The sequence below is a fragment of the Virgibacillus sp. GM2-2 genome (assembly GCF_055329585.1).
In genome coordinates, this window is the sequence record NZ_JBUZWC010000004.1 from 57,672 (window position 1) to 173,014 (window position 115,343).

117 protein-coding genes, 2 tRNA genes, 1 other RNA gene, 1 pseudogene and 1 riboswitch (2 of these 122 cut by a window edge) are annotated in these 115,343 nt (G+C 36.6%); of the genes and pseudogenes, 30 read left to right on the forward strand and 91 right to left on the reverse strand.

The window, feature by feature from the left end:
- From ACY9Z2_RS06710 to ACY9Z2_RS06730, 5 genes are all read right to left on the reverse strand, one after another.
- Positions 1-595 carry the 5' portion of an acetyl-CoA C-acetyltransferase gene (locus ACY9Z2_RS06710; RefSeq protein WP_463608849.1) on the reverse strand. 581 nt of this gene lie to the left of the window's left edge, so the window shows 595 of its 1,176 coding nt (coding positions 1-595); the start codon lies at positions 593-595; the stop codon falls past the left edge of the window.
- Positions 596-613: 18 nt separating this feature from the next.
- Positions 614-3,013, reverse strand: a complete 2,400-nt coding sequence (locus tag ACY9Z2_RS06715) for a 3-hydroxyacyl-CoA dehydrogenase/enoyl-CoA hydratase family protein (RefSeq protein ID WP_463608850.1) — start codon at positions 3,011-3,013, stop codon at positions 614-616.
- Positions 3,014-3,194: 181 nt separating this feature from the next.
- Entirely contained in the window at positions 3,195-4,112 is a 918-nt protein-coding gene (locus tag ACY9Z2_RS06720; protein ID WP_463608851.1) for a proline dehydrogenase family protein, read from the reverse strand.
- 158 nt (positions 4,113-4,270) lie between these two features.
- Positions 4,271-4,477 (reverse strand): copper chaperone CopZ, encoded by a 207-nt coding sequence (copZ, locus tag ACY9Z2_RS06725; RefSeq protein WP_463608852.1) that lies wholly within the window; start codon positions 4,475-4,477, stop codon positions 4,271-4,273.
- Positions 4,478-4,686: 209 nt separating this feature from the next.
- The gene (locus tag ACY9Z2_RS06730; protein ID WP_463608853.1) at positions 4,687-5,211 is read right to left on the reverse strand and encodes a PCYCGC motif-containing (lipo)protein; all 525 of its coding nucleotides are present in this window, start codon (positions 5,209-5,211) and stop codon (positions 4,687-4,689) included.
- A gap of 164 nt (positions 5,212-5,375) precedes the next feature.
- Here ACY9Z2_RS06730 and ACY9Z2_RS06735 point away from each other — a divergent pair, with 164 nt between their 5' ends.
- From ACY9Z2_RS06735 to crcB, 6 genes are read left to right on the forward strand one after another with little or no spacing between them, the layout of a single operon-like run.
- Positions 5,376-6,305: a metal ABC transporter solute-binding protein, Zn/Mn family gene (locus ACY9Z2_RS06735; protein ID WP_463608854.1), complete on the forward strand. Its 930-nt coding sequence runs from the start codon at positions 5,376-5,378 to the stop codon at positions 6,303-6,305.
- Positions 6,306-6,324: 19 nt separating this feature from the next.
- Entirely contained in the window at positions 6,325-7,080 is a 756-nt protein-coding gene (locus ACY9Z2_RS06740; RefSeq protein WP_463608855.1) for a metal ABC transporter ATP-binding protein, read from the forward strand.
- A 17-nt stretch (positions 7,081-7,097) separates the two neighbouring features.
- Positions 7,098-7,937, forward strand: a complete 840-nt coding sequence (locus tag ACY9Z2_RS06745) for a metal ABC transporter permease (RefSeq protein WP_463608856.1) — start codon at positions 7,098-7,100, stop codon at positions 7,935-7,937.
- A 1-nt stretch (position 7,938) separates the two neighbouring features.
- Positions 7,939-8,352 carry a Fur family transcriptional regulator gene (locus tag ACY9Z2_RS06750; protein WP_463608857.1) on the forward strand — a complete coding sequence of 138 codons (414 nt, stop codon included), beginning with the start codon at positions 7,939-7,941 and terminating at the stop codon, positions 8,350-8,352.
- Positions 8,353-8,355: 3 nt separating this feature from the next.
- Complete coding sequence (locus tag ACY9Z2_RS06755; protein ID WP_463608858.1) at positions 8,356-8,736, forward strand: fluoride efflux transporter FluC; 381 nt, start codon at positions 8,356-8,358, stop codon at positions 8,734-8,736.
- Positions 8,733-9,080 carry a fluoride efflux transporter CrcB gene (gene crcB, locus ACY9Z2_RS06760; protein ID WP_463608859.1) on the forward strand — a complete coding sequence of 116 codons (348 nt, stop codon included), beginning with the start codon at positions 8,733-8,735 and terminating at the stop codon, positions 9,078-9,080. Before ACY9Z2_RS06755 ends, crcB begins: the two co-directional genes overlap by 4 nt.
- Before the next feature lie 278 nt (positions 9,081-9,358).
- On the opposite strand, the gene ACY9Z2_RS06765 is transcribed toward crcB, so the two are convergent.
- The 4 genes from ACY9Z2_RS06765 to ACY9Z2_RS06780 all read right to left on the reverse strand — a co-directional run bounded on the left by ACY9Z2_RS06765 (position 9,359) and on the right by ACY9Z2_RS06780 (position 12,723).
- Entirely contained in the window at positions 9,359-10,162 is an 804-nt protein-coding gene (locus ACY9Z2_RS06765) for a VLRF1 family aeRF1-type release factor (RefSeq protein ID WP_463608860.1), read from the reverse strand.
- Positions 10,163-10,228: 66 nt separating this feature from the next.
- A complete protein-coding gene (locus ACY9Z2_RS06770; protein ID WP_463608861.1) occupies positions 10,229-10,543 on the reverse strand; it encodes a DMT family transporter in 315 nt (104 codons plus the stop codon).
- On the reverse strand, positions 10,543-10,875 hold the full coding sequence (locus tag ACY9Z2_RS06775; protein WP_463608862.1) for a DMT family transporter: 333 nt from the start codon (positions 10,873-10,875) through the stop codon (positions 10,543-10,545). The genes ACY9Z2_RS06770 and ACY9Z2_RS06775 overlap by 1 nt, the downstream gene beginning before the upstream one ends.
- A 472-nt stretch (positions 10,876-11,347) precedes the next feature.
- A riboswitch (guanidine-I (ykkC/yxkD leader) is annotated at positions 11,348-11,440 on the reverse strand.
- Positions 11,437-12,723: a hemolysin family protein gene (locus ACY9Z2_RS06780; protein WP_463608863.1), complete on the reverse strand. Its 1,287-nt coding sequence runs from the start codon at positions 12,721-12,723 to the stop codon at positions 11,437-11,439. Its footprint overlaps the riboswitch before it by 4 nt.
- Positions 12,724-12,981: 258 nt before the next feature.
- Between ACY9Z2_RS06780 and ACY9Z2_RS06785 the strand changes: the two genes are divergently transcribed.
- Complete coding sequence (locus tag ACY9Z2_RS06785; protein ID WP_463608864.1) at positions 12,982-13,578, forward strand: YitT family protein; 597 nt, start codon at positions 12,982-12,984, stop codon at positions 13,576-13,578.
- A gap of 11 nt (positions 13,579-13,589) precedes the next feature.
- On the opposite strand, the gene ACY9Z2_RS06790 is transcribed toward ACY9Z2_RS06785, so the two are convergent.
- From ACY9Z2_RS06790 to ACY9Z2_RS06825, 8 genes are all read right to left on the reverse strand, one after another.
- Positions 13,590-15,092 (reverse strand): BCCT family transporter, encoded by a 1,503-nt coding sequence (locus tag ACY9Z2_RS06790; RefSeq protein ID WP_463608865.1) that lies wholly within the window; start codon positions 15,090-15,092, stop codon positions 13,590-13,592.
- Between the two features lie 191 nt (positions 15,093-15,283).
- The gene (locus ACY9Z2_RS06795) at positions 15,284-16,477 is read right to left on the reverse strand and encodes an MFS transporter (protein WP_463608866.1); all 1,194 of its coding nucleotides are present in this window, start codon (positions 16,475-16,477) and stop codon (positions 15,284-15,286) included.
- Between the two features lie 365 nt (positions 16,478-16,842).
- Positions 16,843-17,424 carry a nitroreductase family protein gene (locus tag ACY9Z2_RS06800; RefSeq protein ID WP_463608867.1) on the reverse strand — a complete coding sequence of 194 codons (582 nt, stop codon included), beginning with the start codon at positions 17,422-17,424 and terminating at the stop codon, positions 16,843-16,845.
- A gap of 238 nt (positions 17,425-17,662) precedes the next feature.
- Complete coding sequence (locus ACY9Z2_RS06805) at positions 17,663-18,922, reverse strand: coiled-coil domain-containing protein (RefSeq protein WP_463608868.1); 1,260 nt, start codon at positions 18,920-18,922, stop codon at positions 17,663-17,665.
- A gap of 332 nt (positions 18,923-19,254) precedes the next feature.
- Complete coding sequence (gene corA / locus ACY9Z2_RS06810) at positions 19,255-20,205, reverse strand: magnesium/cobalt transporter CorA (protein ID WP_463608869.1); 951 nt, start codon at positions 20,203-20,205, stop codon at positions 19,255-19,257.
- 117 nt (positions 20,206-20,322) lie between these two features.
- The gene (aceA, locus tag ACY9Z2_RS06815; RefSeq protein ID WP_463608870.1) at positions 20,323-21,603 is read right to left on the reverse strand and encodes an isocitrate lyase; all 1,281 of its coding nucleotides are present in this window, start codon (positions 21,601-21,603) and stop codon (positions 20,323-20,325) included.
- Positions 21,600-23,201 (reverse strand): malate synthase A, encoded by a 1,602-nt coding sequence (gene aceB / locus ACY9Z2_RS06820; protein WP_463608871.1) that lies wholly within the window; start codon positions 23,199-23,201, stop codon positions 21,600-21,602. Before aceB ends, aceA begins: the two co-directional genes overlap by 4 nt.
- Before the next feature lie 353 nt (positions 23,202-23,554).
- Positions 23,555-23,815 (reverse strand): hypothetical protein, encoded by a 261-nt coding sequence (locus ACY9Z2_RS06825; protein ID WP_463608872.1) that lies wholly within the window; start codon positions 23,813-23,815, stop codon positions 23,555-23,557.
- Positions 23,816-24,163: 348 nt separating this feature from the next.
- Here ACY9Z2_RS06825 and ACY9Z2_RS06830 point away from each other — a divergent pair, with 348 nt between their 5' ends.
- The 3 genes and pseudogenes from ACY9Z2_RS06830 to ACY9Z2_RS06840 all read left to right on the forward strand — a co-directional run.
- On the forward strand, positions 24,164-24,481 hold the full coding sequence (locus tag ACY9Z2_RS06830; RefSeq protein ID WP_463608873.1) for a transposase: 318 nt from the start codon (positions 24,164-24,166) through the stop codon (positions 24,479-24,481).
- Positions 24,478-24,900, forward strand: a complete 423-nt coding sequence (locus ACY9Z2_RS06835) for an IS3 family transposase (protein WP_463608874.1) — start codon at positions 24,478-24,480, stop codon at positions 24,898-24,900. Before ACY9Z2_RS06830 ends, ACY9Z2_RS06835 begins: the two co-directional genes overlap by 4 nt.
- Positions 24,901-24,912: 12 nt before the next feature.
- A pseudogene (locus ACY9Z2_RS06840) lies at positions 24,913-25,350 on the forward strand (IS3 family transposase); the annotation flags it as partial.
- A gap of 413 nt (positions 25,351-25,763) precedes the next feature.
- On the opposite strand, the gene ACY9Z2_RS06845 reads toward ACY9Z2_RS06840, so the two are convergent.
- From ACY9Z2_RS06845 to ACY9Z2_RS06865, 5 genes are all read right to left on the reverse strand, one after another.
- Positions 25,764-26,393: a response regulator transcription factor gene (locus ACY9Z2_RS06845; RefSeq protein WP_463608875.1), complete on the reverse strand. Its 630-nt coding sequence runs from the start codon at positions 26,391-26,393 to the stop codon at positions 25,764-25,766.
- Complete coding sequence (locus ACY9Z2_RS06850; RefSeq protein WP_463608876.1) at positions 26,386-27,429, reverse strand: sensor histidine kinase; 1,044 nt, start codon at positions 27,427-27,429, stop codon at positions 26,386-26,388. Before ACY9Z2_RS06850 ends, ACY9Z2_RS06845 begins: the two co-directional genes overlap by 8 nt.
- Positions 27,426-28,151, reverse strand: a complete 726-nt coding sequence (liaF, locus tag ACY9Z2_RS06855; RefSeq protein WP_463608877.1) for a cell wall-active antibiotics response protein LiaF — start codon at positions 28,149-28,151, stop codon at positions 27,426-27,428. The genes ACY9Z2_RS06850 and liaF overlap by 4 nt, the downstream gene beginning before the upstream one ends.
- Positions 28,152-28,542: 391 nt before the next feature.
- Positions 28,543-29,184: a PspA/IM30 family protein gene (locus ACY9Z2_RS06860; RefSeq protein WP_463608878.1), complete on the reverse strand. Its 642-nt coding sequence runs from the start codon at positions 29,182-29,184 to the stop codon at positions 28,543-28,545.
- Positions 29,185-29,202: 18 nt separating this feature from the next.
- Positions 29,203-29,556 (reverse strand): lmo0954 family membrane protein, encoded by a 354-nt coding sequence (locus ACY9Z2_RS06865; RefSeq protein ID WP_463608879.1) that lies wholly within the window; start codon positions 29,554-29,556, stop codon positions 29,203-29,205.
- Between the two features lie 176 nt (positions 29,557-29,732).
- Here ACY9Z2_RS06865 and ACY9Z2_RS06870 point away from each other — a divergent pair, with 176 nt between their 5' ends.
- Complete coding sequence (locus ACY9Z2_RS06870; RefSeq protein ID WP_463608880.1) at positions 29,733-30,629, forward strand: cupredoxin domain-containing protein; 897 nt, start codon at positions 29,733-29,735, stop codon at positions 30,627-30,629.
- A gap of 54 nt (positions 30,630-30,683) precedes the next feature.
- Here the strand turns inward: ACY9Z2_RS06870 and ACY9Z2_RS06875 are convergent, their stop codons facing one another.
- Positions 30,684-31,865 (reverse strand): D-alanyl-D-alanine carboxypeptidase family protein, encoded by a 1,182-nt coding sequence (locus ACY9Z2_RS06875; protein WP_463608881.1) that lies wholly within the window; start codon positions 31,863-31,865, stop codon positions 30,684-30,686.
- A 570-nt stretch (positions 31,866-32,435) separates the two neighbouring features.
- Here ACY9Z2_RS06875 and asnB point away from each other — a divergent pair.
- Positions 32,436-34,340, forward strand: coding sequence for an asparagine synthase (glutamine-hydrolyzing) (gene asnB, locus ACY9Z2_RS06880; RefSeq protein ID WP_463608882.1), 1,905 nt, complete (start codon positions 32,436-32,438; stop codon positions 34,338-34,340).
- 25 nt (positions 34,341-34,365) lie between these two features.
- Entirely contained in the window at positions 34,366-35,406 is a 1,041-nt protein-coding gene (locus ACY9Z2_RS06885) for a C39 family peptidase (RefSeq protein ID WP_463608883.1), read from the forward strand.
- Between the two features lie 502 nt (positions 35,407-35,908).
- Here the strand turns inward: ACY9Z2_RS06885 and ACY9Z2_RS06890 are convergent.
- The 10 genes from ACY9Z2_RS06890 to ACY9Z2_RS06935 all read right to left on the reverse strand — a co-directional run bounded on the left by ACY9Z2_RS06890 (position 35,909) and on the right by ACY9Z2_RS06935 (position 44,917).
- Complete coding sequence (locus ACY9Z2_RS06890; RefSeq protein WP_463608884.1) at positions 35,909-36,328, reverse strand: hypothetical protein; 420 nt, start codon at positions 36,326-36,328, stop codon at positions 35,909-35,911.
- A 324-nt stretch (positions 36,329-36,652) separates the two neighbouring features.
- Positions 36,653-37,321, reverse strand: a complete 669-nt coding sequence (locus ACY9Z2_RS06895; RefSeq protein ID WP_463609027.1) for a response regulator transcription factor — start codon at positions 37,319-37,321, stop codon at positions 36,653-36,655.
- Between the two features lie 6 nt (positions 37,322-37,327).
- On the reverse strand, positions 37,328-38,704 hold the full coding sequence (locus ACY9Z2_RS06900; RefSeq protein WP_463608885.1) for a sensor histidine kinase: 1,377 nt from the start codon (positions 38,702-38,704) through the stop codon (positions 37,328-37,330).
- A 15-nt stretch (positions 38,705-38,719) separates the two neighbouring features.
- Positions 38,720-40,192: a UDP-N-acetylmuramoyl-L-alanyl-D-glutamate--2,6-diaminopimelate ligase gene (locus ACY9Z2_RS06905; RefSeq protein WP_463608886.1), complete on the reverse strand. Its 1,473-nt coding sequence runs from the start codon at positions 40,190-40,192 to the stop codon at positions 38,720-38,722.
- 173 nt (positions 40,193-40,365) lie between these two features.
- On the reverse strand, positions 40,366-40,884 hold the full coding sequence (locus ACY9Z2_RS06910) for a hypothetical protein (RefSeq protein WP_463608887.1): 519 nt from the start codon (positions 40,882-40,884) through the stop codon (positions 40,366-40,368).
- A gap of 115 nt (positions 40,885-40,999) precedes the next feature.
- The gene (locus tag ACY9Z2_RS06915) at positions 41,000-41,260 is read right to left on the reverse strand and encodes a thioredoxin family protein (protein WP_463608888.1); all 261 of its coding nucleotides are present in this window, start codon (positions 41,258-41,260) and stop codon (positions 41,000-41,002) included.
- Positions 41,261-41,269: 9 nt separating this feature from the next.
- Complete coding sequence (locus ACY9Z2_RS06920; protein ID WP_463608889.1) at positions 41,270-41,671, reverse strand: MerR family transcriptional regulator; 402 nt, start codon at positions 41,669-41,671, stop codon at positions 41,270-41,272.
- Between the two features lie 114 nt (positions 41,672-41,785).
- A complete protein-coding gene (locus tag ACY9Z2_RS06925) occupies positions 41,786-43,345 on the reverse strand; it encodes a multicopper oxidase family protein (RefSeq protein ID WP_463608890.1) in 1,560 nt (519 codons plus the stop codon).
- Positions 43,346-43,371: 26 nt separating this feature from the next.
- The gene (gene resA / locus ACY9Z2_RS06930) at positions 43,372-43,950 is read right to left on the reverse strand and encodes a thiol-disulfide oxidoreductase ResA (RefSeq protein ID WP_463608891.1); all 579 of its coding nucleotides are present in this window, start codon (positions 43,948-43,950) and stop codon (positions 43,372-43,374) included.
- A 151-nt stretch (positions 43,951-44,101) separates the two neighbouring features.
- Positions 44,102-44,917 carry a ZIP family metal transporter gene (locus tag ACY9Z2_RS06935; RefSeq protein ID WP_463608892.1) on the reverse strand — a complete coding sequence of 272 codons (816 nt, stop codon included), beginning with the start codon at positions 44,915-44,917 and terminating at the stop codon, positions 44,102-44,104.
- A 171-nt stretch (positions 44,918-45,088) separates the two neighbouring features.
- On the opposite strand from ACY9Z2_RS06935, the gene ACY9Z2_RS06940 reads away from it, so the two are divergent.
- Positions 45,089-45,745 carry a DUF4396 domain-containing protein gene (locus ACY9Z2_RS06940; RefSeq protein WP_463608893.1) on the forward strand — a complete coding sequence of 219 codons (657 nt, stop codon included), beginning with the start codon at positions 45,089-45,091 and terminating at the stop codon, positions 45,743-45,745.
- Between the two features lie 225 nt (positions 45,746-45,970).
- Here the strand turns inward: ACY9Z2_RS06940 and ACY9Z2_RS06945 are convergent, their stop codons facing one another.
- The 10 genes from ACY9Z2_RS06945 to ACY9Z2_RS06990 form a co-directional block, all read right to left on the reverse strand.
- Positions 45,971-46,468: a class I SAM-dependent methyltransferase gene (locus ACY9Z2_RS06945; RefSeq protein WP_463608894.1), complete on the reverse strand. Its 498-nt coding sequence runs from the start codon at positions 46,466-46,468 to the stop codon at positions 45,971-45,973.
- Positions 46,469-46,547: 79 nt separating this feature from the next.
- Positions 46,548-46,805 carry a hypothetical protein gene (locus ACY9Z2_RS06950; RefSeq protein ID WP_463608895.1) on the reverse strand — a complete coding sequence of 86 codons (258 nt, stop codon included), beginning with the start codon at positions 46,803-46,805 and terminating at the stop codon, positions 46,548-46,550.
- 82 nt (positions 46,806-46,887) lie between these two features.
- Positions 46,888-47,145, reverse strand: a complete 258-nt coding sequence (locus ACY9Z2_RS06955; RefSeq protein WP_463608896.1) for an SHOCT domain-containing protein — start codon at positions 47,143-47,145, stop codon at positions 46,888-46,890.
- A 48-nt stretch (positions 47,146-47,193) separates the two neighbouring features.
- Positions 47,194-47,922 carry an urease accessory protein UreH domain-containing protein gene (locus ACY9Z2_RS06960; protein ID WP_463608897.1) on the reverse strand — a complete coding sequence of 243 codons (729 nt, stop codon included), beginning with the start codon at positions 47,920-47,922 and terminating at the stop codon, positions 47,194-47,196.
- A gap of 118 nt (positions 47,923-48,040) precedes the next feature.
- Entirely contained in the window at positions 48,041-48,253 is a 213-nt protein-coding gene (locus ACY9Z2_RS06965) for a hypothetical protein (RefSeq protein ID WP_463608898.1), read from the reverse strand.
- On the reverse strand, positions 48,250-49,638 hold the full coding sequence (locus tag ACY9Z2_RS06970) for a sensor histidine kinase (RefSeq protein ID WP_463608899.1): 1,389 nt from the start codon (positions 49,636-49,638) through the stop codon (positions 48,250-48,252). Before ACY9Z2_RS06970 ends, ACY9Z2_RS06965 begins: the two co-directional genes overlap by 4 nt.
- Position 49,639: 1 nt before the next feature.
- Positions 49,640-50,335, reverse strand: a complete 696-nt coding sequence (locus tag ACY9Z2_RS06975) for a response regulator transcription factor (protein ID WP_463608900.1) — start codon at positions 50,333-50,335, stop codon at positions 49,640-49,642.
- A gap of 15 nt (positions 50,336-50,350) precedes the next feature.
- Positions 50,351-51,499: a F510_1955 family glycosylhydrolase gene (locus ACY9Z2_RS06980; RefSeq protein WP_463608901.1), complete on the reverse strand. Its 1,149-nt coding sequence runs from the start codon at positions 51,497-51,499 to the stop codon at positions 50,351-50,353.
- 50 nt (positions 51,500-51,549) lie between these two features.
- Positions 51,550-52,260: a cytochrome c biogenesis protein CcdA gene (locus ACY9Z2_RS06985; protein ID WP_463608902.1), complete on the reverse strand. Its 711-nt coding sequence runs from the start codon at positions 52,258-52,260 to the stop codon at positions 51,550-51,552.
- Between the two features lie 136 nt (positions 52,261-52,396).
- Positions 52,397-52,558, reverse strand: a complete 162-nt coding sequence (locus ACY9Z2_RS06990; protein WP_463608903.1) for a hypothetical protein — start codon at positions 52,556-52,558, stop codon at positions 52,397-52,399.
- Positions 52,559-52,692: 134 nt separating this feature from the next.
- On the opposite strand from ACY9Z2_RS06990, the gene spoIIP reads away from it, so the two are divergent.
- A complete protein-coding gene (gene spoIIP, locus ACY9Z2_RS06995) occupies positions 52,693-53,850 on the forward strand; it encodes a stage II sporulation protein P (RefSeq protein ID WP_463608904.1) in 1,158 nt (385 codons plus the stop codon).
- A 40-nt stretch (positions 53,851-53,890) separates the two neighbouring features.
- Here spoIIP and ACY9Z2_RS07000 read toward each other — a convergent pair whose 3' ends face one another.
- The 13 genes from ACY9Z2_RS07000 to ACY9Z2_RS07060 all read right to left on the reverse strand — a co-directional run bounded on the left by ACY9Z2_RS07000 (position 53,891) and on the right by ACY9Z2_RS07060 (position 66,355).
- On the reverse strand, positions 53,891-54,475 hold the full coding sequence (locus tag ACY9Z2_RS07000; RefSeq protein WP_463609028.1) for a YdhK family protein: 585 nt from the start codon (positions 54,473-54,475) through the stop codon (positions 53,891-53,893).
- 16 nt (positions 54,476-54,491) lie between these two features.
- On the reverse strand, positions 54,492-56,537 hold the full coding sequence (locus ACY9Z2_RS07005) for a heavy metal translocating P-type ATPase (protein WP_463608905.1): 2,046 nt from the start codon (positions 56,535-56,537) through the stop codon (positions 54,492-54,494).
- Between the two features lie 205 nt (positions 56,538-56,742).
- Positions 56,743-57,576, reverse strand: a complete 834-nt coding sequence (locus tag ACY9Z2_RS07010; RefSeq protein WP_463608906.1) for an undecaprenyl-diphosphate phosphatase — start codon at positions 57,574-57,576, stop codon at positions 56,743-56,745.
- An 18-nt stretch (positions 57,577-57,594) separates the two neighbouring features.
- On the reverse strand, positions 57,595-58,209 hold the full coding sequence (locus tag ACY9Z2_RS07015) for a DedA family protein (protein WP_463608907.1): 615 nt from the start codon (positions 58,207-58,209) through the stop codon (positions 57,595-57,597).
- 216 nt (positions 58,210-58,425) lie between these two features.
- Positions 58,426-59,331 (reverse strand): sensor histidine kinase, encoded by a 906-nt coding sequence (locus tag ACY9Z2_RS07020; RefSeq protein ID WP_463608908.1) that lies wholly within the window; start codon positions 59,329-59,331, stop codon positions 58,426-58,428.
- Positions 59,332-59,353: 22 nt separating this feature from the next.
- Complete coding sequence (locus ACY9Z2_RS07025) at positions 59,354-60,091, reverse strand: ABC transporter permease (RefSeq protein WP_463608909.1); 738 nt, start codon at positions 60,089-60,091, stop codon at positions 59,354-59,356.
- The gene (locus ACY9Z2_RS07030) at positions 60,084-61,007 is read right to left on the reverse strand and encodes an ABC transporter ATP-binding protein (RefSeq protein WP_463608910.1); all 924 of its coding nucleotides are present in this window, start codon (positions 61,005-61,007) and stop codon (positions 60,084-60,086) included. The genes ACY9Z2_RS07025 and ACY9Z2_RS07030 overlap by 8 nt, the downstream gene beginning before the upstream one ends.
- A gap of 84 nt (positions 61,008-61,091) precedes the next feature.
- The gene (locus ACY9Z2_RS07035; RefSeq protein ID WP_463608911.1) at positions 61,092-61,784 is read right to left on the reverse strand and encodes a response regulator transcription factor; all 693 of its coding nucleotides are present in this window, start codon (positions 61,782-61,784) and stop codon (positions 61,092-61,094) included.
- A gap of 92 nt (positions 61,785-61,876) precedes the next feature.
- Positions 61,877-62,896 carry a low-specificity L-threonine aldolase gene (gene ltaE / locus ACY9Z2_RS07040; RefSeq protein WP_463608912.1) on the reverse strand — a complete coding sequence of 340 codons (1,020 nt, stop codon included), beginning with the start codon at positions 62,894-62,896 and terminating at the stop codon, positions 61,877-61,879.
- Positions 62,897-63,137: 241 nt separating this feature from the next.
- Positions 63,138-63,272 (reverse strand): DNA-binding anti-repressor SinI, encoded by a 135-nt coding sequence (gene sinI, locus ACY9Z2_RS07045; RefSeq protein WP_463608913.1) that lies wholly within the window; start codon positions 63,270-63,272, stop codon positions 63,138-63,140.
- A gap of 53 nt (positions 63,273-63,325) precedes the next feature.
- Positions 63,326-63,931 carry a TetR/AcrR family transcriptional regulator gene (locus ACY9Z2_RS07050; protein WP_463608914.1) on the reverse strand — a complete coding sequence of 202 codons (606 nt, stop codon included), beginning with the start codon at positions 63,929-63,931 and terminating at the stop codon, positions 63,326-63,328.
- Positions 63,932-64,066: 135 nt separating this feature from the next.
- The gene (locus ACY9Z2_RS07055; RefSeq protein ID WP_463608915.1) at positions 64,067-65,125 is read right to left on the reverse strand and encodes a M42 family metallopeptidase; all 1,059 of its coding nucleotides are present in this window, start codon (positions 65,123-65,125) and stop codon (positions 64,067-64,069) included.
- A 72-nt stretch (positions 65,126-65,197) separates the two neighbouring features.
- Complete coding sequence (locus tag ACY9Z2_RS07060; RefSeq protein WP_463608916.1) at positions 65,198-66,355, reverse strand: hypothetical protein; 1,158 nt, start codon at positions 66,353-66,355, stop codon at positions 65,198-65,200.
- Positions 66,356-66,553: 198 nt separating this feature from the next.
- Between ACY9Z2_RS07060 and ACY9Z2_RS07065 the strand changes: the two genes are divergently transcribed.
- Together ACY9Z2_RS07065 and ACY9Z2_RS07070 are read left to right on the forward strand one after the other, a co-directional pair.
- Positions 66,554-67,162 carry an ArsR family transcriptional regulator gene (locus ACY9Z2_RS07065; protein WP_463608917.1) on the forward strand — a complete coding sequence of 203 codons (609 nt, stop codon included), beginning with the start codon at positions 66,554-66,556 and terminating at the stop codon, positions 67,160-67,162.
- Positions 67,155-68,405, forward strand: coding sequence for an MFS transporter (locus tag ACY9Z2_RS07070; protein WP_463608918.1), 1,251 nt, complete (start codon positions 67,155-67,157; stop codon positions 68,403-68,405). Before ACY9Z2_RS07065 ends, ACY9Z2_RS07070 begins: the two co-directional genes overlap by 8 nt.
- Positions 68,406-68,721: 316 nt before the next feature.
- Here ACY9Z2_RS07070 and selA read toward each other — a convergent pair whose 3' ends face one another.
- Both selA and selB read right to left on the reverse strand, forming a co-directional pair.
- Positions 68,722-70,125: an L-seryl-tRNA(Sec) selenium transferase gene (gene selA / locus ACY9Z2_RS07075; RefSeq protein ID WP_463608919.1), complete on the reverse strand. Its 1,404-nt coding sequence runs from the start codon at positions 70,123-70,125 to the stop codon at positions 68,722-68,724.
- Complete coding sequence (gene selB / locus ACY9Z2_RS07080) at positions 70,122-72,047, reverse strand: selenocysteine-specific translation elongation factor (protein WP_463608920.1); 1,926 nt, start codon at positions 72,045-72,047, stop codon at positions 70,122-70,124. Before selB ends, selA begins: the two co-directional genes overlap by 4 nt.
- Positions 72,048-72,208: 161 nt before the next feature.
- Between selB and ACY9Z2_RS07085 the strand changes: the two genes are divergently transcribed.
- From ACY9Z2_RS07085 to ACY9Z2_RS07115, 7 genes are all read left to right on the forward strand, one after another.
- Positions 72,209-72,305, forward strand: a tRNA-Sec gene (locus ACY9Z2_RS07085).
- 28 nt (positions 72,306-72,333) lie between these two features.
- Positions 72,334-73,338: a glycosyltransferase family 4 protein gene (locus ACY9Z2_RS07090; protein ID WP_463608921.1), complete on the forward strand. Its 1,005-nt coding sequence runs from the start codon at positions 72,334-72,336 to the stop codon at positions 73,336-73,338.
- A 5-nt stretch (positions 73,339-73,343) separates the two neighbouring features.
- Complete coding sequence (gene selD, locus ACY9Z2_RS07095; protein WP_463608922.1) at positions 73,344-74,393, forward strand: selenide, water dikinase SelD; 1,050 nt, start codon at positions 73,344-73,346, stop codon at positions 74,391-74,393.
- A 96-nt stretch (positions 74,394-74,489) separates the two neighbouring features.
- A complete protein-coding gene (gene phnD / locus ACY9Z2_RS07100) occupies positions 74,490-75,386 on the forward strand; it encodes a phosphate/phosphite/phosphonate ABC transporter substrate-binding protein (RefSeq protein ID WP_463608923.1) in 897 nt (298 codons plus the stop codon).
- 11 nt (positions 75,387-75,397) lie between these two features.
- The gene (gene phnE, locus ACY9Z2_RS07105; protein WP_463608924.1) at positions 75,398-76,153 is read left to right on the forward strand and encodes a phosphonate ABC transporter, permease protein PhnE; all 756 of its coding nucleotides are present in this window, start codon (positions 75,398-75,400) and stop codon (positions 76,151-76,153) included.
- 13 nt (positions 76,154-76,166) lie between these two features.
- Complete coding sequence (gene phnC, locus ACY9Z2_RS07110; protein ID WP_463608925.1) at positions 76,167-76,907, forward strand: phosphonate ABC transporter ATP-binding protein; 741 nt, start codon at positions 76,167-76,169, stop codon at positions 76,905-76,907.
- 62 nt (positions 76,908-76,969) lie between these two features.
- Positions 76,970-77,560 carry a polysaccharide deacetylase family protein gene (locus tag ACY9Z2_RS07115; protein ID WP_463608926.1) on the forward strand — a complete coding sequence of 197 codons (591 nt, stop codon included), beginning with the start codon at positions 76,970-76,972 and terminating at the stop codon, positions 77,558-77,560.
- Between the two features lie 753 nt (positions 77,561-78,313).
- On the opposite strand, the gene ACY9Z2_RS07120 is transcribed toward ACY9Z2_RS07115, so the two are convergent.
- The 12 genes from ACY9Z2_RS07120 to secG all read right to left on the reverse strand — a co-directional run bounded on the left by ACY9Z2_RS07120 (position 78,314) and on the right by secG (position 88,473).
- A complete protein-coding gene (locus tag ACY9Z2_RS07120; RefSeq protein ID WP_463608927.1) occupies positions 78,314-78,520 on the reverse strand; it encodes a thioredoxin family protein in 207 nt (68 codons plus the stop codon).
- Positions 78,521-78,697: 177 nt separating this feature from the next.
- Positions 78,698-79,345, reverse strand: coding sequence for a thioredoxin family protein (locus ACY9Z2_RS07125; RefSeq protein WP_463609029.1), 648 nt, complete (start codon positions 79,343-79,345; stop codon positions 78,698-78,700).
- Positions 79,346-79,579: 234 nt separating this feature from the next.
- Entirely contained in the window at positions 79,580-80,893 is a 1,314-nt protein-coding gene (locus ACY9Z2_RS07130) for an MFS transporter (RefSeq protein WP_463608928.1), read from the reverse strand.
- A gap of 109 nt (positions 80,894-81,002) precedes the next feature.
- The gene (locus ACY9Z2_RS07135) at positions 81,003-81,158 is read right to left on the reverse strand and encodes a DUF1540 domain-containing protein (RefSeq protein WP_463608929.1); all 156 of its coding nucleotides are present in this window, start codon (positions 81,156-81,158) and stop codon (positions 81,003-81,005) included.
- Positions 81,159-81,232: 74 nt separating this feature from the next.
- Complete coding sequence (locus ACY9Z2_RS07140; RefSeq protein WP_463608930.1) at positions 81,233-82,177, reverse strand: cation diffusion facilitator family transporter; 945 nt, start codon at positions 82,175-82,177, stop codon at positions 81,233-81,235.
- Positions 82,178-82,272: 95 nt separating this feature from the next.
- A complete protein-coding gene (locus ACY9Z2_RS07145; RefSeq protein ID WP_463608931.1) occupies positions 82,273-82,593 on the reverse strand; it encodes an ArsR/SmtB family transcription factor in 321 nt (106 codons plus the stop codon).
- A gap of 147 nt (positions 82,594-82,740) precedes the next feature.
- Positions 82,741-83,106, reverse strand: a transfer-messenger RNA (tmRNA) gene (gene ssrA, locus ACY9Z2_RS07150).
- 118 nt (positions 83,107-83,224) lie between these two features.
- Positions 83,225-83,689 (reverse strand): SsrA-binding protein SmpB, encoded by a 465-nt coding sequence (gene smpB / locus ACY9Z2_RS07155; RefSeq protein ID WP_463608932.1) that lies wholly within the window; start codon positions 83,687-83,689, stop codon positions 83,225-83,227.
- A 74-nt stretch (positions 83,690-83,763) separates the two neighbouring features.
- The gene (gene zupT / locus ACY9Z2_RS07160; protein WP_463608933.1) at positions 83,764-84,573 is read right to left on the reverse strand and encodes a zinc transporter ZupT; all 810 of its coding nucleotides are present in this window, start codon (positions 84,571-84,573) and stop codon (positions 83,764-83,766) included.
- Positions 84,574-84,772: 199 nt separating this feature from the next.
- The gene (gene rnr / locus ACY9Z2_RS07165; protein WP_463608934.1) at positions 84,773-86,935 is read right to left on the reverse strand and encodes a ribonuclease R; all 2,163 of its coding nucleotides are present in this window, start codon (positions 86,933-86,935) and stop codon (positions 84,773-84,775) included.
- Between the two features lie 53 nt (positions 86,936-86,988).
- A complete protein-coding gene (locus ACY9Z2_RS07170) occupies positions 86,989-87,735 on the reverse strand; it encodes an alpha/beta hydrolase (RefSeq protein ID WP_463608935.1) in 747 nt (248 codons plus the stop codon).
- Between the two features lie 504 nt (positions 87,736-88,239).
- Positions 88,240-88,473: a preprotein translocase subunit SecG gene (secG, locus tag ACY9Z2_RS07175; RefSeq protein WP_463608936.1), complete on the reverse strand. Its 234-nt coding sequence runs from the start codon at positions 88,471-88,473 to the stop codon at positions 88,240-88,242.
- A 147-nt stretch (positions 88,474-88,620) separates the two neighbouring features.
- Here secG and ACY9Z2_RS07180 point away from each other — a divergent pair, with 147 nt between their 5' ends.
- From ACY9Z2_RS07180 to eutH, 3 genes are all read left to right on the forward strand, one after another.
- On the forward strand, positions 88,621-89,535 hold the full coding sequence (locus ACY9Z2_RS07180; protein WP_463608937.1) for an alpha/beta hydrolase: 915 nt from the start codon (positions 88,621-88,623) through the stop codon (positions 89,533-89,535).
- Between the two features lie 117 nt (positions 89,536-89,652).
- The gene (gene ptsP / locus ACY9Z2_RS07185; RefSeq protein ID WP_463608938.1) at positions 89,653-91,365 is read left to right on the forward strand and encodes a phosphoenolpyruvate--protein phosphotransferase; all 1,713 of its coding nucleotides are present in this window, start codon (positions 89,653-89,655) and stop codon (positions 91,363-91,365) included.
- Positions 91,366-91,461: 96 nt separating this feature from the next.
- Complete coding sequence (gene eutH / locus ACY9Z2_RS07190; RefSeq protein ID WP_463608939.1) at positions 91,462-92,547, forward strand: ethanolamine utilization protein EutH; 1,086 nt, start codon at positions 91,462-91,464, stop codon at positions 92,545-92,547.
- A gap of 17 nt (positions 92,548-92,564) precedes the next feature.
- Here eutH and ACY9Z2_RS07195 read toward each other — a convergent pair whose 3' ends face one another.
- The 11 genes from ACY9Z2_RS07195 to ACY9Z2_RS07245 all read right to left on the reverse strand — a co-directional run bounded on the left by ACY9Z2_RS07195 (position 92,565) and on the right by ACY9Z2_RS07245 (position 103,891).
- Positions 92,565-93,671: a M24 family metallopeptidase gene (locus ACY9Z2_RS07195; protein WP_463608940.1), complete on the reverse strand. Its 1,107-nt coding sequence runs from the start codon at positions 93,669-93,671 to the stop codon at positions 92,565-92,567.
- Between the two features lie 18 nt (positions 93,672-93,689).
- Entirely contained in the window at positions 93,690-94,283 is a 594-nt protein-coding gene (locus ACY9Z2_RS07200; protein WP_463608941.1) for a nitroreductase family protein, read from the reverse strand.
- Between the two features lie 39 nt (positions 94,284-94,322).
- Positions 94,323-95,279: a nucleoside hydrolase gene (locus tag ACY9Z2_RS07205; protein ID WP_463608942.1), complete on the reverse strand. Its 957-nt coding sequence runs from the start codon at positions 95,277-95,279 to the stop codon at positions 94,323-94,325.
- 385 nt (positions 95,280-95,664) lie between these two features.
- On the reverse strand, positions 95,665-96,087 hold the full coding sequence (locus ACY9Z2_RS07210; protein WP_463608943.1) for a hypothetical protein: 423 nt from the start codon (positions 96,085-96,087) through the stop codon (positions 95,665-95,667).
- Positions 96,088-96,198: 111 nt separating this feature from the next.
- Positions 96,199-97,485 carry a phosphopyruvate hydratase gene (gene eno, locus ACY9Z2_RS07215; RefSeq protein WP_463608944.1) on the reverse strand — a complete coding sequence of 429 codons (1,287 nt, stop codon included), beginning with the start codon at positions 97,483-97,485 and terminating at the stop codon, positions 96,199-96,201.
- 13 nt (positions 97,486-97,498) lie between these two features.
- A complete protein-coding gene (gene gpmI / locus ACY9Z2_RS07220) occupies positions 97,499-99,037 on the reverse strand; it encodes a 2,3-bisphosphoglycerate-independent phosphoglycerate mutase (RefSeq protein ID WP_463608945.1) in 1,539 nt (512 codons plus the stop codon).
- Positions 99,034-99,792, reverse strand: coding sequence for a triose-phosphate isomerase (gene tpiA, locus ACY9Z2_RS07225; RefSeq protein ID WP_463608946.1), 759 nt, complete (start codon positions 99,790-99,792; stop codon positions 99,034-99,036). The genes gpmI and tpiA overlap by 4 nt, the downstream gene beginning before the upstream one ends.
- Before the next feature lie 344 nt (positions 99,793-100,136).
- Positions 100,137-101,318, reverse strand: coding sequence for a phosphoglycerate kinase (locus ACY9Z2_RS07230; protein ID WP_463608947.1), 1,182 nt, complete (start codon positions 101,316-101,318; stop codon positions 100,137-100,139).
- Positions 101,319-101,447: 129 nt separating this feature from the next.
- Complete coding sequence (gene gap / locus ACY9Z2_RS07235; protein ID WP_463608948.1) at positions 101,448-102,455, reverse strand: type I glyceraldehyde-3-phosphate dehydrogenase; 1,008 nt, start codon at positions 102,453-102,455, stop codon at positions 101,448-101,450.
- A 31-nt stretch (positions 102,456-102,486) separates the two neighbouring features.
- On the reverse strand, positions 102,487-103,512 hold the full coding sequence (locus ACY9Z2_RS07240) for a sugar-binding transcriptional regulator (RefSeq protein WP_463608949.1): 1,026 nt from the start codon (positions 103,510-103,512) through the stop codon (positions 102,487-102,489).
- A 127-nt stretch (positions 103,513-103,639) separates the two neighbouring features.
- A complete protein-coding gene (locus tag ACY9Z2_RS07245; protein WP_463608950.1) occupies positions 103,640-103,891 on the reverse strand; it encodes a glutaredoxin family protein in 252 nt (83 codons plus the stop codon).
- A gap of 237 nt (positions 103,892-104,128) precedes the next feature.
- On the opposite strand from ACY9Z2_RS07245, the gene ACY9Z2_RS07250 reads away from it, so the two are divergent.
- Positions 104,129-104,758, forward strand: coding sequence for a protein kinase family protein (locus ACY9Z2_RS07250; protein ID WP_463608951.1), 630 nt, complete (start codon positions 104,129-104,131; stop codon positions 104,756-104,758).
- Positions 104,759-104,902: 144 nt separating this feature from the next.
- Here the strand turns inward: ACY9Z2_RS07250 and ACY9Z2_RS07255 are convergent, their stop codons facing one another.
- From ACY9Z2_RS07255 to ACY9Z2_RS07280, 6 genes are all read right to left on the reverse strand, one after another.
- Complete coding sequence (locus ACY9Z2_RS07255) at positions 104,903-105,124, reverse strand: hypothetical protein (protein WP_463608952.1); 222 nt, start codon at positions 105,122-105,124, stop codon at positions 104,903-104,905.
- Between the two features lie 62 nt (positions 105,125-105,186).
- Positions 105,187-105,966, reverse strand: coding sequence for a hypothetical protein (locus ACY9Z2_RS07260; RefSeq protein ID WP_463608953.1), 780 nt, complete (start codon positions 105,964-105,966; stop codon positions 105,187-105,189).
- A 4-nt stretch (positions 105,967-105,970) separates the two neighbouring features.
- Positions 105,971-106,924 carry an ABC transporter ATP-binding protein gene (locus ACY9Z2_RS07265; RefSeq protein WP_463608954.1) on the reverse strand — a complete coding sequence of 318 codons (954 nt, stop codon included), beginning with the start codon at positions 106,922-106,924 and terminating at the stop codon, positions 105,971-105,973.
- Between the two features lie 83 nt (positions 106,925-107,007).
- Complete coding sequence (locus ACY9Z2_RS07270; RefSeq protein ID WP_463608955.1) at positions 107,008-107,877, reverse strand: hypothetical protein; 870 nt, start codon at positions 107,875-107,877, stop codon at positions 107,008-107,010.
- A 49-nt stretch (positions 107,878-107,926) separates the two neighbouring features.
- A complete protein-coding gene (locus ACY9Z2_RS07275) occupies positions 107,927-108,865 on the reverse strand; it encodes a hypothetical protein (RefSeq protein WP_463608956.1) in 939 nt (312 codons plus the stop codon).
- Positions 108,866-109,628: 763 nt separating this feature from the next.
- Positions 109,629-109,763, reverse strand: a complete 135-nt coding sequence (locus ACY9Z2_RS07280) for a hypothetical protein (protein WP_463608957.1) — start codon at positions 109,761-109,763, stop codon at positions 109,629-109,631.
- Between the two features lie 171 nt (positions 109,764-109,934).
- Between ACY9Z2_RS07280 and ACY9Z2_RS07285 the strand changes: the two genes are divergently transcribed.
- Positions 109,935-110,855: a helix-turn-helix domain-containing protein gene (locus ACY9Z2_RS07285; protein WP_463608958.1), complete on the forward strand. Its 921-nt coding sequence runs from the start codon at positions 109,935-109,937 to the stop codon at positions 110,853-110,855.
- A 117-nt stretch (positions 110,856-110,972) separates the two neighbouring features.
- On the opposite strand, the gene ACY9Z2_RS07290 is transcribed toward ACY9Z2_RS07285, so the two are convergent.
- Together ACY9Z2_RS07290 and ACY9Z2_RS07295 are read right to left on the reverse strand one after the other, a co-directional pair.
- Positions 110,973-111,045 (reverse strand) — tRNA-Arg (locus ACY9Z2_RS07290).
- A 533-nt stretch (positions 111,046-111,578) separates the two neighbouring features.
- Positions 111,579-113,243, reverse strand: a complete 1,665-nt coding sequence (locus ACY9Z2_RS07295) for a peptide ABC transporter substrate-binding protein (protein WP_463608959.1) — start codon at positions 113,241-113,243, stop codon at positions 111,579-111,581.
- 326 nt (positions 113,244-113,569) lie between these two features.
- On the opposite strand from ACY9Z2_RS07295, the gene clpP reads away from it, so the two are divergent.
- The gene (gene clpP / locus ACY9Z2_RS07300) at positions 113,570-114,163 is read left to right on the forward strand and encodes an ATP-dependent Clp endopeptidase proteolytic subunit ClpP (protein WP_463608960.1); all 594 of its coding nucleotides are present in this window, start codon (positions 113,570-113,572) and stop codon (positions 114,161-114,163) included.
- A gap of 138 nt (positions 114,164-114,301) precedes the next feature.
- Here the strand turns inward: clpP and ACY9Z2_RS07305 are convergent, their stop codons facing one another.
- Both ACY9Z2_RS07305 and whiA read right to left on the reverse strand, forming a co-directional pair.
- Positions 114,302-114,556, reverse strand: coding sequence for an HPr family phosphocarrier protein (locus tag ACY9Z2_RS07305; RefSeq protein ID WP_463608961.1), 255 nt, complete (start codon positions 114,554-114,556; stop codon positions 114,302-114,304).
- 158 nt (positions 114,557-114,714) lie between these two features.
- Positions 114,715-115,343, reverse strand: the 3' portion of a protein-coding gene (gene whiA / locus ACY9Z2_RS07310; protein WP_463608962.1) for a DNA-binding protein WhiA. 313 nt of this gene lie beyond the right edge of the window; the window shows 629 of its 942 coding nt (coding positions 314-942); its start codon lies beyond the right edge, outside the window; its stop codon occupies positions 114,715-114,717.

The window sequence follows — 115,343 nt, forward strand, 5'->3', positions numbered from 1 at the left end:
CGAAACGATTTGTCACTTCAACTGGAACAATCTCGTCGTTAAATTTTCCTTCTTGAATTGCCTTTGCAGCATTTTCGTGACTTCGAACTGCAAATGCATCTTGATCAGCACGAGAAATATTAAAACGATTTGCTACTTCTTCAGCTGTATGACCCATTGACATATAATAGCCGGGTGCATCCTGAACGAGCTTCGTATTCGGCTTTATCACGTGTCCACCCATCGGTACGAGACTCATCGATTCAGCTCCACCTGCAATGGCGGTATCGCTTGCGCCAATCATAATTTTTTCTGCTGCATATGCAATACTTTGTAAACCAGATGAACAGAAACGGTTAATGGTAATTCCGGGCACGGTTGTTTTTAATCCAGCCAAGCCCACAATATTACGCGCCATATTGGCACCTTGTTCCGCTTCTGGCATCGCACATCCGAAAATCACGTCATCAATATTTCCATCGTAATTTCCAGCGCGTTTTAGCGTTTCTTTTACGGTTAACGCTGCTAAGTCATCTGGTCGTGTATTCGCAAGTGACCCTTTTTTTGCTCTGCCTACAGGGGTTCTAGCTCCTGCAACAATAACTGCTTCCTTCACATTAATCCCCCTCTTCGATTAGTTACGTAATGGTTTTCCTTTTACTAACATGTGTTGCATACGTTGTTGTGTTTTTGGTTCGCCAATTAGGCTTAAGAACGCCTCACGCTCTAAATCTAGTAAAACTTGTTCATCGACAAGTGTTCCTTCTTTAATTCGTCCACCTGATAAAACATATGCTAGTTTCTCAGCGATTTTTACATCGTAATCAGAGGCATATCCACTCATTTGTAATGCCTTTGCACCCATTAACATCGCCGCATATCCAGCGTCACCAACAACAGGAACTTTTTCACGTTTCGGTGCTTGGTAACCTGCGTTTGCTAATGCCAACACCTTTTGCTTCGCATCGTGTAATAAATGATCTGGATTTACACTTATGCCATCTAAGCTGTTTAAGAAGCCATTTTCACGTGCTTCAGCGGCGGAAGTAGATACTTTAGCGGTTGCTACCTTTTCAAACACATCATTAGCTACTTTTGATAGATCAAAGTTTACACCTTTTGGTAGGTTACGAAGTTGCTTTAGGTATAACTCTTTCGTTCCACCACCGCCAGGAATCAGACCCACACCAAACTCTACTAGTCCCATGTATGTCTCTGCTGATGCTTGAATAGCTGCCGCTGGTAGTGAAACCTCTGCTCCGCCACCTAGCGCCATATTAAATGGTGCTGCAACGACGGGTTTATTTGAATACTTAATATTCATTCCAACTTGCTGGAACTGTTTAACAACCATATCTAATTCGAAAAAGTTATCATCCTGCGCTTCAAATAACATCAACGCAAGGTTTGCACCTACAGAGAAGTTCTTTCCTTGGTTACCAATAACTAGCCCACGGTAATTATTGTCAACTTCTTCCAATGCAAAATTAATCATTTGCATCGTATCTAAACCAATAGCATTGCTCTTCGAATGAAATTCTAGACCAGCTACGCCATCTCCTAAGTCTACTAAACTAGCACCAGCATTACTTTTTATGACACCATTGACATCCTTCAAGCGCTTTACGTTAATCTCTTTTTTGTTAAACGTTTGTTGTTTGTATTCGCCATTATCGTAGTAATAAACATTTCCATTTTCCGTTTTGTAGAAGGATTCGTTTTCATTTGCTAAAAGTTCAAGTATCCATTCAGGTATCGTTTCTCCTTCTGCTTGCATGCGTTCAACTGACTTACGAAGCCCGATTGCATCCCACATTTCAAATGGTCCTAGTTCCCAGCCGAATCCCCACTTCATCGCCTGATCAATAGAAACAATATCATCTGCTATTTCGCCTAATAATTCAGCTGAATAGATTAAAGCGGTCTTCGAAATGTTCCAAACTAAATCACCAGCTCTATCTCCTTTTGCTGATACAAGCGCTTTCAATTTACGACGGGATCCACTTTCTTGCTTCGCCATCTCAGTAGCGGCAGTTTTTAATTTTTTACGATCCTCGTATTCTAGTGTTTCTGGATTTAGCTCATAAATCGTGCTACCATTTTTATCTTTTTTCTTTAAGAAAAATCCTTGGCCGCTTTTGGCACCTAACCACCCATTTTCTTGCATTTTCAAAATGAAATCAGGTACATCAAAGACTTCTTTTTCCTTGCCTTCGACTTGATCATAAACATTTTTCGCAACATGGATAAACGTATCAAGTCCGACAACATCAAGTGTACGGAAGGTGGCACTTTTCGGCCGTCCAATCATTGGGCCAGTGACCGAATCTACTTCGCCGACACTATACCCACCTTTTAGCATCTCTTGGACAGTTACAAGAAGTCCATACGTCCCGATACGATTTGCAATAAAGTTCGGTGTATCTTTTGCCTCTACAACACCTTTACCAAGAACATTCTCACCAAACGTTTTCATAAACTGGAGCACTTCCGGATCTGTATTCTTTGTTGGAATTACTTCCAATAACTTTAAGTAACGTGGCGGGTTAAAAAAATGGGTCCCAAGGAAATGCTTTTGGAAATCCTCTGAACAATCAGACGCCATCGCTTCAACTGAAATCCCCGATGTATTTGAGCTTACAATAGAACCTTTTTTACGGTATTTATCTACGTTTGCAAAAACCTTTTTCTTAATATCCAAATTTTCTACAACAACTTCAATAATCCAATCAACATCACCAAGCTTTTCCATGTCATCATCCATATTACCTACTTCGATCAACTCTAGACTGCTTTTCGAAGTAATTGGTGATGGTTTTTGTTTCAATAATGCTTTTTTACTAGCTGCAGCAATCCGATTTCGAACTGCTCGGTCTTCTAACGTTAGACCTTTTTTTTCTTCATCCTTCGTTAATTCACGTGGAGCAATATCGAGCATAATTGTTGGTATACCTACATTAGCCAAGTGTGCAGCAATTCCAGACCCCATCACTCCAGAGCCTAATACCGCAGCGCGCTTGATTGAGTGCTTCATGTTTATATCCTCCTATCTCCATTTGAATGAATACTCATTCATTTTTATTGCTAAAAATAAAAGATAGTTCCCTATCCATCTATTATCTACTATAAATTATATTCTGACATTTCGCAATAAATATTTCTTGTTTACTGAGAAAAAATTATGCGACCGCATCTGGTACGCGGTCGCATAAGATTTACTTCTTAAAAATTCCTTTTAACACAAACAATACGTTAGCTGGACGTTCAGCTAAACGACGCATGTTATATCCGTACCAATCTTTACCATATGGTACATAAACACGCATTGTATATCCTTCTTTCATGAGTCTTTCTTGTAAATCTTTACGAATCCCGAACAACATTTGGAATTCGAATTGATCACGGGAAAGATTCATGTCTTTTTCCAGTTTTTTAACATAATCAATGATTGCATCATCATGCGTTGCAATAGCAGTATAATTGCCATTTTCTAAGTTTAATTTAATTATTTTTTTATAGTTTTCATCCACATCTTTTTTAACCGGATAAGCTACTTCAGGTGACTCTTTGTAAGCACCTTTCACTAAACGTAAATATGGATCATAGCTATCTAATTCTTCTAAGTCTTTAACGGTATCGTATAAGTATGCTTGAATAACGGTTCCAAGATCGTTATATTCTTTTTTTAATTCTTTAAAAATAGCTAACGTCTTGTCTTTACGTTCATAGTCTTCCATATCAATTGTAACAGTAACATTGTTCTTTTTACCCGCTTCCAAAATACGACGCAGGTTTTCCATTACTACTGCTTCTGATATATCTAAGCCCATCGACGTAAGCTTTAAGGAAAGCTGTGAATCTAGGTTTTTTTCCGCTATAACTTCAATTGCATGAATACATTCATCAGCGGATTCTTTTGCTTCTTTTTCGTTATCAATAAACTCACCCAGGTGATCAACTGTAACGACGTACCCACTATCATTTATTTCTTTGATTTTTGTCGATGCATGATCGATATCTACTCCAGCTACAAAGCGGGCAGCACCAAATCGTAAGCCATATTTTTTCGCAAGACGAGTAAGCGTTTTATTTTTCGACAAAAACAAGAAAAAATTACGCATCAGTTGTTCCACGTCCATTCCCCCAAACACTAAATCTTTTGTACTAAACAATTTTACCTGCAACTCTTATATTTTATCATCTTTTTACAAAAAGGAATATCTTTTTTTATCATAATAGGAAGAAAGATGCCTGACATTTCCATAAATATGGAAAAATATCAGGCGCCGTTTTATGCCACAACGTCGTAGCCTTGTTCCTCAATGGCTTCGCGCATGTCCGATACGGTTACGTTGGTGTCGTCATACGTAACATCTACCTTACCTGTACCAAGGTGCAACTCTACTCCTGTGACACCATTCAATTCTTCTAACGCACCTTTTACTGCTTTTTCACAATGACTACAAGTCATTCCACGTACATCTAATGTTGTTTGCACATTATCCCTCTTTCTTCATTATTAAGTTTACTCGCTCTGAACGAGCCGACATGTGAACCATCGTCACAATTCTATTTTTTTCTTGTAATACTATTACTTTATCCGCTTTTTTCCCTTGTAAAACCTTCCTTTTTCTTATAAGGTCTACCATAACTTTCTGACGTTATAAAAAAAACGACCCATTATATAATGAGTCAGTTGTTGTCTAATTATCCTTTTGGCATAGGTGTTGGCGTTGGTCCAATACCATTTCCTCCATAGGTATTATCGATATACGTTCGAATATCTTTCAATGATTCACCATTATTATATTTTTCAACAGCAGCATTTGCGATATCGATACAAATTCCACAACTAAAGCCCATACTATCTAATGTAACGACTTCTCCCTTGATTTCATCAATAAAGCAATGCTTATTGTTTTCATGTCCATTGCTGTCATAGCAGCCACAATAGCATGGCATATATTCTAAAACATTCGGGTAATTGATTGCAAGCTCATAGGCGCCTTTCACACGTGAATCATCCACTTCACCTAGAAATTGCACCATCATCGGTGACCAAGCATCTTTTTCCATATTATATGCCAGTCCATCAAGCGATTCATCGACATGTAGCTCACTTGATGAATGATTAGTTGAGTGAGTTGATTGTTCTTTACTCGATTCTTTTTGGTTCGCACAAGCAACTAACGTTATAACAAGTAGCAAAAGAATAAACAAATATTTTTTCATAAGAAGTTGCTCCTTTCTGCATACTAGTATCTATTATACTTCAATTAAAAAGCTTGTTTGTAGTGGCAAATTAGTGAACTTTCGTTAATCGGAATCATTACTATTTACAAATCGGAATCATTACGATAATATAATGTAAGTAATTAACGCTTGGAGGTACAGATATGAAAAAAATATATATACTATTGCTATTCTTAATACCTATACTTACGGCTTGTAATTCATCATCTGATGAAACGGATAAAGCAGGAATGACCATTTATACATCCATTTACCCAATTCAGTTTGTAACGGAACGAATTGGAGGAGATACAATAAATGTGGAATCAGTATACCCACCTGGTGTAGATGCACACACGTACGAACCTACTTCGAAGGAAATGACTGCTATTGCTAGTGGTGATGCCTTTATCTACCTTGGTGCTGGAATGGAAGGTTTTGCAGAAAACGCGGCAGATGCATTGAAATCAGAGGATGTTGCGCTAATTGAACTAGGAACACATGAAGAACTTTTCCATACGGAAGAGAAAGAGCATGAGGAAGCACACTCGCATGATGGTCATCATCACGGTGATCACGATCCACATATATGGTTGGATCCAATGCGAATGATCGACATGGCTGGTATTATTAAAGGTAAATTAATTGAGTTAAATCCTGACAAAAAACAAATCTATGTTGAAAACTTTAATACGTTAAAGAAGGACTTATTAGCATTGGATCAAAAGTTTCGCGAAACACTTCAACCAAAAGAACACAAAGAAATCCTTGTTTCACATGCTGCTTATGGGTATTGGGAAGAGCGCTATGGAATTAAACAAATTGCAATTAGTGGATTAACATCAAGTGAAGAACCATCACAGAAAGAATTAACCGAGATTATTGATAAGGCGAAAGAACATAATTTGGAATATGTTATCTTTGAACAAAACGGTTCAGACCGTGTATCAAAAATTGTTCAAGAACAAATTGATGCAGAAGCACTTTATATTCATAATCTTTCCGTTTTAACGGAAGAAGATATTAATAATGAAGAAAACTATTTCACACTGATGAACCATAATTTAGATGTTCTTGACAAAGCTACAAATTAAGAAAGTAAGGTGTTCGATAATGAGCGAGCCTATTGTTACAATGAAACAAATCAATTATGCATATGAAAAGAAACTTGTTTTAGACAATATTAATTTTGAAATACCAAGAGGAGCTTTCATGGGGTTGGTTGGTCCAAACGGTGGCGGAAAAACAACGTTAATAAAGTTAATTCTAGGTATCTTAAAACCTGATACAGGTAGTATATCTTTGTTTGGAGACCCAATTACTAAATTTAAGGACCAAAACCGAATCGGCTTTGTTTCACAAAAATCAAATGCGTTTAATAAGGAATTTCCTGCTACTGTCTTTGAAGTTGTATCGATGGGGCTTGCAGCAAAGGTGGGCTATCTGAAGTTCTACTCCAAAAAAGATAAGGCAAAAATACAACACGCTATCGAGCAGGTTGGTATGAGCGAATACACGGATCAAAATATCGGAAATCTTTCTGGTGGTCAACAACAACGCGTTTTTATTGCAAGATCACTAGTCAATGATCCAGAACTTCTCATTTTGGACGAACCAACTGTTGGTGTTGATAATGAAAATGTTCAGCGGTTTTATGACCTGTTGCATCAACTGAATTCAAAGCGCAATATTACATTATTGCTTGTTACACACGACACGGGGTTGATGACACAGCATGCCACAGATATCGTTTGCTTAAATAAAACATTACATTTTCATGGAGATCCAGAAGCATATACATCATTATCTGATCGTGATTTGTCTCAAATCTATGGTCATCCCGTTAGTAGTGTGACACATGATCATTAACGTTGGAGGAAACATCTATGTTAGCAGATTTTATTGAATATGATTTTTTACGAAATACATTTTTAACAGGGCTTTTGATTGGAATTATCGCGCCATTGCTTGGCACATTTATCGTTGTCCGAAGACTTTCATTAATTGCAGATGCCTTGTCACACGTTACACTTGCCGGCATTGCCTTTGGTTTGCTTTTAGAAAAAAAGTTTGCAATTACTGCAATTACACCACTATATGGGGGGATGGCTTTCTCGGTTGTCGGCTCCATATTCGTTGAAAAGCTTCGGGGAGTGTACAAATCTTATCAGGAGCTAGCTATACCCATTATTCTGTCAGGAGGAGTAGGATTAAGTGTAATTTTTATATCATTAGCAGATGGCTTTAATACGGAGCTATTTAACTATCTATTTGGATCGGTATCGGCTGTTAGCCAAAAGGATTTCTTAACGATTCTTGGTGTTTCCATATTTGTTGTTTTTATTATTTTTCTATTTTATAAAGAATTGTTTACTCTATCATTCGATGAAGAACATGCTAGTGTATCTGGCATACATGCAAAGTGGATTCATTTATTATTTATCGTACTAACAGCACTCGTAATTGCTGCTTCAATTCGAATTGTCGGTGTATTACTTGTTTCAGCTTTAATGACATTACCCGTTGCAGCAAGTATGCGTCTAGCAAGAGGTTTCAAACAAACCATTTTTCTTTCTATTTTGTTTGGAGAGACCGCTGTGATTCTAGGTTTAATCAGTGGATACTATTTCAGTATTCCACCTGGTGGTACTATTGTTATCGTTTCGATTATTATTTTGCTTATTTCTATTGGAATCAAAAAATTTTCTAAAAAGGTGGCGATCTAATATGAAACTTCATGATGCAATCAACCAACTAAAAGAAAACGGTTATAAAACAACACAAAAAAGAGAAGATATTATTCATTACTTTACAAACGCAGATGGTTACCGAACTGCTAAAGACGTCATACAGTACTTAGAACCATCTTATGAAGGGATAAGCTTTGATACCGTGTATCGTAACTTACACCTATTTAATGATGTAGGAATATTGGAGACAACTGAATTAAACGGGGAAAAACACTTCCGCATTTCGTGTACACACCATCATCACCATCACTTCATTTGTAAGGATTGTGGCAAAACAAAAGAAATTGATGTGTGCCCAATGGATGAAGTTGAAAACACATTGGCAAATTACATCATTGAAGGCCATAAATTTGAAATTTATGGACTCTGTCCAGCCTGTAAGAGTGCATAAATGATGAAGAATATCTATCTAGCAATTGGAATTGGTGGAATGCTTGGGGCAGCTAGTCGGTACGGTATTTCGCTATTATTTCCGGCTGGTGATGGATTTCCGTTTGCAACACTGCTAGTTAATTTACTTGGCTGTTTTTTGGTAAGTTTTTTACTTAGTCATCCGATGATTAAACAAAAGCTTGGTCCAGAGATGTTCGCAGCAGTGGGAATTGGCTTTATTGGCTCATTTACAACATTTTCTACATTTATGGTAGAGACAGTTCTGTTGTTCAATACAAGGATTATTCTAGCATTGGGCTATTTATGCATTAGTGTGCTAGGTGGATTGTTTCTATGTATTGCGGGATATAGGCTAGCGACTAGAAAGCGTGTTTCATCATGAGTTTATTATTGGTAGCAATCGGAGGATTTTTCGGAAGTATTCTCCGTTACTATATATCGCAAAAAACGACCAAGCATTTACTAGGTACATGGATTGCCAATATCACTGGTTCTATTTTATTAGGGGTTTTATTTCGGTTTCATATCGAAGACCAAATAGCTGGTTGGACATGGATTCTTCTCGGTGTAGGTTTTTGCGGGGCATATACTACCTTTTCTACATTTGGAAATGAAGTCTTACAGTTAGTTTTGGATAAAAAATATAAAAGTGCATTAATCTATGTTATCTCCTCATTATTCGTTTCATTTGTTATTGTCTATGGAATTGTGATGGGGGTTATATAGACAATCAGAAAGCTGAACCACAAAACGGGCTCAGCTTTCCTTTTAGTGTGTGTTCAAAAAGGAGGATAAAAAGGACCGAGAAGTTCGAGGCAGCGTAGCTTTGAGTACCGGGCTTGTACAGGATGTACTGACTTCTACGTTGCCCACAGGACGTGGGCGATCTTAGTAGAAGTTCCTTTTGCCCTTAATACGTGAGGAAACGTTCTAGCACGCAGGAAAAGCTAGCTAACAAAGAAATTCGAAGTGTCATTTTTACCGGACTTTTTGAACATCCTCTTTTATGCAAAAACTTCTTCTAATACTTTTGATTCTTCATGATCAAGCAGATTTTTTTGAATAACAGTATCCGCTTTCTTATTCATTTGCGCCTCAATTTCTGGTGCCACATCAGGATCCCCAACAATAATTATTTTCTCCCACTCCTGCTTTTTTGCTTGTTTATCTAGGGTTGGAGCAATACTTTTATACCAGCGATGCTTATTTGCTTGATATCTTGCATTAAAATTATCCTGCTGTGTACTTTTACCGCCAGATCCCATCGAAGCATCTGCTTTGTGTGGTCCCGTCATTTGCCGCCAATTATCTGTATTAATATCTAGTTCAAAGTGGTCAGTATCATTTATTTCGCCCAGTTCAGCTTCGATTACCTTAATCTTATCTTGTTGAGCAAGAACAATACCTGATTTCGGGAAGGATTCATGTAATTGCTTTAATTGATCAAGTACAGGGTAACTCTCCCAATAAAATGCTGTCTCTAACCGCATTTGGACTCTTTCTGCGTACCATACTTCCTCGTCGGCTGTCGCAAAAAGAACAATCCCTTTACGAAAGTTTTGTTCATTTCCTAGGACAAAATCATTTACCTTTTCTTTAATTTTTCTAAAATTATTCAACTCTTCCTTGTTATCGTCTTCCTCTAAATAACTTTCAAAGTTTCGTAATCCGTTCTTCAAATGAATTTTCCATTCTCCACCCTGTTGTTCAGGATCAGCAGGGTCCGTATTTAAATACATCGAAAATACTTTATTGTTGTTATCCTTGTGCACCTGTTCTAATTCGTTCATTTGCTCTACTAAAGTCACTAGATATGCACTCCCTTTAAATTCTAGTTAGTAGACAAATTACCGAAATTCAAGAATATTAAACATCTAACTTATAAGTTTTAATCCAATTGCCGCAGAAATAATCATTCCGATAAAAACTATCCTTCGCCAATCTGCAGATTCTTTATAAAAAACAATCCCCATAAACGCACTACCCACCGTACCTATCCCAGTCCATATGGCATAAGCTGTACTCATCTGAATTGTTTGCATGGCGAGTGTTAAAAACAAAAAGCTTCCAATGAATCCACCAATTAAAGTTAGAAAGGAAGTTACATTTTTTTCATGAATAATTTTATTAATACCAATAACCCCAACTACTTCTCCAATGCCTGCAATTATTAAATAGAACCAAGCCATTATTTACTCACCTCCGTTTTGGGCGTTATCGTTTTTAAACCAATTACCCCTCCAAGCAATAGGGCGATTAATCCTATTTTTATGAAACTAAACGGTTCTTGGAATAAGACAAAATCTAACATAACCGTTCCGGCAGTGCCGATTCCTGTAAATACTGCATAGGTAGTGCCAACTGGCAGTTTTTTGGAACCAATTATTAATAAATGCATGCTAACATAAATGCAAATTGCTGTTCCAATCCAGGTTGGTAGACTATCTGCATGCTTTAATCCAACTACCCAACCTATTTCAAATAATCCTGCTAGAAAAACAATATTCCATTCTTTTTTCATTATAATTTCCTCCTTGTACCCTGGTGTATTTTGAGTTAATTCTTCGTGACGCTCGAACTTGCACTATCTGGAACTAAATTAGAACTTGAGACTGCTTGGTATCGGACTGAGGATGCCTTATTTACCCTTTTCAGCTTTATTTTGAGGATTATCGGACACACGATTCCTTATTCAGCCTAAAAACATGATTTTTAACTGTTTTTACCCAAATAAGGAATCCTGAGTCCGATAACAAGCGCTTTTACCCTTATTTTTCACAAATAAGGAATCGTGTGTCCGCTAGCTGCCATCCTACATGCAATCATTCCACTACGCTCGAAAATGTTACTTCACCAGCCTTGACCGAAGCTGTGAACAACGATGTAATTACGATAAACATAAATTGTCACTAGTTCACACCTTTCCTTCAACTCTTAGAATTGTTGCCCCGCATTTTCCTAAGTAAAAAAGCCCAGGAAGATATCTTTTGATATCCTCCCGGGCTTTTGTCCCTCCGTGTACACATATAATGTGCGCTTTCTCTCGGACCAGACCACTTACATGCGGAACCCTAGAAAGCATTTAATTTACTTTAACAACTTTAATTTTCTTGATTTGATACCCATCAATTTCCTCAACAATAAAGTGGTAATCATTAAACTCGATTGTAGTACCTTTTTCGGCGTCTAAATTATGTGTAATAATCCAACCACCAATAGTATCTACTTCATCGTCTTCTAAGTCAACACTAAATAAATCATTTACATCATCAAGCAAGACTTTTCCATCGATTAGGGTTGTATCTTCGTCTATTTCTTCGATCATTGGTTTTTCATTTGTATCAAATTCATCACGGATATCCCCGACAATTTCTTCTAGTATATCCTCAACGGTCAATAATCCTGCTGTTCCGCCATATTCATCAATGACAATCGCCATATGAATGCGTTCTGTTTGCATTTGGATAAGTACCTGCTTGATTGGAGTCGCTTCTGTAATGTGAAGAATTGGTCGGACATATTCATTTAATGTTTGCTTTTCTTTATGAATATGTCCCGTAAAAATTTCTTTAATATTAACTAAACCAATGATATGATCTTTGTCCTCATCAGCAACAGGATAACGAGTAAATTGACCTTCCTTAATTACTTCTAAATTTTCTTCGAAGCTATCCTCTGCAAAAAAACAGATCATTTCTGTACGTGGAATCATAATTTCTTTAGCAACACGATCATCAAAATCAAAAATGTTATTTACATAGGTCATTTCTGCTTGGTTAATTTCACCACTTTTATAGCTTTCAGAAAGTATCAAACGTACTTCTTCTTCTGAGTGTGCTACTTCATGTTCGTTAACTGGTTTAAAACCAAATAACTGAATAAAAATTCTTGCAGACCCATTTAATAACCAAATGAATGGATACATAATCTTATAAAAGAAAATCAATGGTCTTGATAGTAAAAGCGTTATCGTTTCTGCTTTTTGAATGGCCATTGTTTTTGGTGCCAATTCTCCAAGTACTACGTGTAAGTAAGTCATAATTAATAAAGCCAAGAAAATACTTAACGTATGTGTAACAGTTGATGGAAGATCCAATTCACCTAGAAGTGGACTAAGTATTACTTCAAAAGTCGGTTCCCCTAACCAACCTAATCCTAAGGCTGTTACGGTTATACCGAGCTGACATGCCGATAAATAAGCATCCAAATTATCTACCAATTTTTTTGCATAAACTGCACTTTTATTTCCTTCAGCTACTAAATGGTCTAATCGAGTTGCTCTTACTTTAACAATTGCGAATTCGGCTGCCACAAAGAATGCTGTAAGAGCAATCAATATGGCAACCATAATTAAGTTAACTATCTCCAATTATGATCCTTGTATTTGAAAATACAAGGACTTCACCTCCTGGTATGTGTTTCTATGAACCGAACAATTGTAAGTGATTCTGCGATTTGCTAAATCGTTTATGGATATGTATTTGAATTAGATCCTTCCCATCTGAATCACCTACTTTCTATTTTGAGTATAAGCTAAATGGTTATACAAGTCTATTCTTATGAGATAAATTTGCATCGAAAAGCATACATTTACACATAGAGTTTTTTGGACAAGGGTGGAATGTACATGCTTAAAAAAATGGTAATGATTCTAATCGGAAGCATTTTTATTGGGTTAGGTATCAATTTATTCATAATTCCAAACCATCTACTGGACGGTGGTATTATAGGGTTGGGATTAATAGCAAAATATACGCTTGGTCTTAAACCAGGATTAACGATAATGATTTTGAGTTTACCGATCTATTTATTTGCATGGAAATATGTGCGTCCATATTTTTATAATGGCATTCACGGTTTGCTTATTAGTTCATTTTTCATCGACTTTTTTCATTCATTGTCACATATATCCCCATATCCTATCCTAATATCAGCATTAAGTGGTGGATTGCTTATTGGAATCGGAATCAGTTTCCTGTTAGCAACAAAATCGAGTGCAGGTGGGACAGACTTATTAGCATTAATGATTTCAAAAAATACACGGATGAATGTTGGGATCATCATATTTTTTATCGATGTCCTTGTAATCGGGATGGGATGGATCCTAATTCCAAATGTGCACATCATTTATTCCGCAGTTATGATTTTAATGGTTGGACTAACTACATCTGTCGTAACATCAATCGTAGATAGAAAAAATGCAGCTAAAGGAATTTTCCTTTAACTGCATTTTTTCTATTCTCTCTTTTTACCTGGTAATGTTTCTTTTTTAACCATTTTGATAAATGCAATGAGCATAATCAACAGTATTAACGTAAATGGCAGTGCAGAAACAAGTGACGCGGTTTGCAATGCATCTAATCCTCCAGCAATAAGTAACACTACAGCAATTGCAGTAATTAATACACCCCAAATTAATTTCCCTACTAGACCAGGGTTTAGACTACCTCGTGACGTCATACTACCTAATATATATGTTGCAGAGTCAGCTGAGGTAACCAAGAATGTGAATATCAAGATTATCGCTAACACTGACATAATATCGGTTAATGGTAACCCAGCAAATGTTTTAAATAAAGCAACGGATAAATCATTGTTAACCGCTTCCGCAATTTGAGTTCCATTATTTAAGTCACTAAATAATGCGGTACCGCCAAATGCAGCAATCCATAAGCATGCGATCGCTGGTGGAACGATTAGGACTCCAAAAACAAATTCTCGAATTGTTCTACCCTTTGAAACGCGTGCAACGAACGCTCCTACAAATGGAGACCAAGCAATGGCCCACGCCCAATAGAATACTGTCCATTCCGTTACCCATGTATCACCTGAATATGGGGTTAGACGCAAACTATATTGTACAAAGTTAGTTAAGTAATCACCTAAACCAAGTACAAATGTATCTAGTATAAACACCGTTGGTCCTGCAACAAATACAAACAATAACAATAATAAACATAATCCTAAATTTATATTGCTTAACCATTTAATTCCTTTATTCAAGCCAGTAGTTGAGGATAGTAAGTACATTACTAACATAACACCTGCAATGACAATTTGAATCCATAGTGCGTCTGGAACATCAAATACCGTTTTTAGACCACCATTCATTTGCAGTATTCCTAGCCCTAAGGAAGTTGCTACCCCCATTACTGTTGCAATAACAGCTAATGAATCAATCGTTGTTGCTATTCCGCTATTCCTACCGATGACAGGTTTAATCGATGTAGAAATTAAACCTTTTTTACCTTTTTTAAATTGTAAAAATGCAATTACAAGACCAACAATAGCAAATACGGACCACTGACTAACTCCCCAGTGAAAGAAAGCGTATCCCATAGCCGTTCTTGCAGCTTCTTCTGTTTGCCCTTCCAATCCTGGAAAAGGAGTTTCAAAGAAGTGACTCATTGGTTCTGCAACACCCCAGAACACTAACCCTGCACCAAAACCTGCAGAAAATAACATTCCAATCCATGTAAAAAATGGATACTCTGGTCGTGAATTAGCTGGACCAAGTCTAATTTTTCCATACTTCGTAAAGCAAATTCCGATTAAAAATAAAACAAAAATAAATACGGCTAGAAGATAAAACCAACCAAATTTGGTTGTTGTAAAGGTAAATAACTCATTTGCGACTTCACCAAACTTTTTTGGCAAAACCGCACCAAAAATAACTAAAAACGCTACAATTACAACCGAAATAAAAAATACGGGATTTTTATATGTGTGTTTTTCCATAACAGATCCTTTCTTAAATTTATTGAGTAAAAATAGGAAGGGTATGTAGACAAAATCAAAGGGATTAACATATTTACTTTAACCTTTTTTCTCACCTACTAAACGTCTTTTTTCACTGATAGAAAAAATAAGTTTTATGGGTACCAATATTAGGTCAAGTAAGCTTTCGCCATTAAAGCTTGGCGATAAGCCTATTTTCTAACCCGAGTGAAAAAAAGCCACATAATTGCCAATGTAGCAAATAACATACTTGCAAAGAAATAGACTGCATTAAATCCGAAGTATTGGATTAACAAGAATGACAATAATGGGCCAAGCGCGGCGCCAACATCAACTACAATAGTGTGTGCTGTGATGATTTTAACGGATGCTTCACCACTGGAAGCGTTCGTTGCTAACGTATCCACTGTAGTTACGAATATAGTAGAAAGGAATTGAAATACGATTAAAAAAAATAATAATAGCGCAACTGATTGTGTACTTGTAAAAATAACGAAGAGGACTGTTCCTCCAATTAATGGTAATAAAAGCATATGTGTTTTAACGGCTAACGTGTCTAGCTTTCTTCCAACAATAGGTGCCAAAAATGGATCCCACGCCCAACGTATTGCTTGAACAATACCTGCTATGGTCGCAGCTCCTATCACAACATTTTGCCATTCCCATTCATTCATATAAACTCGCTCGATTAATGTGCTTAACGTTGTAGCAAATAAACCAAATATGATAAAGCCCATTGTAAAACCGGTAATTAGAATCATCCATATGTACGTAGAAAAGGTATATGTAAGTTTTGTTTTGGCCCGATGAACCGTATTAGCATCTTGCTTTGGAATAACTGGAACAAATCGGATTATTAGTGGAAAACCAATAAGCCCAATTAGTGCAAAAAGTGTTGTAACAAAGAAAATAGATGTTTGATCGATTAAAAAGCCCCCAGCTAGCATACCTATCAGTCCACCTAGCCCCCATAATCCATTATAGGTTCCAACAAAACTGCCTCTCTCTTTTTCAGAGCTAACTTCAATAATCGTAAGAAAGCCACCTAATCTAAGCAATGACCATGCAATACCCCATACTGCACGCATGATAAATAAAACCCAAAACGACTGAAATACACCGTAAGAAAAAGTAGAAATAACTGCAAAAATAAGCGCAATAACTAACCCTGTGCGAAGTTGAAATCGTTTATAAAAAAGTCCTACCATCGGATTAATTGGTAAACGTATAAAACGGTTTATCGAAAGTAATACCCCAACTTGCCAAAGTGCAGATAAACCAAAATCTTCCCAATAAATAGGTAAAACTATTAAGAGCATCGCATCCCCAGTTATGGCGATGGCAGTTAATAATGCTATAGCTATTACACGGTTCTTTGGAGTCATTATTGTTCCTCTTTTCTCTAATTCTATAAGATTAGAATATTAGCACAAGAACACTTTCAGCACAATAAAAAACTTCGGCATTCGTCTTGTCCTTAATAGCAAATGCCGAAGTTTTTCTTATAAGGTTCACCATAATTTATACCTTAGAAAAGCGCAAGCGCCCGTTTAGCAACGTACAAACTGGAGCACCCCGAAATGAGATAAAGGAAACACGGTGAGGGACGAACCGATGTTGACTTATCGCAGTGGAGGAGTGTGAAGTTTGATAGTTGCTGGGCGCTGGAGCTAGACAGCTTTTCGTTTATACTTTCTTTGCTTTTAAAAAAAGAGCATCTTTGAAAAGATACTCCTCTCGTACGATTATTTTATTTTGTAAACGTTCCTTCAGAAATGAATTCATTGACTTCTTTTCGATTTGAAGGCTTTTCACGATCGCGAAACTTTTCTTCAAGTGTTTCTTTTTCACCCATATAACCAACTGCAATAATTGCTTGAATTGCATAGTTATCAGGAATTTGCAGCACCTGTCTTGCTTTATCTCGATCAAATCCACCCATACCATGTGTGATTAAACCTTGTCGGGTCGCTTCAAGTGCTAAATATCCCCAAGCAGCTCCAGTATCAAATGCATGTGTAACATTGTCACCAAATCTTTCTGAATCCATTTTCGATGTAATTGCAATCAAAATAGGTGCTTTTTTACACCATGCTACATTGTTTTCAAAGATAAATGATAAAAATTTCTCACGATCTTCCTGATTTTTTGCGACTACGAAATGCCATGGTTGCATGTTAGCAGCAGAAGGCGCCCAACGTGCTGCCTCAAAAATACGATGAAGAACATTATCAGGTACTTCTTTATCTAGAAATGACCTTGGCGACCATCTTTGTAAGTAAATTGGATCAATATCGTGTGACGCAGTTCGAAACTCTTTAATTATAGACATACTGAAAATAGCTCCTTTTCTGTTTAACCTAGTTGAAAATCCAAGAACAATTATACATTATATACTTACTAAATGAAACTTTTTTACTTTTTGTAAGCAAGGTGGGTAGATAATTATATATTAGAAAACTTGGCTTATCGCAAAGCCTTAGTTGCACTTATGCAGTAAGAAAGGTTTTATACTTTCTTACCTGCCAAAAAAAGGTCTATCCGAAATGGATAGACCTTTTGAATATTTATTAGCGTACGCGACGTACATGTCCTGCGAAGTGATTAGCCCAGTATCCGCTAGTCATATTAGCAATTGCAACTCCTGTTGAACTCTGTGAGCCTATGAAGTTACCGCCTCCAAGATAGATTCCAACGTGACCATTGGTCTTATACGTATTAAAGAATACTAAGTCCCCTGGTTGAATGTTGCTATATGAAACTTGTTTCCCAACATATTGCAACTGTGAAGTACTTGCCGGTAACGAAATTCCACCTTGTCTAAATGCCCATGCAATAAATCCAGAACAATCAAATCTACCGTTGCGAATATCGTAAGCACTACGTCCACCACCGAATACATAAACAGAGTTTCCGATGTACTTATACCCTGCAGTCATAGCAGTTGAAACGCCACCGCCTGGAGCTGGAGGAAGAGCACTACTTTCACTACTTAATGTAGATAAATTTGAACTACCATTTGAAGAAGATCCAGAACCTGCTGATGAACGTTCACTATTAATACGTGTAGCAGCAATTCGTTGACTAATTTCTGCTTCTAAAGCAGCTAAATTACCATCTTTTGCTTCCAATTCTTCCTTCATTTTCTGTAGCTTTTCTTGTTTTTGCTTTAGTTCCTTTTTATCTGCTTCGTTTTGTTTCTTTTGTTCTAAAATAGTGGACTGCATATGTTCTAACTCTAGCTTCATATCTTCTAGATCTGAAAGTTTCTCTTTCACTTTATCTTGCTTTTCTACTACTTCTTTTTTCGCTTTTTCTTGCTCTTCCATTAGCTCTTTGTCAGAATTGGTAATTTTATTTACTGCTGACACGCGGCTAATGAATTCACCAAAACTATTTGAACCAAAAATTACATCCATATATCCAATGTTTCCACCACTTTGTTGATAGGATACAATACGATCTTTTAAAATTTTATATCGTGCTTCAATTTCATCTTCAAGCTTTTGAATTTCCTTTTCTAAGGCTTGAACTTGTTCTTTTGTATCTTTAATCTTGTCTTTTGTTTCATCCATTTTTGCTTGGTTTTCTTTTAAAGCTTGATTAACTTGCTCAATCTTTTTGTTAAGATCTTCTAACTCTATCATTACATCGGCAATTTTTGCTTCAGCTTCTGATAGATTTGCTTTAATGGCTGAACGCTCACTATGTATTTCTGACTGTCTATCTTTTAAATCAGCCGTGGTTTCTGCTTGGACGGTGTTATTGACGAACATGCTCCCCAACCCAACTACTGCAACAGTAGTTAAAGTCACTAATGATTTCTTCAATTCTAATTCCTCGCTTCCCCTATTTACACCTATATGATTATTTTCTCTCTGTCTATCTAATTATGTAAAGGTGTTCTTTTAATAGTATGTAATCTATTATTATTTTCTTAGGCAATTAGTAGTATATCATCCAAAAATGACATGAATGTAATAACAATATTACAATTATATTTCAATTTACGATGAAATCCTCTTATATATGACATAATTTGTAAATGAAACAGAAGCGAAAAAGCAAAAAACGACCACAGATTTGTCTCTGTGATCGCTTTTTGTTGTTACTTAAAGTACAAAGGTAAAAAAACTAAATAACTACCGAAAGAGTCCTATCCTTAATCAAACCAGCCTTTTTTACGAAACCAAATAATCATCCCAATTGAAATACTGATCATAACAGCCCAAACGATAAAATAACTATATTTTTCGTCAAGCTCTGGCATAAATGTAAAGTTCATGCCATAAATCCCAACGATAAATGTCAACGGCATAAAAATGACGGAAATTACTGTCAAAACTTGCATGGTTCGATTGGTCTGGTGGGCGTTTAGGGATAAATAACTATCTCGTATGTCTTGAGTCAATTCACGGTTGGAAGCAATAATATCCGCTACCTTTATCAAATGATCGTGAATATCAGCAAAATATTCTTTCCTGTCATTTACTCCATCTAAATGATGCGAGTTCATAATCCTATATAATAAGTCCCGCATTGGATGTACTGTCTGTCTCATCGTAAGGAGTTCACTTCTTCGATCGAATAACTGTTCTAGTAACTCCTCCATCGACAATCGCTTGGTATTATCCTCTATTTCGTTAATGTGATCCTCAATTTTATATACAATTGGAAAATAGTTATCGACAACATAATCTAACAATTGATAGAAAATATGGTACTCATCCAGTGTTTCTTGACTATTTTTTCTGTGCATCAGGCTTTTCATCGATTCAATTACTTTTAATTGTGCTTTGTGGTAAGTAACAATACAATTATCCCTGATAAAAAGATCAATTTCATTTTTCATCAACGTTTGTTCGTTCAGTGAATGGATTACAAAAAACGTATGATCCTCATAATAGTCAAGCTTCGGTCGTTGTAAATCGTGCATACAGTCTTCAACCGCCAATGGATGAAAGTTAAAATACGTTTCCAATAGCCTTGTTTCCTGTTCAGTTGGCGATTCAAAATCAGCCCAATACCAATCATATGTACCTTGTTTTAGTTCTTGTAATGAAATTTGCCTTACCTGCTGTTCTTGCTCATTTTTTGCAAAAATTGTAATCATGGTCTCAAACTCTCTATTGTTTTATATATCTTCTTTTACCCAATTTCTCCATTCCTAACACGTAAAGATACTAGACAAAAGGTTAATATCTAATCCTTTTGCCTAGTTCGTTCGCCCTTAACGTGAAAATTGTGCAGCTTCTGTAGACCCTTTTAGTGCTACAGTTGATGATGTTCCCCCTGATATAACCTGTGCCACTTCGTCAAAATATCCAGTGCCAACTTCGCGTTGGTGTCTTGTTGCACTATAACCATATTGTTCACTAGTAAATTCGGCTTGCTGTAACTCTGAATAAGCAGCCATTCCATCTTCTTTATATTTCCTTGCCAACTCAAACATACTATGATTTAACGCATGGAATCCTGCAAGGGTGACAAACTGAAACTTGTATCCCATGTTGCCCAATTCTTGTTGGAAGGATGCAATTTCTTCATCTGATAATTTACTTTTCCAATTAAACGACGGTGAACAGTTATAGGCAAGTAACTTCCCAGGAAACTTTTCATGTATTGCCTCAGCAAATTCTTTCGCTTCTTGTAAGTTTGGTTCTGACGTTTCACACCAAATCAAATCAGCATACGGCGCATACGCTAAACCACGGGCAATTGCTTGATCGATTCCCGCTCTTGTCTTATAAAATCCTTCAGGTGTGCGCTCACCAGTAATAAATTCGTTGTCTTGAGGGTCGAAATCACTCGTAATCAAGTCGGCCGCATTGGCGTCAGTTCGAGCAATCAAAATAGTTGGTGTGCCCATCACATCGGCGGCAAAACGTGCTGCAATTAAATTCCTCACGGCTGTTTGTGTTGGTAGCAAAACTTTCCCGCCAAGGTGACCACATTTTTTCTCAGAAGATAGTTGATCTTCAAAATGTACAGCTGCTGCTCCTGCTTCAATCATTGACTTCATTAATTCAAATACATTTAACTGACCACCAAACCCGGCTTCCGCATCAGCTACAATCGGAGCGAACCAGTCAGTTTTATTATTATCTCCTTCCGCAAAATGTATTTGATCAGCCCGTTGCAAAGCCTGGTTAATCCGTTTAACTACTTGGGGAACACTATTAACTGGATACAAGCTTTGATCGGGATACATGTGCCCTGCCAAGTTAGCATCGGCCGCAACCTGCCAACCGCTTAAGTAAATTGCCTTCAGACCAGCCTTTACTTGTTGAACAGCCTGATTACCTGTTAATGCACCGAGGGCATTTACATAATCCTCGGTTGTGATAAGCGTCCAAAGTTTTTTTGCACCACGGCTAGCTAACGTATATTCGATATCGATAGATCCTCTTAAACGAATTACCTTCTCAGCTGAATATGGTCGTTTAACACCAACCCAACGATCCTCCAAATTCCATTGCTCTGTTAGTTGTTTTACACGTTTACTGTTCATTTTTCATATCCCCCTTGAATTAATTTTTCATATGCCGGAATCGTTAAAAACTCGGTAAACCGTTCACTTTTTACAAGCTGTTCAAAAATCCCCGCTGCTTCGGCAAGACTTTTTGTATCAAAAATCCCTGTTTCACGTAACCGCTTTAGCTCTTCTGCTTGTAATTGATCAACTAATTGTCTCGTTATCGCTCGACCATCATCAAGCACTCCTTTTGGATGGCGGATCCATTGCCATACTTGTGCACGGGATATTTCAGCAGTCGCTGCATCCTCCATTAAGTTATCTATTGGAACTGCACCCCTTCCCTGTAACCAAGCTGTCAGATAGTGAATCCCTACCCGAATATTCGTACGTAATCCTTTCTCCGATATGTTGCCTTCAGGTAATGTTAACAAGTCTTTCTGTGTTATCTGAACATCTTCTAGTTTTCTCGTAATCTGGTTTTCAGTAGGCATTTCTTTGTTGAAAATATCAAGTACCAACTCCACCATTCCTGGATGGGCAACCCATGTGCCATCGTGACCATCTCTCACTTCTCGTTCTTTATCTTTTTTAACTTTTGCAAACGCACTTTTGTTTGCTTCATCATCCCCTTTGACTGGAATTTGCGCTGCCATTCCACCAATTGCTGGAGCACCCCGTTTATGACATGTTTGAACTGCGAGCAATGAATAGGATCGCATAAAATGAGCTTCCATTGTCACCGTTACACGATCTGGAAGGATAACGTCTGGATCTCGTTGGAACTTTTTAATAAAGCTAAAAATATAATCCCAGCGACCACAATTTAATCCTGCTGAATGATCGCGAAGCTCATACAATATTTCATCCATTTCAAACGCAGCAGATATTGTTTCTATTAAGACCGTTGCTTTAATAGACCCCGTTGGTATTCCAAGCTCTTCTTGAGCAAACAGAAAAACGTCATTCCAAAAACGTGCTTCTAGATGATTTTCAAGCTTAGGTAAATAAAGATAGGGACCTGATCCGCGCTTTAAAAGTTCACGTGCATTATGAAAAAAATACAAACCGAAATCTACTAAACTTGCAGACATCACTGTTCCATTTACAGTAATATGGTTCTCTGTTAAATGAAGTCCACGTGGACGTACGATTAACACAGCCGTTTTTTCATTCAGTTTGTATTCTTTACCTTCTTCATTTATGAAATCAACTTTTCTTCGAATAACGTCGTATAGGTTTTGTTGACCATTCATAACATTTTCCCAAGTTGGTGACGTCGCATCTTCAAAATCGGCCATAAATGTTTTAGCACCAGAATTTAGTGCGTTGATGATCATTTTCCGATCAACTGGTCCAGTGATCTCTACACGTCGATCACGCAAATCTTCTGGTAATGTCGCTATCACCCAATTTCCATGACGGACATTTTTTGTTTCTGTCAAAAAATCTAGTCTCTTGCCTGCGTTTAATTTTTCCTGGAGATGTAATCTCATTTGCAGTAAGCTTTTTCTCCTATCGTTAAAACGATGATGTAGTTTTTCCAAAAATTGTAGTGCTGGCTCTGATAGAATGATAGAAAATTTACCATTTGTATTTCCGTTTACTTGAATCGATTTATTCGATGTAACCATAAGTCCCCTCCATTGTTATATTACAATTTAAATAATTATCGATTGTTATAATACACTTTAAACAAAAAAATTTACTCTTCTACCTTTGATAAACAATGCTCACACTGAAGAATTAAACTCGTTTTGATTCGCTTACCACACTCTGTGCAAATAACTTTACTCATCAGTTCACCCTCCTTATATATAACAGTTTTAATTATTTACATTTTGTTATAATACAGTTTATGCAATAAAAACCAAAAATGCAACTATAATTTTCAAAAAAATTTATTTTTAAATAAAGGCTGTTTTTAAAAGATTGTTGTTTTTAACAATATGCGTAAACTGCGAACTAAAGGAAATTTATGTCTATTCTAAAAGCAACGTTTATTTCCGCTGCGGGCAGTCGCTTTCTGCGGGCACGGCTTCAGCCTCCTTGCCCCGGCAAGGGGTATGCCGACGTTGTCCGCAAAGGACGGTTTTAGTCGGCCTTCACTATTACCACTCTGCGGGGTCTTCAGCTCGCGCTGTTCCCGCAGGAGTCGACTGCCCTCCGCTTCAATCAACTGCCAAAATAGCAGAAAAAAATTAATATTTTTAAGCGTCCCATAAAAGAAATAATAGTTATCGAACACAACTCCAGTGGAGAAAATACACTTTGACTCCTGCGGAAAAAGCGAAGACGATGAGACCCCGCAGTGAGTGATTTTCTCACGAGGAGGCTCATCGCGAGCCCGCGGAAAGCAAAGTGTATTTTCGGAACGGCTATGGAACACTGATCACGAATTTTCATTAGTTCTAAGTTTCCTTCAACTGTATATTAACTCAAGGACACTGCTCGGTATCGGACTGAGGGTGCCTTATTAAGCTTTTTCACCTTTATTTTGAGGATTAACGGACACACTGCAACTAGAATAATAAGTGGACACCCCTTTAACGGAAAGGAGGAAAGGGTATAATGTTAATAACTAGGAGGGGTTTCCTTGGGTGAGTTACGTAAAAGGTACAACGAAGAGTTTAAACGTCAAGCGGTTAAATTTGTACAGGAACAGAAAAAAACGGTAACAGAGATTGCGGCTGATTTGGATATTCCATTAAGCACGCTACATGAATGGATTGCGAAATATAGAGAATTTGAGAATGAACCAGTCGCAAGTTCCGAGCGTGTTCGAGAGCTAGAAAACCAGCTAAAGGAAAAGGAACGGGAACTGAATGAACAGAAACGTAAAAACAAGGATACAGAGGAAGAATTGGCTATTGTAAAAAAGGCGGTGCACATCTTCAGCAACCCAAATCAGTGAGATTTGAATTTATTGAAAATAATCGCTCTACGTTTTCTATAGTGAAGATGTGTACGGTATTTAAAGTCACTCGGAGCGGTTATTACAAGTGGAGAAACCATAAGCCAAGTGAACAGGAACTTCGTAAGGAAAAGGTTAAGCAGCGGATCCTGTTTCATTTCCATGATTCCGGAAAAAGATATGGAAGTCCAAAGATTACGCATTTATTGGTGCGAGAAGGGTTCAAGATATCGGAACGTACTGTCGGTAAATATATGAACGAACTAAAGATACGCTCCTGTGTTTCGAAAAAATATAAAGTAAACACAACTAATTCGAACCATAACCACCCTATCGCACCTAATATAGTGAATCAACAGTTTATGGCGAAAGCACCAAATCAGGTATGGGCGGCTGATATCACCTATATTCCTTGCTGAGAAGGACGGTTATACTTGGCTAGCATTATTGATCTCTGTACACGTGAAATCGTAGGTTGGAGATTAGCAGGACATATGGAAGCAAAACTGGTAATTGGTGCATTAAAGGATGCTTACGAAGCAAGAAAACCTAAAGATGGGTTGATTCATCATTCTGATCGTGGAACACAATATGCATCAAACGACTATCGAAGCATGTTAGATAAATACGGTGTGGTGGCAAGTATGAGTCGTACTGGAAACTGTTACGACAACGCTTGTAAAGAATCCTTTTTCAGCCTTCTTAAAAAAGAATTAATACAAGGCGGACGATTTCAAACAAAGAAAGAGGCGTACTTGGAGATCTATCGGTATTTGGAGTTTTTCTACAATCGAAAACGAATTCACAGTGCCCTTGGATATGTATCTCCAGCACAGTATGCCAAGCGATATGCACCAAATGTTGCTTAAAACGATTCTAGGACAGACAGAACGATCCCTTCTTCACTTAGCTGCCAAGAAGATGATAAAGTGGCAGGATCAAGTGGTTTGGGCTTGACGCTACCACGGCATCATCTATGCTTTGAAAAGTGAAGAATGATCTGTTCATTTGGATAAAGTCATTTAAAAAATTCCGTTATTTGATATTTTGGTGTCCACTTTCTTGACAGAGCTCCACACGATGCCTTATGCAGCTAAAAACCATGATTTTAAACTGTTTTTACTCGAATAAGGAATCCTGAGTCCGATAACAACTGCATTTAGCCTCATTTTTCACAAATAAGGGATCGTGTGTCCGCTAGCTGCCATTTCCATGCTGCACGCAAATCGCAATCATACATTCTTACACATAAAAAAGCACAAGCCTCGATAGCTTGCACTTTTTAAACTAAATCATGTTGGAAGGCGTAAATAACAGCTTGTGTTCGATCTTGTACCTCAAGTTTCCCTAAAATGTTACTAACGTGGACCTTCACTGTTTTCAAAGCAATAAATAATAGATCAGCAATTTCTTGATTTGTTTTTCCTTTTGCAACCAAAAGAAGAACTTCCATCTCTCTTTCTGTTAAATGATCATGTAAGTCATCAACTTCTTTCGATCGCATACGTGACATGATTTTTCCTGTAACTTCTGGCTCTAAAATCGACTGTCCTTCATACGTTGCTCGAATCGCCTTTGCTATTTCGCTCGCTTTCGATGTTTTTAACATATAACTCGTTGCACCCGCTTCAAGTGCTGGATAAACCTTTTCATCATCAAGAAAACTTGTAACAATAATGACCTTTGCTTGCGGCCACTTCTCTATTATTTGTTTTGTTGCTTCAATACCGTCCATTTCCTTCATTACTAGGTCCATTAAGATGATATCTGGTTTTAACGCCAAAGATTTTTCAACTGCTTCCGCTCCATCGTCGGCTTCGGCAACCACTTCAATATCAGCTTGTGCGGATAGGTAAGCTGAAACACCAATTCGAACCATTTCATGGTCATCTGCAAATAATACCTTAATCACTAGTTCCACCTTCATTTCTCAATCGAGGAATTTTCACTTCTACACGAGTCCCTTCATTTGGTAAGCTAATAATCTTAAAAATTCCGCCAACCTCGCTTGCACGTTCATTCATATTTTGTAACCCATAAGAGCTCGCACGTACTTGACCTACATCAAAACCCTCACCATCATCAACAATCCGCAAGATCACTGTATCATCTCGTTCGATCAATAGGACCTCAAGCGTTGATGCTTTTGCATGCCGTAACGTATTAGAAATTGATTCTTGTAAAATTCGAAACAACTGATCCTCGATCCCTTTTTCAACGGAAAATTCCTCCATATTCCATGAAATTTCCATAGGGACCTTCTGTCTAAGTTCAAGCAATATTTCTTTTGCGCCTTCTTGGAGGGACTTTCCTTTTAATGCTACTGGTCGTAAATGTAGTAACAAAGCACGCATTTCTAACTGTGATTGGTGGATCATTTTTTCTACCAATCGTAATTGTTTTTTCGTTGTTTGCTGATCAGTAGCTTGTTCTTCATTAATAGCAGACATCATCATGGAAGCAGCAAATAATTGTTGACTCACGGAATCGTGTAACTCTCTTGCCAATCGATTTCTTTCTTGTAAAACTACTTCTTGTAAGCTTTTCTCTCGTTCGTTAGCTCGTTCTGTTACAAGTCTTTGCGATTGCTCCGCTTGAGTTCTGAATTTCTCTTGTACTTCAATTATTCGTTCTTGAATCGGTTGAAGTTCCTTATATGATTCACCGTCAATAGTGAGTTTTTGCCCTTTTACCAGTTCATGTAACTGGCGATCAATACGATGTAATCGTTGACGCCAATATAGACCAGTAATGATACCAATCACAATGCCTGCTGATGTTGGAACCAACATAATTAACAACATATATGGTAAATCTATTATTTCTTGTTCAAGAATACGTGACCAATTTTCTAAGGGAAAGGTAATGAACGTTATGCCAATTCCTATAACCGTAACCATAATACTAAAGAAAACAGCAGTGAAAACATGGCGAATAACAATATTCATATCCGCTTCACCTCAATGTCACCAGATATCACTGAGGTCATAATCTTGACTCTTGGATAAGTAGTATCATATTTTTCCGTACGGTACTGCAACGACTGATTCATTAATCGCGTATGATGTTTACCAAAAATATGTGCACGCCCAACAACTGAACTGTGATGAATACTTACCTCAACCTCATACGGAACATATACTTCTATGTTCCCAATTACATGTCGTATCGAAATGACAGCTGTGTCATCAGGTAGTACAGTATTACTTAAGTCAATAACTCGATCGCCGAAAAAACCATGTATATTAATATCGTTCCATTGATAAGCGTGTTCAGCTGTTTCTTGATCACCAAAAAGCTTTTGGTCAAATAATGGTTTTGTTTCCATCATATCCTCTTGACCGGCATCCATATGGATGGTCGGTTGAATATGCTGTGCTTCTTTCTTGGACTTTGAATAATTCACAATAAATAGGATTATCCCAGCTATAATAAAAAACCGTACTGCTATCATATTAAATACGGAAAATACAAGAGCGATTATTCCGGTCCAGAAAAAAATCTTTCCCCATAGTCGATAAAACTTTTTCCAGCCAACATAAATTAACAGACCGCAGAATACTGCAGTTATAATCATTCCTCCACCGAAGAAAGCGAATTCTATAATAAAGAGGATCACTCCAATAATTAATATCCAGTTAAATGTATCAGTTGTTAGTCGTTGGAACATGAAGATGACCCCCTTTGGCTATGTTAGAAAACTAGGCTTATCGGTAACTATTAATGACAAAAACTTAGCTGCCCGTATACTGATATTCTTAACATGCATACTCCTCATCAGTATAAAGAGACGCAGCGTACTGCGTCTATTAAGTATATCATTTTTTGTAACGTCACAAAGTATAAGTTATGGTAGACCTTATAAGAAAAACTTCGGCATTCGCTATTAAGGACGTGGCGCATGCCGAGTTTTTCTAAAAAGAATGTCTAGCTCCAGCGCCCAACAAATAGTTAGTCAGGATGAACGTAGGGAAAGAGCACCCTACTTTTCACCTGCCTATCTATTTGTACGCCGCTACAGGGCGCTTCCGCTTTTCTAATCAAAAGAAGAATAATACAACTTACTCGGCTTTTACTTCTTCTTTTTCTTTTAATTCATTTTCAAGCTTTTCAATTTTACTGTCGAATGTATTTCGATAGTAGGAACTGTTTACTTTGAATTCTAAGTCAGAAATGTACTGCTCCATCTCTGCGAAACGAGCAAATGGTTTATCCGATGAATGGTCAATCACACGACTTATTTGGTGATTCGCCTTCGCTATATTCTCCCGACCCATTAACTCCATTCGACGTAAATGCATGTCCTTTAGCTTATACTTCATTTCTTCATATTTACGCTCTAGTGTTTCGAGCTGTTCAACAGCTTCTTCATGTGATGCCTTTAAGCGATTTGCTCTTGCTTGATATTCCTCGTGCTCTCTCATCGCAAATTCACGTAAATCATCTTCCCCAGCTTTTTCTGCAATGTTTGCCTGTTTTAATCGTTTATCGGCAAAGTCTTGTGCTTTATGGTACTCCCTAGTAAACTCGTCCCGTAATCGATACTGGCGTTCTACTAGCTTTCTTACTTTTTCTTTCTCTAGTTCACTTTGACGCAAATACTGATTTAATGCAGCAATTGGATTTTTCTGCTCTTTTTGATCCAGCATATTGTGTAAATCGGCAGATACAGAATCCTTTATTCGTGTAAAAACGTTTGTCATTATAATCGCTCCTCTTTGTTAATTATTTAATTCTGCCCATTGTCTTTCAAAATTTTTGAATGGGTCATCTTCTTCTTTTATTGTTTGTGTCCCTTCGACTTTTTCACTATTCCAGTTTTTAACGATTAGGTATAGCGCTAATGCAGCAGCAACTCCGATTACAGCGTATATGTTGGAAAAAGCGATACCTAGAACGATTAGACCTGCTACAACCCAACCGATTTTACCTATAGTTGATTCACTTTTAACAAATTGCTTAAATATTACATACAGTAACCAAACACTTACTGCTAGAAATACCATTGGCCCAAGCATTGACAGTAGCACTAATAAAGCGATCAATCCTCCGACGAACAACATGAATTTTTTCATTCATTCCGCCTCCTTTCTTTTATCTTGAATCCATCATACCGAGAAACAACGGTTTTCATAATGATCCTGAGCCATATCTTTGACTAAGACCTAAGGCTTATTATCACCCTTGATGAATGATAGTTGAAATGTTCTCATATAAATTTAACAAGACAAGTTGTTAGGAGCGAATAATTATGACACTAGCTTTATCAGTAACGTTTATTCTTATGTTCATATTGACTGCAACCGCCTTAGGTAAAACGATAAAGTATCGTAAGAGAATTCCTTGTATGACGGGAATGATGATAGCAATGTCTCTCGGTATGATGGTTGGGCTAACTACAGGTGTAATTCTAGGTATATTGTTGGCAGGGAATTTGTTTTATTCAACAATCCTTGGGATGATTGTTGGTGTAAGTGTGGGATTTTTATTAGGGCTGCCTGTAAGTTTAATGGCTGTCTTGGATGGTGCACTATCAGGTATGATGGGGGGAATGATGGGGGCAATGCTTGGAGAGATGATTGCACCAGACTATCAGGACTCAATCATCAGAATTATGTTTTTATTATTTGTAGGTTTGTCATTCATCTTATTCCAAATGATGAATCAGGAATTGTTGAACAAGAAAAAATCACTTGTAACGCATCCTACTATAATAATTTGTTTATTTATACTTTTTGTTAGTGGATACAATTTGTTAGGACCACTTATTCCTAGTTCAACTTCTCAAAGTAGTGATTCTCACTCACAGCATCAAATAAATAACAAGGTCCTCGCCATTCAGGCGGATGAATTTTCTTTCTCGCCTAATGAACTGGAATTTACCGCAGGAGAAAAAATAACAATTGTGTTAGAGAATATTGGAAATGTGGAACATGACCTCGAAATAACTGGATTAAATGTGGAACAGGTCGAATCGTCAAGTTCACATAATCACCACAAGCCAAGTATTATCCATGTTCATGCCGAACCAGGGGAAAAACAACGAATCTCGTTTGTTCCTTTAACTTCTGGTGTTTTTAAATATACGTGTACCATCCCCGGGCATGCTGAATCCGGTATGGTAGGAACGTTAGAAATATCCTCGTAACCAGAAAAAAGCTAGTATGTTTTGTGAAATACCAGCTTTTTATAGAAAATTAAATTAAGTTGTATTTTTATGTTTACGGTAATATACACAAACTAAACACAAAGTCAAAATTGAAATAACAATAAAACTACCCGAAGACACCAATGTATGGTTAGAATTTTTATTTGAAACCCCTGTATACAGTTCGTTTTCATTTCTTTGTTTTTTAATACTTTTTAATTGAAATGAATTGATTACAGTCCCATTTTGATTAATAATTTTTAGTACCCCCTGGGCATCTATCTCTTTATGTACTCCCTCCCTAGATAGATGCGTATAGGTTAACGCTTTAGGTGTCTTATATTTCTCATTATAGATGGTGAAGATTTCCCCCTTAGGAACAGTGGAGTGTCTATAATACTCAAATCCATAGTCTAAAAGGGTTTTTGTGTCTGTGTACGCCTCAGATTGCATATTACTGTCTAGAGTAATTACAATCAATTCTAATTCATTTCGTTTCGCTGTTGTAGCTAAAGTAAACCCTGATTGGTCGACATAGCCAGTTTTACCACCCGTTACCCCTTTATAGGGCATTTCTCTCATTAATTTATGGTGTGTATAAAGTGTAGTGTCCCACGTTTCACCATCCCAATCTAGCTTAGTTTTACCGAAAATTTCTTGGAACACCTCATTTTTAATTGCGTATTGTGTTATTCTCGCTAAATCCTCAGCGGTTGATACATGATTAGGATCAAAAAGACCGTGGGGATTCGTAAAATTTGTATTCTTAACACCAATTACGTTCTGTAAATAACTATTAATGTCAGATGAAAACTTCTCTACATTACCGCTTAAATGTTCAGCAATTGCCACTCCTGCATCATTACCCGAGTTGATTAAAAGCCCTTGAATTAAATTTTTTAATGTAATCTGTTCTCCTTCAACTAGATAAACTCTAGTTCCTTCTATATTTCTAGCTCTTTTGCTTATCGTTACCATATCACTTAGATTACCTGTTTCGATTGCGTAGATAGCTGTGGCAATTTTAGTTAGACTAGCAGGATACATTGATTCATTAGCTTTTTTTTCAAAAAGTATCGAACCAGTATCTGCATCAATCATAATAGCGGCTTCACTTGTTACTGATGGTGCAGCCTTGTCTGACCAAGCGAGTACTTTTGGGGAAAAAAAGGTACTAGCCAAAATTACAACTGCCATAATCAGGGTTATTCTTTTCATTTCATTTCCTACTTTCATATATTGCGTTAACTTCAATTTAGGTACCTGGATGAATTTTCGATATTTATTGTATTTTTGATTCGGATGATATTGATGACATGTCCAATTTAATTCAAGGTTCTTATCTCTTATTCTCTCGTTTTTTAATTCAGATCGATGAAATGTAGCATTCTATTATCCTCCTGAAAACAATTGTCAACCCATACATTTCAAACTAAACTTGCAATCTTTATTGCATATTCCAGGCATGTTTAGTCGTACTCTAATCCAATTTGTGTCATCAAATTGTGTAATTTCTCTAATTCTACTTTTCTCATACCATGATATTAGTAAGTCTAGGATTAATTATTGCAGAAAGTGTGAGGATTGCAGTATGTAATATATATTTAACAATTGTTAATCTTTTGTAACAGATTACCTTAATTCAGTACTTCATAGTTAATTTGTTCACATATATGTCACATTTTCTCTATGAAAAATGCAAATCTATTAATTATAATTTGCTGTAATTAATCGGATAAAGGAAATAGTAGAAATCAAATATTTTTCTTTATCAACAATATAACTTTATTCATAGGAGACTTGTGCATGTGCGGTATCGTTGGATTTATAAATAATGAAACAAAATTTGATAAAACAGCAGTAATAAAAGAAATGATGAACGCAATTGAACATCGTGGCCCAGATAGTGAAGGTTATTATTCTGATGATCATATAACACTTGGGTTTAGAAGGTTACAAATAATAGATCTCTCAACTGATGCAAGTCAACCTATGTTTAATGAGGACGAGTCTATTGTTCTAGTATTCAATGGAGAGATATATAACTATCACGAATTAAAGGATGACCTTATAGCCAAGGGGCATATATTTAGAAACCATAGTGATAGTGAAGTTATTATCCATGGTTACGAAGAATACGGAGTTAATCTTGTTAACAAATTAAGGGGAATGTTTGCATTCTCAATATGGGACAAAAGTAAAGAAATCATGTTTCTTGCTAGAGATTTCTTTGGGATAAAACCATTATATTACACACAAAACACACACAACAATTCCTTAATCTTTGGTTCGGAAATTAAATCATTTTTAAAAAATCCAGTTTTTAATAAAGAACTGAATGAAAAAGCTTTAAAACCCTATTTGACATTCCAGCACTCCTCTCTTAACGAAACTTTTTTTCAAGGCGTTTATAAACTGAAACCCGGACATTACATGGTATATAAAAAGGGTGAATTGGAAATAAAGCCTTATTGGGACGTAGATTTTGAAGAAGTGGATAACAGTCTAAATTATTATGTAAATCAAATTCAGAAATCAATGGAGGAATCAGTTAACTACCATAAAATTAGCGATGTTAAGGTGGGTGCATTCTTATCAGGTGGTGTTGATTCAAGCTATATTGCGGCACTACTAAAACCTGACAAGACTTTTTCAGTTGGATTTCAAGATTATGAAGGAATTTTCAATGAAACGAATTTGGCAGAAGAATTATCAACTATTTTAGGGATTGAAAATCATAAAAAAATTGTTAGTGCTGATGAATTTTTCGATGTTATTCCTACCATTCAATACCATATGGATGAACCACATGCAAATTTATCATCTGTACCACTTTACTTCCTATCAGAATTGGCTAGCAAACATGCGACGGTTCTTTTATCAGGAGAAGGAGCCGATGAAATATTTGGTGGATACGACTGGTATAATACTTCAAGCACGATGCGCAAGTATAAGAAAATACCATTTTTTATTCGGCGATTTGTTTCCACGCTAACTCGAAAAATACCTACGAATCAAATCACAAGATTTCTAGTCAAGGGAGGCAAAAAAATAGAAGAGGAATTTATCGGTCAAGCAAAAATTTTTGAGGAAGAAGATGCTTTGAAAGTTCTACATGATAAGTTTAAAAATGCTCCAATGCCAGAAGAAGTTGTTCATCAATCATATGATAAAGTTCAAGGCAAAGATAACGTTACAAAAATGCAATATGTTGACCTGAAGCATTGGTTACCTAATGATATTCTTTTAAAAGCTGACAAGATGAGCGCTGCACATTCAATCGAACTTCGTGTACCGTTTTTAGATAGAAAAGTAATGGAGATGGCTTCAAGGATACCTTCAAAATTAAAAGTAAACGAAGAAAAAACCAAATATGTATTTCGTAAAGCTGCAGAAGAAGTCTTGCCAAACGAATGGGCGAACCGACCAAAAGTTGGATTCCCTGTACCACTTAGAGATTGGTTAAAACAGGAAAAGTATTATAACAAAGTAAAAGATCTATTTAGATCTGAAATGGCTTCAACCTTTTTCCATACCGATGAACTTGTCAGATATCTTGATGAACATTACTATGGCAAAACCAATCGTACACGTTATGTCTGGACAGTATATGTATTTCTCGTATGGTATAAAACATTCTTTGTTGATTTTGAAAATAAAGAAGAAATAAAAAAAGACTCAAGTACTAATAAGGTTGCTGTATCAGTATAATCACATTTATAGGAGAATGTGTGTAATGAAATTAATCATCCGAAATTCCTTACTCTTTTTTATTCTCATTATGTTCATTACATTGATTTTCATAAACAAAAGTGAAATTTATGATATAGTGCACGAATTTTTGGATAAGGACGAGAATCGATTAACGATTGTAAATGTTGATTTAAGTACTGGAAACCCTATAAAAAATACCGTTTATAAAATTATTGATTCGAAAACTAATAATACTGTTGAGATGCTCAGAACCGACAAAGACGGTCAAACAGTCTCAACAGTATTAAAATCAGATAAAGAATACAAGGTAATACAAACGACTATCAAAAAACCATATGAAATATCCACTAAAAAGTATATTGTGGAATTAAATGATGATTTTAATTTGTTAATCACTAAAAATGAAATGCCGAAATATATTAAAGACTATCGTTTGACTGCGAATAACACTGTAAAGATTACAGATATTCAGTTACCAGTTGATACAGTTTTACAAAATCCCGAACTTCCTAACGGATGCGAAGTTACTGCGTTAGCTGCTGTCCTTAATTATTACGGTTATGAAACAACAAAAACAAATTTAGCAAACAACTATCTACCAAAGTTACCATTCACACGTAGTAATAATCGGTTATATGGTCCTAGCCCGTATGAGGCGTATGTTGGGAATCCTAGTAGAGAACCAGGAGGCTTTTACAGTTATGCTCCCCCTATAGTTAAGACTGCTAACAAATTTCTCCAAGATGTGAATGGTGATATCTTACCAACAGATATAAGTGGAAGTACACGCAATGAATTAATTAATATGCTTGATATGGGCATACCTGTTATCGTATGGGTTACTACTGACATGAAAAAGCCACAAATAGATTATTCTTGGTATCTTACAGGAACACAAAACAAATATGATGCACTGTCTAATTCCCACACTGTGGTACTAACTGGTTACAACAATAATTTCGTATATACCATGGATCCACTGAAGGGCCAAGTAAAATATAATGCTCATAAATTCTTTAAGATTTATGAATTAGCAGGAAGTCATGCAATGGTGATTATGTAAGTTACTAGTAAGGTGGGTTGAGTTATGTGTGATACTTATAACATAAAAACTAGGTATAAAAAATTCATTAATACTGAACAATCCTGCGTTTTAAACAACGGACATTCTATCACAATTCCAAAGTCAATTAGAAAAGCATTATCGTTTATGACTGGTGATGAAGTCACTGTTGGTTTGAATAACCTTGGATTGATTATCCGTAAGAATAATCGATATTCGCTAGATAACAAAATGATTATAAGTGAAAGAGGAAAAGTATGGATTCCTAAAGAATTAAGAAAATCCTTATGCTTGACCAAAGGTGACATATTTCAGATCTATGTTTCAAACTGTTCACAAACTATTCTACTAAAAAAGATTTTGAATTAAGTATAAACTCCCTTATATTCTTTAGAGATTTTTATATTTTAAGTTTTATTGCAATAAATAAACTTATAATGTAATCTGTTCCTACTAATAGCTATCTATATTATATATAATACTCACACTTAATTTTCTTCTTTTATTCGAATACAAGATTTTCAACATGGGATATTGTCTTCTGTTCTCCTTTAACACTGAAACGAGCCTTTATAAACAATTTATGTTTTCCTTCTTTAGGAGAATTAAACGTTAAGGAACCATACGGATAGTAGCTTTGGCCATTATTCAATTTTTTCGTAACTTTCTTTCCAGTAAATTCGTGTTTTTTAGTCTTAAATGTAATCGATATCAAAGGGATATGATGACTAATTTCAATCGGTTTTTGGCCAACGTACTGGATAGATCGATATACTTTTAACCCTTCATCAATATTTTCAACTCTAATATGTAATATAAAGTTATCTCCTTGTTTCGAAAATGTTTTACTGGATACTAGCGCAGCACCATTAACCTGTGATACAAAATACAAGATAACTATAAGAATAATAACTATTAACACGGATGCAATTCTTTTGATAACATTACCTCCTGTACAATAAGTAAGTGTGGTAAAAGACTATTAAACAAATAATTTGAATGTTTATAAATGATTTTATTATATAATTCAGAAATAGAGTAGCAATGAAATATGCAGTTTTAATGGATTTTTCATTAAAATTGTTTTACATATTTTATACTAATTCTTGTAAGCAGATATAATTTGGGATATTACCACCATTCACTTGCACCGTTATTAGAAATTACAATACACTACAACGATTTGTTAATAAAGGTGGATTGCTATTCCATAAATTACTTAACTTTGTAAAGGTTTTTTATAACTTTAGTTAATCCATTTATAACCAAGTCCCCAAACCGTTTTGAAATGATCATCAATATGGAAGCCCGAATTCCTAATTTTTTCCCTTATATTTCGTACATGTGAATCAACAGTTCTTCCCTCTGTATCCGAATCGAATCCCCATATTAGTTCAATTAACTGTTCTCTTGTAAAAACTTGATTAGGCTTTTTTAACAAATGTCCAATCAATGCAAATTCCTTTGGAGTTAGTTGTATTGGTCGCTTGTTATAAGATAATTCATATCGATCCTCGTCCCACAATAAACCGCCTATTTCAATTTGGTTAGTAGGTTTGCTTCTACGGAGTAATGCTTCCATTCTGGCCAATAATTCAGCTTCGTTAAAAGGTTTTGTAATATAATCATCAGCACCCAACTTCAGTCCTTTAACAATGTCATCATTTTGATTTCGCGCGGTTACCATAATAATTGGCACATCAGAAATCTTCCTTATTTCTTGGCAAAGTTCCCAACCATCCAATTCTGCCATCATAATATCAAGTAAAACAATATCAAAAAATTCCTTATCCATAATTGATAACGCTTCATTTGCTCCTAATGCCTTTTTATACTTATAGTTGTATGGCTCTAAGTACAATGCTAATAAATCTAACATACGTTTCTCGTCGTCGACTAACAGAACTTTGTGCAACAATGTTCACCCTCTTTTTAATCTAATGGAAACAGTAGTTCCTCTTCCTTCTTCACTATTAATTATGATAGATCCATCGTGAGATTCTACAATTTCTTTTGTAATTGCTAAACCCAATCCATTCCCTCCGCTTTGTCTTGAACGCGATTTATCAACTCGATATAGGCGTTCAAATAAATATGGCAAGTCTTCTTTGGGTATTCCCTCCCCATTATCACTTATTATAATATTAGTATCATCTTCAGTCTGCACAACCTCAACTGTTACCTGACCATCAGCTGAAGTATGTTTTCTTGCATTATCCAAGATATTTATCAATACCTGTTCAATTCGTTCTGGATCTATAAAAGCAACAATGTCGTCAGTGCTGTTTACCGTTAATTTGATATTTTCTTCCTCATACATAGGGCTAATACGGTTAACTAAAGATTGAATCAACTCAGATAAAACCACTTCTTCTCGTTCAATTAAAAAATTATTTTGGTCCATTTTTGCTAGTTCGAATAGATTTTCGATTAATCCTGTCAACTGTTCTGTTTCTTCTCGAATAATTGAGATGTATTCCACCTTATCTTTGCTAGAAATACCTTGACGGTTAATTACATCAGCATATCCTTTTATATAAGTGAGCGGTGTTCTTAGCTCATGTGAAATGTTTGCTAAAAAATCATTCCTTACTGTTTTCAATCGTTCTAAGTCATAGGATAATCTTGAAATGGAACTTGCTAATTCTCCGAGTTCATCCTTACGCGCTGTATTTAACTCAACCTTAGTCATTCCCAAGCTTAATTGCTCTGTTGCTTCCTTCATCTTTATAAGAGGAATCGTGATAAGTCTGGATAAAATAAAAACTGTAATAATTGTCAAAACAATTGTTATAACACCCACAACAATAAATTGTTGATTTAATTGATCAACAACCTTTTTCACACTGCTTGTATCGGCAAACATATAAACATGACCTTTATGTTCCCCATTAATTGTAATAGGACTTTCAGTAGCGATGTATTCTTTTTCCCTCCATCGATCTTCAACGACTTTTCCCTCTTTAGGGATAATGGTTCCTTCTGTATGCTTCATCACGTTTAACATTTCTTGATCAAGATTATCGGAAGATACAATTACGTTACCTGATCTATCGGTTATTACCACCTCAAATTCCGAGGAAGATTCCATTATTCCAACATATTCTATTGTTGATTGATTATAATTTTCTTCTAAGACGTCTCGATGTGTATTACCACGTGCTAGAATGCTTTCCATCACTTCATCTATTCTATTGTGTACAAGATTATTATAAAGAATAAAAAATAAAAAGGATTCAATAAATAAAATAAACACAAAGAATAGTGAACCGATTTTTATAGATAATTTATTAAACATAGCCAGCCTCTTCAATCATGTTATACATTTTTTTTCTTTATTAATACTAGTGTAAATAACTGTTTCTTTATCAGATTGGGTCGGATAATAATATGGTTCCCTATACTTTTCATGGCCTTTTCCAGTAATGACGATCCAGTCACCAGGGATACATTGTTCCATGGCCCTTTTTATTGCAATGGTTCGATCCTCGATTATTAATCCTTTATCATTTCCAAACTCCGTTTGCAAATGCTCCATATTATTCATCATTTCTTTAATTGTAACACTATTTAAGTCGTCTAAGGTTAGTATATATTGATCACTTAATCTTGCACTAACTGACAACATTTCTTTTCTTTTACTTATATCTCTATTACCTCTAAAACCAAAGATATGCGTTAGTCTTTTTGCACCGTAAAGTCTTGCTGTTTTCAAGCATTGTGAAAAAGCATCTGCTGTATGAGCATAATCAATAACTACTGTAATATCATTATCAAGTTTTACAATTTCAAACCTTCCTTCGACTCCTGTAAAATCATACATTGAAGAAATAATTTCATTTTTTCCTAACCCAATAAGTGTGGCGACACCGTATGCCATTAATGCATTATACATATTATGAATTCCTGGCATTGGAGAATAAATGTATAATTCATTGTGCTTCTGATTTACTTTTATTGTAGAATTTTTAAGGCAAAAATCAATTATCTCCAAATTTCTATTTTCAGATGTTCCAATGGTAAATGGTTTTCTTCCATTTGATTTCAGATTGTTTTCTAATTTCTCACCCCACTGATTATCAGTATTTATGATAGCTTGTCCATTTTCTCTTAACTTGTCGAATAACAATGATTTCGTTTTAAAGTATTCATCCATTGATGTATGGTAATCTAAATGATCTCGGTCAAGATTAGTAAATAGACAAAAATCAAACTGAATACCCTCGACACGAAATTGTTTCAAACCATGTGAAGATACCTCCATAATAACAACATCGTCATTACTGGTGGATAGTAGTTTATGTAAAACAAGCGAACTTGGGGTGGTATTTATACAGGAAGTTACTTCCCTATTAATAACATTTTTAATTGTCCCTATCATTGAACAAGTTAAACCGTTTTTTTCTAGTATATGCTTAATAAGGTGAGTAACAGTAGTCTTACCATTTGTGCCTGTTACACCAATTATCAATTTATTCATTGACGGGTTACCATAAAAATTCCTCGCAATTATACCTAAAGCCTTTCTACTATTATTTACTTTAATATATGGAACAGCTAAACCATACAAGTCCTTCTCACCAACGACAACGCTTGCACCATTAATGATGGCGCTTTGGATATAATCATGCCCATCACTTCGAGAACCATTGATAGCTACAAACATGTAATCACTCTTAACTTCGGCGGAATTTTCTGCAACCCCCTTAATCGTGCTATTAGATGGTTTATCCACGTAGTGAACATTTTCCACATTAAGATCTTTTACTATTTGTGATAATTGCATGGTAAATTACTCCTTTTAAAAATAATGCAGTAATTTGTATTGTTAACTTATTTTGTGTAGAAAGTGTGGAGTTTATGGTCTTGTAATAAAAATTTAATACTTCTATTAAAAATTTATTGATAAAAACACAAAATAGTTCTGATTTATTTACTAAAACAGAACTATTTATACAGCTATTCATCGAGTATGTGTTTAAAATGTTGGTACGTGTTTAATTGATCTTGAGTCGATACCTTTGGAACAAATGCCCAACCCATTTCTTTTATAAATGCTGCATATTTTTCCTGTACCTGAAGTTGTTGTAATGCCATTTCAACATGAGCGTTTCTCACATTCTTATTCTGCATCATTAAGGCAGAAGTATAATTAGTGTTCGACATACATTTTGCGGTTGTATGTGCCTCCAATGCTATCCACTTATTGTTTGGACTATCCTCCCGCAAGCTATGATATTCAGCTCTTAAATAACTAGAAATCTTCGGTACTTCAATATAGCCATTCTCCTCTGGATTTATGAAGGCTAACATTATTTTCACATGCGCTCGCATCATGTTGGTTTGTAGAACAATTATTTCTTTTAGATCTAAATTTGAAACATTTGCCTGATAAACTTCCAATTTGTTGATGACACCTTCATGAGCTGACAGATGTTCAGCCATTATCCCTAAATCTACAGCAGGTAAGGCAGTCATATAAAGCCTCCTTCGTCATTCTTGGGTATTCCCCTAATACTGTATGAAAAAGAAACCACAAGTGTGCCTTTCCATAAAAAAGCAAGGGTATGAATTTTACCCTTGCCGTCGTTGTTTATTGGCCTAATCCAGCTGTTTTTAATACATTAGTGTCTATCCCATTGCTGCTTATCAGCTTGCCATTAACTGCAACGGCTGGAACAGACTTTATGCCATATTCATGTGATTTTACCTCACATTCAAGTGTGTCACATTTTTTATTAAGATCATAAACTACTACTTCACAATTATCGCAGGCTAAATCTTTTACTTGTTGCACAGCACCTTCACAAATGCTACAACCTGCTGTAAATACTTCAACTAATCGTTTTGCCATTTAATTAATTCACTCCTTTAAAAATTGAATAATTGGACATTCACCTTTTGAAACCCCAAATCCAGGACACTTTTTCCCCAAATCTTCAAGCAATGTTTTCATTTGGTTTAAATCATGAATTTTCATTTCAATCTCTTTCATTTTACTTATTGCAAAATCTCGTATTTCTTCTGAACGAAAACGTTCATCTTTTGAAGCAACTAAAAGATTTTTAATTTCTTGAAGAGTAAAGCCTAAATCCTGCGTACGTTTAATGAATTTAATATCTTGGATGACTACTTGGGGAAATTTCCTGTAACCTGCTTCCGTTCGAGGAGGTTCAGAAATTAATTCCCGTTTTTCATAATATCGAATGGTTTCAACATTTACGTTTGCTTCTTTTGCTACTTGACTTATTGTTAATCCTTCCATTTCATCTCCTCCTCAATATTAGTATGCACCTTAGACTATGGTACGGGGTCAATAATTATTTCTAACCAGTGCAAAAAGAGATTGCTATTTATTAAGCAATCTCTTTCTAAACGATTATTCAGTAATATTGTTTACATCACCACTTGGTTCGAAATCCTCAAAGTTATTGTATTTGACTAATTGCAGCATTCCTGCAGTAGCATGATGTAAATCGTGGCAATGAAAAAGCCAATTTCCAGGGTTATCAGCTTTAAATGCAATAACGTACTCCTCACCAGGTTTTATGTTAAGTGTGTCTTTCATTATAGGCGAACCTTTTACTGGTTCACCGTTTTTGCTTAACACTTGGAAAAAGTGACCGTGCAAATGCATTGGGTGAACAGCTTCTGGATCATCCCCGCCAGCATCATTTCGCAACGTGACCTTAACGAGATCGCCTTTATCTATCTTTAATGGAGGTACATCTGGATAGGCATTTCCATTAATCGTATACGCCATCCCCATACTTGATCCCATATCCATTTTTGATCCTAAGTCCATTGTATATTCAACATCAAAATTATCTTCTAATGAAAAACTTCCTTTTGTCTCTTCACCAATATTCATCAAATTAACCTTATCAGCAGTCTTTTCATGAATGGTTTCTCCATTTTTATTGTTTGCATAAACTACATCCATTTTCATATATTTCGCACCAGGCATATCTGTATGATCATCGATTGTAAAATTCTGACCAGACGTTGCATTAAAAACAATATCGTATCTTTCACCTGGTGCTATTTCAAGAACAGCACCTTCCTCAAGTGAAGGATTGTTTACTGGTTGCCCATCAACGTGTGTAACCTTATAATCTACTGGAATATGAATCTTGTGAACAATATATCCTGCATTCACTAACCTTACTTTTACTTTATCCCCTTTTTTAACTACCAATGGATCGTTAGCTTGATATGTTTTACCATTTATAGTAAAAATATTATACGATGACATGTCGTGACCCATCATCATTTGTCCACCATTCATCCCTTGCATATCATTTTCAGAATCACCGTGATCCATTCCATCCATATTCATGCCTTCGTCCATATTCATTCCCTCATGCGGATTGGATTGCCACTCATCCAGTACAAGTGTATAGTCACGGTCAGCGTCTACTCCTTCTTTAGGTTCTACAATTAGTACCCCATAAAGCCCTTTATCCACTTGTTCTACACTATTTTGGTGACTATGATACCAGTAAGTACCTGGAACAGTTGCAACAAATTCATACGTATAGGACTCACCCGGTGGAACTGCATCCTGTGTAACACCAGCAACCCCATCTTCCGTATTAGGCAACGGATAACCATGCCAATGGATTGTAACAGGTTTCGGTAGTGAATTTTTTAAATTCACCTTTATAACTTCTCCCTCTGTTACACGTACCTCCTTGCCCGGAACTGTACCACCATACGTCCAAGCATCAATCATATTATCATCACTTAACATCCAAGTTGTTTCTTGAGCTTTGATGTTGATTTCATTTACCTTTTTTCCTTCTTTATCTACTGTCTTGACGGTAACGGTTTCTTTTGAGGATTCTGAATTATCCTCACTAACCGACGATGATTCATTTGTACATGCTGTTACTATAACTACCAATACTAATAAAAGTAAGACCTTAATCTTATTCATGTGTAAATACCCCCTATAGGTATAATTTATTTTTGTTCTGGAAGGATAAGCTTAAAATAACCTTCTAAACTTTCCAATGTTAGTGCGCCTGCTACTATTTTAACGATCTCACCTTCTGGATTGATAAAAAAGGTACTTGGAATCGGACCAATTCCATACTCCTCCATTACCTGCCCAGTATTATCATGCGGAATAGGAAAAGTTAAATTGTATTTATCAATGAACCGGTCAATTACAAGTTCTGTCGAGTCTAAACTCACTGCAACAATTTCAATTCCTTTTTTCTTATATTCAGGATACAGCTTTTGCATATAAGGCATCTCGGCTTCACAAGGTTTACAATACGTAGCCCAGAAATTCAACATGACACCTTTTCCTCTTAGATCACTGAGTTTAACTGTTTCCATTTTATTATTATTATTAACTTGCTTAAGCTTGAAATCAGGCGCCATTGAACCCACGTCAATTTTGGTAGTATCTTTGGTTAGATTAGAAACTAAAGCATATCCTACTGCAGCAAGTAAGATTACTAAAATGGTTATACGAAATATAAATCGGTTCCGCTTTTTTCGACTTTTGTTAGCTTTTACTTGATCTAAGTTCACGCAATCACTCCTTGTCCAATTGAAAGCATAACAAACAAATTTGTAGATTTTATGTAGTTGAAAAAAAAGACTAACCACATTGGATTAGCCTTCCCACACAACTTGCAAACTTTTCACTTAAATTAGAACTTATTGTGGTTATTCCATATTATCATCCGAGTGCTACATCGAGTATCATCATTACAGTAAAACCAATCATTAAACTCATGGAAGCTAAATCCTTATTACCGTTTTCTTGTGAACCAGGTATTACCTCCTCGGCCACTACAAATATCATTGCACCTGCAGCAAAACTTAATGCGTACGGTAAAAGTGGTTCAACGAATGAGACCGCTAAAACCCCAATTATAGCGGAAATAGGTTCAACCATACCTGAGAATTGTCCGTACAGAAAACTTTTTCTCCGAGTCATACCATCTCTTCTAAGAGGCATTGACACCGCAACCCCTTCTGGGAAGTTTTGAATACCAATCCCTATCGCTAAAGCAACTGCACCAGCTAAAGTGGCAGATGGTGAACCATTTGCAACAGCGCCAAAAGCAACTCCTACTGCCAACCCTTCTGGAATATTGTGTAACGTAATGGCAAGCACAAGTAACGTACTTCTTTTCTTTTTTTTAGAATTTATTCCTTCTGCTTCTTCTATTGGTGCGTTTGGGTGTAAATGGGGAAGTAACTTGTCAATACCCGAAAGAAAGATTCCTCCCAACATAAAACCGACCGCTGCAGGTACCCAGGCGTGTGTGCTGCTTTTTTGCGCCATATCTAATGCAGGAGATAAAAGAGACCAAAAACTCGCAGCAATCATTACCCCACCCGCAAAACCTAACATCCCATCTAATAATTTTTGATTAAATCTTTTTGTAGTATATACGATAGCTGCTCCAAGTGCAGTCATCCCCCAAGTAAATAATGTTGCAAATGTGGCTTGTATTACAGGATGAAGTTCCTGAAAAAAATCCATCATTTTTCCCACTCCCTATTTAAGTATATTTCTATACAATTTATGCACTAAAACTAAAATGTTTCCCTGTGTAAACACTTTAAACCAAATGCAGTAAAAAGGTCAAAGATTACCTGAATTTAAAAACGTTTATCTTCTTTTTCCACTGGGTAAAAACCTTCTAGAGGTGATAAAATGTTAGAAATAGTCTCTTGGTTCATGATTGCAATAGGATTTATAAGTTCAATAATAATTATAGTAGATGTGCTAAAATATCCACAGGAAATGAAGGTCATGAACTTTGTGTGGTCGATAAATGCATTGTTTTTTGGCCCTATTGCATTGTGGACTTATTTTAAGTGGGGGCGCATAAAGGCGAGTGGAATTAAAAAGAAAGACAATCGTGGTAAACCAGGCAAAGTTTTTGTATCAACTAGCCACTGTTCTGCAGGATGTTCTTTAGGTGATGCTGTCGGTGTTCCTATTGTATTTATAACAGCTTTGACAATAGCTGGATCAACATTATTTGCTCACTATGTGATTGAATTTATATTAGCTTATGTTTTTGGGATTATTTTTCAATTTTATGCAATCTATCCAATGAATAAGGATAAAGGTGTTTTGAGGTCACTCAAGAATGCAATAAAAGCTGATTCTTTTGCCTTAATTTCTTTTGAAATTGGGATGTTCGGTTGGATGGCAATTGTCGAATATATACTTTTTTCTACTCCTCCTAAACCAAATGAACCAACATTTTGGTTTATGATGCAGATAGCATTAATTTTAGGGTTCCTGACAAGTTATCCTGCCAACTGGTGGCTAGTAAAAAAAGGAATTAAAGAGGCAATGTAGATGATATTTCCAACTATTTGTGAGAGACCCTTTGAAAGCTTTTTCAGTTGGGCTCTCTTTCAACAAAAATGAAATGATAAGTCTAAAATTCGCAATCATTCTATTTCCGTTTAAAACTTAAATCGCAAATTTATTAAAACATCTAATAGTTAAAAATATCCCCTTATAATACGAATTCACTTCCATGATTAATAAAATTGATTGTTTCAACAGTTCCAAGGTATTTCAATCTAAATGACATCCATCACAAACTTTTTTCCAAAAAGGAGTTAATACATCCTGTGTTTTCCCTAGAAATACCTGGTCTACTTTGACATGTTCAAAGAGTAATATTTCTGCATTAGGTTTACAAACCCTTTTTAATTCTTGAAGAGCTTTTATTGGTTCTGGAATGGTACAAAACACAAGCGTCGCTACTGCTGAATCAAATGTATTATCAGCAAAAGGAAGATTTTCAGCTTCGGCTAAATAAGTATGGATGGGAATGTGTGGATTTTGGTTTTGAAATCGTTTGACTGCACGATCCCTTATCAAGGGATTTGGTTCAATCGCATCTACTTGTATTGCATTTCTATAGTAAGGAAAATTCACCCCTGTACCATAACCAATTTCCAGAACCCTTCCAGCAGCATTGCCTACCAGTTTCCTTCGAATTTTCTTAAATGTAGTTTGCTCGAGCGGCTTCAGTGCTAAATCATAAATTTGTGAAAACCATTTTCCCATTTTTATTCACCTCTGGAAGATCAATGTAGATTAAAATAAGGTCTCATATGGAGACCTTATAAATAGGGAGTGAAAATTGTTACCTATCTTCTTTGTTGTCACCATTGGATTCCATGAAGTCACCGCAAGCTTTCATCATCTTCTGAACTTCAGGTGAATTCATTGCTTGCATCATATTGGTCATGTTACTATTCTCCATCATGTTCATCGTCCCATTACCATTCATCATATTTCCCATTCCATTGCTATCTGGCTCTTGGGCAAATACGGTTGTTCCTATTACCAAAAGGGTGGCAAAAGCAAACGATAACGCAAATGGTACTTTTTTTAGTTTCATTTCATCGTCTCCTTTATTCATTATTACTAGGACAACTTTATTATAGACAATAATTTTGTTGAAACTGTGATGATTAAAAAATTTATTCCTTACTTCTTAAAATAGCTTCTTTTTCTTTAAATTCTTCTTCATTAATTTCCCCACGTGCAAATCTTTCTCTAAGAATTTCTATAGAAGAATATCCTTTTTCACCAAATAATTTAGATAGTAATACGAAAACTCCATATAGCAGAATTCCTAATACAATAGTCCATACGATCATGTTAAGAATCATACTACCACCCATCATGGACATCATGTTTTTCATCGCCTTTCGCAACCATTTTATAAATTGTGCCATCATTAAATGTTTAAGCCCGTACTATATTTATTCCGATAGTGCATTACATTACCAATACGTTAATGTATCCAAAATACCAAGAACAATTAGTAACCAACCTGCTACTCGTTGTACTATTCGACCAAAATTTCTACCTTGTTTCATCAACTTTCCACCTAATCCAAAATACCAAATCAAGAAAATAGCAACTAGTAAAGGTACCGATGTTCCTACACCAAAGATAAGTGGTAATACTGCACCATAGGATGTGGAAAGAACAACTGGCATTAACGTCATAAAAAATAGAATAAACATGGTCGGACAAAAGGCTAATGTAAAACTAACCCCCATTAAAAAGCTTCCCAACTTACTATCTTTTAAATACCGTTCTGGAATTTTACCAATATAAATAGTCCAACGCATTTTTAAGAAACCTACCATAAAGATTCCGATTAAAATTAACAGTGGACCAATTGTCTTTCTAAGTATAGGGATTACCATTGTTAATTTCCCTTGAAATTCATTGCCTAAAATCCACACGATAAGTCCAAGTCCCGAAAAGACCACAATTTTCCCTAACATAAATAGAAATATATGTAACCACGGGATTTTTTGCTGTAATGAACGATTTCCATATATGGTTATTGCTCCTATATTTCCTGTAAACTGACAAGGAGCGAGCGCGCCAACAAGACCAAGTATGAAAGCAGATAAAAGTGGGATTCCTTCCCACTGATTCGCTAAAGTAAAAAACGGATCACTTAGAAAATTACTAATGTCACTAAAAACTTGATACATAGAATGCCCCTTCCTATTAAGCCAAGAACACCTTTAATTTATAAAGATTAGATATATACTTATTTCCCTGTCATAGTTCAACAAGGAAGAAAAAGGTGGGAAAACTAGATTCCCCACCTTATTTGCCCTGATCATTTTTTGTTTTAAGATAAATAATATAAATAACTCCAACGACCAACACTGGTAGCCCCATCCACATACAGAGATGAACAAATGTACTTAAATAGGAGCCAAACGATTCAGTTTCCAACATTGTTGTTGCAGATACCGTGAGGCAAGTCAATCCCATTATGATTAATACTATGGCTATTAACCATTCTAATTTTTTCATAAAGCCTCCTCATTAACTATTGGAAAACTAAGCTGAAATGTTGTACCTTCTCCTAACTCACTTTTAACGAAAATAGTTCCGTTTTGGAGTTCAACGAGATTTTTTACAATAGCTAATCCTAATCCAGTTCCACCTAGCTCTCTCGAACGTGATTTCTCCACACGATGAAACCGTTCAAAAATAAGTGGTACATCTTCCTTAGGGATTCCCATTCCTGTATCTTCAATTCTCACGTAAATGTGAAACTTGTCACTCCATACACGTAAAGTAATTACCCCTTCTTCCGTATATTGTATTGCGTTTCGTAATAAGTTGGTAAAAATTTGTTCTAACCGGATGCCATCCGCTTCCAAGTATGGAATATGACCTTTTATCTCTTTTTTTAACGTTATTTGTTTATTTTTAAGTTCCAAGTTAACTTTGGCAAAAGAAGATTCAACGACTTCTACAACATCCGTCATCGAAAACTGCAGATATAATTTACCCTCTTCCATTTTTGATAAATCAAATAGGTCGTTAATTAGCCTAACCATACGTTCTGTTTCACTATCTATAATGTCCAGGTACTGAATTCTTTCTTTTTCTGACTTATAAAGTCCCTGTTTGACTACCTGCGCATATCCCTGAATATATGAAATGGGTGTTCGTAACTCATGTGAAATATTTGCGAGAAATTCTTTACGATTAGTTCGGTATCTATTTGTCTCAAATGCCAAATCATTGATTGCTTGGCCAAGTGAGCCTAATTCATCAGCAGAAGAAATGTCTAACCGAACGTCCAGATTTCCTTTTGCAATTTCTCTGGTTGCTTTTTCCATTGCTAAAAGTGGGTCTGACATTTTTCTAGATATAACAAATGTAAATCCAAATGCTAACAACAACGCCCCAATTGCAGATAGCAGGAGTAGGTCTCCGATTTTGTCAATCGGATCCTGAACATCATTAATAGGGGTTAGTACAAAAAAGGTTCCCTTATATGTACCAGATTGAATTATTGGTGAGCCAGAACCAAGATAACGGATGCCTGTTTCGGAGTCAATTACTTCTATTTTAATAGACTCTCCATTCATTAACGCGTTACGATCCTTCCTAAATGGACTAATTTTATTTATGCCTGAATCAGCTACTACGTTTCCCTCTGCATCGACAATATAAATATCTTTGTTGGTCAAATCGGCAAGGTTTCTGAACATATTTAGGATAACTTGATCATCCAATGCTGTAATTGTTTGGGCATATTTTTGGGAAAGACTCGCTAATTCTTCCTGGGCTTGACTATAGTAAAAATTAGTAAAAATCTGATTAGCAACATAGCCAAGAGGGAATAAAACGATTAAGAACAAGACCATAATCGTAACGCCTAGTTTGACAACTATTTTATTCATATTACGTTCGATCCTCAGAAGTGTTAAATTTGTAGCCTACACCCCAAACGGTTTTAATTGGATTATACGATAGACCTGCTTTCCGTAATTTTTCCCGAATATTTTTCACATGGGTATCAACTGCGCGTAAATCTCGAAACTCGTTTTGTGACCAAATCTTATCTAGTAAAATTTCCCGAGTGAATACCCTACGCGGCTGATCTGCCACCGCGGTGAGGATATCAAATTCCTTTGGCGTTAAATCAATGTATACTCCATTTACCTTGACCTCTCTATTTTCACCATTTATAGTCAGGTTTTCGAAATAGATTGCTGCTCTACTGGTCTCAACGCTTGCGTAGCGACGGATTAATGCGTTGACACGAGCAACTAACTCTTCAGGCGCAAATGGTTTAATCAAATAATCGTCGGCACCTAGATTTAATCCCTGTACGCGGTCTTTGATATCACTTCTAGCTGTCAACATCAGGATGGGAAGCTGATTCGTTTTTCGGATATTAGCACACACTTTCCAACCATCTATATCTGGAAGCATGATATCTAAAACCATTAAGTCATATGAAGTGCTTTGCACCATTTTTAGTGCTTCATTTCCATCCTTTGCCTCATCGATGTAATAATTCTCTTGTGTTAAGTAGATTTTTACTAGGTTCCGCATATTCCATTCATCGTCCACAACAAGAATTCTACTTTGCATGAACAACCCTCACTTTTACTGTGTTATTGCTACACCATTATCAACACTTTGTTCCCATGTGTTTCCGCCATCACTTGATAGATAGATATCCCTATTACTTGTAGCAAAAACAAATTCCTCCTTATTCGCTGGGTCTTGTTTGATATACGTTATATAGGCTTCCCCTAAATTCGGAATACTAAGTTTAGTCGCCTCGGTGGAAGATAAATCATAGTGATAAAGGTCGGTTTGCGTTGCTACCAGCAGGTTATTTTGATGACCAAAAGAAACCGCTGACACTGCGCCCGTTATTGGTAGTTTTTCAAAATTGTCACCATAATCTGTTGACAAGAATACTCCTTGATTTGTTGCTAAAGCTACTACACCTTGCTCAGATGGATGAGCGGATAAAGCAAGTGCTTGTCCCTCAAGTCCAGCCAATTTACTTTGTTTCCATGTTTTCGTTTGATCTGTCGAATAATAGAATCCAGGCTGTTCCATCTGCGAGTTCTGTGAAGGATTAAAAACATAAATTTCTTCGGTTTGATAGCCGACTGTCATGCCATGAAAATCAATTTCGCCTGTTAAAGCAAGTGTTTCAATTGTTTTACCCTTATCTGTACTTCTCACGATTCCAAGTGGGTTTGGTAAGTCTGAACCAGAACCAGGATGACCACTACTATAAAATCCGTTATCAAACATCGTGAATCCCATATAGTCATTTTGATCCACTTCTGCAACATGCCAAACACCATCTTTTAAAACCCTTAATCCATCGTGAGCTGGGACAATTATTTCCTCTCCATCACTTGTGTAACCAAGACCATGAATATGGGTAAATCTTACTTTATCCTCAGTTGCAATATTAGCCACGATTAAAAAGATTACAGCTAATAATGGTGAGATGATGGAACCCCATTTATGGATTTTATTTTGAATTTGTAACGCTTTAAATTTCTCCCGATTTGATTTGTTCTTCAAATTTAGCTTACTCAATTTGTTCTTAGTTACTATATACAAGGTAAGGAATATTGCTACTAATACCAACGAAGCAATTAATCCGTAATCCCAAAAATTAATTGTATTTTCTTTTGCATGCTCCTCGGCTGTGCCATGTGCAAACGCTGTTAGAGGTAAAGATAACAGCGAGATCCCTATAAAAATCGATACGATTGCCCTATTCATTTTTTACACTCCTTGATAATTTGTTTTTTTTTAAAATAAAAAGTAGAGCATTAAAATCCTGTAAACCCATTGAAAAAGTTACTCGCTAAAAAAGAAGTCAGTTTCGTCATCCAATCAAAAAATAGTACAAATCCCATTAGAATCATGATAATTCCGCCAATTTTCATCATTAAACGATTGTGTCGCTTTATCCATTTCATTCTTCCGATAAAGAAAGACATGATAAAGAATGGAATGGAGAAGCCGAGAACATACGCAATCATGTAAAATATTGCTTGATCTGGATTGGAAACTCCCAATGTAATCACTCCTGCAAGTATTGGACCCATACATGGAGTCCACCCTGCTGCAAAAGCAAAGCCAATGACAATTGAACCTAGATAACCAGAAGGTCGGTCCTTTATTGTCAATCTTTTTTCCTTCATTAAAACCGCGGGTTTGTACACCCCGATTATGATGAGCCCAATCGCGACCAGTAAAATTGCACCAAGCTGCCGGATCAAGTCCCCGTAATTAATAAATAGTTTACCTAATAAAGAGGTAGAAAATCCTAATGCAATAAATATAATAGAAAAACCAATTAAAAAGAATGCGGTGTGGAGTAGTGCACGTTTTTGTAGAATTCCCTTGCCGTTTTTCAACTCATCAACTGATATTCCTGTTATATAGGATAAAAATGCTGGATAAAGAGGCAAGCAACAAGGTGAGATAAATGATAAAACTCCTGCAGCTAGTGCCAATAACAGATTAACTTCTTCCATTATGATCCTCCATGATTTCAGATTCCTCTCAACTATAGTATATATTTGTGAGGAAATTGTGGAGTTCTTTGTTATCACAAAAAATAAACCTGGTTCTACTAACTAAAGAACCAGGTTTACTAAAAAGTAGTTAAGCTTAAAGCATTTCACGGCATGCAGAAATACATTCTTCTAAATCCTGAACAGCATGTTGCATTTTAGGCTTAGCTCCTGCATCAGCATGTGACAAAGCCTTATTCAAGTGTCCTAATGCACTTTCGCATTCAGTAATACATTGTTGAAGATTTGCGTTATCCATATACATACTCCCTTTCTTCGTTTTATTTTTACACCATTTAACTTTTACTTTAAAGATTTTTTTATTCAGTCACATTATAAATAAAAACTTCTATTTTGACTTCCATGTTCATAGATTCAATTAGAGGTGATACTATGGAAAATAGAAGGAATAAGAGAAGTAATTCAAATCTATTCAAATTTATAGTAGTTTTTATTGTTATTACATTTTCTGTAACATTAATTATTAGTACACCTTCCTTACAAGTAAAAATATTACATTCCCAAAATCTCGAAAGTATTATAAACTCAGAACCCTTTACCAATACATTTTTATACATGTTGGGCGAAGAATTACCTCAACTAGGAAGCTCGAATGATAAATTACAATCTCCGTCACTATCCAGGCTGGCGCTTGAGGCAGTTACTGGAATTAAAAAGGATAACATTATGACATTACTTGAAAATGAAATGCCTGGCCTTAATATAAACAACACGGAGATCTATATAGCAGGAAAAGGGTCCGACTACACAAATCTACCAGAGGAATCACCTCCTCCAGATTTTAATGAACTTCTACAGAATCAATCTGATAATGAGGATAATTTAGCAACATCTGAAGAAGAAAAAAATAATAAGAATGATGAAGAAGCTCGAAATCCCACCGTATACATTTACCACTCTCATAGTTGGGAAGGTTATCTACCATTAATTGATGAAAATGTTAAACCGAGTGATTCGTCTAGTGTTGATAATAGCGAAAATGTTGTGCTTGTTGGAGCCATGCTTACCAAAAAACTTGAAAAATATGGAATTAATACTTTTCATAACACCTCAAACGTTGCAAAGGCATTAAGGAAAAGAGGATGGAATTATCAAAATTCCTACAGTTTGTCGCGTGAATATGTTACGACTGCTGCAACGCAAAACCCAACGCTTGAATACTACATTGATATACACAGGGATTCAGCTAGAAAAGAAAGTACAACCGCTACTATAAGTGGAATTAAATATGCCAGAATATATTTTGTCGTTGGAAAAGAACACCAAAATTATGAAGAAAATCTTGCTTTTGCAAAGATTATCCACGAAGGGCTTGAAAGAAAATATCCCGGGTTAAGTAAGGGAATTTATATAAAGTCAAGATTAGAGGGTAATGGAATCTATAATCAAGATATTTCGAAGAATGCACTGCTAGTTGAAGTAGGCGGAATTGACAATACTAAGAAGGAACTAGAAAGCACAGTTAGTGCATTTGCGGAAGTTTTCAAAGGTGTTTATGAAGGTGTAATAGAAGTTAATGCAACTAGATAAAGAAAGCGAAATTGCCTAGGCAATTTCGCTTTTTTAGTTTTTACTCATCTACTGGCTTCAGTTCACTTCCAGTGACCCATTTATGGTTGGTGACTTTTTCTCCGCCAGTTGTTGGCATGTAATCAACCATGTAAACGGTTGTTTGTTTTGCGGATTCAATGGTTGCTGTAGCACCTTCCATCCCTTTCATATGGGATGCCTGCAAGGTTACTTCTGTACCAGGTTCGATTGGTGCCTCGCCTGCGTCAGCAATTTCCTCATGGATAACCCATTTGTGATTTTCAACTGGTTCACCACCAGTTGTTGGCGTATACGTGACGGAATAGGCTGTTGTGTCATAAGCACCAACGATTGTCGCCTCGGCACCATTCATTCCATTCATATGATCTGTTGTGAGTGTGATTTCATCTCCCACTTCAAATTTAGGATTTTGAGCCACAGCTAAATCTTCAGGAACTTCCCCAGAGCTTGAATGGTTCATCCCTTCATGTGATTCAGACTCCTCCATATTCATTTCTTCACCATTTTCTTCGTGATTCATTTCATTGTTTCCATTACCACATGCTGCTAATGCAAATGAAGTTGCTACTAATAAACTACCTACCCAAACTTTTTTGTTCATCATCATCTTTACCATCTCCTTATTGTTTTTCATAGTTGAAAAATCGGGCATTAATTGCCACTACTACTGTACTTAATGACATGAGAAGGGCACCTATTGCTGGACTCAGTACAATGCCTATTGGGTATAAAATCCCAGCAGCTAACGGGATTGCAACAATATTGTAGCCAGCAGCCCACCATAGATTTTGAATCATTTTGCGGTATGTCGCTTTTGATAAATCGATAATATTGACGACATCTTTCGGGTTACTTTCAACAAGCACTATATCTGCAGTTTCCATAGCAACATCTGTTCCAGCCCCGATTGCGATGCCAAGATCAGCATTTGCTAGAGCTGGTGCATCATTGACTCCATCACCCGTCATTGCCACACGTTTTCCATCCTTCTGAACCTTTTTAACAAAATCAGCTTTTTGATCAGGTAGTACCTCAGCCGTAATAGAATCAAGCTGCAATTGCTTCCCTACCCATTGGGCAACTTTATTACTGTCGCCAGTTAGCATCATTGACTCCACGTTCATTTCTTTTAATTGTGCGATGGCTTCTTTTGAACTGTCTTTAATTTGATCAGCAAGTGCAACAAAGCCTTCAACCTTATTGTCAATTAGTAAAAATGAAACGGTTTTACCTTCCTCACTTAAGGCTTGATATTCTTCCTGGTCAACCTGAATTTGCTCATCTTTTAAATATCCAGGACTCACTACTTTTACATTTTTGCCATCTACCTGTCCCTGAATACCTTTACCTGTCAACGATTCAAATTCATTTGGTTGTGGGAATTCAATGTTTTGATCTTTAGCATACGTAACAATACCTCGTGCAATTGGATGTTCAGATTGCGATTCGAGAGATGCCGTGTATTTGACAACCTCTTCTTCATTTAGACTACCAGTTGATACTACATTGCTCACACCGAATTCACCCATCGTTAATGTACCTGTTTTATCAAAGATAACCGCCTCTATCTTTCTAGCTTCTTCAAAATTAGATCGCTTTCGTATGAGTAATCCACTTTTTGCGGCTAGTGTTGTGGATTTTGCTACCACTAATGGTGCCGCGAGTCCTAGAGCATGGGGACAAGCAATGACCATGACCGTCACAGTTCTTTCTAAGGCATAACTAAACGATGGTCCAACAAAAATCCAAACAAGAAACGTTACTAATCCTGCCGCCATCGCTATATAAAACAACCATTTTGCCATGCGATCGGATAAGTCTTGTGTACGAGAACGTGAATTTTGTGCATCACGTACCATTGTGATTACCTGAGAAAGATAACTATCCTCACCTGTTTTTTCAATGGAAATCGTAAGGGAACCTTCCCCATTAACAGAACCGCCAATAACCTCAGCATCTTTTTCTTTCAAAACAGGCACAGATTCACCAGTAAGCATAGATTCATCAATTTCAGAACGGCCTTTGACTATGATACCATCGGCCGGTATTTTTTCACCAGGTTTTACCAATACCTTATCTCCATTTTTTAATTCAGATACCTCAATCTCCTCTGTCTCATCATTTTCGTTGATACGATGCGCTGTGTTTGGCATTAGTTCAACTAACTTTTCTAGGGATGAAGTGGCACTCATGACTGATTTCATCTCGATCCAATGACCAATCAACATAATATCAATCAGGGTTGCTAATTCCCAGAAAAAATTGCGACCTTCAATGCCGAAAACAGTTAACGAGCTGTATCCATATGCAACGATAATTGCCATCGCAATTAGTGTCATCATTCCAGGTTCCTTTTGTTTTACCTCATCGACCATTCCCTTAAGAAATGGCCAACCACCATAAAAGAAGACAATGGTAGATAAACCAAAAAGAATATATAAATCGCCTGCAAATCGCCAATCGACATTGATGGCATCTTGAATCATCGGTGACAATACTAAAATCGGAACCGTTAAAATCATGGAGATATAAAATCGTTTTTTAAAATCCTCCATCATATGTGCGTGGTGGTCATGATGATCATGTTGGTCATGATGATGATCAGACCCATTATGCTCATGTTCTTCGTGTTGATGATCATGCTCGTGTTTCAAATGCTCACTCATTTTCTATCCCTCCTACATCTCAAAATTGCTTTCCTATACAATTTATACCCTTAAGGGGTATTTTGTAAACCAATTTGTTCTCTTATTTAAAAATGCCCCTACAATTGTAGAAGCATTCATCCGACCCTTAAATTAGATAAAAAGTAAAGGTACCCGCTGCTCGGTATATTTTCATAACCAAGTAAAAGGTACCTTTTTAGTTTATTTAAAAATAGATTAAATATATTACAATTACCAACACAATCCGGTAAATTGCGAATGGTATTAATCCTATTCTTTCGAGGACATTTAAGAAAAACTTAATCGTAATTAGTGCAAATACAAACGCACCGATGAATCCAACAATAAAGAATGGTAGTACATCCATCGTGAAATACTGCCAATTACCCAACAGTGATACACCACTTGCACCAGCCATGATCGGCACTGCCATGATAAACGTAAAGTCAGCAGCAGTCCGGTGATTCATTCCTGTTAAAACACCACCTGAAATCGTTGCACCTGAACGAGAAAATCCTGGCCATAATGAGAAACATTGGATTAGCCCCACTGTTAATGCCTGTCTATACGTAATTTGATCCACCGTTGTAACACGTGGTTCTTTTGGAGAAAACTTATCAGCAAAGATCATTAAGAAGGAACCGATTAACAAGCCCCATAATACTGTTCCTGCAGTAAACAAATGTTCGTCAATATAATCATCAAACAATAAACCTAAAATCCCAGCAGGTATCAATCCAACAATTACCTGTGTAAGTTTCAATCGACCTTGTCCTGGATTCGTTTCCCTTTTTTTATTTCCCAAACCTAACAAATCAATAAATCGATTTCGATAGACAACAACGACTGCCAAAATAGAGCCAAGTTGTATAACGACCTTAAATGTATTTGCCACATCATCTGATCCTAAAATTTCCTTCGACTTTAACCATAAGTCATCCACGAGTACCATGTGACCAGTAGAAGAAACTGGCGCAAACTCTGTAAGGCCTTCTACCAACCCTAGAATTAATGCTTTTAATAATTCAATAATCTCCATCCCGTTTATCTCCTTACTCTATCTTTTTCGTTTTGCTAACCTTCGTAAATATAACAAAATTAATAGTACCACTCCTGTTGCAATAATGATATATGCAACGGTAGAATATAATTCCATATAGTGCAAGATATCCTTCCACGACTCGCCTAAAATTGCCCCAATTGAAACGAGAATAATATTCCATGCAAGTGTTCCGACTGTGGTAAATAGCAAGAACATCCAAAATTTCATGTTTGACATCCCAGCAGGTATTGATATTAAACTACGAATCAATGGGATCATTCTACAGAACAGCACTGTCCAATAACCATACTTATCAAACCAAGCATCCGCTTTATGAATATCCTTTTTTTTAATTCGAATAATGTGGCCCCATCGGTCAATTATTTTCTCCAACCGTTCAACATCGATCATAAGACCAATACCATAAAGAATTATCGCACCTATTATTGAACCAGCAGTTGCAGCTAATACAACTCCGACAACTGTCAATTCAGAAGTTGTCGTCAAAAATCCACCAAACGGTAAAATAATTTCAGAAGGAATCGGTGGAAAGACATTTTCCAATGCCATCATTAAGAATATACCGATGTATCCAAACTGTTCCATAAAGTCAGTTATCCAATTTTCCATGTTTACCTCCATACATTAATGAGTTGTGTCTATTCTTCCTTCACCAAATTTAATTGAACGAATTTCAGATTTTGGAATAGTTAACTTACCTAAAATCCTTGATTTATCCTACTTTTGAGTATAGATTTAACTACCCGACAATGCGCAACTTATATTTTCTATTAAAATTTAACACTATTAATTTATATCATATTAGTCAATGAATTATAATTGAATTCATTCTTTTTTACTATTCCATTCACAATTCATATATATTTTTCCGTTTTTATATTCTGCAGTAATTTCTCCGTTCATTTTCAACATGAGACTTTTGGTAATCGCTAACCCTAGTCCTGTTCCGTTACTTGATCTTGCTTTGTCAGATGTATAAAATCGGTTAAATAACAAATCTAAGTCATGCTCATTAATATCATTTGTGGTGTTGCTTATAGATAAGATAACTGATGAAACGTTTTTCACTAGGTCAATAGATACATTTTCATTGGAATGTTTTACGGCGTTATTTATGAGATTTTCCATCACTCTTTTAACTGCTGATTCATCAGCAATAATCATAACCGCTTCATTTGGAAGGTTAATAATTGGTTCAAGACCAACAGCTGTAAAATGATCATAAAATTCCATTACTACCTCGGTAACAACTGTATTCAAGTTGACTAGCTCAAGGTTCAAATAGTGGTCCGTCGAATCTATTACTGACAGTTCAAAGAAGTCATTTAAAAGTACCTGTAGCCGTTTGGTTCGACTTTCTATGACATTTAGGTATTCGGTCTTTTCAATCGAAGTTACATCATCAGCATCGAGTAACTGAATATAACCCAAAATTGACGTTAATGGCGTTCGAATATCATGAGATATGTTCGCTACAGCTTGTTTCAATTCAAGTTCCGTTCGTCTTTTTTCTGCATTTACTCGCACAATTAAATCAATTTGGCGATTAATACTTTCTGCCAGATTTTCGATATCTTTATCTAGATGCTCGATACTCATTTTCTTTTCTTTTCTATGGAAATTATAGTCATTTAGTTGTTTCGTTATGCTTTTTATTTCTTTCTTTACAAGATAATACCTGGTGAGAATGATAATGGCTAGTATGATTAAAATAATTATGATAAAACTCATTCTCACCCACCCCTAACAGTTATTACTTTATTTCTTTTTTTCGAAATACGAAATTACCAAGTATCCCAAAACCAATGAAAGTTATTACAGGAACTACAATGTGTTTAGCAGTTATATCAAACTGACTTATTTCCCCAAATAGTTTAAAAACAGAATAGTTGAAAATGGGTTTGAATAGCTCTACTGTAGCTATCATATTTAGAAAGGAATCGATGAGCAGAAAAAGTAATAATAAAAATCCAATGGTTTTACCACTATCAGTAAATACTATAGCAAAAAAAGACATAATAGATGCGAATGCTACAGTATAAAGGATTAACAACCCAATCGTTTGAACAAAATAGCTGATTCCTGTCTCTTGTGGAAATTGACCAAACCCCAAAAATATGGTTCCAATTCCAGTTGAGATTATAGGAAATAATAGTGAAATAATGATCGATCCCATGGAAAAGACTGAAAGCTTGGACCAATAAATTTTCCCTCGACTATTACCAGTGGCTGTCATACTTTTCATTGTTCCCGTGGAATATTCACTCGAAATAAAAAATCCAGCTAGTATACACGGTACTAACATTGTAATGTCACCATTTACTACTAAAGCACCAAAAAATATTTCTACCCCACTATTAAAATTCAGATCATGATCAATGTATTCGATAACTGGCCAACATATAGCCGCTAAACCTAATAAACATAACAATGTCCAAAAAGAACGGTTTCTCTGCAACTTGTATAATTCTGTTCTTAGCAAATTATTCATGCTTTGGACCTCCGATCAGCTTCGTAAAATAACCTTCTAAATCCTCACTCATCGGCATAAACTGTTCGATTGTTAACCCGTTTGTTGTTAATAGTGCAGAAACTATTCCTGGTTTATCGAGATAATGGAATAATTTGATCGATCCATCAGGCATCACTTCAAAGTCAGTCGTAGCAAGTTCGTCTTCTATTACTGCTGCACCTTTGTTCACGTCATCCACTTTGATATGCAAGTACTGCTGACATTTTTCATTTAAATCTTTTGCAGTTATTTCTTCTAACAAGACTCCTTTATGAATAATACCATAGTGTGTAGCTAGTAAATGAAGCTCACTTAAAATATGGCTTGAGATCAAGATAGTAATACCATATTCGCGATTTAGTTTTAGTAACAGCTCCCTAATTTCCACAACTCCCATTGGATCAAGTCCATTCGTTGGCTCATCAAGAATTAAAAATTCTGGATCGCCAAGTAATGCTATAGCAATCCCGAGTCGTTGCTTCATTCCTAGCGAAAAATTTTTCGTCTTCTTCTTTCGCGTGTCTTCTAATCCGACAAGTTTCAATGGTTTTTGAATGCTATCCTTCCCAGGAATTCCTTTCAATAACCTATGCGCTTCCAAGTTTTCACTAGCTGTCATATTGGGATATAAAGCTGGCCCCTCTATTATTGCCCCTATTCGTTTCCTTGCCTGCACGAGCTCACTATTGCTGGTTTCGCCAAACAATTCAATCGAGCCATTGGTAGGAAATGCAAGTCCAGTAATCAATTTGATTAAGGTAGACTTCCCAGCGCCATTTTGACCGATAAAACCATAAATAGAACCTTTTCGGATAGATAGATTTACTTTTTCTAAAGCACGTTGACTTTTATAATTCTTCGTCAAACTATCTGTCCTTAGAATGTAATTATCCATTGTTTCATCTTCCTTTCTTATGTGTTCCATTTCATGATAAAAGTCAAAACATAAGAAAGGCTTAAGATAATTCTTAAGAAAATCTTAAGTTTTAAGTCGGTATCCCATCCCCCAAATTGTTTCAATGTATTCCTCAACGGGATTAGCTTTGGAAAGCTTATGACGCAAGTTACTCATATGGACATTTACCGTATTATCATCTCCATGAAATGTATCGTCCCAAACACTTTCATATAAATTTGCCTTCGTAAAAACCTTCTTAGGAGATGCTAGAAGTGTAACTAACATGGTATATTCACGAGATGTAAGTGAAATTTCTTTCTTGTTTACTCGTACAGTCTTAGCTTCCAAATCTATAAAAATGTCTTTATGTGTAAGTTCCTTTTTTATTAATGGTTCTTTTTGACGACTATAGCGTCGCAAATGTGCGTCAATTCTTGCAGATACCTCCTCAATATCAAAAGGCTTTGTTATGTAATCATCTGCTCCTGTGCGTAACATGTTGATTTTAGATTTTTGATCTAATTTTGCAGAAATAATAATTACTGGCATAGATTTCCGTTCTATCAATTCCTTAAGTACTTCTTCACCAGTCATTCCTGATAGCATTAGGTCAAGCAAGACCATATCCCATTCTTGATTGTTCAAATAAATCATTGCTTCCGTACCAGAGTATGCAGGCTGCGGATTGTATCCGTTTTTCCTAATAATATTACATAATAATTGATTTATATCATTATCATCTTCCACAACTAAAATGTTTATCGCATGATTCATTACCATCGACACCTTTAATTTTTCTTGATTTGAATTTTATCATAAATATGAAGCGCCTAACATTACAGATTAGAATGTTAGGCGCAGTATAGTTAAACAACTCTATTTATTTTATCTATTACTAGTGAAATTTGTTCACGATTCACATCAAAATGTGTAGTAAACCTTACTGTAGTTGGACCAAATGCTACCGCTAGTATTTTTTCTTCCTTGATTCTGTCCAAAAACTCACTAGACGTAAGTCCAACACCTTCCGTATTAACTAACACAATATTTGTATCCACGTTATTTTCAATATAAAGCCCTTTTACTTCTTGCAAGCCTGAAGCTAACATTTTCGCATTTTCATGGTCTTCCGCCAACCGGTCGACCATTTTATTGAGTGCTACGATTCCGGGTGCTGCTAATATACCAGCCTGCCGTAAGCCGCCACCCAATCGTTTACGCCATTTTCTTGCCCGTTTTATAAAGCTTGAAGACCCAGCGATTATAGAGCCAACTGGCGCCCCTAAGCCTTTCGAAAGGCAAAATTGTACTGTATCTGTATAACTAGCAAATTCTTTTATATCCGTTCCTGTAGCTACTGCAGCATTAAATAACCTTGCCCCGTCTAAATGAACCGAAACGTTGTTTTCTTTCGCTATTTCAAAAATTTCTTTCATATTATCTAGCGGTACAACTGCACCACCTGCACGGTTGTGTGTATTTTCAAGACAAATAAGCCCTGTTTCAGGCATGTGAATGTCATCTTCTCGAATTGAAGCTTTTACGAGCTCCGGATCCATTACACCATGTTTTCCTTTTATTGTTCTTGGTTGAACACCCGCAAAAGCGGATATGGATGCACCTTCATAGTAAAAAATATGTGATTCTGCTTCTAAAATAATTTCTTGGCCTGGTTGACAATGAGCTAACACTGCAATTTGGTTCCCCTGTGTGCCACTCGGCACGAACATGGCTGCTTCTTTTCCTAGTTTTCTAGCAGCTAATTCTTCTAATTCATGTAGTGTTGGATCCTCGTTGTAGACATCATCACCAACCTCTGCATCAAATGCAGCCTGTCTCATCTCAAGTGTTGGTTTTGTAACTGTATCACTTCGTAAGTCGATCATCGTTATTTCCCCCTAATGTATCTTTTTGGGCTTTCATATTTATCCACCTACTGCATTAATATATCCGATTATATCATACGTTGCTTAGCCATATTATCATACTAAAAAACAATTCAACTCAATGAAAATTCGTTTTGATTTCCTCAACAAACGCCTTTCATACAATATACCTAAAGATAATTAATATATAAGCAAAAAAAGACCTACCAATGGCACGTCTTCTAATTATGTACACGCTAATCTATTTATCTATCGATTGATTGTCATATTCGTTAATGAATGTCCTAACGTCTTCCAATGTTAACCCTATTTTTTTCGCCATTATCACAAGTTTAACCCATTCTTCATCAAGTTGATTTTCCAGTGATTCCTTCATCGAACTCTTGATAAATATCAACTCCTTTTTATTAGTAAATTACAATGCAAAAGTTACCCGTTATCTCTAGTAGAGATGATTCCAAATAGTATTAGTTCCACTATTTCATTTGCGAGGCTTTCTGGCTTTTTTAACCCCGGAAATAATTGAGATACAGTGAGACGTTCCATTATTCCTACTAAACTCTCCGCAACAATACGTAAATTTACGTCAGATTGAAAATACCCAGCTTGCATTTCTTTAGTAAGGTTATCTGTTATTTGAATCGATAATTCTTTTTTCATTGCTTCTGCCTCTGGTGCAATAAAAAATCCAATCGTCGTTATATGTTGATTCTCAGCAAAAAAAGTAAAAATAGCCGTTAGGCGTAGTTTAATTTTTTCCGGTAAGGATTTTAATTCGATCCCATTCTCTAGACGGCTTTTTTCAACAAAATGAAATAATTTTGCTTGAAAAGAATTGATTAACTCCTGGAAAATTTCTTGTTTGCTTTGAAAATATAGGTAAAATGTCGGCTGTGTTAACGCAGCTTTTTTTACAATCGTACTTATTTTTGTTTCATGATATCCTTTATTGGCGAATTCTTCAGCAGCAATCTTCAGTAATAATGCTCTACTCTGTTCTCCATTCGCACCTTTTTTTCTACCCCTTTTTCCCATAAAAAAGACAGCTCCAACTTCATAGTTAATTATATTACTCGTGAGTATTATCTATTACACTATACAATAAGTCAAGATGAATTAATGCAAAAATAAAAAAACGAACCACCTAGTTAGGTAAGTTCGTTTTCATCTTTACTTAAAGGGGACTATTCCTGAAAGCACATAATGATATAATAATTTTTCCGTGTTATCCAACGATGTTTCATGTGTCCGTTCAAATGCATGGGATGAATCAATTCCTGGACCAATAAGTCCGTGAATAATGTCATGTCCAGAACCTATTGCCGCAGAAGCATCTGAGCCGTAAAATGGATAAATATCTAATTTGTAGCCGATGTCATTTGACTTTGCTAAATTCACAAGATGATTGCGTAATCCGTAATGATACGGTCCACTTGAATCTTTCGCACAAATTGAAACTGTATATTCATCAGTTGATTGACCATCACCCATTGCACCCATATCCACCGCTAAATATTCAATAGTCTCAGGTGTGATATTGGAATTCCCACCATAGCCAATTTCCTCATTGTTCGAAATAAGAAAATGGGTTGTATGTGGAAGTGTGATATTTTCTTCTTTAACGCGTTTTATTAGTTGTAGCAAAATTGCAACGCTTGCCTTATCGTCCAAATGACGAGATTTAATGAAACCATTATCTGTTAATTCCACTCGCGGATCGAATGAAACAAAGTCTCCTACCTCGATTCCTAATTCTCGAATCTCAGCCTCATTTTCGACCTTAGCATCAATTCGGACCTCCATATTTTCCTGATTCCGCTTAGCATCACCAGAATCCTTATAAACATGAACCGAAGTTTGGTGCATCAATATTGTTCCTGTAAATACTTTTCCACTAGAGGTATGGATTTCACAGTACTCACCTTCAATGGAGTTGTAACGAAAACCCCCGATTAAGTCTAGGCGAAGACGGCCGTTATCCTTTACCTCTTTTACCATTGCGCCAAGTGTGTCTACGTGTGCAGTTAGCATACGCTGTTCATCGTTGTTTTTTCCAGGTAAGGTGGCGATTAATCCCCCCTTACGATTCCGCTTTGTTTCTACCTGTAATTCTTTTAAATAGTTTTCCACAAATTGAATGACTTTTCCCGTATTACCAGACGGACTTGGAATCGATACCAATTGCTTAATCAAATTTTTCGTTTCAGTTACATTTGGATATGTAGTCAAAATAGTTACTCCTTTCGAAATTCGAATAATTATATTCTATCGTTAATAGAGGTGAAGTTACAGTGAAAGATGTTAAACGATTTTTTCGATAGGAAAATAGAGCAAAAACTTTTCTATTGCTTCTTCAAAATTCTTTTTAACCTCTTTTTCTTTAAAAATAACTTTCTCTTCTTCAAACAGTGTTCGACCAAAGCGAAATAATCCCTCTTGTTCGTTATGATAAACTTTTTCTAATGTTTCTTTGGCTGGAAAAATAGCTTTACCAATTGGATAGGGGGTATGAAAAGAAAAATGAACACCCTCTATATCCTTACTTTTTACCGAAAGATAGAAAAGAGAATAATAATCATTTATTTGATTAAAGGAGCACGTTTCACATTTTATGATTTCCTTTTCATACATATCGAAAAAATCCCATTTTCCCATGTAATCAAATTCTCTAAGTTCACACCACAAATGATAGTGGTCATGACAAAATTGGAGATTGAAACGTTTATTTGGTGCGGGAGGGCGATAAAACGATATCTGTGTGTGTGGAGAACGTTGAAGTAGTTTTAGTGCGGTGTTTTTCAATTCATAGAAACGTTCTTTCTTAGAAATATATTGATCCGTTTTAAGTCTTGCGTTATGTGCTTTAGATTGGTACTCTTTTGCCCATCTACTGACCCATACTGTCCAAAAAGCTAGTTGGAGAGTAGCACCCAACTCACTGCTAACATTAAACCAGTTACTCAGGGTTTCTTTCCACTCTTTCTCATAGAATTTTTGCTGAACGACCAGATTTTTGCGCTTCGTTTCAAGCGCCTTCTTCGTCGCTTCTTTACGTCTTTTTTGAATTTCGCACGTATGTTCATGACGCCAAGATTCAATTGTATCTAGAGAAATCTTGTAAAGTTCATAAGCGTCATACATCGGGTATTCCATTGTTTTTCCCCATTTTTGAAAGGATTGATAATGATCAACAATAAGTTTCCCCTGATTGGTCCACCTTTTTCTTTCGGTAGGATTGATATTTAGAAGTTCTTGTACTTTCGTCGGGTGAAGGGCTAATCGATAGGAATAGTCTTTGTACATTTTTCTTATTAAATCGTTTGAATCTTGAGAGAGAAATCTCAAGACAAGGTCTGTTTTTTTGTGGTTGCGAATTTCTTTTTCATCGAGGTTAAGAATATAGCCGAGTTCATCTTTTGTTAAGCGTGTAACATCTTCTTTCATATTGATTACTTCCATAAATTCACCCTCTTAAATGCAAATTTTTTATTTAATATACCAGGAACAAATGTTCGTGTCAAGATGAAAAATATAATGTTTTGTACTAACGTTGTGTCAGGAAATACTTTATTCAATTTTTATATTGACAAACCTTTAAATACGGTGTAATATTCATGTCAATAAATACTGACAAGTCAGAAGAGGTGAACATGTTAAATGAAACAAAAAGATGTGTTGATTCTAAGTGAATATGAACAATTAAAGTCATTGAGTGATCCGCTTCGCGTACAAATTCTTTCCTTACTTATCGAGGAAACCCGTTCTGGTCAGGGGTTATCTCAAATCATGGACATTTCTAGATCAAAAATTCATTACCATCTTCAAGATTTAGAAAAGAATGGTTTGATCAAAATGGTGGAGGAAAATAAGAAAAGAAATATGACACAAAAGCTTTATCAAGCTGTTGCAAAAAGTTTCATTCCATCAACGGAATTACTTCCATATCATGAAGAATACGGGGAAAGTCGTAGGTTGTTAACGGTGTCTACCCTCGATCGTGCAAAAAGCCGTGCATTAGCAGCACCTGACGATAGCTTTTTAACAGAATCAGAGAATCCAAAAGAATGGTCTAGAATAGCTACTCAGACAGAATTCAGAACAACAAAAAAGCAATTTAAAGAATGGGTTACAAAATACCATAATCTTTTAGAAGAGTTACATTCTATAAGTGATCCTAACTTGCAGGATGCGGAATGGTTTTATCTTGCAACAGTTGGTTTCCAAATAGATGAACCGTATTTTAAGGATCAAGAAGACGATGAGTAATGTAGCGGTCAAAAGTCCGCTGCCTAAATCCACATCTATCTTTAAACAAAAAGCCTTTTTATTACTTTGGATTGGAACGTTGCTCTCTGGACTTGGGATTGGTATGTTCTACTTTGCTGAAGCGTGGTATGTTGTTCAAGTGCTTAATTTAGAGGCGTCTTTGGGCATCATTTATATAGCTGGCACCGTTCCACGAATTGTATTTATGCTTATTGGAGGAGTGCTGGCTGATAATATTAGTCAATCCAAGATCATGTTCTTTTCCGATTTATCAAAAGCAATTTTAATTGGTGGTTTAGGGCTACTATTATTATTTACTGGAGAAATACAGTTAATTACGTTAATAATTCTAGCCCTGCTCGTTGGGATATTGGATGCTTTTTTCTGGCCAGCATCTAGCTCAATCATTCCATCAATTGTTCCGAAATCATCATTAACCAGCGCAAATTCTATTATACAAACCACCAATCAAACCACCTCCATTTTTGGTCCAATGGTTGCAGGGTTTATCATCGTTGGATTAAGCTACACTGAAATATTTGCGATAATTGCGTTGTTACTCTTACTTGGAGGCGCTTTTGTAGTAGCTATAAAAGTGAATAAGGTGACGAGAGAAAAAGAGGAAAGCAAGAAAAAACTTTTCACAAGCTTAAAACTAGGTATTTTTTATGTAAGAAAAGAACCGGTACTAATGGCTTTTATTTTGAAGACGTTATTTCTAAATCTATTCTTCACCGGACCATTAATTGTTGGGTTACCTATATTTGTGAAAAACGTATTGCACGGAGAAACATTAGATTATAGCTATATGGAAGCTTTCCTGGCGGGTGGTATGTTTGTTGGATCGCTTACGCTCGGTATAATGAACCTTAGAAGAAAAAGAGGTGTCATTAGCTTAACCGCACAGCTATTTATGGCTATTTGTTTTTTATTGTTAAGTTTCACCTTTGAAATGTGGCAAAGCATCATCGTTATTATTTTTCTAGGTTTATCGATGACGGTCTCAAATATTTGTGCCGTATCTGTCATTCAAAATGAAGCGAATCCTGAAATGATTGGTCGTGTAATGAGTATTCAAACTGTTTCTTCGATGGGCTTGACACCTATTTCATTCGGTCTAACTTCTCTTTGTTTATCACTTGGAGTCGGTATACAATTTGTCATTATGTTTGGTGCATTATTTTTACTTCTGTTTACACTACTAATCTTTTATAAAATACCAACCCTGCGTAACGTTGACTAAATTTTAGCAAACCTAGTTTTTCACTAGGTTCAGAAAAGAATAGACTCCGACGATCTTTTTGGAGGAAACTGCTAGGTAGCGGACTCAGAATCCGCTATTTCCACTTTTAGGGTATATTTTATGGATTGAGCGGACACAGGATACCTTATTTTGGTAAAAACATGATGAAATAACTACCTTTCGACTGTATAAGGCATCCTATGTCCGCTAACAGTTGAATTCAAGCTATTTTTACACAAATAAGGGCCATGGTGTCCGCTCAACTTGTTTCGATCTCTCTAAAGATGCTTTCCCCCGAGAAATCTGTATAATAAAATCAACCCACAAAAATAAATCCTCTTATTAAGTCTTGCATTTCATCTCGCGAAATTGTTCGAAAATCTACCAATACGTTATCCTCTTTAACTCTCGTAATAATTGCTGGATTATTTTTTCGTAGTGCTTCCACTAACTCATTAGTAGTTGAATTATTATGCGAAATTGCTGCTACTATCGTTGGAAGCTTAACATCTGGCATCGTGCCTCCACCAATTTGTGATGTATCTTCCAGCAATTTAACTTGGTATAAGGAACAAGCTTGTTCTACTTCAATTTTAAACGATTCAGCTTGGTCCTTAATCTCATCTATAGATTTACTAATGTCTCGGACTGTTGGCAATTCTTGGACTGCTTTATCAGCAACATATGCCTTTAAGGTTTGTTCCAGGGCAGCAAAAGTCATCTTATCTACTCGTAAAACTCTAGCTAATTGATGCTTTTTAAGCTTTTGAATCAATTCTTTTTTCCCGGCAATAATCCCAGCCTGAGGACCGCCTAATAGTTTGTCTCCACTAAACGAAACAAGATCAATACCAGCGTCTAGTACTTCCCGTACTACGGGTTCATCGCCAATTCCCATCTGTTTAAAATCATATAATGAGCCGCTTCCCAAATCTTCATAAAAAATAAGGTCTGGGTGCTGACGCTTAAGTTTGATTAGATTATCGGTGTCAACCGATTCGGTAAATCCGACTGTTTTGAAATTACTAGTATGAACCTTTAAAATCATCGCTGTTTCTTCACTAATTGCATCCTCATAATCGTAGAGGTGTGTTTTATTGGTCGTACCAACTTCAACCAATCGTGCCCCGCTTTCCTCCATAATGGAAGAAATCCGGAATGATCCGCCAATTTCAACTAATTGGCCACGAGAAACAATTACCTCTTTCTCTTTTGCGAGTGCGCGGAGAATCAGAAATACAGCGGCTGCATTATTATTTACAACCATTGCAGCTTCAGCACCCGTAACTTTTTTTAACAAATCTTCAATTATGTCATGACGTGATCCACGTTTACCTCTCGATAAATCATACTCCAAATTGGAATAACCAGCAGCGACAGCATGTACATGATTGATGGCGTTATCACTTAGTCTGGCCCTTCCTAAATTTGTATGCAATACAGTGCCAGTACCGTTAATCACGTTGGTTAACCGAGCTCTGACAAAATCGTTTATCCTTACTTCCGCTTTGTCCAAAATCAGTTGTAGAAAGTGATCTGATGTGCATTGATCAGTTGGAATTTGTTTTTCTATTATTTGTTGTCGGACAAGTTCGGTTGACTGCTGAATAATTTCTTTCAATTGTTCGGTTGAAAGATTTGCTACACGAGCTAATGTTCTATACCGCTCTGTCTTTTGCACTTCGTGGATAGCTGGTATCATGCGTAGGAATTCCTTCATTTTTTCGTCCTCCATAAGCGAACGTCATCTTTCCGAGTAGTTAGGTGAAAAGCATCCAATAACTCTAAAAAGGGAATTAAGTATTTTCTAGATAATCCTAGTGTTTCCTTTGCATCCGTGAGCTTAAACGATTCGTTCGTTTCTGTTTCCAATTTGTTTACAGCATCCTGAAACGGAATATGATGGATAACCAAGTCATCTGTTAGTTGGTATGCCTGTTCAGCATGAATGAGATAAGCTTTTAACTCATGTGCAATTTCTTGTGACAGACCTGATTCATCAGCATATTCTGACCACTTTTTTGGTGTAATTCCATCCCGTTTCAATGCGGCAATTTGTTGGTTCATCCTGTTTTCCCATTCCCTTGGTAAATGTGGATGAAAAGAAGATAATGCCATAAACGGACCAGATTTTTTAAGCATCTCTTTGTCTATAAAAGTGTTGATACAAAAATCAATCAACGATTTTGGGTATCGCTGGCTAATCGTTTGAAGAAGTTCAGCCTTATCCATGCCAAGTCGCATTGGAAACGTTTCGTGGTAGATTGTTAACTCACTAGTAATTTGGTCCTTTACTTTACTGAATACCTTAGCTAACACAAATTTGTTGCTAGAAGTTTTCATAATACTGTCATTTTCTATTCCAGATTCAAGCAGTGAATTCATTTCACTCTCATCGACCGAGGTCAATTTAATCAGTTGGCTCTTGTCTAAAAGCTTATGTTCGGTCAAAACATTCTGTATCAAATCTTCAGGAGTACCTTCCTTCTTTTTCTGTAAAGCCTTTATCGTATTTTCGCCAAAACGATACTTTCCACCGTTCGGCTCAATAATCCAACCACCACCAAGTGTTTCTACCGGTGTCGGTCGTCTAATAATAAATCGGTCATCACGTCTGATGACCACATCCTCCTCTAGTCTAATTTGACAAAGAACTTCTTCCCCGCCGTCTTTCACTTCATTACGGTCAAAAAATATAATAGTGCCAGTCACTTCAGAGGTTCCTACATAAATTCGTACAGGTGCACGTTGTTTAAGTGGTGCCGCTAAATTCTCCACAAATTTTAACGATACGTCTATAGTATTGGAGCGTAAAAAGTGGTCAGAATCAACTAGTACATCCCCACGCTTGATGTCTTCTTTGTTCACTCCGCTCAGATTAACAGCTGTTCGTTGTCCAGCTCTAGCTTGATGAACCGCTTCGTGATGCACTTGGAGCTGTCGTGCTTTGGATTTAAGACCTTTAGGCAGAATGGTAAGTTGATCGCCTTTATGTATAATACCTTCGTAAATCGTACCTCTTACTATTGTTCCTTGGCCCTGTACAGTGAAAACTTGATCAATTGGTAGTCGAAACGCTCCTTCTTCATTACGATTTTTAACAGATTTTAGTTGCGCAACTATCGTCTCCTTTAGCTGGTCAATTCCTTTACCAGATATACTGTCAACATACATAAAAGGGGAGTGTTGAAATGTAGTTCCGTTTAATTCTTCCTTTATATCTTCTTCTACAAGCTCAATTAATTCCGTCTCTACTTGATCGATTTTCGACATGACGATAATGCAATGCTCAATACCAAGAAATGCCAGAATCTCTAAATGTTCTCTTGTTTGTGGCATAACTCCCTCATCTGCTGCGATTACCATTACGACAAGATCGATCCCCGCAACTCCTGCAATCATCTGCCTAATAAACCGTTCGTGGCCAGGAACATCCACAATAGAAACGTGTGTATCATCTTCCATATTTAAAGGAGCAAATCCTAGTTCAATTGATATATTCCGTTCCTTTTCAGCTTTTAAACGATCAGTGTCTACGTTAGTAAGCGCCTTTGTCAACGTGGTTTTGCCGTGATCAATGTGACCTGCCATTCCAATCGTATAGTATGAGGTATCCATTTCTAATCCTACTTTCTTTACCACTTAAATTCATTTATTTTAACTATTACTTTAATCGCCAATGGCTTCCCATTCAAGTTTAGCGTTCTGCATTGTATATTTTTTAGTTGGGTGATACTATTTAAAGCAGTATTCTTGCTAACAAAAATGAATGTTGTATATACTCAAGTAAGTGTATATAAAATGGGGTTGGATGGGTGACTGGTGTCCCCCTGAGTCTTCAAAACTCTGAGGGAGGCGCGTGCCGTCTTCGGTGGGTTCGATTCCCACACAGTCCCGCCAAAATTTTTCCATTAAGGAATGAGAATGATTGAAGGTTTTACTCGTAACACCTAATTTTCATCAACCACGAGGAAATACAGTCACTGTACAACGAATTGCAAACGGACTTAAAAAATTTGGGGTTCAAACAGAAATTATCTCTGTAACAAATGATTCTTCCTTAACCACGCTGCCACAAGCAGATCTTGTACATGGCTTCCATGCATATAAATTTTATACATTCATGGAAAATCTTGCTGACAGACCAAAAAAATTTGTCATCACGATCACCGGAACCGATTTGAATCACGATTTATTTGATGAAAATCATCGGGAAAACGTGTTACGTTGTTTACAGGAGGCGAAAGCAATCCATGTATTTGACCAGGAAGCGAAGCGTGTACTTCAAACTGAAGATCCTAATTTAGGTTCAAAAATTTCAATCATCCACCAGGGTGCAAGCAATTTTTCCGAAAGTGACTTACAATTACCTAGGGAAGAAAATACCTTTTTATTTGTTTTACCAGCTGGTATTAGAAAGGTGAAAAATATTCCTTTTGCGATTGAAATGCTGGACAAGCTACATGACAAATTCCCTTCCCTCAGGCTTTGGTTAGTTGGTCCTGTTATTGAGGAAGAAGAAGGAGAAGTTGTAAAAAAGCTTGTTGCCAAGAATAAAGATTGGGTTACATATATTGGTCAGCTGGAGCATGCACAAATGAGTACGATATATAAACAAGCGGATGCGATCTTGAATACATCACACACCGAAGGGCAACCAGCTGCTATAATAGAAGGAATGGGATATGGTTTAGCCGTTCTTGTTTCCAACAATCTCGGAAACCGTAACATCGTTACACACGGGAAAACCGGTATGATATACGATACACCAAGTCAATTTGTTGAATATGCCGAACAAATCATACGTAAGGTTGAATGGCGAAAGCAAATTGGCCAGTCTGCAAAGCAGTATATTTCTGAAAAACATTCCAGTGAATATGAAGCAAAACAACTATTCACGATTTATAACACCATTTTGGATAACAAGGAGTGATAAGCATGTCAAAAAAAGAAGAAATCATTAAATTAACTTCTTTATCAACAAAAGGTGGTTGAGGATGCAAAATTGGTCCTGAAGACCTGTCGCAGGTTCTGCGGCATATACCTAAATCTGAACCCGATCCAAACCTGCTCGTCGGATTAGATACATCGGATGATGCAGGTGTTTATAAGATAAACGATGAGACTGCCTTAGTTCAAACATTGGATTTTTTCACTCCGATTGTCGATGATCCATACATGTTTGGACAAATTGGAGCAGCCAATTCACTTAGCGATGTGTATGCAATGGGAGGAAAACCAATTACCGTTATGAATATTGTTGGTTTTCCAATCAATAAACTAGATAAAAGCATTCTAGCTCAAATTCTAGCTGGCGCTGCTGATAAAGTCAGAGAGTCTGGAGCAGCTTTAGTTGGGGGACATTCCATCGACGATGATGAACCGAAATTTGGCTTATCCGTAACAGGAACCATCCATCCAGAACGCATTCGAGCAAATGTAGGCGCTAAACCTGGTGATCGCCTTATCCTGACTAAACCGATTGGTGTCGGGATTTTAACAACAGCGATTAAGAAAGACCTGTTAGCACAAGATAAACTCGACAATGTAATGAAGGTGATGGCAACGTTAAACAAGTACGCTGCAGAGGCAATGGAAAATTACACAGTAAATGCTTGTACCGATGTGACTGGTTTTGGATTACTTGGTCATACACTTGAAATTGCAGAAGGTAGCGACGTTGGTATTACGATTAATAGTAAAGACGTCCCTGTTTTACCTGGAACAAGAGAACTTGCCGAAAAGGATGTTATTCCAGGTGGAACGAAAAAGAACCATAAATGGATAGCTGACCGAATTGATTACACGAATATCAATGAAATCGATCAGTTCATTCTCTGTGATGCGGTTACTTCGGGTGGATTGCTTATTTCAGTTCCTGAAGCAGAAGTTTCCTCCTTACAAGCCGATTTACAGAAAAAGAATGTTGAATCTGCTGTAATAGGAGAAGTTACACGTGAGAATGCTGGACGAATTAATGTAATCTAATGAAAACAGGACTCTCCTTGAGTCCTTGTTTTACCCTAAATGGGTTACTATTTGTAACTTTAAAATGGTAAACAACAACTATATGAGGTGAATAAATTGAATAAATGGCTTATTACAATTTTTGCTATAGGTATTATCCTAATTTTATCAGCATGCGGAGACACAAACGAAGAATCAGGTTCAAGTGATGAAGAGTCGGACAAGTTCACAATTGGGGTAATTCCTGCTCAAACAGAAGGATCAATGGATAATGCGATGAAAAAACTACAAAAGCTTTTAAATGAAAAACTAGAACGTGAAGTTTCAGTAGAGGTTTATCCTGATTACAATGGTGTGGTTGAAGCAATGAACTACGACAAAATTGATATGGCTTACTTCGGTCCGTTAACGTATGTCGTAGCGCATGAAAAGAGTGGTGCTAAAGCTATTATTACACAACTAATTAATGGCGAACCGTTTTACCATTCCTATATCATTACACATGCGGATAATCCATGGAATTCATTAGAAGAACTATTAGCAAATCCTAGTGAAATCGACTTTGCTTTTGGTGATCCAAGTTCTACTTCCGGCTCGCTAATTCCTGGAATCGAACTGGAAGAGCGTGGTGTATATAAAAACGAAAATGAATACAAATTTAATGCGGTACGTTTCACCGGCTCACATGACGCAACTGCGTTAGCCGTTCAAAACAAGCAGGTTGATGCTGGAGCGATTGATAGTGCTATCTATAACCAACTAGTTGATTCAGGTAAAATAGATGGAGAACAGCTGAAGGTTATCTGGAAATCAGATAAATTATTCCAATACCCTTGGGCCGTTCATAAAAATACTGACAAAGAAACAATTGAAAAACTACAAAAAGCTTTCTTAGCGATTGAAGATAAAGAAATTCTAGATGCATTTGGCGCTACAGGATTTACGAAAGCATCTAATGAAGATTATGAATTCATCAGAAAAGCAGCAATCAAACAAGGAATTATTGAAGAATAGAGCTGATATCCGTGTGGTTTAAACGCAGAAGTTTCATTACAATCATTCTGTTAGCAATCTTTATATACATTAGCATGCGTTTAACAGAATTTGACCTATCAAAATTTAAAGATTTTCGCAATATGATTGATTTTTTATCACAATGGTTTCCAATGGACACCTCTAATTTATCTGGAATGTTAGAGGATAGTGTTCTAACACTTGCTATGGCTTTCCTAGGGAGTCTATTCGGTCTAATTATTGCGTTACCGATTAGTTTTATAGCAGCTTGGAATACAGCTCCGTCTAAAATTTTGTATCACATAACGAGATTTGTTTTGAGCTTTGTGCGTTCCATACCTGAAATTGTTTTTGGGTTAATTCTATTGACTACGCTTGGATTAGGACCATTTCCAGCAGTCCTTGCCATGATGCTCCATAATATCGGGGTACTTGGTAAATTGATTGCGGAATTAGTGGAGGCTTCAGATCCCGGACCACAAGAAGCGATGAAAGCAGTTGGGGCAAGAAATTGGTTTGCTAACCTATTTAGTATTATTCCACAAATTTGGCCGGTTGTATTATCAAATTATTTTTACCGATTTGAAGTAGCCATTCGTACTTCCCTTATACTAGGTTTTATCGGTGGTGGTGGAATAGGTCAGCGTCTTTTCAATGATTTTAAAACGTTCCAGTATTCAGCTGTAGCCCTAGATGTTTTACTAATTATGATTCTCGTTATTATGGTTGATCTATTTGGTAGCTATGTACGAAAAAGGGTTATTTAAGGAGGGTGTTTCCATGCTAGAATTACGAAATTTAACTATTCGATATCCAGGAACGGAGCAAGATGCACTCTCCAATATAAATTTGACCTTCAACCAAGGTGAGTTTGTTTGTATATTAGGTAAAAGTGGTGCAGGAAAGTCAACGTTAGTAAGATGTATTAATGGACTACAAAAACCAACTGATGGCGATATAATATGGGACGGACAGTCTTTATCAAAAATGAATGACACACAGCTAAGAAAAGTCCGCAGAGAGATGGGAATGATTTTTCAACATTTCAATCTCGTCCCTCGTCTATCCGTTTTACAAAATGTCCTAACGGGTTCATTTGGCTACCGAAACTCATTCAAAAATTTAATTGGCTGGTTTTCACCAACAGAGATGGAACGAGCAAAGCAAGTCATTTCAGATGTTGGATTATCTGAGATGATGAATCGACGTGTGGAGCGCCTAAGCGGTGGGCAAAAACAACGAGTTGGTATTGCACGATCTATTTTACAACAACCAAAAATATTATTAGGTGACGAGCCTGTTTCCAGTCTCGATCCAGGTACATCGATGCGGATTTTTAACATCCTACAAGAGATGCATGAGCGACATGGATTACTGTCCATTATAAATGTCCATGATGTTCATTTAGCACGACAATATTCAACGCGATTGATTGCACTAAAAGATGGAAAAGTAAGCTTTGATGGAAAACAAGAAGATTTTGACGAACAAGAGTATAATCATCTATATGTTTCGAATTAATATGGACGGGGTGAAATTATATGGTCATGAAAAGTCCTTGAGTAGTCGACAATTCACGGGTCGTGTACGGCTCTAAAGATCGTAATATTATTACAACAGCACCAACGAAGGAACAAAAATCAGTAGTCTTAACGTTTGATGATGGTCCAAGTAAAGTGCTTCCTGAACTATTAGATATCCTAAAGAACGAAAATGTGCCTGCAATGTTCTTTTGGCAATCACGCTTGTTATATAAAGAAAGACCATGGAAACGAGTATTGGATGAAGGACATGTGATTGGAACACATTCAACTAAACATCTAAATTTAGTAAAGCTATCGTATGAAAAACAATTTTACGATATAAAAAATAGTATCCAAAAAATCGAAAAGATTACTGGTGAAGAGATAACCTTTTTCCGCCCTCCATTTGGTCAGTATAATGACGATACGATAAAAGCGGCAAAAGAATTGAATGTTACGCCCATTATGTGGCGAGTGGCAGCAATGGATTGGGAATTGAAGAATCATCCCGAGCAAATTATTTCAAACGTTGTGGAAAATTTGGAAGACGGTGCGATTATTTTATTGCATGAGCTTACTCAAACAGTTGCAGTATTGCCGGATTTGATTAAAAGAATAAAGGAAAAAGGATATGATTTTAGCCTTTTATGATAGAAAACACGGCCATGGTCGTGTTTTTTTGTAACGTCAGAAAGTTATGGTAGACCTTATAAGAAAAACTTCGGCACTCGCTAGTAAGGACGAAGCGAATGCCGAGTTTTTCTAAAAATCATAGCAATGACTGAAAAAATATGTTAACGGCAAATATAATGTTTACCATAGCGGGATTATGAGGTATACTCTAAGTAGAAGGACATATATTATAAAAACCCGTCCCATGCTGGACACATGGAACGGCATAATAGACTAACCCCATCAAAAGGGGGAGGCACAGTAAGGAAATAATCCCTCACATTGACCTGTTAAAATCACATGAGGGATTATTTTTTATGGTTTTTGTCGGACATGATAAACGCAATTAACATGCCGAATGAAATCATCAGCGTTAATACTTTATCAATATCCATAAGCAACACCTCCTTTTTAGGAAATATCCTAAAAAGTGAAAATGGTGCGCCTAACCCCTCATATGAAACTAGTCTATTGTTCATTCTATTGTACCAAAAAAAAGCAACTTAATTGTTATTTTTTTATTGCGCTTTCTCCCGAGTTTAGGGATGCTCTCTCCTGACTTTAGTGCTGTCTCTCCCTGGTATGTTGTGCTCTCACCCGAATTATTCAGGTTCTCTCCCGTGTTCGGTGTAGTGTCTCCCGAGTTACTTGTTTTCTCTCCCATGTTTCAGTTTGACTTATCACTTCATAATTAAAAAAAGCACAAACCGTAGCCTGTGCTTCTTTTTCACTTTATCCTTGAGCAAACTCTTTTACACGTTCTTCTGGTACAAATCCAACAGAACGGTCTTTTTCTTCTCCGTCCTTGATAAGAACCATAGTCGGGATACTTTGTACACCAAACTCACTTGCTAAATCAGATGATTGATCGACATCCACATAGCGAAAATCAACATCATTCATCTCTTCAGCGACGCTTGAGACCACCGGCCTCAACATTTTACAGCCTGGTCACCAATCTGCCCCAAACTCAAGAACTAGTGGCTTTTCTGCTTTATCTTTTAATGCTTCATACTCTTTTAACGTAATGGTTTCAGCCATGTTAAGCCTCCTCTTGAATATATTGTTTCACTTTTTAAGTTTATTATGAATTACACGGTAGGTAAAATAATTTGTTTATCTCTCATATTCTTTCATTGTTCCCGGTATAACACAGCCTTCAGGACCACAGATCTGCTCACCTTTTCGTTTTGCTTCTTCAGCCTTTTCTATCTCTAATTGCTTTTGCTGCCATTCTATATCAATAGTCGGTGAGAATTTTTCCGGATGTCGGATGTACCAACGCTGCTTTCGAATTAAAAAGTTATCTGTGTCAAGAAGTAACGCTTCATCTAGCTCTTTTAGCGCTTCTTCCTTTTTGCCATTGTTAGCATATTCCATACCCAATTTATATTTTGTTTGAGCTAACATCTTTTCAACATCATTTGTAGCATCAGATGGATTATAATACGTATCTTCTAGCTCCACCTTTTCTACTTCTTCGGCAATTAATTTTCTTATCGATTCAACATGTTCATCCTTCGTCACATGGAAACCTTGTTTGATAAGACGAATTGTCCCATCCTTATCAACAAAAATACCATTTGGTACTACTTTAAATCCAAATAGATTTGCAAGCTTATTTTCAGTATCGACGACAGTTTTAAATGGCGTATCTTTTGCATAAGGCTTCACTACTTCTGCACCTTGAATATCAACTGATACTGATAAAAGTTCAAAGTTGTCATCTTTATGTTTTTCATAAAATTCCTGCCATCCAGGCAGTTGTTCTCTACAACGTCACCACGATGCCCACATAAAAATTAACACGTTTTTTCCACGATAATCATTTCCAATGGACACATTTTTACCTTTTAGATCTGAAAATACAACATTCGGCATTTTTTCAAGTAGCATGATATCCCACCTTTCAGCTTCAGTATAATGTATTGTAAATTCTTGACTCAACTAATTGGATTATCACTTCTCAAGTTTTTAGTATTGTATGTTCTCTACCATTTAATTACTAACCAACTTAGCTTTGTTAGGCTTTTTAGCAATCAATGAGCAAATAATTCCGATTAATGGGAATATGAGAGTAACTAATAAGATTGGGGTATAGCTATGGAAGATATCATAGCCGACTCCGAATGGAAGCGGTCCAAAAGCGGAACCGAGTACTCCCATTGTTACTCCAACGCCATTAATACTGCCTATATATTTCCTTCCAAAATAATTCGGCCAAATAACATTTAAGCCTATGCGTTCAAATCCATTGGCTATTCCCCAGAGGATACCAAATAGTATGGCCATTAAGAGACTTGTTGTCACCAATAGCATTAATAATAATATTAATTCAATGACAAATATCGTTACCAGTAAATAATTTGTTTTAACTTTTTCCGTTATATAACCCGAAACAAATGACATCGGAATACCAACCACAGCCATCAAGCTTAATACCATTGCAGCTGATTCTGGGGATAGCTTATTTGTACCAAAAATCGATATAATATGAAACGTTATTCCTGTATTAACCATCGCTGGGATCCCAACACAAATCAGAATTGCCCAAAAGGCTTTCGTTTTCATTGCTTCACTTAGCGTCCAGTCTTGATCAGATTCTTGAATAGGAGTTGTCCCTAAAACTGACTTCACTGTTCTATCCTGGTTTCCGGAAAATCCATCTGGTTCTAAACCTATATCTTCTGGTTTATTACGTACACCAAAAAGAGCAACAGGCACAAACACAACTAGTAGCAGAATCCCCCAGAACCTCCAAGCAGACTCCCAATTCCACGTGTCAATTAGCCAAGTGTTAATAATAGGAAAGGACATAGCACTCGCAAAGCTTCCTAATGTCATAATACTGAATGCTAATCCCCTTTTTTTAATAAACCATTGAGCGACTAATGTATTAGGAATAAGCGACATACTTCCCTGTCCTAACAAACGAATTAGGAAAAATCCAGTGCCAAGCATCCACATACTAGATACCATACTATTAAAAAAACATGCAAACCCAAACATTGTTCCAATCAAGACCATCATCGTTCGTTGTCCAAATCGATCAATAAACCTTCCAATAAAAATCATGATTAATCCGGCAACCAAGGTAGCCGCAGAGTATAAACCAGACACCTCAGAACGTGACCAACCGAATTCCCTTATGTACTCATTTATAAATACTGAATTAGAGTATGTTTGACCTGGACCGGAGAAAAATACCCCTAACCCAGCTATAAATACAATAAACCAACCATAATAAAACTTCTGGAAAAATTTGGTCCTTATCAAATGCACTGCACCACCTTGATGTAAATAAACGCACATGGAAAATATAACACTAACTTAGTTGGGTGCAAAGATATCGGACTTAATAATTTTAAAAACCATGAATACATTTTTTGTATTCATGGTTACTTTTATTGAAAGGATTTAGTTAACTTCTTGCTTCAAACGTTTTACAATCTGTTTCTTCTGTAGTTTTTGCCTTTGAATTTTTGTGGGTAACTACATATATTCGGTCGGCATTACAGACATTGCCGTCACCCCAATATGTGCAGTTATTTACTTCACATAGGACATCTTTAGCCACATCAACACCTCCCCTTTTTTATTATTCTCGAGAATGTCTGAAAAAATCATAGGGGATGCATTTTCCAATAAGTTCTAATGACTGTGTTGATGAACGGTAGAATCCTGATCATACTGGCACATTAAAGAATCTTCATGTGGATGATCGCTATTTTCCATCTGAATCGTCACATGGCCGATGCCTTTTGATTGTAATTCGTGCTCAACTGTTCGCAACAACTTTTGACTTTCATGTACCGTTATGTCACCATCTACTACCGCATGGCAGGAAAGCGCATTCTGGCCACTTGTAATACTCCAAACATGCAGATCATGAATACTAACAACACCATGTACGTTTTCCATCGTTTGAATTATATCATCAAGCTCAATGTTTTTAGGTGTACCTTCCATCAACACATGGATAGCGTCTTTGGTTACTCTCCATCCACTTACTAATACAAGTAAAGCAACAATAACACTAGCGAGTGGATCGGCCCATCCCCAATTGAAAAACATAATGAACAATGCAGCAACAATTGCTCCAACAGACCCTAATAAATCGCCCAACACGTGCAAGAAAGCTGCACGTAAATTTAGATTTTCTTTTGTATCACCACGCATTAGCATCCATGCTACAACTATATTTACTATTAGTCCAATTGAAGCAATTACTAACATTCCTGTTGATGCGACTTCAGGAGGTTCGGTAAATCGATGATATGCTTCATAAAATATATAGAGTGAAATTAATACCAGCGTTATTCCATTAAAAAAAGCTGCCAGTATTTCAAATCGCTTGTATCCATATGTTTTGCTGTAATTTGCTACTTTTTCCCCTAATGTAAAGGCTAATACACCGACCCCTAATGATATGGAGTCACTTAACATATGACCTGCATCAGACAATAAAGCAAGGCTATTAGTCAAAAAGCCACCTATCGCCTCAACGATCATATAAGCAGTAATAATAATAAAACTAATAAATAATGCTTTTTTATTTGCACCGTGCGTATGGTCATGTCCATGATCATGTCCCATAATTTCACTACCTCCCTTTCACGTTATATTCTTACATGCTCATATAACAATATTTATTGCGTAAAATAGTATTTCTTATTATTTGTTACCTAGACTTAATTATGACAAGCATGATCGATTGTTTGCTTTAACATATTCATTACGTGCTCATCATCATGCGAGTAAAACAATGTCGTGCCTTCTCGCCGATACTTTACCAGTCGTAAATTTTTTAAAAAACGTAATTGATGAGAAACGGTGGATTGTCTTAAATGCAAACTCTCTACAATATCATTTACCGAGTATTCGTTCTGAAAAAGTAAATGGAGAATACGGATTCTTGTTGGATCACCTAATGCTTTAAACGTTTGTGATACAACAAATAATGTTTCTTCGTCTAAATCTTTTTTCGTTGTATTTTCATTATTTTCTTCCATTGTGCTCCCTCATTTCTGCTTTGTATTATGTTTTTATGTATTGTATGTGTATATATTAGCATATGTTCATATTATAGTATGTAAAATTTTAATGTCAACAAAAATTATTAAGAATTTTATACACAAAAAAACCACCAACATATGTATTGGTGGAGACGGTGGGAATCGAACCCACGTCCAGAGATATTGCCACTCAGGCTTCTACGCGTGTAGTTGGTATATTATCATTCACAATCATTTCGGCCTACCAACAGGCTTCCATGATGCTAGTCTGATTGGTTTCAACTACCATCCTCAGACGGTGGATGGCAGTATAGCCCGCTTCATTTGAGACCCTTCGATCTGCATCACGGGCGAATGCAGGAAGGATCGCTTTAGTACTACTTACGCAGCTGCTAAAGCAGGTTGATTGTTAGTTTTGCCAGTTATATTTAGGCAAGTAACGTTTTACGAGCCGTAACCTCGACGCGCAACCTGAGCTCAATCTACCCCTGTCGAATCCTAAACGTCCCCATGTAAGAGAAACGCTCGGATAAAACTGAGCATTTATTAAATTGTATTACCATTCATTGTTACTACATTCATCATTATAGCATACTCATTGAAAAATGCAACCCGTTACTAGGTCTTTTTACCTACCTGCATCTTTCATTGCTCGATCAATATCACGCTTCATTTGTTTTTGTTTTAAATCTTCTCGCTTGTCGTATTTCTTCTTCCCTCTTCCAAGGCCAATCAACACTTTTGCATAACCATTTTTAATATAGATTTTTAATGGTACTAAAGCGTATCCTTGTTGTTGCGTTTTTCCGATTAATTTATCAATTTCTTTTCGGTGTAACAACAATTTCCGGGTTCGTGTTGGGTCGTGATTAAATCTGTTCCCCTGCTCATACGTTGATATGTGCAAGTTGATCAGCTTTACTTCCCCTTTATCAATTCGTGCGTGTGAATCCTTTAGATTGACGCGTCCAGCCCTAATTGATTTTATTTCCGTACCTTGGAGAACGATCCCCGCTTCGTATGTTTCTTCGATAAAATAATCGTGTCTTGCTTTTTTATTTTGTGCAAGTGTCTTACCGAGTCCTTTTGGCATAAAACTTCCTCCTACTGCTTCCGTGGAACTTATTTTATCAAAGAATGAACGTTAATTCCAATTAATAGAAGCAGCTAAATAAATAACAGTAAGCTTACCGCCATTAATGCCATTCCACCAACTAGACCGTAAATAGAAGTATGTGCCTCATCATACTTTTTCGCAGCTGGTAACAATTCATCAAGTGAAATAAACACCATAATACCTGCTACCCCAGCAAAGATGACTCCAAACATTACATCGGTTAAAAACGGCATTAAAATTAAGAATGCAAGTACAGCTCCAATTGGCTCCGATAATCCTGATAAGAAAGAAAGTTTAAATGCTTTTTTCTTATCATTCGTCGCGTAATAAATTGGCACTGATACAGCAATTCCTTCTGGTATGTTGTGAATAGCTATCGCAACTGCGATTGCAAAACCGATTTGTGGATCTTGAAGTGTTGCGGTGAAAGTTGCAATCCCCTCTGGAAAGTTATGAATACCAATTGCCAAAGCTGTAAAAGTCCCCATTTTTAAAAGTTCAGGACTATTGACGACTTTACCAGGCATTTTCATATCTTCTACTTTCTTTAGCTCATGTGGATTGGATTGTTTTGGTACAAATCGGTCAATTAGGGCAATCAATGCAATCCCTGCGAAAAATGATCCGACCGTTAACCAGCTTCCCCCAACTTTTCCTAGTTCTCCAATTAAGGCATCCTGTGCTTTTACAAAAATCTCAATCATGGATACATAAATCATTACCCCAGCAGAAAACCCTAACGCAAATGATAAAAATTTAGTGTTTGTTGTTTTTGTAAAAAACGCTAGAACACTCCCTATTCCAGTAGCCAATCCAGCCAATAATGTGAATAGGAATGCCAACATAACCTCTTCTGACATAGTTTTTCCCCTCTTTGTTGTACAAGTTAATTTATTTTTCCTTTGGTAAACTTTTTTATAGATAGTTATACTTTATTCCATAAGCTAACAAATTGCAATTATTTTTTATTGATTATTTTCGACAAATGAAAAAAGACTAATCCAGTTCAATTTATTATAAACTGGATTAGTCTAACGTATTATTACTATTTATTTAGTGTTACCCACTTTTTTGTTTCTTTTTCTTTCTCGAGCTCGTAGCCATTTCAAAATCTACTACTCGTTCGTCTAGATTTACCGCAATTACACGTACATCAACTTTATCGCCGATCCGATAAACATTACCGGTACGTTCACCTATCATAGCGTAATGTCGTTCATCATAGTGATAATAGTCATCCGTTAACTGACTAACATGCACGAGACCTTCCACTGTGTTTTCAAGCTCGACAAACAACCCAAAGTTTGTAACCGAACTAATAACACCACTGAAAACTTCTCCAATTTTATCTTCCATGTATTCTGCTTTTTTCAGATCATCGGTTTCACGTTCTGCATCAACAGCAGTCCGTTCTTTTCCTGACGTATGTCTAGCGATTTCCGGCAAACTTTCCTTCCACTTTTGGATTGTTTCGTTGTCCATTTTTTTCTCAATTAAATACGTTCGGATTAACCGATGAACAATTAAATCCGGATACCGTCGAATTGGTGACGTAAAATGCGTATAGAAATCGGTTGCTAGACCAAAATGACCAACACTTGTTGGATCGTATTTCGCTTGTTGCATGGAACGCAACATTAACTTAGAAATAATCATTTCTTCCGGTCTGTCCTTCACGTCTTCCAAAATCTTTTGTAATGCCTGGGGATGTATCTCATTTGCTGTGCCTTTCACACGTAGTCCAAGCCCTCCGATAAATTCAAAGAAATGCTGTAGTTTTGATTCATTTGGATCCTCATGAATTCGGTGAATAAATGGCACGTCCATCCAATGAAAATGCTCAGCGACTGTTTCATTCGCTGCAAGCATAAATTCCTCGATTAATCGTTCTGCAACGCCACGTTCTCGAATGACCACGTCAGTAGCTTTTCCTTCTTCATCAACCAATACCTTAGCTTCTTTAAAGTCAAAGTCAATTGCGCCACGCTTCGCTCTTTTCCCACGTAAAATCGAAGCAAGTTCTTCCATTTGTTCAAACATTGGAACTAGTGGTTCATAGCGGTCTCGTAACGACTCATCCTTTTCCACTAAAATCTTATTCACGTCACTATAGGTCATTCGTTCATTCGTCCGAATAACACTTTGGAAAATCGAATGATTCACAACTTCTCCAGCTGCATTAATCTCCATTTCACAGCCAAGTGTTAGTCGATCAACTTGTGGGTTCAAGGAACAAATACCATTTGATAACCTATGAGGAATCATAGGAATAACACGATCGACTAAGTATACACTTGTACCACGTTCAAGGGCCTCTTTATCCATAGGTGTATCTTTTCCGATGTAGTAACTAACATCAGCGATATAAACACCAAGCTTATAATTTCCATTGCTGAGTTTTTCAACTGATACGGCATCATCTAGATCCTTTGCATCGGCTCCATCAATCGTAACCGTTACCTGTTCACGTAGATCTTTACGATTTTTTAGTTCATCTTCATTAATTGTATCAGGTGTATTTTCAGCTTGATCTAATACTTCATCTGGAAAATCAATTGTTATTCCGTGCTTATAAATAATCGAAATGATATCAATTCCTGGATCATTTTTATGACCAAGGATTTGAATAATTTCACCTTCTGCACTCTTTCTACCTTCCGGATACTTCGTGATTTGAGCAATAACCTTATGCCCACTAACCGCTCCTTTGGTTGCACTTTTCGGTACAAAAATATCATTCGGAATTCGCTTATCGTCGGCAATGACAAACCCAAATGAACGATTATCTTCAAATGTACCAATTACCTGATGAACAGCACGTTCAACGATACGAATAACAGTCCCTTCAGGCCGGTTACCATCCTCATCCTTTTTATCCAAACGAACTAATACGGTGTCATTGTTCATCGCAGAAGCTAGGTCAGAATGATGTATATACACATCTGATTGCCCTTCCATTTCCGGTAGTAAAAATGCAAATCCTTTTGCATGCATTTGGATGCGCCCTTTAACAAGATTCATTTTCTCTGGTAATCCGAATCTGTTTTTTCTTGTACGAACAAGCTCACCGTTTTCTTCTAGCTCATTCAATGATATGACAAGGTTCTTAAAGTCCTCCGTCTCCGTAATAGTTAAAATTTCTTTGAGTTCATCAACTGCAAGTGGTTTCGTATTATTTTCTTTAAAATAATTGCGTAATTCTTCTTTAATAGTATCTTTCATTTGTTCACCTTCTTTCTATAGTATTGTTACCCTTTTAAAAAAAACTTATCATCTTATTCTTCCCAATCTAACCCTTCTAAAAAGCTTAAAATATCTTCGTGAAGTTTATCTTTTTCCTTATCAAGTGTAATTACGTGGCTAGATTCTTCGTACCATTTGATATCCTTCTGATCGGATTCGATATTATCATAAATATAATTGGCACTCTCGGTGTTAATCATCTCATCATTTCTAGCTTGTACCACAAAAGCTGGTGTGTAAATCGTATCCACATTTTCTTTCACATCCATGATGAGTTTCCCTAATTGTTCAAACAACGACGCAGAATCATCCATCAGAATGTTAATTTCTTCCTCTATTGTATCATCATTTTTGCCTTCTAACTGCTTATATTCTTTAGAAAATGTCTTAAACCCTTTTGTTAGCTGCGTTTCATTGTCAAAAAACATTGGTGCACACATTGGGATGATACCTTTTACTTTTTCCGAATATGTTAATCGTAAACCTAACACACCGCCTAAAGATAACCCAATAACGGCAATTTCCGTATGACCCAACTCTTTTAAATGATTGTAAGCATTTTTGACATCTTCCCACCATTGATCTGGGGTGGTATCGACAAGTTCTTCTGGTGGTCGACCATGACCACGGTAAATTGGTGCGTGACACGTATAGCCATTCTTTTCTAAAAATCGACCCAGCATCCGAACATCTGCTGTATGTCCAGTAAAGCCATGAAGCAATAGAACAGCTCTTTTTCCTGATTCAAATGTAAATGGTTGTGGTTGTTTTATTTTCATAATCATAATTCTCCTTTATTTCATGTTCTCCTATGAAGTGTTCGTTAAACATTTCTTTTTTTGTAAATTTGGTTATGGAATAAATGTAAACTGTGAACTAGTGAAAACGCATGTATGCAACACTTGCCGATTGATACTGAAATATTGAAATGCAATCGCAGGAGGTTTCAATTAAGCGGACACCGTACTGGAAAAATTGCATGCAGAAAGTCAGCTAGCGGACACACAATCCCTTATTTGGGTAAAATAAGGGTAAATGCTGTTGTTATCGGACTCGGGATTCCTTATTTGGGTAAAAACAGGTGAAAATCATGTTTTTTAGCTGAATAAGGCATCGTGTGTCCGTTAACCCTCAAAATAAAGACAAAAAAGATAAATAAGGGATCCTCAGTCCGATACCAAGCAGTCGCTAGCCCCCTGCTTATTTCGCACTTTACGTATACTATGAAAAACATGCTAAACATAAATAATCCCTTACCACAAAAGTGATAAGGGTTTTATTGTCTATTGTAAAACATATGCACTTAAGAATGCTAAAACAAAAAACAGTGTACCAGTAATTATAGTGCCTCGGTGTAGTACTAAATCGACACCTCGGGCCTTTTGTTTACCAAATAATTGTTCCGCACCTCCGGAAATTGCTCCAGAAAGCCCTTCACTTTTACCTTTTTGTAAAACAACTAATACAATCAAAACGATAGCATCTATTACGAGAATAATATTTATTATATTTGCCATGCTACGACGACACCCCCATTTGAAAACGTACAAATACCTACTTGTACTTTAGCATAATTTCTGTTAACTTAGCAAGTTTATTTTGGACGAAATACATATTTCACTTTATCATATAAAAAAAGGCTTCTTGAAAAGGATGATCGAATAATGGAAAAAGAATTTTGGTTATCGATGTACGATGATGTTGAAATTTATGTTAGAAAGTGGTTTGACGAAAAGAAAAAACCAAAAGCTATTGTTCAATTAGCACATGGTATGGCTGAACATATAAAACGCTATGATGCATTTTGTGACTATTTAGTTGAAAACAACTTTGCGGTATTTGGTAACGATCACCGAGGTCATGGAAAAACAGGAAATAAGCAAGGTCAACTGGGTTACTTTGCTGAGGAAAACGGGTTTGAAAAAGTAACAAATGATATGTACGAAGTAACGATGGAAATAAAAAAAGAATATCCAGACACCCCGATATTTTTATTAGGGCATAGCATGGGCTCCTTTCTAGCGCGTGCATATATCCAACGATACAGCCAGGAAATTGATGGAGTTATTCTTTCTGGTACAGGTTTTGTACCCACTTTGAAAGCCCAGGCTGGTAAAAAAGTTGCTTCCGTCTTACCTCCAGAAGAAGAATCAAGGCTAATGAATGCTTTGACTTTTGGTTCCTATAACAAACGAACTGGAGATTCCCAAAGCCCACATAGCTGGCTTTCGCGTGATCCAAATGTCGTACAGACATATAAAGATGACCCTCTATGTGGATTTGTTTCTACCGCCCGCTTCTATTATGACTTAATGGATGGAATTGATATGATTCAGGACCATCGGAGGAATGAAGCCATACGTAAAGATCTTCCCATGTTGATTGCTAGTGGAGAAGCTGATCCGGTCGGTGACTATGGAAAAGGCGTTTGGAAAGCAGCTCGTTTATATGAAAAAGCTGGTCTAGAAAACATTATCACGATGCTATTCCATGACGGACGTCATGAAATTTTAAATGAATTGAATAAGGATGAAGTTTTCTCGCAAATTTCTAACTGGATTCAAAAACAAATAAAGTAAGCGATTACATCAAGCTTTCCAGTAATATGCAGGCTTAATCCCTTGAAACAGCTAGCTTTTTAAAGGTAAAATATACAATAGATTGTATTATTTTTTGAAGGGTTGGACAAATCAATTATGAAACAAATTCAGGGTATTGCCGCTTCTAGTGGAATAGCGATAGCAAAAGCATATCAGTTAGTAACACCAGATTTAACTTTTGATAAAAAAACAATTGATAATCCGAATGAAGAAATTGAACGATTAGATAAAGCATTAGAACAATCGAGAAAAGAACTCGAAAAAATTAAAGCGCATGCAAAGAAAGAAATCGGGGACGAGCATGCGGAAATTTTTTCTGCACATCTTCTTGTGTTAAGCGATCCAGAGCTAATCAAGCCGATAAAAGATAAAATTACCTCTGAAAATGAAATGGCAGAAGCTGCGTTAAAGGAAACGGCGGATATGTTTATCGATATGTTCAAAAACATGGATAATGCGTACATGCGCGAACGTGCTGCAGATATTCAAGATGTTACAAAACGAGTAATGGCGCATCTATTGGATGTAACGTTTCCTGACCCAGCATTGATTGATGAAGAAGTTATCGTAATTGCGCACGATTTAACACCTTCCGATACGGCACAGTTAAATCGGGATTTTGTAAAAGGATTTGCGACAGACATCGGTGGTCGTACATCTCACTCGGCGATTATGGCGAGGTCACTTGAGATCCCTGCTGTTGTAGGAACGAAAGAATGCACGACAGCGATTCAACAAGATGATATTGTCATCGTCGATGGAATGAATGGCATCGTAGTCGTTAATCCAAGTGAAGACGAACTAGCAACCTATAAATCTAAACAAGCAGAACATGAAGCTCAAAAAGAAAAATGGGCAGAACTAAAGGATGATGAAACGGTAACATCAGATGGTGAACACGTGGAACTCGCCGCTAACATTGGTACACCAGAAGATGTCGAAGGTGTATTAAATAATGGTGGCGAAGGAATCGGGCTTTATCGAACTGAATTTTTATACATGGGTAAAAACGAGCTTCCAACTGAAGACGAGCAGTTTGACGCGTACAAATCCGTATTAGAAAAAATGGGTGACAAGCCTGTAGTCGTACGCACGTTAGATATTGGTGGCGACAAAGAGCTGAGTTATTTAGACTTACCAAAAGAAATGAATCCATTTCTAGGATTCCGGGCAATTCGCTTTTGCCTAGAAAACGATTCGATTTTCCGCACGCAATTACGCGCACTCTTACGTGCAAGTATCCACGGAAACTTAAAAATTATGTTCCCAATGATTGCGACGTTGGAAGAGTTCCGTCAAGCGAAAGCAATTTTAGTTGAGGAGCAAAACAAGCTTGCTTCTGAAGGTGTAGAAATTTCGGATAGTATTGAAGTCGGAATCATGGTAGAGATTCCATCAACCGCTGTCACAGCAAGACAGTTTGCCAAGGAAGTTGACTTTTTTAGTATCGGGACAAATGACTTAATTCAGTATACAATGGCTGCAGATCGGATGAACGAACAAGTGTCGTACTTGTATCAGCCATACCATCCTGCAATTTTAAATTTAGTTCACAACGTTATTGAAGCAGCTCATCGTGAAGGTAAATGGGTTGGCATGTGCGGTGAGATGGCTGGTGATCCAATCGCGATTCCGATTTTGCTTGGACTTGGGTTGGACGAATTTAGCATGAGTGCAATATCTATTCTACCTGCTAGAACGCAGCTACGGGAATTGTCCAAAAAAGAAATGGCGTCCTATAAAGATGAACTACTTTCGATGGGCACGGCTGATGAAGTAGTACAATTTGTGAAAGAAAAAACAGAATAGTTACGGGGATTAACCCTATTGAAACCGCATGAAGATTAAGATGCTTCATGCGGTTTTCTACAGTGAGTATACGTTAGATGAATGGAGATATGCGCTTTGGGGATCAACGATATTATTGTTTTCATTGTAGTTGGGTTCCTATGTTTAGGAGCTATTGATAAATGTATAGGAAACAAATTTGGTTTTGGTGAGCGATTTACTAATGGGTTTATGACAATGGGATCTCTGACGTTGGCAATGGTTGGGATTATTTCATTGGCACCTGTTATTGCTAATGGTATAACGCCGATTATCTCACCCATTTATGAAGCAATTGGTGCAGATCCTTCCTCTTTCGCAAACACCATATTGGCAATTGACATGGGCGGATATGCATTGGCTCAGGAAATGGCGCAAAGCCCTGATGCAGCTCTTTTTTCATGGGTGTTTTTAGGCACGATGATGGGGCCAACGATTGTTTTCACTATCCCCGTCGCTCTTGGACTTATTGAAAAAGAGGATCATCCTTATTTTGCAAAAGGGATTTTGCTAGGGTTAATTACGGTACCAATTGGTTGTTTTGTAGGTGGACTAGTCGCTGGTTTAGACCTATTCATGGTTATAAAAAACTTGATAATACCGCTTATATTTTCCTTACTAATTACCGTCGGCTTATGGAAGATTCCTAACAAAATGATCGTAGGATTTTCTATTTTTGGAAAAGGCATTGAAATTGTAGCAATCATAGGTCTAACAGCAGTGATTATTGAAACACTTACCGGAATTATCGTGATTCCAAACCTAACCCCACTAGAGGAAGGAATCAAAATAGTTGGTACGATTGCCGTATTTCTTGCTGGGGCATTTCCCATGGTACTATTCATTTCGAAAGCATTCAAAAAACCGTTAGAGAAAATCGGTGGTAGGTTAGGAATTAGTGACACTTCCTCGTCGGGACTAGTAGCTTCCTTAGCCCATAGCATTCCGATGTTTACTGTGTTAAAACATATGGACGCTCGAGGAAAAGTCGTGAATGTCGCCTTCGCTGTTAGTGGGGCGTTCGTATTTGGTAGCCATTTAGGGTTTGTTGCAGGAGTCAATAAAGAAGTAGTTTTTGCCATGATTGTAGGAAAATTGGTAGCAGGCATTAGTGCAGTATTCCTGGCGATTATAACAACGAAGGACAGTTCCCCGACCAATTAAGGTGGAGAACTGTCCTTTTATAGTATCTGTAAATCTCTCGGAAACGAAGTCAGCACTTCTGCTTCTCCGTTTTCATTAATGTACACCTCATCTTCAATACGGACTCCACCATAACCTGGAATATATATGCCAGGTTCGATTGTGAAGAACAAACCACTTTCCGCTAGTTGATCGTTATTTTCATGAATAGATGGTTCTTCATGTACTTCAATTCCTAAACCATGTCCTACACGGTTATTGAAATAACTTCCATAGCCGTTTTCTTTTATTACATTTCTTGCGGCAATATCAAAGTTTTTAAGTGGCTCGCCCATTTTGACAGCTTCTATTCCAGCTTGATTGGATTGTAAAACGATATTGTATATTGCCTTTTGCTTCTCTGTAGCTTCTCCAATGATAAATGTTCGTGTCGTATCGGAGCAGTACCCTTGTTTTGTAATTACGCCGAAATCAATTAAAAGGAAATCTCCTTTTTTAAAAGCGCGATCACCAGGAACTCCGTGTGGTAATGCGGCTTTTTCACCTGCAAGCACAATCGTTGAAAAAGATGGACCAACCGCACCGTATTTCTTCATCAGATATTCTAGCTCCGCGCATAACTCGGCTTCTGTCATTCCAATACGTACGCGTTTTATCCCCTCTTCTAACACCTTCTCAATGATATCTACAGCCTCCTGTAGGTAAATGATTTCACTTCTCGATTTTTTCAATCGCTGTTTGTTGATATCCGGTTGTATATCATCATAGGAAGCCTCTGGAAAAACCCCTTGTAATTGTTTATGACGAAACATGCTGACAACATTCATCTCTACCCCGATACCTTTCACATTCGTACCAAGATGATCTTGCAGCTTAGCGAATGGATCCTCTTCATCTGAAATGGGAATGATGTTCTTTACATTGGATTCGTTATCAGCTATTTCTTTATCTAAAGCAGGAACAAACAGCGCTAATTCCTTGGTCCGACAATCCACTGCTAGCGCCATAAATCGTTCATGTGGATCAGAATGAAAACCGGTATAATAAAAAACATTTGCTGGTGCAGTAATAAGTGCTAAATCTAGGCTTTTTTTCTGTAATGTTTGTTGAAGTATGGTTATTCTTTTCTGGTAATCGATGCTCATTTTTATACCTCCATTTTGTTAGGGACTGTCCTCTATTATTTCTATTTTCTCCTCAATCGGTGTTCTACCCTTATTCTTTGGAATTGCTTTTGGATAGCCAATTTGTAACACGGCGGCAATTTTATGCTTGTCCGAATTTAATCCAATCGCCTCTACAAACCCATGATCAAGCATGTTTGGTGTAATGGTCCATAACATACCAACACCAAACTCCCACCCGGCAAGCTGAGCGTTTTGAATAAAGGCAGCAACTGCAGCACTTTCTTCTTCCGCACGCACAGGGTCAGATTCTATTTCATAATAAATTAGCGCATGATGTGGAATTTTTATTAAAAAGTCCTTCATGGATTGCGTCATTTTTACCGTTTTAGGATCTTGATCCATTTTTAACATACCAATACGTTGGTAGCTTGTGACAATTTCATCCACAAATTGGATTTTCCCGTTACCCTGATAGAGTTTAATGTTCCATGGCTCTTTCATATAATGTGTCGGAGCATATGACCCGTACGTGAAAATTTCTTTAAGCCTGTCCAGTGGTACTTCCTCATTGGTAAAGCTATGTATCGAACGTCTTTCTTTAATTGCTTGTAAAATATCCAGGGTACTCACCTCCCCTTATAGTTTATCAGATTTATAAGAGGTTATGGTTCATGTAGCCTCCCCGGTCATAACCGACATGAATTCAAGATAAAATTTTCGATAATCTAAACCAAAAGCGATTCGTATATTTTTCTCGACAGGTTCAGTATCCACCACAAACGGTCTAATGTCTGCAATGCTTTGTCCACGTTCTACACCTTCTCTTGCCTGAACGATCGTTACAGGAAGGCTATCAAACGTAAACATATCTTCATTTATCGGTGCCATCAATGTTAGGACATCGTGCATGGGGCTCCCTTGAATCATGGGATTTCGGCTTTTATAGTAATCGTAGTAATAATCAATTAACGGTTTAATTATTTTTGCTACTCCGACATTAGCAATGTAATCTACCATTTGCGGGGTTACAATAGCTTGAAGCGTTACGTTAAGTGGGATAATTGTTACATCGTGGGCATAATCCAGCACTATTTTTGCAGCAATCGGGTCTGCATAAAAATTGGCTTCTGAAACTGCTGTCACGTTTCCAGGAACCCAGAAGGCACCGCCCATTATATAAAATCCGCTTATATCCTCCATTAAAGATTGATACAAAATAAACATGGTAGCTAGAGATGTGAGTCTACCAATATTCACAATAACTAGATTGTCATCCTTATATTTTTCAATGATATTCACTATCTCAAAAAAATTTTCTGTTTCGTAGTTTTCACCTGCAGTTGGTGGAATGATTGGTCCAAGACCATATTCTCCATGTATTTCAGGAAAAAACGTTGGAACTTCTCCAGTCATCGGAAGCTCTGCACCACTAATAATTGCAAGTTCATCTGGAATGTCGAAGAGTTGTTGAATATACCGTACGTTAGCCAAAGCCTTTTCTCGTGGAACGTTGCCGTAATCCGCAACAACACCAATAACTTCGATTTGATCATTTAAATGAGCATAAATTAAAGCCACGGTATCATCAATTCCGATATCGCCAAACAATAATACTTTTTGTGCCATCTTGGATCCACTCCCATCACATACGTTTCCTTATATGTATTCAGCGGATAGCACGTCTTATACGAATAATTACTTTATGTATCCACTAGATGCCCCCAAGTGGATGGTTGGAATTTACATGACAGGAGATTCGCTATTTTCATTAAAAATGCTAATTTCGTTAGGTTTCCGGACACAAGGTGTCTTATTTCACTATAATCAACGGAAAAAACACCTTTTCTCATTTAATAAGGCACCTCTTGTCCGCTTACCCCCGACTTTCACTCTTATTTGATCAAATAGCGGATCCTCTGTCCGGATAAATCGTGACCACAGTCATTCTTACGTGATGGGGTAGCAGTATTAATAACATTTCCCTTGTACTAAGCACAAGAAATTGCATATTTTAAGAAGTGGTAATTTTGGGTTCGTAATTGCATAGAATCTCAAAAATTTCATCTTCAGTAGTGAATATATGATGTTCGATTTTATCACTAACAAACCTGTTATGTTTGAGAAACCACTCTATAAAATCTGAATTAGTCATTTTATATAAAGACCATCCACGAGTAGCATTTCCAAAAAAATCCTTACGTGCTTGAGAAGCAAATCCTGCTAAATCTGATCTAGTTGCTTCACTTGCAAACCTAAATGCCAAAACATAACTTCCTTCAACGAATTTATCGTAAAGAAAAGTAATCTCTCTATCTTGTCCATCAACTAAAGTTAAAGAAAGACTTCCCGAACCAATTTTCATCTCCACTAAATCTAAAATATTTCCTATTTGCTTGGTAGGTCTCCACACATGCATTTTACTATGATTATCCATCTCAACACATCCTAGTATGAATATCTATTCTAGACAGCTTTTCGATTATACTTTCTTCGCATGAAATAAAAAGAGACAGATCCCTCTGCCTCTTTCTTTATATATAACTAATTACTTCTTCAAATTATAAAACGACTTCAATCCACCATACTGACCAAGCCCTGAAAGCTCATCCTCAATACGAAGCAACTGATTGTACTTCGCAACGCGGTCCGTACGTGATGGTGCACCTGTTTTAATTTGACCAGCGTTTGTTGCTACGGCGATGTCAGCGATTGTTGCATCTTCTGTTTCACCAGAACGGTGCGAGATCACTGCTGTGTAGCCAGCGCGTTTTGCCATTTCAATTGCATCAAACGTTTCGGTCAATGTTCCAATTTGGTTTACCTTAACTAGAATAGAGTTTCCTACACCTTGCTCGATACCTTGCGCTAATTTCTTCGTATTTGTAACGAAAAGATCGTCACCAACTAATTGAACACGGTTTCCAATTCGGTCAGTCAACATTTTATGACCATCCCAGTCGTTTTCATCTAATCCATCTTCAATTGAAATGATTGGATATTTGTTTACCATTTCTTCATACCAATCAACCATTTCTGCTGATGTACGAACGACACCTTCACCTTTTAGGTTGTATTTGCCATCCTCGTAAATTTCTGAAGCTGCTACGTCCATTGCCAGCATAATTTCTTCACCAGGCTTATAACCTGCCGCTTCGATTGCTTCCACAATTGTTTGCAGTGCTTCTTCATTTGATTTCAAGTTTGGAGCAAATCCACCTTCGTCACCAACTGCTGTATTGTAGCCTTTAGACTTCAACACGTTTTTCAACGAATGGAAAATTTCTGCACCTGTACGTAGCGCTTCCTTAAATGTTGGTGCTGCAACTGGCATTACCATAAATTCCTGGATGTCTACGTTATTGTCAGCATGCTCGCCACCATTTAAAATGTTCATCATTGGTGTTGGCAATGTTTTTGCATTAAATCCACCTAAATAATTGTACAGTGGAATTTCTAAATAGCTAGCAGCTGCATGTGCTACAGCCATGGAAACACCAAGAATCGCGTTAGCACCTAGTTTCCCTTTGTTTTCTGTACCATCTAATTCAATCATTAACTCGTCGATAATGTTTTGACGTGTTACATCGATCCCAAGCAATTCTGGTCCGATAATTTCATTCACATTATCTACTGCTTTTTGTACACCTTTTCCAAGGTAACGTTCCTTATCACCGTCACGTAATTCAACCGCTTCATATTCACCAGTTGATGCTCCACTTGGAACGAGAGCAGCTCCAAATGCTCCTGATTCAGTAAAAACTTCTACTTCCACTGTTGGATTTCCTCGTGAATCCAACACTTCACGTGCGTAAACGTCTGTAATGTATGGCATGTAAACCGCTCCTTTATTTTTTAATTAGTGTTGTTCCAGTCATTTCTGCTGGTAAATCAATGTCTAACAGGTCTAACAATGTTGGTGATAAATCAGCTAAAATTCCACCTTCACGTAAAGTCGCATCTTTTTGGGTAACAATAACCGGCACAGGATTTGTAGTATGTGCAGTCATTGGATCTCCTTCTGGTGTGATGACTTCGTCTGAATTACCATGATCGGCAGTAATAATAGCACTCCCACCTAATTCTACTATTTTATCAACAATTTTGCCAAGACATTCATCAACTGCTTCGATTGCTTTGATCGTTGGTTCTAACTTTCCTGAATGTCCTACCATGTCAGGGTTAGCAAAATTAAGGATAATCGCATTTGGCGTATCTGTATCTAATTCGTTTAACAGGGCATCAGTTACCTCATATGCGCTCATTTCTGGTTTAAGGTCATAGGTTGCTACCTTTGGTGAATTAATTAAAATTCGTTTTTCACCAGGAAATTCTTTTTCCCTTCCACCGCTCATGAAAAACGTAACGTGTGGATATTTCTCCGTCTCAGCAATTCTAAGCTGTTTCAGGTTATGCTGGGATAATACTTCTCCAACCGTGTTATCGAGGTTAACCGGATTATAAGCAACATACCCATCAACTGACTCACTGAAGTTTGTCAGCATAACAAAGTGCAAATTCTTCGGTACCTTTTCTCCTCGATCAAAGTCACGAAAGTCATCATCGGCAAACGTACGTGATATTTGAATCGCACGGTCTGGCCTGAAGTTATAGAAAACGATGGAATCCTCATCTTTAATCGTTCCTCGCGGTGCTCCGTTCTCATCCGTTAAAACAGATGGTATGACGAACTCATCATGAATTCCATTTTCATAGGAATCCTCGATTAATGTATATGGGTCTTTATATTTTGGACCTTCACCATAAACCATTGCATCGTACGCTCGTTTCACACGATCCCAACGCTTGTCTCGATCCATGGAATAATAACGACCTGAAATCGTTGCAATTTGGCCAATGCCAAGCTCTTTCATCTTTTCTTCGGTTTTTTCGATGTATTTTTTCGCAGTTTGTGGACCAACATCTCGTCCATCCAAAAATGCATGAACAAATACATCCTTCAATCCTTGGTCACTAGCAAGCTTTAATAGTGCAAACAAATGGCTAATGTGACTATGGACACCACCATCTGATAGTAATCCGAAAATGTGCAGTGCTTTGTTTTTTTGTTTAGCGTCGTTTATCGCGTTTAGAAAAGCTTCTTTTTCAAAAAACTCCCCGTCTCGAATAGACAAGTTAACACGAGTAAGGCTTTGATACACAATTCGACCAGCACCAATATTTAAATGGCCAACCTCGGAATTACCCATTTGTCCCTCTGGTAAGCCAACCGCTTCACCACTTGCTTGTAGTTGATTGTGCGGATAGTTTGCCCAATAACGGTCGAAATTCGGTGTATTGGCTTGCTTCACTGCATTTCCCATCTCTGTATCCCGAAGACCGAAGCCATCTAGGATAATGAGTGCAGCTAGTTTATTTTGTTTCATTTTTTACCTGCCTCCACAAGCTGGATAAAGGAGTCAGCTTCTAAACTTGCGCCACCGACTAATGCACCATCAATATCTGATTGGGAAAGTAGTTCATCAACATTTGCTGGCTTTACACTTCCACCGTATTGGATTACAACTTTTTCAGCAGTATCCTCTGATGTAAGCTTCGCGATCACGGAACGGATATGCTGACAAACTTCATTTGCATCAGTGCTTGACGCCGTTTTGCCTGTTCCAATTGCCCAAATTGGTTCATACGCTACAATAGTTTTGGCAATTTGTTCATCGGATAGGCCTTTCAAGCCTTCTTGAACTTGCTTTTCAATGTGATTCATCGTTTCGTTTGATTCACGCTGTTCTAGTGTTTCTCCAACACATACAATGGGATTCAAGTCATGACTAAACGCAGCGTGTACTTTTTTATTTACTGTTTCATCTATTTCAGCAAAATATTCTCGGCGCTCAGAGTGACCAATCACAACGTGTGTCACGCCTAAATCCTTTAGCATTACAGGGCTCACTTCGCCGGTGTATGCTCCACTATCTTCAAAGTGCATATTTTGCGCACCGATTTTAATATTGCTATCTTTTGTTAACTCGACGAGCTTTGGCAAAAATGGGAAAGGTGCACAGACAATTGCTTCGACACCTTCTCCAGCCGGATTTTTCTCAACAACCGATTGAACGAAACCTTCCGCTTCATTCATCACTTTGTTCATTTTCCAGTTTCCAGCAATTACTTTGTTTCGCATTTTCTCACCTCATCAATTTTTTATGTTTTTGTATAGATTATTGCTTTATTACAATTACTCAATTTCCATTTCCATTCAGATCACCAAGTAAAAACACCCTGTAAACAGAATGGATCGGACACCAGATGCGCTATTAGCCTAAAATCCGGGCGAATGGACCTGTTTGCGGACTCAGAATCCCTTATTCAGATAAAAACATCATGAAATTACTACTTTTCACTGTATAGCGGATCCTGTGTCCGCTTAACCCATCAAATATGTCTAATAAGTCAAAATAAGGGATCCTGTGTCCGTTACCTGTGCAGACACGCCCCGACCATTCTACGAGGTCACGCATCCTGCACTTATTTATCATCTAACGCATCAACACCTGGAAGAATTTTTCCTTCCATAAATTCTAGTGATGCTCCGCCACCAGTGGAGACGTGATCCATTTCTTCGGCAAAGCCAAATTTCTCCACTGCAGCTGCAGAGTCTCCGCCACCGATGACGGTATACCCTTCTGTTTGTGCTAAAGCATCTGCAACAGCTTGTGTACCACCTGCGAAAGCATTCATTTCAAATACGCCCATTGGACCGTTCCAGATGACGAGCTTTGATTCCGCTATAATTTCACGGAAGGAATCCCGCGTTTTCGGACCGATATCAAGTCCTTGCCAATCAGCAGGGATTTCATCGACATCAACAATTTTCGTATTAGCATCTTCAGCAAATTGATCGGCAATTACAGCGTCTTCTGGTATAACGAAACGAACGCCTTTTTCCTTCGCTTTTTCGATAAATTGTTTAGCAACCTCGATCTTATCCTCTTCAAGCAACGATTTTCCTATTTCATGACCTTGTGCTTTGATAAACGTATAGGATAGACCACCGCCAATTAACAGGTTATCTACTTTATCCAGTAGATGATCAATGACATCTATTTTATCCTTTACCTTGGCACCGCCAATTATTGCAGTGAATGGTCGGTCTGGATTTTCTAATGCTTTTCCAAGTACATCAATTTCTTTTTCCATTAAAAGTCCTGCAGCTGATGGTAGTTTTTCTGCCACGCCCGCAGTAGATGCATGTGCTCTATGTGCAGCGCCAAATGCATCGTTCACGTAAACATCTGCCATGTTAGCGAATTCTTGTGCTAGTTTTTCATCATTCTTTTCTTCCCCAGGTTCAAAGCGAACATTTTCGATTAATAAAATATCACCATCACCTAGACGAGACATTGCTTCGTTTACTTCACTTCCATATACAGCATCTGTTTTTGTAACTTCCTTACCTATTAAGTCACTTAACCGCTTCGCAACTGGATCTAGTCGCAAATCCTCGACAACTTCACCCTTAGGCCGTCCCAGGTGGCTTGCCAAAATAACAATCGCTCCTTGTTCGGTCAAATACTCAATCGTTGGAATTGCTGCCTTGATTCGAGTGTCATCCGTTATCTCGCCATCTTTCATTGGTACATTGAAATCCACACGGCAAAATACTTTTTTCCCTTTTAAATCAAGGTCTTTCAGAGTTTTTTTATTCATCCTTAAAAAATCCTCCTTGTGTTATGTATAAGCACTCTCAGCTTGTTTTCCCCCATTATACTATCATTTAACACACTTAAATGAAAAAGAGGAGGAAAAGTTCCCCCTCTAGTATATATGAACTTCCGCTTATAGTCCTTGATTTTTAATATAAACTGCCAAATCAACGCATCGTGCAGAGTAACCCATTTCGTTATCATACCAAGATACGACTTTGACCATATTATCTTCCAACACCATTGTTGATAATGCATCAAATAATGATGAATCAGTATTACCAACAATATCAGATGAAACGATTGGTTCTTCTGTGTACCCTACAATGCCCTTTAAGTTTCCTTCAGCAGCTTCTTTAAACGCTTTGTTTACGTCTTCAGCTGTTACGTTTTTGTCAAGTTCAGCTACCAGGTCAACAATGGAACCATCTGGAGTAGGTACGCGAACGGCCATACCATTTAATTTCCCGTCTAATTCTGGTAACACTTTTCCTACTACTTTTGCAGCACCAGTAGTTGTAGGAATAATGTTTTGAGCCGCTGCACGTGCACGGCGATAGTCCTTATGTGGTAGGTCTAAAATTTGCTGGTCGTTTGTATATGAGTGTACAGTAGTCATTAGACCGCGTTTAAGACCAAATTGCTCGTGCAATACCTTCGCAAGTGGTGCAATACAGTTTGTTGTACAAGACGCATTCGAAACAATATGATGTTTGTCTGCATCATAATCCTGTTCGTTAACACCCATAACCATTGTTAGATCTTCTTCTTTAGCAGGTGCAGAAATAATTACTTTTTTAGCACCAGCATCTAGATGTTTCTTCGCATCTTCACGCGCAGTAAAACGTCCTGTAGATTCAATTACAATCTCTACACCTAAATCTCCCCAGCCTAAATTTGCTGGATCACGTTCAGTTAGTACTTTAATTTCTTTTCCGCCAACAACGATATTTGATCCACTAACTTTTACTTCTTGTTCAAGCTGACCATGTACGGAATCATATTTTAATAGGTGAGCTAGCATTTCCGCATCAGTTAAGTCGTTTACAGCTACAACCTCAACATCGTCATTTTTCAATGCTTGACGAAAAACGTTACGTCCGATCCGACCAAATCCATTAATTCCTACTTTTACTGCCATAATAGTTTCCTCCTAATATCTCAATTTGATTTTATTTATCATTATGAATAATCGCTTCTGCAGCGGCTTCATCTGTTATCAATAAATCAGCCTTTCCTTGTTTAAAATAGGATTTTATTGCGTTTGCTTTTGACTTACCACCTGCAATGGCAACGACCGTAGAACTCGACTCTAAATCTTCTAATTGAATCCCAATCGTTCGTACCTTATGCACAACATCACCACTGCTATTAAAATAGTAGCCAAAAGCTTCACTTACAGCATGTTCTTTTTCAAGCTGTTCTATAAGTACTTCATCTGACTTTCTTCGGTTTGCCATTGTTAATGCATCACCGATTCCGTGTAAGACAATATCTGCCGAACGGATAAGCTCGGTAATTTCGCGAATGGAGGGCTCCTTTACCATCGTTTGATAGGACTGTTCACTTAGTGGATCTGGAACATACAGCATCCGATAATCACCATTTGTCCGCTTTGCCATTTCTGCAACAATCGTGTTTGCCTGGCTTTCCACTTTTTCACCGATACCACCACGAGCTGGTACAAACATGCATTTAGCTCCATTTTCAAACGGTGACATCATGCTTGCTACAGCAGCCATCGTTGTTCCACCAGTAACCGCGATTGTTTGCTCATTTGAAACTTGTGTACGTAAATGGGCGATTACTGCTTTTCCTATTTCTTGTTTCACCCACTCATGGGTATCACTGTCACCCCGAACAACAATTACATGTTCTACTTGTAATTTATCCTGTAACTGTGTTTCTAAAACGCGTAATCCAGTGATATCTTTCATAAAAGTGGCTAATTCACTTAGTATACTCTTCCCATCTTCGGTAATGAGCATTCCTTTACCAGACACATCAATCATCTGATGCTTTTGTAAGAAGTCTACTTCACCGCGTACTGTACGTTCGGATAGCTTTGTTCGATCCGACAAGCTTCGTCTTCCTATAGGTTGAAAAAGATTAATAGTATGCAGTACCGTATACCGTTGCTTCATAACTTCCACAAGGTCTGGAAATATTCTTTTTTGCAAATCAATAAATGATTGCATCTTGTTGCTCCTTTTTGTCGGACAAAAAAGTCCCGGATGGTAATATTTTGTCCTGCATGCGTTAAAAAAATACGCAAATATTTCATTTGCTTATTTTCATTGTAGCAAACTTCATACATATTTCAAGTCATTTGTTTTTAGAGGATTCTTTCAATAATGCCTCAATAGAATCATATGTAATTTGCTCGCAATTTAATTCTTTACCGTTTATTTCAATAACTGGGATAGACAAGTGGTATTTCTCTAGCCATTCATCTTTTGAATAAATATCTCTTTCCTCAACCGTACATAGATAATCATTTTTTAACAGATCAACTAACGTTAAGGCTTCGTCACACAATGGACAGTTTTGCTTTGTATAAAAGTTTAAATAAATCATTCGTAAACTCCTTTTCTTGTACATGCTACTATTTTCACACAAATTAATGATTTTAGCACTCAAAACGTATGCTCAACAATGATGCAGATTACCAATCTGCAGTTCTACAGTTTTAGGAATGCGTAGAAATAGATTAGGAATGAGAAAAAGTGATTATTGAATGTGTTCTCATTCTTTTTATCAAACAATATAATAATACAAATTAGTAGCGATAATAGTTGTCACCCTATATTATTAATGAAAGGGGTGTTTTCATTGCATTCAACCGCTGAACTTGTTAAAAGTATTAAATGGCAGACAGGTAAATTTGGATTTACCGTCTTAGATAAAGACCCTCGTTTAGATATGATTGGTATAGGAAGAAGTGCTGCGGTATTTAAGCTGCAATCAAAAGCACTGAAGGTATTCTTTCCCGGGAGTACGCATATCGCTCAGGAAGAGGCCGAAATATATGAAATGTTAAAAGGGAATACCTACTATCCTACTTTATATGAATCAGGTGGAAACTACCTGTTAATTGATTTTATTGAAGGAAACACTTTTTTTGATTGTTTATCACTAGGAATCCCTTTGTCAAATTCAGCCATCCAAGAAACCGATTATGCTCTTTACTCTGCAAAACAGGTTGGACTAAATCCTTCCGACATTCACCTTCGTAATATTATATTGACTCCAGAAGGTAAAGTGAAGCTAATCGATGTTGCTAGATTCAGACAAACCAAAGATTGTCGGCAATGGGCAGACCTTAAAAGAGCCTATTTTACCTTTTACAGCAAAAATTATTTTCCCAAAAAAATTCCAGTATCTGTTTTAAATACAGTTGCTTATTTGTATAAAAAAAACTTCTACCAAGAAATAGCTTTATAATTTAAAAATAATTAAGACAATATTTCCGTTAAAAACTTCTCCTATAATAAATCCTTTCGAAAAAACAAGAAATCTCAGTCAAATTTGACTGAGATTTCCTGTTTTAATAGTGCCTTCTTTTATTACATTCCTATGTTGCTATTTTCATAGTTGCTCAGCAAGTTGACGTACGATATCATCCATATCTTTTCCCTTTGTAATATTTTGAGTTTCTAAAGGAAAAACTCTTTTTCCGGTGTGTACATCTTCAATAAATCTAACTCTATTGGTAGCAACAGAGCTAGTACATACTAGAATCTCTCTCGAGTTAACTTGTATCAAAGAAAATTGCACTTTACCATTTGATAACCGTGTTGAAAGAGTCACAATTTACCTCCTTTATGTATATCAATAAGTGTCAAGACAAATTTACAGCTACAATCTATATTCTAATAATGACCTAGTGTCCCTGCTTTTCTAGCTTTTTTACTAGCCCGGTGGAAAGTGAAAAGTCCAATCCCCATCCACAATACTAGGTTTATACATCCCCACCAAAATAATGAGCCATCTCCAAAAAGCGACGCATTTTCAATCATCATTTGCTTTAATAGACCTACCATTGGAGCAAGGGGAATAATAATAGCAAGGTGAGACCACACACCCTCAAAAGTTGTGAAAGGTGTCATAATTACAAAAAGAAGTGCAAATTGCATCATATTTAAAAGTTGATCTGTTCGTTTGAATATAATTGTAATACTGGCAACTAAATATCCTATACCAATCGCAACACCAATGGCCATTAACAGCGGAATTAAATTCATAATTGAAAAATCCAAATAGTGACCAGTCAATATCATGATGCAAGTAACAGTAATTAGCATAAAGAGAATGATGTATAATAAATTTGCCACATTTCGTATAAATAGTACTGTTATGGCACCTAAAGGGCTTAGAAAGACTTGTTCTAATGTTCCATTTTTTGATTCCTCAGATATAGTAAACCCCATATCTCCAATGGCATCTAATACCAATACCCACAAGATATAGCTGATAATAACGGCGCTAAGTCTATCGCCAAATATATCTCCGCCTGTAATGTATTTTCCGCCTAGAAATAAACCGTAAAAAACAACCACCACTAAAAATATTTGACTTATAAACTCTGTTGGATACCGCTTAAACTCAATCAAACTTCGTCGAAATTCAGCAATAAGCGCATGTATGATCATATTTCTACTCCCCAGCTGCATATTTTAAGGATTTATCATTACTAGTATAGTATCGAAACACCGCTGCCAAATCAGCAGTATCCTTTTGAACACGTACAATTGGATATGGTTCTAATATGTGCATAATTTCATAAGGAGTCTGATCTCCCGACAAAGCAATTTTAAAAGAAGTTGAACTCGTATATTCAGGTGTATATGATTCTAATGCAAGTTTTATTTCCTCGGAAATTTTTCTATCACATTCAAATATGTACGTTTCATCATTAAATTGTTGTAACACATCCTTTGTTACTCCTTGTTTAATTAACTGACCATTATTAATGATAGCCAGTTGGTCTGATAATTGTTCAGCTACTTCCATTTGATGGGTTGTTAGTAAAATACCTACATTTTGCTCTTTGGCAAGATCCCTGATTAAAACTTGAATGCGATCAGATGCAGCCAAATCTAACCCTAACGTTGGTTCATCCAAAAGCAATAGTGATGGTGAATGAATAAGGGCAGTGCATATTGCTACTTGCTGTTGCATACCACGACTTAACTGTTGAACCGTATTATTAAGTTTTGCTTCTAAACCAAAAGCGCACATCAACTCTCGACCCTTTTTCAAAGCCTCGGATCGTGGTATTCCTCTAATTCCGCTCCAGTACTCGAAGTTTTCCAAAGGGGTAAGTCGCCAATACAAGTTTCTACTACCTTCCAAAACCGCTCCTAGATTTTTAAGGGCATAGCCTCGTTTCTTTAAAATGCTCTTCCCATTAATCCATACATCTCCACTATCAGGTTGAACCAAGCCAGCAATCATTTTAATTGTAGTCGTTTTCCCTGCTCCATTTGGACCCAAGAATGCAGTGATGCATCCTGGGGACAAGTTAAGGTCTATTGAACGCACCGCTTTCACAGTATTATTATTTTTAGCCTTAAAGCTCTTCTCCAAGTCTTTAACTTCTAGTAGCATATACTACCTCCAAAAGTATCATTTGTTAAAAGAATAATTTGTTGTATAAAAACCTATTACTGAATGTAATAGGGTTTTTTGTTTCAGATCTTTTCTTTTAAATCTATCTTTTCATAAATCTTATTTATCTGAGAAAGTTTGGATTGAGTCCACCAATTTTTCAGCTGGATAAGCCCTAACGATTCAAGATCTTCACAAATAATCGTAGAGGTTTTTAATAACTTTGATAAGCCTTCACCAATTATCTGTATGAATTTTTCATCTTCATGAAGGGTTTTAATCAATACCAAAGGATCTGTTATATTATTGATTGACGCTAGGAAATAAGACCAGTGGGTCCATTGGTGTTTTTTCAAATCAACTTCCCAATCAATAATATCATCAAACATTTGATTTACAAACGCCATTCTACGTAAAATGTTAACCCATTGCTTAGTATCCCCTACCCCATCATATTCCCCAACCATAAAGGGTACGATTTCCCAACTGGCTGATTTATCAATTCCAAAATTATAATATTCAATATCATCGAATGGATGAGTTAAAGAATATTCCACATTAAGGTTTTTCAATCTATAATTTTCTTCGCTTTTTGTTACATTATAAGTCCTATCTAACAAAATATTCAGTTGAGTATTAACAGATTCACCAATCTCCTTGGATAAATTTTCATTAATAATTGAAAGCGTATGAAAGCATCTTATTAAATTCGATGATATTTCTTGTTGAGCATCCACAAAGTTATCCAACAAAAACATTTGCTGCGATAATAAATGACTTAAGCAAAATAAGTCACTATAATGATATGGATTATTCACATCCTTAATGAAAAAATACGGAAGCAATGAATAAGGTGTGATCTTAAGCTCGGAATCTAACTGGTGTTTTTGAAAAGCTTCTTGTTCTTCCTCTCGCACAATTTTATATAAAACTCTTGGAAACTCATAGTTCATTCAAATCACCCGATTCTTTTATACTTTTGGTAAAAACACAATACTTAATTTAGCATTTTAGACTACTTAAAATTGTAGCCAAGGCAAAGATACCGTTATCCTCTACTGTCGAGATATTTCTTGGGTTTAAATCGTTTGCTGTTGGTACTTGCATTCTAGCGGTTCCTTTGAACTCTTGAATACCATTATAATTCTTTAAAAGGCATGAAAGTGCATCGTTTAACATACTCGAATGGTCATATCCTAGCGTTTTTAATATAATTATGATACAAGAAGTTGCGAAAAGTTCTAATCCATTTTTACCCCACCCGCCATTTTTTAATTGCTTTCCACCTATGTATTTTAAAATTTTTCTTTTATACGAGTCGGGGATATTTCCCTCTAGTGCTTGCACTGAAATCATTGTCGGATAATACCAATCGCTCCACCAATAGTCCCGCCAAATTCCGTTAGAAAAATTATTAACTATAAACATTTCCATTTGTTGTCTTTCGGATGGTGATATGACTTTCCTAAGAGAAATAAGTGTATTACATGTTGTTGAATGATGCTCTTGTAACCATCCTCTATATATATCTAAAGGAGCTTTGGGAAAATATTTATTATTTTCGCCAAATGCTAATAAAATATCGTGATCGTTATAGGTAGACACTCCTCCACTGCGTGTTATATGACGCATTAAAAAATCTATATCAACAGATCGAACATTATCTATTCCAATCCCTCGTATAACAACAGCTGTAGAATCAGCATCGGCTACCACATTCTTATTAAATCCCCATCCACCTTGTTCCCTTGAACTCCCAATTAAAAATTCTTCGGTATCACTGGAATTAACATCTCCTGAGAGTGCGCTCAATACATAACCTGTGACCCATTCAGTTGCAATTCCGACAGTAAGATTAAAATCTTTATAAACCCCTTTTTCTTGTGTCGAATATAACTTGTTTATTATCTCTTTATGTAATTCTGTTACTTCTGTTACCAAGTAGTTCACACCTCGCTTTGTGTTATAGCTATATAAGTTGTTGCTTTTTTAATTTTCGGATTTAGATTGAATCTTCTATAACCGAGGGATAATTTTTCTTCGTACTAATTGTGATAAAACAAATGACGTACCACAGTACGCCACTTGTTTTTTATCCTCGAGTTGGGATTACCATTTGACTTCGATATCTTTTTGTTTCTCTTCTAATGGGCTATTTCTTACTTCATCCATCATTTTTAAAACATCATTATTTTTCATAATTGCTTAATCCTCCTTTCCGTTAAGATATAGTATAGTCCCATTTCAGTTAGTGATAAAAAGTCACATTTTCTTGTTAATATCTTTTAAATCACTAATTCACTGAAAATCATAGTTTAGCCTAAGTAATTCGTACGATACTATGAATATAGTAATATTAAGTTGGATTCCTATAGGAATCTATTATGGAAAATGTTTGAATTGAATCGTCCGATAACATTAAAATATATCTGGAGTAAAGTAAAGGGATAAAAAATAGCCCATTACTTCAGATTTTATTCTAATCTAACGTGAATAAGGACACCTGAAATAATGTGCTATTATATACGTATACCTAAAGACTCAATTTTTTTGATTTCTACTAAATCATACTTTGTGTGATAGAATTCTTGTAAAAGATTTTCAATTTTTATCAATTGGCAGCTTAAACGTTTAACAAAGTTTTCTTACTTCCATCATGGAATCTATTACAACTACTTGATAGTCCAACTGATTATCTAATTTGCTAAAGTTTTTTTATACTGTGTGCTAATGGTAAATGTTCATCTTTTGTTTCTTGTTGCATTTTAGAGTAATCATAATGTAATCCTATACTGATTGTTAAACACAAAATTAATAATAAACCTGCTATTTTCTTCACAGTTTAACCCCTCCTTAATTAATCACAGTATATTCTCGTCTGATTATGCAGTAAAAGGCTATTTCTCCTTGTAAAATCTATTAAATATGTAAATTAACTGAAAATTGTACTTTTATTGAGACAATACTCATGGTAATATGAATATAGTAATGTTAAGGAAGTGAATTAAACATGATCATGAATTATGGAAGGCTAATCAGAGAATTAAGAGATTATACAGGATTATCTCAAAAAGATCTATGCGAGGATATTTGTTCCCAGTCTTTTATAAGTCGCATCGAAAAAGCAGAAATTACTCCTTCTGCTACTATGTTGTACCAATTGTCCCTGAAACTAGGAGTTGATATCAATTACTTCTTTGAACACAACAACAATTATAGAACTGATTACGCCAATGAATTCTGCACCCAAATACGCATTTTGATTATTAACTCAGACTTTGAGGAAGCACATCGTATGCTTTTAGCAGAAGAAAAAAATCCAAACTTTGATGGAATTAATATGAAAAAATTTTTGCTATGGAACCAAGGTATCTGTTCTTACTATGTAAAAAACGATTTTGAAAAGTCCGTCCAATATCTTATACATGCACTAAATATAAAAGAAACTGCCTTAACAATTATGACGGTGCGGGATATTGAAATAATGAATTCGTTGGCCAATATATACAATGAAAATGGTGATATCAGAAACGCTAGTAATTGGTATGAAAAAGCATTGCACTATTGGAAAAGGACGCCAACCATTCAGAAAGAAACTCTTTTCGTCCGTATAGTATACAATTATTCAGTTTTGTTGAGTAAGCAAAGTATGTTTGTAGAAGCAGTTAAAATGTGTGATAAAGGGATAAATGAAATGTTGAAACAAAAATCGTTATATTTATTAGGTGAATTATTATATGAAAAGGGAATTAATCTTAGGAAATTGAACAGAATTGGACAAAGTTATGAATACATGAACGATGCATTACACCTTTTTAAGATTCAGAACAGCATGAGTGCAATTAAAACAGTAAAAAATGCTATTTCAACTTATCGGGAAAAGGACAAAGAAAATTCGGAAGGGTTGCTTTTTTGTAAAGCAAATTTTTAACTTTCTGCTCCATAATTAAGAAAAAGACTCTTTTATTATAGATTTTTACCTTACTAACAAACATAAAAAAGACAAGGCGTCTCTAATGAAGAGATTCCTTGTCTTTTTTCGTCATAGCGCGCCCAGAGGGATTTGAACCCCCGACTCTTGGTACCGGAAACCAATGCTCTATCCCCTGAGCTATGGGCGCAAATATATATGTAAAATTTCACACATAGGATATTATAACGTTATGTATGAAAACTAACAAGTATTTTATTCAATAACTATATACTTGAATTGTTGCAACTCCGCCTGTGCTGCCCGGATATCATTCACTTTTGACTAAGTTTATCTGTTGTGGTCCGAATGCTTAGAAGGATCACACGAGTTTTCCTACTTCGATCCGAGTTTAGACCGAATGTTTCAGTGAATACGAGCCAGATTAGGTGAAATACGATCCGAATTCTAATATTACGATCGAAATTGAATGAAATACGATCCGAATGGTAAAAATACGATCCAGATCAGATGATTTACGATCCTTACATCAAATTACATCTAAACAGGTAATTTATACGGATAGTTAACCAGTAATCAAAACCACAAGAAAAAACTAGGATTACTGGCAAGCTTTAATGACGAAATCCTTAGTTAAACTATACTTCTATCCTTAGAACTTTTACCTATTTACCAGTGCAAAAAAGAAGACCTCCGTCCATTGACAAAGGTCTTCAATCTTTATTATTCTGCTACATTTGCAAATTTGTATTCATATGTTGCTCCAAATGGATTCACATAAACTCCTTGAATCTTTGGTGATACTAGCTGTGCATGTGAGCTTTGGAAGATAGGAGCAATTACTGCATCTTCAAAGAGTACTTTTTCAGCTTCTAAGAAGTTTTGATAACGTTTTACAGGATCCATCGCATATTTCGTTGCTGTTTCTTTCACTAATGTATCATATTGTTCGCTTGAGTAACCTGTAAAGTTGTTTCCACTCTTTGTCGTAAATAGATTCATGAAGGTGTACGGATCTAGGAAGTCAGGACCCCATCTTGTAACTTGAATCTCATAATCTTGCTTCGTATCTAAATCAAGTCGTTGTTCTTTCGGTACTTGTTTCAAATTAATGGTTAACCCTTCTAGATTCGTTTCTAACTGATTCGCGATGTATTCTACCATTGTTTTTGTAGTTTGATCATCGTCAGTTAGTAATTCTAATTCAACTTTTTCTTTTCCAATCGCTTCTAAACCTTTTTGCCATAATTCTTTTGCCTTCTCTAAGTCATATGTTACAAGATCTCCACTTACCTCTCTGAAATCTTCGCCAGATTCAGGCATTGGTGTGAAATCAGCCGGCACAAGACCGTTTGCAACAATTGAACCATTGTTTAAAATCTCATCAACTAATGCTTCCTTATTAAACGCTCTGCTTAATGCAGCACGAATATCTCTGTTTGCAAGAGCGTCATTCGCTTCTTGGTTAAATTTAATAAAGTATACAAAAGTATCTGGACGAACAACATAATCTTCATGTGACTTATATTGGTCTACTAAATCTGCCGTTATATCAACACGGTCAACTGCCCCAGACGTGTATAGATTAACTGCAGTTTGTGGATCTTTTACAACTTCAAATGTTAATTTATCCATTACTACTGCATCTTTATCCCAGTAGTTTTCGTTCTTCACAAGCTCCCATGAGCTACTAGTGCTTTCCCAATTTTCTAATGTATATGGCCCGTTTGCAAGTAATGTATCTGTACTTATAGCAAACTTGTCACCTTGTTCCTCAACAAACTTTTGGTTTAATGGAAAGAATGTACCAAAAGTAGTTAGCGATTCAAAATAAGGTGTTGGATTTTCTAATTCAACAACAAATGTATAATCATCTGGAGCAGAAACACCTAGTTCTTCGACAGGAACTTCCCCTGTACTAACTTGTGCAGCGTTTTTAATTACGCCGCTCATCATGTATGGACCATATTCAGATCCAACTGATGGGTCGACTGCTCGTCTCCATGCATAAACAAAATCATGTGCCGTTACAGGTTCCCCATTTGACCACTTAGCATCTTCACGTAAAGTGAATGTCCATGTAAGACCGTCTTCACTTACCGTATGTTCTGTCGCAATACCAGGAACCGGTTTTGCATTTTCATCCAATCGATATAAACCTTCCATTGTAGCTGCTAGATAAATAAAAGAAGCTTCATCTGTTGCAAGTGAAGGATCCATTGTTGCGATATTCACCGGGTTCGTTAAGTTAAGTACCTTTTCATCTCCCCCTGATGTCGCTTCCCCTTCATCTTTGTTGCCTGTTTCTTCTGAGTCACCAGTACAAGCTACTAATAAACTAAGTAATAGACTAAGTAATACTAAAAATACCCACTTTGTTTGCTTCACGTAATAGACCCTCCCATTTATTTTTCTGAATTGCTTACAAAATATTATAACTGTCCATTAGCAATATTGCAAAGTATTTTTAATTTCTAATAATTAAATATAGTTTTAAGTCTTACTGGGTAAAGTATAGATGTACAAATGAAAAAACTAGCCAACGATGATAGAATTAAAAAGTGAATGGTTTAATATAGTTAATATGGGGTAAGATGGAAAAGTGAAATAAATCGATAATATCGATTGTTTACGTTTGACCTTTTTTGACCTATTAGTTATCATAAAATTATCCAATCAAACTGGATATGTTTGAATTAAAGGAGGAAATTTCGATGAATTTAATACCAACAGTTATTGAACAAACGAATCGTGGAGAACGTGCATATGATATTTATTCACGTTTGTTAAAAGACCGCGTAATCATGCTAGGTAGTGCTATTGATGACAACGTAGCAAACTCCATTGTTGCACAATTACTTTTCTTAGAGGCTGAAGATCCAGAAAAAGATATTTCACTATACATTAACTCACCTGGTGGATCGATTACAGCAGGTATGGCAATCTACGATACAATGCAGTACATTAAAGCAGATGTTTCAACTATTTGTACTGGGATGGCTGCATCTATGGGAGCGTTTTTACTCGTTGCAGGTGAAAAAGGTAAGCGATTTGCTCTTCCGAACAGTGAAGTGATGATTCACCAACCATTAGGTGGAACACAAGGGCAAGCAACTGACATTGAAATTCACGCTCGTCGTATTATCCAAATGCGTGAAAAGATTAATGAAATTCTTTCAGAGCGTACTGGTCAGCCAATCGACGTTATCGAACGCGATACCGACCGTGACAACTTCATGACAGCTGATAAAGCAGCTGAATACGGTCTAATTGACAAGGTATTGACTAGAAATACAGATAAAAAATAGTTCGAAAAAATCCCTGCTTTTAATTTAAGCGGGGATTTTTATTAACTCTGATAGAAACGTATACGTTTTATGGATATCAGTATAAGGACAACTAAGGCCTTCACCATTAAAACTTGGCGTTCAGCCAAGTTTTAAAAATCATTTATTTTTAACAAGTGAAACTAATTGCTCGATCGCAATGCTTTCATCGATTCCTTCCGCGATTAATAGCACCTTCTCACCTTTTCCAATGGCAAGACTCATTAATCCCATTATACTTTTTGCATTTATCCGCTTACCCGCCTTTTCCAAAAATAAATCTGCAGTAAACCGATTAGCTTCTTGGACAAAATGTGCAGCTGGTCTGGATTGTAATCCCGATTCTAATTCAATCGTCACTTCTTTTTCCACCAACGCATATCCTTCCTTTCTATTTATATGTAAGCGTATTCAAATTCATTATAGAAAAACTCAGCATCCGCCTCATCCTTAATAGCGAGTGCTGAAGATTTTTCTTATAAGGTCTACCATAACTTATACTTTCTGACGTTATAAATGCAACGCGCAAATCATTATATCTCTTCACCTTTACGAAGTTTATTGGCATATTCATCAATTTTTTTCAATCGATGGTTTACACCAGACTTTGAAATTTTACCAATTGAAATTAGCTCACCAAGTTCCTTTAAAGAAATGTCTTCGTGCTGTACTCGTAGTTCTGCAATTTCTTTAAGCTTATCTGGCAGTGCATCCAATCCTACTGTACGGTCAATCAGTTTAATGTTTTCAATCTGTCGAAACGCTGCACCGATCGTTTTATTTAAGTTTGCAGTCTCACAGTTTACAATTCGATTAACTGAATTACGCATGTCGCGTACGATACGAACATCTTCAAACTTAAATAATGCATTATGTGCGCCAATTATGCTTAAAAACTCCGTAATTTTTTCCGCTTCTTTTATATACGTAATATAGCCCTTCTTTCGTTCCAACTTTCTTGCTCTGAGATTAAAATTATTTAATAAATCACATAAGGCATCATTATGCTCTTGATAAAAATTTGAAATCTCCAAATGATAGGACGAAGTTTCTGGGTTATTAATCGATCCCCCAGCAAGGAACGCTCCCCGCAGGTAGGATTTCTTACAGCAATTTTTCTTAATATACTTTGGTGAGATATTACGAATAAAGGTGTAGGGCT

Bases quoted from the DNA above. Each gene is read 5' to 3' on its own strand.
- ACY9Z2_RS06925 (WP_463608890.1), bottom strand. From the start codon at position 43,345: ATGAATAAGATTAAGGTCTTACTTTTATTAGTATTGGTAGTTATAGTA.
- ACY9Z2_RS07285 (WP_463608958.1), top strand. From the start codon at position 109,935: ATGATCATGAATTATGGAAGGCTAATCAGAGAATTAAGAGATTATACA.
- ACY9Z2_RS06870 (WP_463608880.1), top strand. From the start codon at position 29,733: ATGACACTAGCTTTATCAGTAACGTTTATTCTTATGTTCATATTGACT.
- ACY9Z2_RS06965 (WP_463608898.1), bottom strand. From the start codon at position 48,253: ATGAAAAAATTAGAATGGTTAATAGCCATAGTATTAATCATAATGGGA.
- crcB (WP_463608859.1), top strand. From the start codon at position 8,733: ATGAGTTTATTATTGGTAGCAATCGGAGGATTTTTCGGAAGTATTCTC.
- ACY9Z2_RS07065 (WP_463608917.1), top strand. From the start codon at position 66,554: ATGAAACAAAAAGATGTGTTGATTCTAAGTGAATATGAACAATTAAAG.
- ACY9Z2_RS06910 (WP_463608887.1), bottom strand. From the start codon at position 40,884: ATGACTGCCTTACCTGCTGTAGATTTAGGGATAATGGCTGAACATCTG.
- ACY9Z2_RS07005 (WP_463608905.1), bottom strand. From the start codon at position 56,537: ATGAGTGAGCATTTGAAACACGAGCATGATCATCAACACGAAGAACAT.
- ACY9Z2_RS07050 (WP_463608914.1), bottom strand. From the start codon at position 63,931: ATGGGAAAAAGGGGTAGAAAAAAAGGTGCGAATGGAGAACAGAGTAGA.
- ACY9Z2_RS06745 (WP_463608856.1), top strand. From the start codon at position 7,098: ATGTTAGCAGATTTTATTGAATATGATTTTTTACGAAATACATTTTTA.
- ACY9Z2_RS06950 (WP_463608895.1), bottom strand. From the start codon at position 46,805: ATGAAACTAAAAAAAGTACCATTTGCGTTATCGTTTGCTTTTGCCACC.
- ACY9Z2_RS07230 (WP_463608947.1), bottom strand. From the start codon at position 101,318: ATGAATAAAAAAACTCTGAAAGACCTTGATTTAAAAGGGAAAAAAGTA.
- ACY9Z2_RS06990 (WP_463608903.1), bottom strand. From the start codon at position 52,558: ATGGATAACGCAAATCTTCAACAATGTATTACTGAATGCGAAAGTGCA.
- ACY9Z2_RS06785 (WP_463608864.1), top strand. From the start codon at position 12,982: ATGCTTAAAAAAATGGTAATGATTCTAATCGGAAGCATTTTTATTGGG.
- ACY9Z2_RS06900 (WP_463608885.1), bottom strand. From the start codon at position 38,704: ATGTTTAATAAATTATCTATAAAAATCGGTTCACTATTCTTTGTGTTT.
- tpiA (WP_463608946.1), bottom strand. From the start codon at position 99,792: ATGCGAAACAAAGTAATTGCTGGAAACTGGAAAATGAACAAAGTGATG.
- zupT (WP_463608933.1), bottom strand. From the start codon at position 84,573: ATGTCAGAAGAGGTTATGTTGGCATTCCTATTCACATTATTGGCTGGA.
- clpP (WP_463608960.1), top strand. From the start codon at position 113,570: ATGAATTTAATACCAACAGTTATTGAACAAACGAATCGTGGAGAACGT.
- ACY9Z2_RS06715 (WP_463608850.1), bottom strand. From the start codon at position 3,013: ATGAAGCACTCAATCAAGCGCGCTGCGGTATTAGGCTCTGGAGTGATG.
- liaF (WP_463608877.1), bottom strand. From the start codon at position 28,151: ATGTTCCAACGACTAACAACTGATACATTTAACTGGATATTAATTATT.
- ACY9Z2_RS07035 (WP_463608911.1), bottom strand. From the start codon at position 61,784: ATGAATCATGCGATAAACATTTTAGTTGTGGAAGATGATAATGATATA.
- ptsP (WP_463608938.1), top strand. From the start codon at position 89,653: ATGAAACAAATTCAGGGTATTGCCGCTTCTAGTGGAATAGCGATAGCA.
- ACY9Z2_RS06850 (WP_463608876.1), bottom strand. From the start codon at position 27,429: ATGAATATTGTTATTCGCCATGTTTTCACTGCTGTTTTCTTTAGTATT.
- ACY9Z2_RS06955 (WP_463608896.1), bottom strand. From the start codon at position 47,145: ATGGCACAATTTATAAAATGGTTGCGAAAGGCGATGAAAAACATGATG.
- phnC (WP_463608925.1), top strand. From the start codon at position 76,167: ATGCTAGAATTACGAAATTTAACTATTCGATATCCAGGAACGGAGCAA.
- ACY9Z2_RS06945 (WP_463608894.1), bottom strand. From the start codon at position 46,468: ATGGGAAAATGGTTTTCACAAATTTATGATTTAGCACTGAAGCCGCTC.
- ACY9Z2_RS07260 (WP_463608953.1), bottom strand. From the start codon at position 105,966: ATGATCATACATGCGCTTATTGCTGAATTTCGACGAAGTTTGATTGAG.
- ACY9Z2_RS07130 (WP_463608928.1), bottom strand. From the start codon at position 80,893: ATGTGCGTTTATTTACATCAAGGTGGTGCAGTGCATTTGATAAGGACC.
- ACY9Z2_RS06970 (WP_463608899.1), bottom strand. From the start codon at position 49,638: ATGAATAAAATAGTTGTCAAACTAGGCGTTACGATTATGGTCTTGTTC.
- ACY9Z2_RS07070 (WP_463608918.1), top strand. From the start codon at position 67,155: ATGAGTAATGTAGCGGTCAAAAGTCCGCTGCCTAAATCCACATCTATC.
- ACY9Z2_RS07205 (WP_463608942.1), bottom strand. From the start codon at position 95,279: ATGGCACAAAAAGTATTATTGTTTGGCGATATCGGAATTGATGATACC.
- ltaE (WP_463608912.1), bottom strand. From the start codon at position 62,896: ATGATCGACTTACGAAGTGATACAGTTACAAAACCAACACTTGAGATG.
- ACY9Z2_RS06865 (WP_463608879.1), bottom strand. From the start codon at position 29,556: ATGAAAAAATTCATGTTGTTCGTCGGAGGATTGATCGCTTTATTAGTG.
- ACY9Z2_RS07170 (WP_463608935.1), bottom strand. From the start codon at position 87,735: ATGAAAATAAAACAACCACAACCATTTACATTTGAATCAGGAAAAAGA.
- secG (WP_463608936.1), bottom strand. From the start codon at position 88,473: ATGGCAAATATAATAAATATTATTCTCGTAATAGATGCTATCGTTTTG.
- ACY9Z2_RS06960 (WP_463608897.1), bottom strand. From the start codon at position 47,922: ATGTATCAAGTTTTTAGTGACATTAGTAATTTTCTAAGTGATCCGTTT.
- eno (WP_463608944.1), bottom strand. From the start codon at position 97,485: ATGCCATACATTACAGACGTTTACGCACGTGAAGTGTTGGATTCACGA.
- ACY9Z2_RS07245 (WP_463608950.1), bottom strand. From the start codon at position 103,891: ATGATTTATTTAAACTTTTATACAAAGCAAAACTGTCCATTGTGTGAC.
- ACY9Z2_RS07265 (WP_463608954.1), bottom strand. From the start codon at position 106,924: ATGCTACTAGAAGTTAAAGACTTGGAGAAGAGCTTTAAGGCTAAAAAT.
- aceA (WP_463608870.1), bottom strand. From the start codon at position 21,603: ATGAACAGTAAACGTGTAAAACAACTAACAGAGCAATGGAATTTGGAG.
- ACY9Z2_RS07210 (WP_463608943.1), bottom strand. From the start codon at position 96,087: ATGGATAATCATAGTAAAATGCATGTGTGGAGACCTACCAAGCAAATA.
- ACY9Z2_RS07145 (WP_463608931.1), bottom strand. From the start codon at position 82,593: ATGGAAGAAAATAATGAAAATACAACGAAAAAAGATTTAGACGAAGAA.
- gap (WP_463608948.1), bottom strand. From the start codon at position 102,455: ATGGCAGTAAAAGTAGGAATTAATGGATTTGGTCGGATCGGACGTAAC.
- ACY9Z2_RS06915 (WP_463608888.1), bottom strand. From the start codon at position 41,260: ATGGCAAAACGATTAGTTGAAGTATTTACAGCAGGTTGTAGCATTTGT.
- ACY9Z2_RS06795 (WP_463608866.1), bottom strand. From the start codon at position 16,477: ATGACTCCAAAGAACCGTGTAATAGCTATAGCATTATTAACTGCCATC.
- ACY9Z2_RS07000 (WP_463609028.1), bottom strand. From the start codon at position 54,475: ATGATGAACAAAAAAGTTTGGGTAGGTAGTTTATTAGTAGCAACTTCA.
- ACY9Z2_RS06770 (WP_463608861.1), bottom strand. From the start codon at position 10,543: ATGGCTTGGTTCTATTTAATAATTGCAGGCATTGGAGAAGTAGTTGGG.
- ACY9Z2_RS06730 (WP_463608853.1), bottom strand. From the start codon at position 5,211: ATGAAAAAATATTTGTTTATTCTTTTGCTACTTGTTATAACGTTAGTT.
- ACY9Z2_RS06775 (WP_463608862.1), bottom strand. From the start codon at position 10,875: ATGAAAAAAGAATGGAATATTGTTTTTCTAGCAGGATTATTTGAAATA.
- ACY9Z2_RS07025 (WP_463608909.1), bottom strand. From the start codon at position 60,091: ATGAATAATTTGCTAAGAACAGAATTATACAAGTTGCAGAGAAACCGT.
- ACY9Z2_RS06790 (WP_463608865.1), bottom strand. From the start codon at position 15,092: ATGGAAAAACACACATATAAAAATCCCGTATTTTTTATTTCGGTTGTA.
- ACY9Z2_RS07010 (WP_463608906.1), bottom strand. From the start codon at position 57,576: ATGGAGATTATTGAATTATTAAAAGCATTAATTCTAGGGTTGGTAGAA.
- ACY9Z2_RS06905 (WP_463608886.1), bottom strand. From the start codon at position 40,192: ATGCAATTATCACAAATAGTAAAAGATCTTAATGTGGAAAATGTTCAC.
- ACY9Z2_RS06740 (WP_463608855.1), top strand. From the start codon at position 6,325: ATGAGCGAGCCTATTGTTACAATGAAACAAATCAATTATGCATATGAA.
- ACY9Z2_RS07020 (WP_463608908.1), bottom strand. From the start codon at position 59,331: ATGAGTTTTATCATAATTATTTTAATCATACTAGCCATTATCATTCTC.
- ACY9Z2_RS06860 (WP_463608878.1), bottom strand. From the start codon at position 29,184: ATGACAAACGTTTTTACACGAATAAAGGATTCTGTATCTGCCGATTTA.
- ACY9Z2_RS07180 (WP_463608937.1), top strand. From the start codon at position 88,621: ATGGAAAAAGAATTTTGGTTATCGATGTACGATGATGTTGAAATTTAT.
- ACY9Z2_RS07140 (WP_463608930.1), bottom strand. From the start codon at position 82,177: ATGGGACATGATCATGGACATGACCATACGCACGGTGCAAATAAAAAA.
- ACY9Z2_RS07270 (WP_463608955.1), bottom strand. From the start codon at position 107,877: ATGAACTATGAGTTTCCAAGAGTTTTATATAAAATTGTGCGAGAGGAA.
- ACY9Z2_RS06885 (WP_463608883.1), top strand. From the start codon at position 34,366: ATGAAATTAATCATCCGAAATTCCTTACTCTTTTTTATTCTCATTATG.
- ACY9Z2_RS07195 (WP_463608940.1), bottom strand. From the start codon at position 93,671: ATGAGCATCGATTACCAGAAAAGAATAACCATACTTCAACAAACATTA.
- ACY9Z2_RS06875 (WP_463608881.1), bottom strand. From the start codon at position 31,865: ATGAAAGTAGGAAATGAAATGAAAAGAATAACCCTGATTATGGCAGTT.
- gpmI (WP_463608945.1), bottom strand. From the start codon at position 99,037: ATGAAACAAAATAAACTAGCTGCACTCATTATCCTAGATGGCTTCGGT.
- ACY9Z2_RS06920 (WP_463608889.1), bottom strand. From the start codon at position 41,671: ATGGAAGGATTAACAATAAGTCAAGTAGCAAAAGAAGCAAACGTAAAT.
- ACY9Z2_RS06735 (WP_463608854.1), top strand. From the start codon at position 5,376: ATGAAAAAAATATATATACTATTGCTATTCTTAATACCTATACTTACG.
- selA (WP_463608919.1), bottom strand. From the start codon at position 70,125: ATGAAGGAATTCCTACGCATGATACCAGCTATCCACGAAGTGCAAAAG.
- asnB (WP_463608882.1), top strand. From the start codon at position 32,436: ATGTGCGGTATCGTTGGATTTATAAATAATGAAACAAAATTTGATAAA.
- corA (WP_463608869.1), bottom strand. From the start codon at position 20,205: ATGATTACAATTTTTGCAAAAAATGAGCAAGAACAGCAGGTAAGGCAA.
- ACY9Z2_RS06985 (WP_463608902.1), bottom strand. From the start codon at position 52,260: ATGGAAGAAGTTAATCTGTTATTGGCACTAGCTGCAGGAGTTTTATCA.
- ACY9Z2_RS07120 (WP_463608927.1), bottom strand. From the start codon at position 78,520: ATGTTGAGGCCGGTGGTCTCAAGCGTCGCTGAAGAGATGAATGATGTT.
- ACY9Z2_RS06800 (WP_463608867.1), bottom strand. From the start codon at position 17,424: ATGTCTATAATTAAAGAGTTTCGAACTGCGTCACACGATATTGATCCA.
- ACY9Z2_RS06940 (WP_463608893.1), top strand. From the start codon at position 45,089: ATGTTAGAAATAGTCTCTTGGTTCATGATTGCAATAGGATTTATAAGT.
- ACY9Z2_RS06750 (WP_463608857.1), top strand. From the start codon at position 7,939: ATGAAACTTCATGATGCAATCAACCAACTAAAAGAAAACGGTTATAAA.
- ACY9Z2_RS06975 (WP_463608900.1), bottom strand. From the start codon at position 50,335: ATGCAAAGTAGAATTCTTGTTGTGGACGATGAATGGAATATGCGGAAC.
- sinI (WP_463608913.1), bottom strand. From the start codon at position 63,272: ATGAAGGAATCACTGGAAAATCAACTTGATGAAGAATGGGTTAAACTT.
- rnr (WP_463608934.1), bottom strand. From the start codon at position 86,935: ATGAAAGATACTATTAAAGAAGAATTACGCAATTATTTTAAAGAAAAT.
- ACY9Z2_RS06755 (WP_463608858.1), top strand. From the start codon at position 8,356: ATGAAGAATATCTATCTAGCAATTGGAATTGGTGGAATGCTTGGGGCA.
- smpB (WP_463608932.1), bottom strand. From the start codon at position 83,689: ATGCCAAAAGGACTCGGTAAGACACTTGCACAAAATAAAAAAGCAAGA.
- ACY9Z2_RS07240 (WP_463608949.1), bottom strand. From the start codon at position 103,512: ATGCAATCATTTATTGATTTGCAAAAAAGAATATTTCCAGACCTTGTG.
- ACY9Z2_RS07015 (WP_463608907.1), bottom strand. From the start codon at position 58,209: ATGGAAAATTGGATAACTGACTTTATGGAACAGTTTGGATACATCGGT.
- ACY9Z2_RS06935 (WP_463608892.1), bottom strand. From the start codon at position 44,917: ATGATGGATTTTTTTCAGGAACTTCATCCTGTAATACAAGCCACATTT.
- ACY9Z2_RS07060 (WP_463608916.1), bottom strand. From the start codon at position 66,355: ATGGAAGTAATCAATATGAAAGAAGATGTTACACGCTTAACAAAAGAT.
- ACY9Z2_RS06980 (WP_463608901.1), bottom strand. From the start codon at position 51,499: ATGAATAGGGCAATCGTATCGATTTTTATAGGGATCTCGCTGTTATCT.
- aceB (WP_463608871.1), bottom strand. From the start codon at position 23,201: ATGGTTACATCGAATAAATCGATTCAAGTAAACGGAAATACAAATGGT.
- spoIIP (WP_463608904.1), top strand. From the start codon at position 52,693: ATGGAAAATAGAAGGAATAAGAGAAGTAATTCAAATCTATTCAAATTT.
- ACY9Z2_RS07250 (WP_463608951.1), top strand. From the start codon at position 104,129: ATGAAAGGGGTGTTTTCATTGCATTCAACCGCTGAACTTGTTAAAAGT.
- ACY9Z2_RS07030 (WP_463608910.1), bottom strand. From the start codon at position 61,007: ATGGATAATTACATTCTAAGGACAGATAGTTTGACGAAGAATTATAAA.